At 76.9% G+C, this 112,914-nt stretch carries 114 protein-coding genes, 2 pseudogenes and 1 riboswitch (1 of these 117 only partly in view); of the genes and pseudogenes, 72 read left to right on the forward strand and 44 right to left on the reverse strand.

All coding sequences use genetic code 11. The features are described 5' to 3' along the window. Window positions 1-128 precede the first annotated feature (128 nt). The 8 genes from ACI8AC_RS04065 (at window position 129) to fmdA (ending at window position 10,462) form a co-directional block, all read left to right on the forward strand. Entirely contained in the window at window positions 129-1,328 is a 1,200-nt protein-coding gene (locus ACI8AC_RS04065; protein WP_456895451.1) for a helix-turn-helix domain-containing protein, read from the forward strand. Further along, entirely contained in the window at window positions 1,325-2,680 is a 1,356-nt protein-coding gene (locus tag ACI8AC_RS04070) for an MFS transporter (RefSeq protein ID WP_456895452.1), read from the forward strand. The genes ACI8AC_RS04065 and ACI8AC_RS04070 overlap by 4 nt, the downstream gene beginning before the upstream one ends. A gap of 197 nt (window positions 2,681-2,877) precedes the next feature. Next, window positions 2,878-3,936: a hypothetical protein gene (locus tag ACI8AC_RS04075; protein WP_456895454.1), complete on the forward strand. Its 1,059-nt coding sequence runs from the start codon at window positions 2,878-2,880 to the stop codon at window positions 3,934-3,936. Between the two features lie 72 nt (window positions 3,937-4,008). Then, window positions 4,009-5,559, forward strand: a complete 1,551-nt coding sequence (locus tag ACI8AC_RS04080) for a gluconokinase (RefSeq protein WP_456895456.1) — start codon at window positions 4,009-4,011, stop codon at window positions 5,557-5,559. An 18-nt stretch (window positions 5,560-5,577) separates the two neighbouring features. After that, a complete protein-coding gene (locus ACI8AC_RS04085) occupies window positions 5,578-7,029 on the forward strand; it encodes a GntP family permease (RefSeq protein ID WP_456895458.1) in 1,452 nt (483 codons plus the stop codon). 14 nt (window positions 7,030-7,043) lie between these two features. After that, on the forward strand, window positions 7,044-8,618 hold the full coding sequence (locus ACI8AC_RS04090) for a glutamate synthase-related protein (protein ID WP_456895460.1): 1,575 nt from the start codon (window positions 7,044-7,046) through the stop codon (window positions 8,616-8,618). Window positions 8,619-8,788: 170 nt separating this feature from the next. Next, on the forward strand, window positions 8,789-9,067 hold the full coding sequence (locus ACI8AC_RS04095) for an FmdB family zinc ribbon protein (RefSeq protein WP_456895462.1): 279 nt from the start codon (window positions 8,789-8,791) through the stop codon (window positions 9,065-9,067). Window positions 9,068-9,208: 141 nt separating this feature from the next. Then, window positions 9,209-10,462 (forward strand): formamidase, encoded by a 1,254-nt coding sequence (gene fmdA / locus ACI8AC_RS04100; RefSeq protein ID WP_456895464.1) that lies wholly within the window; start codon window positions 9,209-9,211, stop codon window positions 10,460-10,462. 51 nt (window positions 10,463-10,513) lie between these two features. On the opposite strand, the gene ACI8AC_RS04105 is transcribed toward fmdA, so the two are convergent. Continuing rightward, window positions 10,514-10,681: a hypothetical protein gene (locus ACI8AC_RS04105; protein WP_456895466.1), complete on the reverse strand. Its 168-nt coding sequence runs from the start codon at window positions 10,679-10,681 to the stop codon at window positions 10,514-10,516. A 141-nt stretch (window positions 10,682-10,822) separates the two neighbouring features. Between ACI8AC_RS04105 and ACI8AC_RS04110 the strand changes: the two genes are divergently transcribed. Beyond that, window positions 10,823-11,113, forward strand: a complete 291-nt coding sequence (locus ACI8AC_RS04110; RefSeq protein ID WP_456895468.1) for a hypothetical protein — start codon at window positions 10,823-10,825, stop codon at window positions 11,111-11,113. A 389-nt stretch (window positions 11,114-11,502) separates the two neighbouring features. After that, window positions 11,503-12,237: an AmiS/UreI family transporter gene (locus ACI8AC_RS04115; RefSeq protein ID WP_456895470.1), complete on the forward strand. Its 735-nt coding sequence runs from the start codon at window positions 11,503-11,505 to the stop codon at window positions 12,235-12,237. 76 nt (window positions 12,238-12,313) lie between these two features. On the opposite strand, the gene ACI8AC_RS04120 is transcribed toward ACI8AC_RS04115, so the two are convergent. Both ACI8AC_RS04120 and ACI8AC_RS04125 read right to left on the reverse strand, forming a co-directional pair. Further along, window positions 12,314-12,934 carry an FMN reductase gene (locus tag ACI8AC_RS04120; protein WP_456895472.1) on the reverse strand — a complete coding sequence of 207 codons (621 nt, stop codon included), beginning with the start codon at window positions 12,932-12,934 and terminating at the stop codon, window positions 12,314-12,316. After that, on the reverse strand, window positions 12,931-14,037 hold the full coding sequence (locus tag ACI8AC_RS04125) for an LLM class flavin-dependent oxidoreductase (protein ID WP_456895474.1): 1,107 nt from the start codon (window positions 14,035-14,037) through the stop codon (window positions 12,931-12,933). Before ACI8AC_RS04125 ends, ACI8AC_RS04120 begins: the two co-directional genes overlap by 4 nt. Before the next feature lie 218 nt (window positions 14,038-14,255). On the opposite strand from ACI8AC_RS04125, the gene ACI8AC_RS04130 reads away from it, so the two are divergent. The 8 genes from ACI8AC_RS04130 to ACI8AC_RS04165 all read left to right on the forward strand — a co-directional run bounded on the left by ACI8AC_RS04130 (window position 14,256) and on the right by ACI8AC_RS04165 (window position 21,307). Next, window positions 14,256-15,104 carry a hypothetical protein gene (locus ACI8AC_RS04130; RefSeq protein WP_456895476.1) on the forward strand — a complete coding sequence of 283 codons (849 nt, stop codon included), beginning with the start codon at window positions 14,256-14,258 and terminating at the stop codon, window positions 15,102-15,104. Window positions 15,105-15,243: 139 nt separating this feature from the next. Then, window positions 15,244-15,405, forward strand: a riboswitch (cyclic di-AMP (ydaO/yuaA leader). Between the two features lie 225 nt (window positions 15,406-15,630). After that, window positions 15,631-16,437: an aggregation-promoting factor C-terminal-like domain-containing protein gene (locus tag ACI8AC_RS04135; RefSeq protein ID WP_456895478.1), complete on the forward strand. Its 807-nt coding sequence runs from the start codon at window positions 15,631-15,633 to the stop codon at window positions 16,435-16,437. A 55-nt stretch (window positions 16,438-16,492) separates the two neighbouring features. After that, entirely contained in the window at window positions 16,493-17,128 is a 636-nt protein-coding gene (locus tag ACI8AC_RS04140) for a class I SAM-dependent methyltransferase (RefSeq protein ID WP_456895479.1), read from the forward strand. Next, complete coding sequence (locus ACI8AC_RS04145; protein ID WP_456895481.1) at window positions 17,125-17,781, forward strand: TetR/AcrR family transcriptional regulator; 657 nt, start codon at window positions 17,125-17,127, stop codon at window positions 17,779-17,781. Before ACI8AC_RS04140 ends, ACI8AC_RS04145 begins: the two co-directional genes overlap by 4 nt. Window positions 17,782-17,817: 36 nt before the next feature. After that, a complete protein-coding gene (locus tag ACI8AC_RS04150) occupies window positions 17,818-19,302 on the forward strand; it encodes a flavin-containing monooxygenase (protein WP_456895483.1) in 1,485 nt (494 codons plus the stop codon). Continuing rightward, the gene (locus tag ACI8AC_RS04155; protein WP_456895485.1) at window positions 19,299-20,126 is read left to right on the forward strand and encodes an SDR family NAD(P)-dependent oxidoreductase; all 828 of its coding nucleotides are present in this window, start codon (window positions 19,299-19,301) and stop codon (window positions 20,124-20,126) included. The genes ACI8AC_RS04150 and ACI8AC_RS04155 overlap by 4 nt, the downstream gene beginning before the upstream one ends. A gap of 7 nt (window positions 20,127-20,133) precedes the next feature. Then, window positions 20,134-20,862: a DUF72 domain-containing protein gene (locus ACI8AC_RS04160; RefSeq protein WP_456895487.1), complete on the forward strand. Its 729-nt coding sequence runs from the start codon at window positions 20,134-20,136 to the stop codon at window positions 20,860-20,862. A gap of 22 nt (window positions 20,863-20,884) precedes the next feature. Continuing rightward, window positions 20,885-21,307: a hypothetical protein gene (locus ACI8AC_RS04165; RefSeq protein ID WP_456895489.1), complete on the forward strand. Its 423-nt coding sequence runs from the start codon at window positions 20,885-20,887 to the stop codon at window positions 21,305-21,307. Window positions 21,308-21,397: 90 nt separating this feature from the next. Here the strand turns inward: ACI8AC_RS04165 and ACI8AC_RS04170 are convergent, their stop codons facing one another. Next, on the reverse strand, window positions 21,398-21,781 hold the full coding sequence (locus ACI8AC_RS04170; protein WP_456895491.1) for a VOC family protein: 384 nt from the start codon (window positions 21,779-21,781) through the stop codon (window positions 21,398-21,400). A gap of 9 nt (window positions 21,782-21,790) precedes the next feature. On the opposite strand from ACI8AC_RS04170, the gene ACI8AC_RS04175 reads away from it, so the two are divergent. Further along, window positions 21,791-22,609 (forward strand): pentapeptide repeat-containing protein, encoded by an 819-nt coding sequence (locus ACI8AC_RS04175; protein ID WP_456895493.1) that lies wholly within the window; start codon window positions 21,791-21,793, stop codon window positions 22,607-22,609. Then, window positions 22,606-23,139: a GXWXG domain-containing protein gene (locus ACI8AC_RS04180; protein ID WP_456895494.1), complete on the forward strand. Its 534-nt coding sequence runs from the start codon at window positions 22,606-22,608 to the stop codon at window positions 23,137-23,139. Before ACI8AC_RS04175 ends, ACI8AC_RS04180 begins: the two co-directional genes overlap by 4 nt. Before the next feature lie 4 nt (window positions 23,140-23,143). Here ACI8AC_RS04180 and pntB read toward each other — a convergent pair whose 3' ends face one another. After that, complete coding sequence (pntB, locus tag ACI8AC_RS04185) at window positions 23,144-24,550, reverse strand: Re/Si-specific NAD(P)(+) transhydrogenase subunit beta (RefSeq protein ID WP_456895496.1); 1,407 nt, start codon at window positions 24,548-24,550, stop codon at window positions 23,144-23,146. Continuing rightward, window positions 24,547-26,103 carry a Re/Si-specific NAD(P)(+) transhydrogenase subunit alpha gene (locus ACI8AC_RS04190; protein WP_456895498.1) on the reverse strand — a complete coding sequence of 519 codons (1,557 nt, stop codon included), beginning with the start codon at window positions 26,101-26,103 and terminating at the stop codon, window positions 24,547-24,549. Before ACI8AC_RS04190 ends, pntB begins: the two co-directional genes overlap by 4 nt. Before the next feature lie 255 nt (window positions 26,104-26,358). Between ACI8AC_RS04190 and ACI8AC_RS04195 the strand changes: the two genes are divergently transcribed. Next, entirely contained in the window at window positions 26,359-28,401 is a 2,043-nt protein-coding gene (locus ACI8AC_RS04195; protein ID WP_456895500.1) for a putative bifunctional diguanylate cyclase/phosphodiesterase, read from the forward strand. Further along, window positions 28,398-29,207 (forward strand): HDOD domain-containing protein, encoded by an 810-nt coding sequence (locus ACI8AC_RS04200; RefSeq protein ID WP_456895502.1) that lies wholly within the window; start codon window positions 28,398-28,400, stop codon window positions 29,205-29,207. The genes ACI8AC_RS04195 and ACI8AC_RS04200 overlap by 4 nt, the downstream gene beginning before the upstream one ends. A gap of 70 nt (window positions 29,208-29,277) precedes the next feature. On the opposite strand, the gene ACI8AC_RS04205 is transcribed toward ACI8AC_RS04200, so the two are convergent. After that, window positions 29,278-30,435 carry an acyl-CoA dehydrogenase family protein gene (locus ACI8AC_RS04205; RefSeq protein ID WP_456895504.1) on the reverse strand — a complete coding sequence of 386 codons (1,158 nt, stop codon included), beginning with the start codon at window positions 30,433-30,435 and terminating at the stop codon, window positions 29,278-29,280. Between the two features lie 7 nt (window positions 30,436-30,442). Further along, window positions 30,443-31,618 carry an acyl-CoA dehydrogenase family protein gene (locus ACI8AC_RS04210; protein ID WP_456895506.1) on the reverse strand — a complete coding sequence of 392 codons (1,176 nt, stop codon included), beginning with the start codon at window positions 31,616-31,618 and terminating at the stop codon, window positions 30,443-30,445. 175 nt (window positions 31,619-31,793) lie between these two features. Between ACI8AC_RS04210 and ACI8AC_RS04215 the strand changes: the two genes are divergently transcribed. Continuing rightward, the gene (locus tag ACI8AC_RS04215; RefSeq protein WP_456895508.1) at window positions 31,794-32,615 is read left to right on the forward strand and encodes a hypothetical protein; all 822 of its coding nucleotides are present in this window, start codon (window positions 31,794-31,796) and stop codon (window positions 32,613-32,615) included. 1,002 nt (window positions 32,616-33,617) lie between these two features. Here the strand turns inward: ACI8AC_RS04215 and ACI8AC_RS04220 are convergent. Beyond that, window positions 33,618-34,787: a 4-hydroxybenzoate 3-monooxygenase gene (locus ACI8AC_RS04220; protein WP_456895510.1), complete on the reverse strand. Its 1,170-nt coding sequence runs from the start codon at window positions 34,785-34,787 to the stop codon at window positions 33,618-33,620. A 50-nt stretch (window positions 34,788-34,837) separates the two neighbouring features. Further along, on the reverse strand, window positions 34,838-35,581 hold the full coding sequence (locus ACI8AC_RS04225) for an IclR family transcriptional regulator (protein ID WP_456895512.1): 744 nt from the start codon (window positions 35,579-35,581) through the stop codon (window positions 34,838-34,840). Window positions 35,582-35,683: 102 nt separating this feature from the next. Between ACI8AC_RS04225 and pcaH the strand changes: the two genes are divergently transcribed. The 7 genes and pseudogenes from pcaH to ACI8AC_RS04260 all read left to right on the forward strand — a co-directional run. After that, complete coding sequence (gene pcaH / locus ACI8AC_RS04230) at window positions 35,684-36,430, forward strand: protocatechuate 3,4-dioxygenase subunit beta (protein WP_456895514.1); 747 nt, start codon at window positions 35,684-35,686, stop codon at window positions 36,428-36,430. 67 nt (window positions 36,431-36,497) lie between these two features. After that, the gene (gene pcaG / locus ACI8AC_RS04235) at window positions 36,498-37,169 is read left to right on the forward strand and encodes a protocatechuate 3,4-dioxygenase subunit alpha (protein WP_456895516.1); all 672 of its coding nucleotides are present in this window, start codon (window positions 36,498-36,500) and stop codon (window positions 37,167-37,169) included. Window positions 37,170-37,179: 10 nt separating this feature from the next. Continuing rightward, window positions 37,180-38,499, forward strand: coding sequence for a 3-carboxy-cis,cis-muconate cycloisomerase (gene pcaB, locus ACI8AC_RS04240; RefSeq protein ID WP_456895518.1), 1,320 nt, complete (start codon window positions 37,180-37,182; stop codon window positions 38,497-38,499). Beyond that, window positions 38,496-39,269, forward strand: coding sequence for a 3-oxoadipate enol-lactonase (pcaD, locus tag ACI8AC_RS04245; protein ID WP_456895520.1), 774 nt, complete (start codon window positions 38,496-38,498; stop codon window positions 39,267-39,269). Before pcaB ends, pcaD begins: the two co-directional genes overlap by 4 nt. Further along, on the forward strand, window positions 39,266-39,703 hold the full coding sequence (gene pcaC, locus ACI8AC_RS04250) for a 4-carboxymuconolactone decarboxylase (protein ID WP_456895522.1): 438 nt from the start codon (window positions 39,266-39,268) through the stop codon (window positions 39,701-39,703). The genes pcaD and pcaC overlap by 4 nt, the downstream gene beginning before the upstream one ends. Window positions 39,704-39,847: 144 nt before the next feature. Further along, window positions 39,848-40,399 (forward strand): hypothetical protein, encoded by a 552-nt coding sequence (locus ACI8AC_RS04255; protein WP_456895524.1) that lies wholly within the window; start codon window positions 39,848-39,850, stop codon window positions 40,397-40,399. Beyond that, window positions 40,396-41,421: pseudogene (locus ACI8AC_RS04260) on the forward strand (FAD-dependent monooxygenase); the annotation flags it as partial. The gene ACI8AC_RS04255 and the pseudogene ACI8AC_RS04260, both read left to right, overlap by 4 nt. A gap of 443 nt (window positions 41,422-41,864) precedes the next feature. On the opposite strand, the gene ACI8AC_RS04265 reads toward ACI8AC_RS04260, so the two are convergent. Beyond that, window positions 41,865-43,220 carry an MFS transporter gene (locus ACI8AC_RS04265; RefSeq protein WP_456895526.1) on the reverse strand — a complete coding sequence of 452 codons (1,356 nt, stop codon included), beginning with the start codon at window positions 43,218-43,220 and terminating at the stop codon, window positions 41,865-41,867. Then, a complete protein-coding gene (locus ACI8AC_RS04270) occupies window positions 43,217-44,035 on the reverse strand; it encodes an IclR family transcriptional regulator domain-containing protein (protein WP_456895528.1) in 819 nt (272 codons plus the stop codon). Before ACI8AC_RS04270 ends, ACI8AC_RS04265 begins: the two co-directional genes overlap by 4 nt. Before the next feature lie 223 nt (window positions 44,036-44,258). Here ACI8AC_RS04270 and ACI8AC_RS04275 point away from each other — a divergent pair, with 223 nt between their 5' ends. The 4 genes from ACI8AC_RS04275 to ACI8AC_RS04290 are packed head-to-tail and all read left to right on the forward strand — an operon-like array spanning window position 44,259 to window position 47,758. Next, window positions 44,259-45,257 (forward strand): ABC transporter substrate-binding protein, encoded by a 999-nt coding sequence (locus tag ACI8AC_RS04275; protein ID WP_456895530.1) that lies wholly within the window; start codon window positions 44,259-44,261, stop codon window positions 45,255-45,257. After that, window positions 45,254-46,114, forward strand: a complete 861-nt coding sequence (locus ACI8AC_RS04280) for an ABC transporter permease (RefSeq protein ID WP_456895532.1) — start codon at window positions 45,254-45,256, stop codon at window positions 46,112-46,114. The genes ACI8AC_RS04275 and ACI8AC_RS04280 overlap by 4 nt, the downstream gene beginning before the upstream one ends. Beyond that, entirely contained in the window at window positions 46,111-46,887 is a 777-nt protein-coding gene (locus ACI8AC_RS04285) for an ABC transporter permease (RefSeq protein WP_456895534.1), read from the forward strand. The genes ACI8AC_RS04280 and ACI8AC_RS04285 overlap by 4 nt, the downstream gene beginning before the upstream one ends. A gap of 49 nt (window positions 46,888-46,936) precedes the next feature. Further along, on the forward strand, window positions 46,937-47,758 hold the full coding sequence (locus ACI8AC_RS04290) for an ABC transporter ATP-binding protein (RefSeq protein ID WP_456895535.1): 822 nt from the start codon (window positions 46,937-46,939) through the stop codon (window positions 47,756-47,758). A gap of 155 nt (window positions 47,759-47,913) precedes the next feature. On the opposite strand, the gene ACI8AC_RS04295 is transcribed toward ACI8AC_RS04290, so the two are convergent. The 6 genes from ACI8AC_RS04295 to ACI8AC_RS04320 form a co-directional block, all read right to left on the reverse strand. Further along, a complete protein-coding gene (locus tag ACI8AC_RS04295) occupies window positions 47,914-48,897 on the reverse strand; it encodes an ABC transporter substrate-binding protein (RefSeq protein ID WP_456895536.1) in 984 nt (327 codons plus the stop codon). A 113-nt stretch (window positions 48,898-49,010) separates the two neighbouring features. Continuing rightward, entirely contained in the window at window positions 49,011-49,772 is a 762-nt protein-coding gene (locus ACI8AC_RS04300) for an IclR family transcriptional regulator (RefSeq protein ID WP_456895538.1), read from the reverse strand. Window positions 49,773-49,817: 45 nt separating this feature from the next. Beyond that, a complete protein-coding gene (locus ACI8AC_RS04305) occupies window positions 49,818-50,672 on the reverse strand; it encodes a 5-oxoprolinase subunit C family protein (protein ID WP_456895539.1) in 855 nt (284 codons plus the stop codon). Next, window positions 50,657-51,280: a 5-oxoprolinase subunit PxpB gene (gene pxpB, locus ACI8AC_RS04310; RefSeq protein WP_456895540.1), complete on the reverse strand. Its 624-nt coding sequence runs from the start codon at window positions 51,278-51,280 to the stop codon at window positions 50,657-50,659. Before pxpB ends, ACI8AC_RS04305 begins: the two co-directional genes overlap by 16 nt. Continuing rightward, window positions 51,280-52,029 carry a LamB/YcsF family protein gene (locus ACI8AC_RS04315; protein ID WP_456895542.1) on the reverse strand — a complete coding sequence of 250 codons (750 nt, stop codon included), beginning with the start codon at window positions 52,027-52,029 and terminating at the stop codon, window positions 51,280-51,282. The genes pxpB and ACI8AC_RS04315 overlap by 1 nt, the downstream gene beginning before the upstream one ends. Window positions 52,030-52,120: 91 nt before the next feature. Next, window positions 52,121-52,765 carry a hypothetical protein gene (locus ACI8AC_RS04320; RefSeq protein WP_456895543.1) on the reverse strand — a complete coding sequence of 215 codons (645 nt, stop codon included), beginning with the start codon at window positions 52,763-52,765 and terminating at the stop codon, window positions 52,121-52,123. Between the two features lie 240 nt (window positions 52,766-53,005). Here ACI8AC_RS04320 and ACI8AC_RS04325 point away from each other — a divergent pair, with 240 nt between their 5' ends. Beyond that, a complete protein-coding gene (locus ACI8AC_RS04325; RefSeq protein ID WP_456895544.1) occupies window positions 53,006-54,547 on the forward strand; it encodes an LCP family protein in 1,542 nt (513 codons plus the stop codon). Window positions 54,548-54,550: 3 nt separating this feature from the next. Here ACI8AC_RS04325 and ACI8AC_RS04330 read toward each other — a convergent pair whose 3' ends face one another. After that, window positions 54,551-55,420 (reverse strand): amidohydrolase family protein, encoded by an 870-nt coding sequence (locus tag ACI8AC_RS04330; protein ID WP_456895545.1) that lies wholly within the window; start codon window positions 55,418-55,420, stop codon window positions 54,551-54,553. A gap of 79 nt (window positions 55,421-55,499) precedes the next feature. Here ACI8AC_RS04330 and ACI8AC_RS04335 point away from each other — a divergent pair, with 79 nt between their 5' ends. From ACI8AC_RS04335 to ACI8AC_RS04395, 13 genes and pseudogenes are all read left to right on the forward strand, one after another. Continuing rightward, window positions 55,500-55,994 carry a MarR family winged helix-turn-helix transcriptional regulator gene (locus ACI8AC_RS04335; RefSeq protein WP_456895546.1) on the forward strand — a complete coding sequence of 165 codons (495 nt, stop codon included), beginning with the start codon at window positions 55,500-55,502 and terminating at the stop codon, window positions 55,992-55,994. A 57-nt stretch (window positions 55,995-56,051) separates the two neighbouring features. Beyond that, window positions 56,052-57,038, forward strand: a complete 987-nt coding sequence (locus tag ACI8AC_RS04340) for an ABC transporter substrate-binding protein (RefSeq protein WP_456895547.1) — start codon at window positions 56,052-56,054, stop codon at window positions 57,036-57,038. Between the two features lie 23 nt (window positions 57,039-57,061). Next, window positions 57,062-58,315, forward strand: coding sequence for an MFS transporter (locus ACI8AC_RS04345; protein WP_456895549.1), 1,254 nt, complete (start codon window positions 57,062-57,064; stop codon window positions 58,313-58,315). Between the two features lie 49 nt (window positions 58,316-58,364). Then, window positions 58,365-59,438, forward strand: coding sequence for a Rieske 2Fe-2S domain-containing protein (locus ACI8AC_RS04350; protein ID WP_456895550.1), 1,074 nt, complete (start codon window positions 58,365-58,367; stop codon window positions 59,436-59,438). A gap of 8 nt (window positions 59,439-59,446) precedes the next feature. Continuing rightward, a complete protein-coding gene (locus ACI8AC_RS04355) occupies window positions 59,447-59,722 on the forward strand; it encodes a hypothetical protein (protein WP_456895551.1) in 276 nt (91 codons plus the stop codon). 40 nt (window positions 59,723-59,762) lie between these two features. Beyond that, window positions 59,763-60,707: pseudogene (locus ACI8AC_RS04360) on the forward strand (PDR/VanB family oxidoreductase); the annotation flags it as partial. After that, window positions 60,680-61,528 carry an IclR family transcriptional regulator gene (locus tag ACI8AC_RS04365; RefSeq protein WP_456895552.1) on the forward strand — a complete coding sequence of 283 codons (849 nt, stop codon included), beginning with the start codon at window positions 60,680-60,682 and terminating at the stop codon, window positions 61,526-61,528. The pseudogene ACI8AC_RS04360 and the gene ACI8AC_RS04365, both read left to right, overlap by 28 nt. 23 nt (window positions 61,529-61,551) lie before the next feature. Then, complete coding sequence (locus tag ACI8AC_RS04370) at window positions 61,552-62,655, forward strand: NAD(P)-dependent alcohol dehydrogenase (protein WP_456895553.1); 1,104 nt, start codon at window positions 61,552-61,554, stop codon at window positions 62,653-62,655. A gap of 120 nt (window positions 62,656-62,775) precedes the next feature. Next, window positions 62,776-65,235: a molybdopterin oxidoreductase family protein gene (locus ACI8AC_RS04375; RefSeq protein ID WP_456895554.1), complete on the forward strand. Its 2,460-nt coding sequence runs from the start codon at window positions 62,776-62,778 to the stop codon at window positions 65,233-65,235. Further along, complete coding sequence (locus ACI8AC_RS04380) at window positions 65,232-65,714, forward strand: hypothetical protein (protein WP_456895556.1); 483 nt, start codon at window positions 65,232-65,234, stop codon at window positions 65,712-65,714. Before ACI8AC_RS04375 ends, ACI8AC_RS04380 begins: the two co-directional genes overlap by 4 nt. Then, window positions 65,711-66,388, forward strand: a complete 678-nt coding sequence (locus ACI8AC_RS04385) for a hypothetical protein (RefSeq protein WP_456895558.1) — start codon at window positions 65,711-65,713, stop codon at window positions 66,386-66,388. Before ACI8AC_RS04380 ends, ACI8AC_RS04385 begins: the two co-directional genes overlap by 4 nt. Before the next feature lie 13 nt (window positions 66,389-66,401). Beyond that, window positions 66,402-67,631, forward strand: coding sequence for a cation:proton antiporter domain-containing protein (locus ACI8AC_RS04390; protein ID WP_456895560.1), 1,230 nt, complete (start codon window positions 66,402-66,404; stop codon window positions 67,629-67,631). Window positions 67,632-67,645: 14 nt separating this feature from the next. Further along, on the forward strand, window positions 67,646-68,161 hold the full coding sequence (locus ACI8AC_RS04395; RefSeq protein WP_456895562.1) for a DUF421 domain-containing protein: 516 nt from the start codon (window positions 67,646-67,648) through the stop codon (window positions 68,159-68,161). A 1-nt stretch (window position 68,162) separates the two neighbouring features. Here the strand turns inward: ACI8AC_RS04395 and ACI8AC_RS04400 are convergent, their stop codons facing one another. From ACI8AC_RS04400 to ACI8AC_RS04415, 4 genes are all read right to left on the reverse strand, one after another. Continuing rightward, entirely contained in the window at window positions 68,163-68,741 is a 579-nt protein-coding gene (locus ACI8AC_RS04400) for a GerMN domain-containing protein (RefSeq protein ID WP_456895564.1), read from the reverse strand. Continuing rightward, window positions 68,729-70,057 carry a sensor histidine kinase gene (locus ACI8AC_RS04405; protein ID WP_456895565.1) on the reverse strand — a complete coding sequence of 443 codons (1,329 nt, stop codon included), beginning with the start codon at window positions 70,055-70,057 and terminating at the stop codon, window positions 68,729-68,731. Before ACI8AC_RS04405 ends, ACI8AC_RS04400 begins: the two co-directional genes overlap by 13 nt. A 65-nt stretch (window positions 70,058-70,122) precedes the next feature. Next, window positions 70,123-70,800 (reverse strand): response regulator, encoded by a 678-nt coding sequence (locus ACI8AC_RS04410; protein ID WP_456895567.1) that lies wholly within the window; start codon window positions 70,798-70,800, stop codon window positions 70,123-70,125. 45 nt (window positions 70,801-70,845) lie between these two features. Further along, the gene (locus ACI8AC_RS04415; RefSeq protein ID WP_456895569.1) at window positions 70,846-71,772 is read right to left on the reverse strand and encodes an alpha/beta fold hydrolase; all 927 of its coding nucleotides are present in this window, start codon (window positions 71,770-71,772) and stop codon (window positions 70,846-70,848) included. A 134-nt stretch (window positions 71,773-71,906) separates the two neighbouring features. Between ACI8AC_RS04415 and ACI8AC_RS04420 the strand changes: the two genes are divergently transcribed. Together ACI8AC_RS04420 and ACI8AC_RS04425 are read left to right on the forward strand one after the other, a co-directional pair. Then, window positions 71,907-72,704 carry a hypothetical protein gene (locus ACI8AC_RS04420; protein WP_456895571.1) on the forward strand — a complete coding sequence of 266 codons (798 nt, stop codon included), beginning with the start codon at window positions 71,907-71,909 and terminating at the stop codon, window positions 72,702-72,704. Next, window positions 72,701-73,726 carry a potassium channel family protein gene (locus ACI8AC_RS04425; RefSeq protein WP_456895573.1) on the forward strand — a complete coding sequence of 342 codons (1,026 nt, stop codon included), beginning with the start codon at window positions 72,701-72,703 and terminating at the stop codon, window positions 73,724-73,726. The genes ACI8AC_RS04420 and ACI8AC_RS04425 overlap by 4 nt, the downstream gene beginning before the upstream one ends. Here ACI8AC_RS04425 and ACI8AC_RS04430 read toward each other — a convergent pair. Both ACI8AC_RS04430 and ACI8AC_RS04435 read right to left on the reverse strand, forming a co-directional pair. Continuing rightward, a complete protein-coding gene (locus ACI8AC_RS04430; RefSeq protein ID WP_456895575.1) occupies window positions 73,708-73,995 on the reverse strand; it encodes a hypothetical protein in 288 nt (95 codons plus the stop codon). The two genes, ACI8AC_RS04425 and ACI8AC_RS04430, sit on opposite strands and share 19 nt — an antisense overlap. 143 nt (window positions 73,996-74,138) lie before the next feature. Next, window positions 74,139-74,891, reverse strand: a complete 753-nt coding sequence (locus ACI8AC_RS04435) for a GAF and ANTAR domain-containing protein (RefSeq protein WP_456895577.1) — start codon at window positions 74,889-74,891, stop codon at window positions 74,139-74,141. A gap of 140 nt (window positions 74,892-75,031) precedes the next feature. Between ACI8AC_RS04435 and ACI8AC_RS04440 the strand changes: the two genes are divergently transcribed. The 3 genes from ACI8AC_RS04440 (at window position 75,032) to ACI8AC_RS04450 (ending at window position 76,604) form a co-directional block, all read left to right on the forward strand. Beyond that, window positions 75,032-75,655: an iron transporter gene (locus ACI8AC_RS04440; protein WP_456895579.1), complete on the forward strand. Its 624-nt coding sequence runs from the start codon at window positions 75,032-75,034 to the stop codon at window positions 75,653-75,655. 41 nt (window positions 75,656-75,696) lie between these two features. After that, window positions 75,697-75,978 (forward strand): hypothetical protein, encoded by a 282-nt coding sequence (locus ACI8AC_RS04445; RefSeq protein WP_456895581.1) that lies wholly within the window; start codon window positions 75,697-75,699, stop codon window positions 75,976-75,978. An 89-nt stretch (window positions 75,979-76,067) separates the two neighbouring features. Next, window positions 76,068-76,604, forward strand: a complete 537-nt coding sequence (locus ACI8AC_RS04450; protein WP_456895583.1) for an inorganic diphosphatase — start codon at window positions 76,068-76,070, stop codon at window positions 76,602-76,604. 179 nt (window positions 76,605-76,783) lie between these two features. On the opposite strand, the gene ACI8AC_RS04455 is transcribed toward ACI8AC_RS04450, so the two are convergent. Then, the gene (locus tag ACI8AC_RS04455) at window positions 76,784-77,785 is read right to left on the reverse strand and encodes an SDR family oxidoreductase (RefSeq protein WP_456895585.1); all 1,002 of its coding nucleotides are present in this window, start codon (window positions 77,783-77,785) and stop codon (window positions 76,784-76,786) included. A 174-nt stretch (window positions 77,786-77,959) separates the two neighbouring features. Between ACI8AC_RS04455 and ACI8AC_RS04460 the strand changes: the two genes are divergently transcribed. Further along, window positions 77,960-79,069: an enolase C-terminal domain-like protein gene (locus ACI8AC_RS04460; protein WP_456895587.1), complete on the forward strand. Its 1,110-nt coding sequence runs from the start codon at window positions 77,960-77,962 to the stop codon at window positions 79,067-79,069. Between the two features lie 4 nt (window positions 79,070-79,073). Here the strand turns inward: ACI8AC_RS04460 and ACI8AC_RS04465 are convergent, their stop codons facing one another. Then, window positions 79,074-79,424, reverse strand: coding sequence for a hypothetical protein (locus ACI8AC_RS04465; protein WP_456895589.1), 351 nt, complete (start codon window positions 79,422-79,424; stop codon window positions 79,074-79,076). A 251-nt stretch (window positions 79,425-79,675) separates the two neighbouring features. Here ACI8AC_RS04465 and ACI8AC_RS04470 point away from each other — a divergent pair, with 251 nt between their 5' ends. Both ACI8AC_RS04470 and ACI8AC_RS04475 read left to right on the forward strand, forming a co-directional pair. After that, complete coding sequence (locus tag ACI8AC_RS04470; protein WP_456895591.1) at window positions 79,676-80,104, forward strand: MarR family winged helix-turn-helix transcriptional regulator; 429 nt, start codon at window positions 79,676-79,678, stop codon at window positions 80,102-80,104. A gap of 146 nt (window positions 80,105-80,250) precedes the next feature. Beyond that, a complete protein-coding gene (locus ACI8AC_RS04475) occupies window positions 80,251-80,778 on the forward strand; it encodes a tetratricopeptide repeat protein (protein WP_456895593.1) in 528 nt (175 codons plus the stop codon). On the opposite strand, the gene ACI8AC_RS04480 is transcribed toward ACI8AC_RS04475, so the two are convergent. Beyond that, a complete protein-coding gene (locus ACI8AC_RS04480; RefSeq protein WP_456895595.1) occupies window positions 80,759-81,187 on the reverse strand; it encodes a phage holin family protein in 429 nt (142 codons plus the stop codon). The two genes, ACI8AC_RS04475 and ACI8AC_RS04480, sit on opposite strands and share 20 nt — an antisense overlap. Before the next feature lie 336 nt (window positions 81,188-81,523). Between ACI8AC_RS04480 and ACI8AC_RS04485 the strand changes: the two genes are divergently transcribed. After that, window positions 81,524-82,288 carry an SDR family NAD(P)-dependent oxidoreductase gene (locus ACI8AC_RS04485; RefSeq protein ID WP_456895597.1) on the forward strand — a complete coding sequence of 255 codons (765 nt, stop codon included), beginning with the start codon at window positions 81,524-81,526 and terminating at the stop codon, window positions 82,286-82,288. Here ACI8AC_RS04485 and ACI8AC_RS04490 read toward each other — a convergent pair. The 8 genes from ACI8AC_RS04490 to hpnC are packed head-to-tail and all read right to left on the reverse strand — an operon-like array spanning window position 82,258 to window position 92,577. Beyond that, window positions 82,258-84,087: a 1-deoxy-D-xylulose-5-phosphate synthase gene (locus ACI8AC_RS04490; RefSeq protein WP_456895599.1), complete on the reverse strand. Its 1,830-nt coding sequence runs from the start codon at window positions 84,085-84,087 to the stop codon at window positions 82,258-82,260. The genes ACI8AC_RS04485 and ACI8AC_RS04490 overlap by 31 nt on opposite strands. Window positions 84,088-84,093: 6 nt before the next feature. Further along, a complete protein-coding gene (gene hpnH, locus ACI8AC_RS04495) occupies window positions 84,094-85,098 on the reverse strand; it encodes an adenosyl-hopene transferase HpnH (protein WP_456895601.1) in 1,005 nt (334 codons plus the stop codon). A 2-nt stretch (window positions 85,099-85,100) separates the two neighbouring features. Then, entirely contained in the window at window positions 85,101-86,588 is a 1,488-nt protein-coding gene (gene ispH, locus ACI8AC_RS04500) for a 4-hydroxy-3-methylbut-2-enyl diphosphate reductase (RefSeq protein WP_456895603.1), read from the reverse strand. Next, a complete protein-coding gene (shc, locus tag ACI8AC_RS04505) occupies window positions 86,585-88,459 on the reverse strand; it encodes a squalene--hopene cyclase (RefSeq protein WP_456895605.1) in 1,875 nt (624 codons plus the stop codon). Before shc ends, ispH begins: the two co-directional genes overlap by 4 nt. Beyond that, a complete protein-coding gene (locus ACI8AC_RS04510; RefSeq protein ID WP_456895607.1) occupies window positions 88,459-89,481 on the reverse strand; it encodes a polyprenyl synthetase family protein in 1,023 nt (340 codons plus the stop codon). The genes shc and ACI8AC_RS04510 overlap by 1 nt, the downstream gene beginning before the upstream one ends. Then, window positions 89,478-90,836 (reverse strand): hydroxysqualene dehydroxylase HpnE, encoded by a 1,359-nt coding sequence (gene hpnE / locus ACI8AC_RS04515; RefSeq protein WP_456895609.1) that lies wholly within the window; start codon window positions 90,834-90,836, stop codon window positions 89,478-89,480. The genes ACI8AC_RS04510 and hpnE overlap by 4 nt, the downstream gene beginning before the upstream one ends. Beyond that, complete coding sequence (gene hpnD / locus ACI8AC_RS04520; RefSeq protein WP_456895611.1) at window positions 90,833-91,714, reverse strand: presqualene diphosphate synthase HpnD; 882 nt, start codon at window positions 91,712-91,714, stop codon at window positions 90,833-90,835. Before hpnD ends, hpnE begins: the two co-directional genes overlap by 4 nt. Further along, on the reverse strand, window positions 91,708-92,577 hold the full coding sequence (hpnC, locus tag ACI8AC_RS04525; protein WP_456895613.1) for a squalene synthase HpnC: 870 nt from the start codon (window positions 92,575-92,577) through the stop codon (window positions 91,708-91,710). The genes hpnD and hpnC overlap by 7 nt, the downstream gene beginning before the upstream one ends. Window positions 92,578-92,734: 157 nt before the next feature. Between hpnC and ACI8AC_RS04530 the strand changes: the two genes are divergently transcribed. After that, complete coding sequence (locus tag ACI8AC_RS04530; RefSeq protein ID WP_456895615.1) at window positions 92,735-94,042, forward strand: PucR family transcriptional regulator; 1,308 nt, start codon at window positions 92,735-92,737, stop codon at window positions 94,040-94,042. Window positions 94,043-94,055: 13 nt separating this feature from the next. On the opposite strand, the gene ACI8AC_RS04535 is transcribed toward ACI8AC_RS04530, so the two are convergent. Beyond that, entirely contained in the window at window positions 94,056-95,294 is a 1,239-nt protein-coding gene (locus ACI8AC_RS04535) for a DMT family transporter (RefSeq protein WP_456895617.1), read from the reverse strand. An 85-nt stretch (window positions 95,295-95,379) separates the two neighbouring features. On the opposite strand from ACI8AC_RS04535, the gene ACI8AC_RS04540 reads away from it, so the two are divergent. Continuing rightward, on the forward strand, window positions 95,380-96,282 hold the full coding sequence (locus tag ACI8AC_RS04540; protein ID WP_456895619.1) for a DMT family transporter: 903 nt from the start codon (window positions 95,380-95,382) through the stop codon (window positions 96,280-96,282). Here the strand turns inward: ACI8AC_RS04540 and ACI8AC_RS04545 are convergent. Further along, window positions 96,212-97,525 (reverse strand): glycosyltransferase, encoded by a 1,314-nt coding sequence (locus ACI8AC_RS04545; RefSeq protein WP_456895621.1) that lies wholly within the window; start codon window positions 97,523-97,525, stop codon window positions 96,212-96,214. The two genes, ACI8AC_RS04540 and ACI8AC_RS04545, sit on opposite strands and share 71 nt — an antisense overlap. Before the next feature lie 303 nt (window positions 97,526-97,828). Between ACI8AC_RS04545 and ACI8AC_RS04550 the strand changes: the two genes are divergently transcribed. Beyond that, the gene (locus ACI8AC_RS04550) at window positions 97,829-99,388 is read left to right on the forward strand and encodes a B12-binding domain-containing radical SAM protein (RefSeq protein ID WP_456895623.1); all 1,560 of its coding nucleotides are present in this window, start codon (window positions 97,829-97,831) and stop codon (window positions 99,386-99,388) included. 89 nt (window positions 99,389-99,477) lie between these two features. After that, on the forward strand, window positions 99,478-100,173 hold the full coding sequence (locus tag ACI8AC_RS04555) for a winged helix-turn-helix domain-containing protein (protein WP_456895625.1): 696 nt from the start codon (window positions 99,478-99,480) through the stop codon (window positions 100,171-100,173). Here ACI8AC_RS04555 and ACI8AC_RS04560 read toward each other — a convergent pair. Beyond that, window positions 100,152-100,460, reverse strand: a complete 309-nt coding sequence (locus ACI8AC_RS04560; protein WP_456895627.1) for a DUF3040 domain-containing protein — start codon at window positions 100,458-100,460, stop codon at window positions 100,152-100,154. The genes ACI8AC_RS04555 and ACI8AC_RS04560 overlap by 22 nt on opposite strands. Window positions 100,461-100,653: 193 nt before the next feature. On the opposite strand from ACI8AC_RS04560, the gene ACI8AC_RS04565 reads away from it, so the two are divergent. The 5 genes from ACI8AC_RS04565 (at window position 100,654) to ACI8AC_RS04585 (ending at window position 105,098) form a co-directional block, all read left to right on the forward strand. Continuing rightward, entirely contained in the window at window positions 100,654-100,803 is a 150-nt protein-coding gene (locus ACI8AC_RS04565; protein ID WP_456895629.1) for a hypothetical protein, read from the forward strand. A 43-nt stretch (window positions 100,804-100,846) separates the two neighbouring features. Continuing rightward, entirely contained in the window at window positions 100,847-101,614 is a 768-nt protein-coding gene (locus ACI8AC_RS04570; RefSeq protein ID WP_456895631.1) for an alpha/beta fold hydrolase, read from the forward strand. A 1-nt stretch (window position 101,615) separates the two neighbouring features. After that, entirely contained in the window at window positions 101,616-102,959 is a 1,344-nt protein-coding gene (locus tag ACI8AC_RS04575; RefSeq protein WP_456895633.1) for a hypothetical protein, read from the forward strand. Between the two features lie 182 nt (window positions 102,960-103,141). Next, entirely contained in the window at window positions 103,142-104,434 is a 1,293-nt protein-coding gene (locus ACI8AC_RS04580; RefSeq protein WP_456895635.1) for an erythromycin esterase family protein, read from the forward strand. Between the two features lie 31 nt (window positions 104,435-104,465). Next, a complete protein-coding gene (locus tag ACI8AC_RS04585) occupies window positions 104,466-105,098 on the forward strand; it encodes a dienelactone hydrolase family protein (protein WP_456895637.1) in 633 nt (210 codons plus the stop codon). Between the two features lie 50 nt (window positions 105,099-105,148). Here ACI8AC_RS04585 and folP read toward each other — a convergent pair whose 3' ends face one another. The 5 genes from folP to ACI8AC_RS04610 all read right to left on the reverse strand — a co-directional run bounded on the left by folP (window position 105,149) and on the right by ACI8AC_RS04610 (window position 107,988). Beyond that, window positions 105,149-106,057, reverse strand: a complete 909-nt coding sequence (gene folP / locus ACI8AC_RS04590; RefSeq protein ID WP_456895639.1) for a dihydropteroate synthase — start codon at window positions 106,055-106,057, stop codon at window positions 105,149-105,151. Then, window positions 105,997-106,158, reverse strand: a complete 162-nt coding sequence (locus ACI8AC_RS04595; protein ID WP_456895641.1) for a zinc ribbon-containing protein — start codon at window positions 106,156-106,158, stop codon at window positions 105,997-105,999. The genes folP and ACI8AC_RS04595 overlap by 61 nt, the downstream gene beginning before the upstream one ends. Window positions 106,159-106,181: 23 nt before the next feature. Next, on the reverse strand, window positions 106,182-106,364 hold the full coding sequence (locus ACI8AC_RS04600) for a hypothetical protein (RefSeq protein WP_456895643.1): 183 nt from the start codon (window positions 106,362-106,364) through the stop codon (window positions 106,182-106,184). Window positions 106,365-106,376: 12 nt separating this feature from the next. Continuing rightward, window positions 106,377-106,685 carry a DUF2795 domain-containing protein gene (locus ACI8AC_RS04605; RefSeq protein WP_456895645.1) on the reverse strand — a complete coding sequence of 103 codons (309 nt, stop codon included), beginning with the start codon at window positions 106,683-106,685 and terminating at the stop codon, window positions 106,377-106,379. A 91-nt stretch (window positions 106,686-106,776) separates the two neighbouring features. Then, window positions 106,777-107,988, reverse strand: coding sequence for a zinc-dependent alcohol dehydrogenase (locus ACI8AC_RS04610; protein WP_456895647.1), 1,212 nt, complete (start codon window positions 107,986-107,988; stop codon window positions 106,777-106,779). Window positions 107,989-108,213: 225 nt separating this feature from the next. On the opposite strand from ACI8AC_RS04610, the gene ACI8AC_RS04615 reads away from it, so the two are divergent. From ACI8AC_RS04615 to ACI8AC_RS04640, 6 genes are all read left to right on the forward strand, one after another. Next, on the forward strand, window positions 108,214-108,996 hold the full coding sequence (locus ACI8AC_RS04615) for a TIGR02587 family membrane protein (protein WP_456895649.1): 783 nt from the start codon (window positions 108,214-108,216) through the stop codon (window positions 108,994-108,996). A gap of 8 nt (window positions 108,997-109,004) precedes the next feature. Beyond that, the gene (locus tag ACI8AC_RS04620; protein ID WP_456895651.1) at window positions 109,005-109,397 is read left to right on the forward strand and encodes a TIGR02588 family protein; all 393 of its coding nucleotides are present in this window, start codon (window positions 109,005-109,007) and stop codon (window positions 109,395-109,397) included. Between the two features lie 17 nt (window positions 109,398-109,414). Continuing rightward, the gene (locus ACI8AC_RS04625) at window positions 109,415-110,365 is read left to right on the forward strand and encodes a Gfo/Idh/MocA family protein (protein WP_456895653.1); all 951 of its coding nucleotides are present in this window, start codon (window positions 109,415-109,417) and stop codon (window positions 110,363-110,365) included. Beyond that, entirely contained in the window at window positions 110,362-111,456 is a 1,095-nt protein-coding gene (locus tag ACI8AC_RS04630; protein WP_456895655.1) for a zinc-dependent alcohol dehydrogenase, read from the forward strand. Before ACI8AC_RS04625 ends, ACI8AC_RS04630 begins: the two co-directional genes overlap by 4 nt. Window position 111,457: 1 nt before the next feature. Beyond that, on the forward strand, window positions 111,458-112,702 hold the full coding sequence (locus ACI8AC_RS04635) for a glycosyltransferase (protein WP_456895657.1): 1,245 nt from the start codon (window positions 111,458-111,460) through the stop codon (window positions 112,700-112,702). A 67-nt stretch (window positions 112,703-112,769) separates the two neighbouring features. Then, window positions 112,770-112,914 carry the start of a carboxymuconolactone decarboxylase family protein gene (locus ACI8AC_RS04640; RefSeq protein WP_456895659.1) on the forward strand. The gene runs 449 nt beyond the window's last position, so only the first 145 of its 594 coding nucleotides appear in the window; the start codon lies at window positions 112,770-112,772; its stop codon lies off the right edge, out of view.

The raw sequence follows: 112,914 nt of genomic DNA on the forward strand, positions 1-112,914 counted from the left end.
GATGCGCGGGGTGTACGCGGGGCGGCTGCGCAACGCCGCGCAGGTGGAGGCGCTGACGGTGAACCTGGTGTCGGTCAACCGCCGGTACAAGGCCCACGCCGGCATCCGCGTCACCGACGTCTGACCCGGTGACCGCAGCCCCCGGGCTCGGCCCGGCCCTGGTCGCCTGGCGCACCGGCGCGGGGCTCAGCCGGCTGGCCGCGGCGCGCCGGCTCGGCGTCGCGCACACCACCCTGCGCAGCTGGGAGGTCGACGGCGTCTGCCCCCAGCCGGTGCACCTGCCCGCGGTGGGCCGCGTGCTCGACCTCGACCCGGCCCGGCTGCGCGCGCTGGCCGGTCCCGACCGCGTCCGCACGGTGCGCACCTCGGGCGGGGCGGGCGCCTCGCCCCTGTGCCGGGCCCGGCTGGCGGCCGGGCTGACCACGACCCAGCTGGCCCGCAAGGTCGGCGTCGCCCCCTCCACGGTCTCCCGGTGGGAGAACGGGGTCCGCACGCCGGCCCCCGACGTGTGGCCGCGGCTGGCCGCCGCCCTGCACCTGGACCCGGCGCGGGCGGCCGACGTCCTGGCCGGGAGCCCGCCGCGCCGCTCCGACGGCACCAGGCTGCCCGGCCTCGGCGCCCTCCGCCGCCGCCGGGGGCTTTCCCAGCGCGCCTTCCGCACGGCGGTCGGCATCGGCGCGACGACGGTGCACCAGTGGGAGAACGGCCGGGTCCGCGTGCCGCGGGACCGCCTGGCCGCGGTGGCCGGCGCCCTCGGCCTCGCCGTCCCGCAGCTGCTCGCCGGGGCGGCCCGGCCGCCCCGGGAGGAGCCCGCCCCGGCGCCGACGCCGGCCGGGCTGCGCCGCGCCGCCGGCCTCACCCAGCGGGAGCTGGCCCTGCACCTGGGCGTCAGCACCCGCACGGTGGCGCACTGGGAGGCGGGGACCCGCCCGGTCCCGCGGGTCGCCGTCCGGCCGCTCTGCCGGCTGCTGCGGCGGCCGCTGCCGGTCGTCCTCGCCGCCACCGGGGTGCGGCTGCCCGCGCTGCCGCGCCCGTCGGCGTGGCGGCCCGACGAGCTGGCGCAGCTGCTGACCGCCCTCCGGCAGGCCGCGGGCTGGTCCGCGGCCGCCCTGGGCCGGCGGCTGGCCGTGCCGGGCCGGGTGGTGCGCCGCTGGGAGACCGGGGCGGGTCGCCCGTCGCCGGCGGCCTGCCAGCGGCTGGAGCTGGTGCACGGCCTGCCGCGCGGAGCGCTCACCCGGCTGCTGCCGCGGGCCGCGCACCGGCCGGTGAGGGGTCTCACGGGGCCGGGCGGAATGTTCCCGGCCGCAGGGGCGTCCTCCGGAGGGTGACCACGCCGACCGCCGCCCGCCCGACGGCCCGCGCCTACACCGTCTGGGCGGTGGCCCTGGTGGCCTACGCGGTCGCGGTGTTCCACCGGGCCTCCCTCGGCGTCACCGGGGTCGAGGCCCAGGAGCGCTTCGCCGCCGGCGCCTCGGCGATCTCGCTGTTCGTCGTCCTGCAGCTGGTCGTCTACGCGGGGCTGCAGGTGCCGGTCGGGGTCGCGCTGGACCGGTTCGGCTCCCGGCGGCTCATCCTGGCCGGGGCGCTCACGATGGCCGCCGGGCAGGCGCTGCTGGCCCTCGCCGGGGACGTGCCGACCGCGGTGGCCGCCCGTGTGCTCGTCGGCGCGGGCGACGCCATGACCTTCGTCAGCGTGCTGCGCGTGATCGGGTTCTGGTTCCCCGGCCCGCGGGTCCCGCTCATCACCCAGCTGACCGGGCAGTTCGGCCAGCTCGGCCAGATCGTGGCCGCCTACCCCCTCGTCGCCCTGCTGCACGCCACCTCGTGGGAGGCCACCTTCCTCGGCGCGGCGGCGGTGAGCGTGCTGGTCGCCGTCCTCGTCCTGGTCGCGCTGCGCGACGCGCCGCCCGGCACGGCGCCGGCCACGCCGGCGGGGCTGGCCGAGGTCCGGCGCGGGCTGGCGCTCACCTGGCGGGAGCCGGGCACCCGCATCGGCCTCTACACCCACCTGGTCACCCAGTTCTCGGGGACCGTGTTCGCCCTGCTGTGGGGCTACCCGTTCCTCGTCGTCGGCCAGGGCCTGCAGCCCGCGGTCGCCGCCGGGCTGCTCACCGTGCTGGTCGTGGTGGGCATCGGCGTGGGCCCCCTGCTGGGCCGGCTCTGCGGGCGCTGGCCGCTGCGCCGCTCGGTGCTGGTGTTCTCGATCCTCGCCCTCACCGCGGCCGCCTGGACCCTCGTGCTCCTGTGGCCCGGCCGCGCCCCGCTGCCCGTGCTCGTGCTGCTGGTCGTCGTGCTCGGCACCAACGGCCCCGGGTCGATGATCGGCTTCGACTTCGCCCGCACCTGGAACCCGGCCGAGCGGCAGGGCAGCGCCAGCGGGGTGGTCAACGTCGGCGGCTTCCTGGCCTCGCTGCTCACCATCCTCGCCATCGGTGCGGTGCTCGACCTGCTGACCCCGGGCGCCTCCACCGACTACTCCCTGGACGCCTTCCGCGCCGCGTTCGCCGTGCAGTACGTCTTCTGGGCCGTCGGCCTGGTCGGGGTGCTCCGGCACCGCCGCGAGCTGCGGGCCCGGCTGGCCCGCGACGGCGTGGTGCTGGCGCCGCTGCTGGTCGCGGTCGGGGCGCGGCTGCGCGGGCGCTCGGCCTACCCCGCCGGGCGGCCGGGGGAGCAGCCCTGACCGATCACGTGAGGTGATCGATCGCCTACTCGCCGTCGGTTCCGCGGTCGTGTCCCCGGTGCGCCGTCGCCCGGCGTCCCGGTTCGCCTGCCACGGCGCCGCACGCCCTGCGACCCTCCGGGCACCTGCCGCACCCACAGGCGCTCCCCCGCCCGGACGGCCGATCCCGACCGGGCGCGGGACCGAGAGGAGGTCCCGTGAACCGACGGCCCCTGAACCCGGCCACCGAGGACGCGACGACCGGGGGCACCCGGTCGCCCGCCCCGCCCCCCCGCACGGGGGCGATCCGCCATCCCAACCTCACCGGCGACCTGGACCAGGTGCTGGAGTCCCGACCGGCCTTCCGCTCGGCGCTGCGCGGCTACGACCGCCTGCAGGTCGACAACTACGTGTCCTGGGCCGAGGGGGAGCTGCTGGCCGCCCGCCGCGAGGCCGAGGACCTGGTGCACCGGCTGGGGACCTGCTCGGCGGAGCTGGACGCCGCCCGGGGGCTGCTGACCGTCTCGCCGGAGGGCCGTGAGCTCGTCCGCGTGTCCGAGCGGGTGGGCGAGATCCTCCGGCTGGCCGCCGACGAGGCGGCCCGGCTGACCGAGGCCGCCCAGGCCGACGCCGAGCGCCTGCTCGAGGAGGCCCGCGACGAGGCCGGCCGGGTCACCGGGGCCGCCCGCGACGAGGCCGGCCGGGTGACCGGGGCCGCCCGCGGCGAGGCCGGCCGGGTCACCGCAGCGGCCCGCGCGGACGCCGACCGGCTGCTCGAGGAGGTCCGGGGCGAGGCCGACGCGGTGCTCCGGCGGGCGGCCGCCGCGGAGCAGGCCGCCGCCGACGAGGCCGCCCGCGTGTCCGCCGAGGCGCACGCGCTGCGGGAGCAGGCCGTCGAGCAGCTGCGCTCGGCCCGCGCCGAGGCCGACCGGGTCCTCGCCGAGGCGGCGGCCGAGCGCGACCGCCTGGCCGCCGCCTCGGCCGCCGAGCGGCAGCGGCTCGCGGCCGAGGCCGCCGAGGAGCGCGAGCGGCAGGCGGTCACCGCCGCCGAGCAGGTCGCGGCGGAGGCCGAGCGGGTCCGCGCCGCGGTCGACGCCGACTGCACCGCCCGGCTGGCCGCGGCCCGCGCCGAGGTGGAGGACCTCCAGCGCCGCCGCGACCAGGCGCGCGCGGCCCTGCACCGGCTGACCGCGCAGGTCGACGACGCCCTGCGGGTGCTCGCCGCGGTGGCCGCGGAGGACGCCACCGACCTGCCCCCGGAGCGGCTCGCGTCCTGATCCCCCGGTGGCGCGCGCCCGGGGTTCCCCCCACGATCGGGACGCGGGCAGCGCCGGACCGGGGAGGGTGTCGTGGACGTCGTCGTCGGGCTGGACTCCGGCACCACGGCGACCAAGGCCGTCACGGCCGGCGACGACGGGCGGGTCCGGGACCTCGCCAGCGTGGGCTACCCGCTGCTGGTCCCCGGACCCGGCCGCGCCGAGCTGGACGCCGACCGGTTGCGGACCGCCGCGGTCGAGGCGCTCGCCGAGGTGGCCGCGGCCGCCCGCGACCGCGGCGACCGGGTCGTCGGCGTCAGCCTGTCGGCGGCCATGCACGGCACCGTGCCCATGGACGACGCCGGCGCCCCGCTGGGCCCGGTGGTGACGTGGGCCGACAACCGGGCGGCCGCGTGGGCCCGGGCCCTCGTCGCCGACGGCCGGGCGGGGGCCCTGCACGAGCGCACCGGCACCCCGGTCCACCCCATGTCCCCGCTGGTGAAGCTCTCCTGGGAGCGGGCCGAGGACGCCGAGCGGGTGGCCGGGGTGCCCCGCTGGGGCGGGGTCAAGGAGCTGGTCGTCGCCGAGCTGTGCGGCGGGGCCCACCTGGTCGACCGCTCCTGCGCCTCGGCCACCGGGCTCTACGACATCCGGGCCGGGCACTGGGACGAGGAGGCGATGGGCATCGCCGGCGTCCGGCCCGGCCAGCTGGCCGAGGTGCGCCCGACGACGGAGGTGCTGCCCGGGCTGCGCCGGGAGGTCGCCGAGGCCACCGGCCTGCCGGCCGGCCTGCCGGTGGTGCTGGGCGCCTCCGACGGGGTGCTGGCCAACCTGGGGGTCGGCGCGGTGCGCCCCGAGGTCGCCGCGGTCTCGCTCGGCACCAGCGGCGCGATGCGGGTCGTCGTCCCGGAGCCCACGGTGGACCCCGCCCGGCGCCTGTTCTGCTACGCGCTGACCGACGACGCGTGGGTGGTCGGCGGCGCGATCAACAACGGTGGGTCGGTGGTCCGCTGGGCCGCGCAGGCGCTGGCCACCGACCCGGGCGCCGACCCGCCCGAGGGGGAGGAGGCCGACGCGCTCGACGCCCGGCTGCTCGAGGAGGCCGGCTCGGTTCCGGTCGGCAGCTCGGGGCTGCTGTGCCTGCCCTACCTGCTGGGCGAGCGGGCCCCGTGGTGGCGGGCCGGGCTGCGCGGGGCCTTCATCGGGTTGCGCCGCGAGCACCGGCGCGCCCACCTGGTCCGGGCGGCGGTGGAGGGGGTGTGCCAGCAGCTCGCGCTCGTGCGGGACGCGTGCGTCGGCACCGGCGTCCCGGTGTGCGAGGTGCGGGCCACCGGCGGGGCGGTCGCCTCCGACCTCTGGGTGCGCACCCTCGCCGCCGCCCTCGACCTCCCGGTGCGGGTCGCCGACTCCCCGGAGGGGACCGGCCTCGGCGCCTGCCTGCTCGGCCTGCACGCCCTCGGGGGGCTGCCCGACCTCGACCGCGCCACCACGCTCGTCGAGGTGCACGACCCGATCGTCCCCGACCCGGACGCGGTGGCGGTCTACCGCTCGCTGCGCCCGCTGGTCGACCGCTCCACCGAGGCCCTCACCGAGGTCCTCACCACGCTGGACGCCCTGGACGACGCCGCTGCCGACGTCGTGTGACCGCCTGGAGGTAACGCCATGCCCGAGGTCGAACCGACGCTGGGCGCCGGGCCGCTGCTCCTGATCGCCGTCGCGGCCGTCGGCCTCCTGCTCTTCCTGATCATGAAGCTGAAGCTGCACGCCTTCGTCGCGCTGATCCTGGTCAGCCTCCTGGTGGCGCTCGCGGCCCAGGTCCCGCTGGCCGACATCGTCGACACGATGACCTCGGGCTTCGGCACGACCCTGGCCAGCGTGGCGCTGCTCGTCGGCCTCGGCGCGATGCTGGGCCGGCTCTTCGAGCACAGCGGTGGGGCGCAGGTGCTCGCCGACAGCCTGATCAACCGCTTCGGTGAGCAGCGGGCGCCACTGGCGCTCGGCGTCGCCGCGCTGCTGTTCGGCTTCCCGATCTTCTTCGACGCCGGCCTGGTCGTCTTCCTGCCGATCGTCTTCACGGTGGCCCGGCGGCTGGGCGGGTCGCTGCTGACCTACGGGCTGCCGGTCGCCGGCGCGTTCGCGGTCATGCACGCCTTCGTGCCGCCGCACCCCGGGCCGGTGGCCGCCGCCGAACTGGTCGGCGCCGACATCGGGCTGGTGCTGGTCTTCGGCCTGCTCATCGGCGTCCCGACCTGGTTCCTCGGCAGCTACCTCTTCGGCCTGTGGGCGGGCAAGCGGTTCGAGCTGCCGGTGCCGGAGATCCTCGCCGACCAGCGGACGGCCGACAACGCCCCCGACCCGTCGGTCGAGGGCACCTCCCCGGGGATCGCCGGCGCCGGTTCAGCGCGCACCGCGACCCGCCCGGCGCCGCCCCGGTTCGCCACCGTCCTCTCGCTGCTGCTCCTGCCGATGGTGCTGATCTTCGTCAACACCGGGCTGAGCACCCTCGCGACCAACGGGACGATCGACGAGGAGTCGCTGGTCGTCCGGTGGGGGCAGCTGATCGGGGCCACCCCCATCGCCCTGCTGATCACCGTGCTGGTGGCCATGTGGGTGCTGGGCCGGCGGCGCGGCGACAGCGGCGCGGAGGTCGAGTCGGTGGTCAACAGCGCCCTCGGCCCGGTCTGCGCGATCATCCTCATCACCGGCGCCGGCGGCATGTTCGGCGGCGTGCTGCGGGCCAGCGGCATCGGCGAGGCCCTCGCCGACGTCCTCGGCGACATCGGGCTGCCGGTCATCGTGGCCGCGTTCGTCATCTCCGCGCTCATCCGGGTCGCCCAGGGGTCGGCGACCGTCGCGCTCACCACCGCCGCCGGCCTCATCGCGCCGGTCGTGGCGGCCACCGACGGGCTCAGCTCGGCCGACCTGGCGCTCATCGTCATCGCCATCGCCGGCGGCGCCACCGTCCTCTCGCACGTCAACGACTCCGGGTTCTGGTTGGTCAGCCGGTTCTTCGGGATGGACGAGAAGACGACGCTCAAGACCTGGACCGTGATGGAGACCCTGCTCGGCACCATCGGGTTCGTGCTGGCCCTCGTGCTGAGCCTGTTCCTCTGAGAGGAGGTGCGCCCATGCGCACGGGAGCTCGGGCCGCCGTCGCCGGGCTGGCCGGCCTGGCGGGGCTGGCGGCGCGGGACCTGCTGCAGCGGGAGCACACCCTGCTGCGCAACTTCCCGGTCGTCGGCCACGCCCGCTACCTCATCGAGTCGATCGGGCCGGAGCTGCGGCAGTACCTGGTCGCCGGCAACAACGAGGAGCGGCCCTTCACCCGCGACCAGCGGCGGTGGGTCTACGCCTCGGCCAAGCAGGCCAACAACTACTTCGGCTTCGGCACCGACAACGACCTGGAGTTCACCGCCGGCTACCCGGTGATCAACCACCGGACCTTCGGGCGGGCCGTGCCGCCCTCGGACCCGCACGCCGGGCACGCGGTGGGGCTGCCCGCCGCCAAGGTGCTCGGCGGCCCGCGCGGCCGGGCGCGGGCCTTCCGGCCGGCGTCGGTGGTCAACATCTCGGCCATGAGCTACGGCTCGCTGTCCGGGGCCGCCGTCGAGGCGCTCAACCGCGGGGCGGCGCTGGCCGGGTGCCTGCAGAACACCGGGGAGGGCGGGATCTCCGGCTACCACCGGCACGGCGGCGAGCTGGTGTTCCAGATCGGCACCGCCTACTTCGGGTGCCGGGACGAGCGGGGCCGCTTCGACCTGGAGCGGCTCAAGGACCTCGTCGCGGCGGCGCCGGTGCGGGCGATCGAGGTCAAGCTCAGCCAGGGCGCCAAGCCCGGGCTCGGCGGGCTCCTGCCCGCGGCCAAGGTCTCCGCCGAGATCGCCGCGGCGCGCGGGGTGCCCGAGGGCGTGGACTGCATCAGCCCGTCCCGGCACGCCGAGTTCTCCGACACCGACAGCATGCTGGACTGGGTCGAGATGCTGGCCGCCGAGACCGGGCTGCCGGTGGGGATCAAGTCCGCCGTCGGCGACATGGCGTTCTGGCACGAGTTGACCGACCTGATGTCCCGGACCGGCCGCGGGGTCGACTTCGTCACCGTCGACGGCGGGGAGGGGGGCACCGGAGCCGCGCCGCTGATCTTCACCGACTCGGTGTCGCTGCCCTTCCAGCTCGGCTTCGCCCGCGTCTACTCGGTGTTCGCCCGCGCCGGGTTGCACGAGGACGTCACCTTCATCGGCGCCGGGAAGCTCGGCCTCCCCGACAACGCGATCGTGGCGTTCGCCCTCGGCTGCGACATGGTCAACGTCGGCCGCGAGGCGATGCTCGCCATCGGCTGCATCCAGGCGCAGAAGTGCCACACCGACACCTGCCCGACCGGGGTGGCCACCCAGAACGCCTGGCTGGCGCACGGGCTGGACCCGGCCCGCAAGGCGGTGCGGATGGCCAACTACGTGCAGACGCTGCGCCGCGACCTGTACCGGGTGGCCGAGGCCTGCGGGGTGGAGCACCCGGGGCTGATCGACGTCTCCTCGGTGGAGATCCTCGACGGGCGCACCGGCTCCCGGCCGCTGGGGGAGGTGTACGGCTACGAGCCCGGCTGGGGCCTGCCCTCGGCCGCCGACCGCGAGGCGATCGTGGCCGTCCTCTCCGGCCGCGGCCCGGAGGGCGGCTCGGCGCCGCCCTCGCCGGACGCGGCCGGCTGACGCAGGCCGGGTACCCCCCGGTCACCCGCGTGCGTCCGGGTGTAGCGACGCGCGGGACGCTTCGGTCCGTTCGTCCCGCGAGCCCGGGAGGCCTCGCGGGGCACGTCGGGCGGCGGCTAGCTTCGCGGCTCACCCGAGAGCAGGGCCCGGTACGTCCCCGGAGGACCTCCATGGCGGGTTACCTCTACCGGTGCACCGGCTGCGGCCCGTGGGAGGTCCGGCGGCCCATCGGCACCGCGGAACCGGTGAGCGACTGCCCGGCCTGCGGGGCTCCCGGCCGCCGGGTGTACACCACCCCCCTGCTGAGCCGGACGGCGGCGCCCGTGGCCGCGGCCCGGCTGCGCGAGGAGGCCAGCCGGGACGCCCCGGAGATCACCACGGCGGTGCCGCCCCGGGCGAGCCGGCCGACGCCGCGGGACCCGCGCTGGAGCGCGCTGCCCCGGCCCTGAGCGCCGGTGGCCCGCCGGGACCCCGTGCGTGCCACCACCACCGGGGCGGACCCGGGGGCACGTCTCCCGGGCCACCCCCGACAGACGGCCCGCAGACCGCGGGTCACGCACACCGTCAACGCAGATCGGAGCGTGGGGGACATGCCAGACGTGTTGTTCACCGTCGACCAGGCCAAGTCGATGCGCGACCAGGCGGTGCCCGGGCACAACCGCTGGCACCCGGACGTCCCCGTCGCCACGATGGTGCGGCCCGGGCAGAACATCCGGGTCGAGTGCCGTGAGTGGACCGACGGCCAGATCGGCAACAACGACTCGGCCAACGACGTCCGCGACGTCGACCTGACCCACGCCCACATGCTCAGCGGCCCGATCGGGGTCGAGGGCGCCGAGCCCGGCGACCTGCTGGTCGTCGACATCCTCGACCTGGGCCCGGTGCAGGCGCCGCAGGAGTTCGGCGACGCCCCGGGGCAGGGGTGGGGGTACACCGGCGTGTTCGCCAAGGCCAACGGCGGTGGGTTCCTGACCGACTACTTCCCCGACGCGTACAAGGCGATCTGGGACTTCCAGGGCCAGGTGGCCACCTCCCGGCACATCCCGGGCGTCCGCTACACCGGCATCACCCACCCGGGGTTGTTCGGGACGGCGCCGTCGGCCGAGCTCCTCGGACGGTGGAACGCGCGCGAGCGGGCCCTGATCGACACCGACCCCGACCGCGTTCCCCCGCTGGCGCTGCCGCCCCTCGTGGACAACACCCTGGCGGGCCAGGCCAGCGGGGACGTCGCCGACGGCATCGCCCGCGACGGCGCGCGCACGGTGCCGGCCCGCGAGAACGGCGGCAACCACGACATCAAGAACTTCACCCGCGGGTCGCGGGTGTTCTACCCGGTGCACGTGAAGGACGCCAAGCTCTCCGGCGGCGATCTGCACTTCAGCCAGGGCGACGGCGAGATCACCTTCTGCGGCGCCATCGAGATGGGCGGGTTCATCGACTTCCACATCGACCTCATCAAGGGCGGCATGGAGACCTACGGGGTGACGACCAACCCGATCTTCATGCCGGGCAACGTCGAGCCCCGCTACTCGGAGTTCCTCACCTTCATCGGGGTCTCGGTGGACCACCGTGACGACCGCAACCTCTACCTCGACGCCACGCAGGCCTACCGCAACGCCTGCCTCAACGCCGTCGAGTACCTGAAGAAGTTCGGCTACTCGGGGGAGCAGGCGTACCTGCTCCTCGGATCGGCGCCGATCGAGGGCCGGGTCAGCGGGGTCGTCGACATCCCGAACGCCTGCTGCTCGCTGTACCTCCCGACGGCGATCTTCGACTTCGACGTCAAGCCGTCGGCGTCGGGCCCCGTCAAGGCCGACCGGGGGCAGTGCGCCGTGACCTCGTGACGTCACCCGGCCGCGGCCCGCGACACGGGTGACACCGGGCGGTCCGGGCGTCTACGCGGCGTCCGGACCGCTCAGGGTCCGGACCGTGGGGCGTGCGGTCACCACGACCGGTCCCTCGCAGTACCAGCACGTCGGGTCCTCCCCGACGTCCTCCTCGGCGTCCTGCCCGCCGACCTCGCACTCGCGACAGGTCCAGCTGACCTCGATCCGGCTGTCCACGGACCCCTCTTCTCCGTGCGCGCGTGCGCCCCCAGGTGCTCGAGGCCGCCCGGAGGACCTACCCAGCGTGCCGCCGCGTCATGCCGGGCTCCCGGCCACCCGCGGACGACGGCGGCCCCGGCACGGGGCGACACTGGGGTGGTGGACGACGACGCGCGGCCCCGGGTGGAGCAGCACGAGGCGGCCGACCGTTTCGGCAAGGCCGTGCTGCGCACCGTGCACGACCTCACCGTGGCGCTCGCCGCCGACGGCGCCGACCCGGAGCCGGTCGTGCACCGGACCCGCGGGCCGCACCGCAGCATCGACGGCCTCGCCGCACTTCTCGACGCCGCGCTCCTCGACGACGCGCTCGCCGAGGACGACGCGCTCGCCGAGGACGACGCCGCCGCGGGCGACCGGCCGGCCGGTCCGGCGCAGCCGCCGCCCGGCTGAGGTTCGCCGTCCGCGGTGACCCGTGGTCGCCGCGTGAGGACGCGCGGGGCCGGGCGCCGCCGGGGAGCGGACCGCCGGGTCCGGCCCGGGGCGGCATTGACGCCCGCTCGGCCGCGGCAGCATCGTCGTCGCGCAACGCGGTCGATGAGCGGCGCCGTGCCCCCGGCGCGGCGTCCCGACCGGCTGGGAGGTCGACGATGACCACCGGTCCCGGGCGGCCCTGCCCGCCCCCGGCGCCGAGCCGCGGCGCGCCACCTCGCTCCTGGTCCGGGCCGCGCGCGCAGCCGGTGGGGGCCCGCCCCGGCCCGTCGGTGCGGGCCGGGCCGTGCGCTCCGCCGGCCCCACGGGGGATGCACCCGCCCGTGCCGGACGCGAGGAGATGAGCGCAGATGGGAAGCGTCGGACTGCTCTACGTCGGGGCCGTGCTCGTGGTCAACGGCCTCATGCTGCTGGGGCGGGTGGACCCGCGCGCCGCGGCCCCGCTGAACCTGTTCGTGGGGGCCCTGCAGGTCGTCACACCCACGTACCTGATCTTCACCGCCGGGAACGACGCGGCGATCACGCTGAACGCGTCGGGTCTCTACCTGTTCGGGTTCACGTACCTGTACGTGGGGATCAACCTGCTGGCCGGCCTCGACGGCACGGGCCTGGGCTGGTTCTCCGCCTTCGTCGCGGCGTGCGCGGTGGTCTACGCCGGCCTCAACTTCTGGTACGTCGACCCGACCGACGCGGCCTTCGGCGTCATCTGGCTCTACTGGTCCGTGCTGTGGTCCCTGTTCTTCCTGGTGCTCGGGCTCAAGCGCGAGGAGCTCACCCGGTACACCGGAGCCATCGCGCTCACCGCGGGCGTCCTGACCGCCGCCGTCCCGGCGTTCATGCTGCTCACCGGGGTGTGGGACGACTACATCGGCACCACGGCGATCGTGCTCGCCGTCGTGCTGGCCGCGAGCCTGCTGATCTTCTACCGCCCGCTGCGCGGGTCCGCAGCGCCGGCCGCGCCGGTCGCCGGTGAGTCCGGGGCCGCGGGGGTCCCGGTGGCGCGTGCCTCCTCGGCGGAGGGCTCCGGCGGGCAGGCTCCCGGCCGGCCGGCCGGGTCCGGGGCGGCGTCCCGCCCGGGCGGGTGAGCCCGGCGGCCGTGCTCGTGACGTCGGGGCCGCCCCGGGCGGTCCGACGTCACGGCCGGCCGCAGGACGACGGCGGTCAGCCCCTGCCGAGCAGCTCCTCGAAGGAGGGCACGTCCGCGAACGGGTCGGCGACCGCGGCGCGGGCCGGCCGGCCGGCGACCGCGTCGGCCAGCTCCCCGGCGGCCCGCTCGACGCGCCGCTGCAGCGTGGCGTCGGTGCCGTCCCCGCCGGCCCAGTCCTCCGCGGCGGCGAAGACGCCGGTGGGCACGGGCACCGCGCGCAGGTAGGCGAACAGCGGCCGCAGCGCGTGGTCGAGCACCAGCGAGTGCCGGGCGGTGCCGGCGGTGGCGCCGAGCAGCACCGGTGTCCCGGTGAGGGAGTCCTTGTCCAGGACGTCGAAGAACGTCTTGAACAGCCCGCTGTAGGACGCCGAGAACACCGGCGTGACCGCGACGAGCCCGTCGGCGCCGACGACCGTGTCGATCGCCGCGCGCAGCGACCCGTCGGCGAACCCGGTGACCAGGTGGTCCGCCAGGTCGCGGGCGTGCGTGCGCAGCTCGACCACCTCCACCATCGCGTCGTCGCCCCGCTCGTGCAGGGCGGTGACGGTGGCGGCGGTGAGCCGGTCGGCCAGCAGCCGGGTGGACGACGGGGTCGACAGCCCCGCGCTGACCACGGCGAGGGTCCGCGTGCTCATCGGGCGCCCACCTCCTCGGGCGCCGTGGCGGCGCGGCGGGCGGCGACCAGCGAGGCGTGCGTCGGGGCCTCCGGCACGTGCGCCGGCCTGCGGGCGGCGAACTCCCGGCGCAGGACCGGCACGACCTCCTCGCCGAGCAGGTCCAGCTGCTCGAGGACGGTCTTCAGCGGCAGGCCGGCGTGGTCGACGAGGAAGAGCTGGCGCTGGTAGTCGCCGACGTACTCGCGGAAGCCCAGCGTCCGCTCGATCACCTGCTGGGGGCTGCCCACCGTCAGCGGGGTCTGCTCGGTGAACTGCTCCAGCGACGGGCCGTGCCCGTACACCGGGGCCACGTCGAAGTAGGGGCGGAACTCCCGGACGGCGTCCTGGCTGTTGCGCCGCATGAACACCTGCCCGCCCAGGCCGACGATCGCCTGGTCGGCCGCACCGTGCCCGTGGTGCTCGAAGCGCTGCCGGTAGAACTCGACCATGCGCTGCGTGTGCTCCTTCGGCCAGAAGATGTGGTTGGAGAAGAAGCCGTCGCCGTAGTAGGCGGCCTGCTCGGCGATCTGCGGGGAGCGGATCGAGCCGTGCCACACGAACGGGGGGACGCCGTCGAGCGGTCGCGGCGTCGACGTGAAGCCCTGCAGCGGGGTGCGGTGGCGGCCGGACCAGTCGACGACGTCCTCGGTCCACAGCCGCCGCAGCAGCGCGTAGTTCTCCACCGCCAGCGGCAGGCCCTCGCGGATGTCCTGCCCGAACCAGGGGTAGACCGGGCCGGTGTTGCCGCGGCCCATCATCAGGTCCAGCCGGCCGCCGGCGAGGTGCTGGAGCATCGCGTAGTCCTCGGCGATCTTCACCGGGTCGTTGGTGGTGATCAGCGTGGTGGACGTCGACAGCAGCAGGCGCTGCGTCCGGGCGGCGATGAAGCCCAGCAGCGTCGTCGGCGACGACGGCACGAACGGCGGGTTGTGGTGCTCGCCCGTGGCGAAGACGTCGAGGCCGACCTCCTCGGCCTTCTGGGCGATGGCGACCATCGCCTGGATCCGCTCGCCCTCCGTGGGCGCGCGACCGGTGGTGGGGTCGGGCGTGACGTCGCCGACCGTGAAGATGCCGAACTGCATCTCGACTCCCTCGTTGAGAGTTCAACTGACTACTCGTCGCAACGCCCGCTGCGACCGCCGTGTTCCCTGGGTCGGATCGACGCTCCGTGACCGGCCGGGTACGGGCAGCCGGACCACGCCCGTGCCGTCCCCGCCGCGCGCCGGGTCGTGCTGCCGCTGCAGCCAGCGTCTGAGACGGTGCAGTCGCTGTACCGAACGGCGCGGAGGGGGATCCGGACATGACGGCAGTGGCACACGAGGGCGCGGTCGGCGAGCACGGCTGGGCGGACCTGCCGGAGCCGGCGGCGACCGGGATCGAGGCCCTCTTCGAGCCCCGCCCGCGGTTCCGCCGCAGGTTGCACGGCTACGACCCGGCCGACGTCGACGAGTACGTCGCCTGGGCCGAGTCGGAGCTGGCCGGCCGGGCGCCGGAACCCGGTCGGTGCAGCGGCTGCAACGACCCGGTCGGCGCATCTCCCGCGCCCGTGCCCCCGCCGGCGGACGCGGTCACGGTGGTGACCCGGATGGACGAGCTGCTCCGGCTCGCCGAGGCCCGCGCCTCCGCCCTCGTGACCGGGGCGGAGGAGGAGGCCGGGCGCATCCGGGAGGCGGCGCGCACCGAGGCCGAGGCCGGGCTGCGCGACGTCGCGGACCTCCGCGCGGCCGCGGTGGCGGCCGGCCGGCAGGTGCAGCTGGAGTCCTCGACCCTGCGCCGCGAGGCCGAGGCGGCGCTGGCGGCCGCGCGGCAGGAGGCCGACGCCGCGCTGGCGACGGCGCGGCAGGAGGCGGAGGCGGCGCTGGCGAGCGCGCGCCGGGACGCCGAGGCGCTGCTGGCCGCGGCCCGTGCCGAGGCGGAGGAGGAGCGGGCGGCCCGGCTCGCGGCGGTGGACCGGGAACTGGTCGACCTGTGCCGGCAGCGCGACGAGGCCCGGGCCGCGCTGCGCCGGGTGACCGGCCAGATCGCGGCCGCGCTGGACTCCCTGGCCGCCCCGGGCCCGGCCGCACCCGGGACCGCGCCGGCCCCCGGCGGCGTGCGGGTGACCGGCAACGTGGTGATCGGCGAGCCCCGGGAGCCCGTGGCGCCGTGACCCCCGCGAGCCCGCGCCGCTTGCCCCCGGGCGACCCAGCTCACGTGCCGGATGTGGCGCCCGGGATTGTCACGGCGCGGTAACGGCACCTACCGTGGCCTGCGTCCGGCAGGTCCGCTCGTCCCCGCTCGGGGTGTCCGGCCGGACGCCGCCGAGTCGTGCCCGCAACCGCGGGGACGAGCCGGGGACCCACCGCAGTCCTGGGGTGAGTCCTGCCTCCCGGTCCCGCACCGGGCGGCAGGTAGGGCTTCTTCCCGCCCGAACCCGTCAGCTAACCCGGTAGGCGGCCACGGAAGAAGGAGACCGTTCCGCATGCCCTGCTCACGGGCCCCCGCAGCACGCCCGGACCGCCCACCGCGCGCCTCCCGCGCCTCCTCCCCGGTGCGCTAGTCCCGCCTGCCCCCTTCGTCGCGCCGCCCCGCCGGGCGGTGCGCCGCCCCCGTTCGCCCGCGCCCTCGTGCCGGTGTGCCCGCTGAGCCGGGTGCGCCCGCCCGCGCCCCCCCCCGATCCCGGAGTTCCCACCCGCATGTCCCGCACCTCGAAGTACCTCCGGCTGCCCACCCGCGGCCGCCGCCCCGCCGTCCTCCTCGCCACCGCCACCGCCGGCGCCGTCGTGGTCGGCGTGCTCGCCGGCGGCGGGCAGCCCGCCACCGAGGCCGAGGCGGCCGAGCCCCTGCCGGTCAGCGCCTCGCAGAGCGTCGCAGAGGAGCTCGGCCTCGAACGCGGGGACGCCGGCACCGGCGCGGCGCTGCCCGCCCCGGACCTCGCCCCGCTGGAGGACCTCGCCGCCTCGCGGAGCGAGCGCGAGGCCGCCCGGGCGAGTGCCGCCCAGGCCCAGGCCGCGGCCGACCAGGCCGAGCGGGACCGGCAGGCCGCCGAGGCGGCGCGGATCGCCGAGGAGCAGGCCGCGGCCGCCGAGGCCGCACGGATCGCCGAGGAGCAGGCCGCCGCCCAGCGCGCCGCCGAGGAGCAGGCGGCCGCGGCAGCGGCTGCGTCTGCGGCCCCGGCGCCCGCTCCGGCGCCCGCGCCGGCTCCCGCGGCGCCCCAGGGCTCGTTCAAGGAGTACGCGCTGGCCAAGGTCGGCAGCGCCCAGCAGTTCTCCTGCCTGGAGAACCTGTGGGGCAAGGAGAGCGGCTGGGACCCGAACGCGCAGAACCCCACAAGCACCGCCTACGGCATCGCCCAGTTCCTGAACTCGACCTGGGCCTCCACCGGCATCGCCAAGACCAGCGACGGCTACCGGCAGATCGACGCCGGGCTGATCTACATCGAGAACCGCTACGGCACCCCGTGCGCGGCGTGGGCGCACTCGCAGGCCAACAACTGGTACTGACCCGCAGGGACCCGGCGGCCCGCGTCCCGGTCGGGGGAGTGGTGGACTGGCGGGGATGAGCACCGTCCCCGCCCGGTTCGTCCGCGACCACACCCGGGTGCAGTGCCCCTCGGCAGTCCCCGAGGTCCGGCTGCACGTGGCCGACGACGTCGTCGCGCTGTGGGAGGCGATGGAGGCCGAGGGCGGCGCCGGCGAGGCGCCGCCCTTCTGGGCCGCGGCCTGGCCCGGCGGGCAGGCGCTGGCCCGCCACGTCCTGGACCGGCCCGGGACCGTCGCCGGGCAGGTGGTGCTCGACCTGGGCGCCGGCAGCGGGCTGGTCGCCGTGGCCGCCGCCCTCGCCGGCGCGGCCCGGGTGGTGGCCAGCGACGTCGACCCGTACAGCCGCACCGCGGTCACCGTGAACGCCGGGCTCAACGGCGTGGGCGGCATCGAGGTCGTCGGCGACGTCCTGGGCGGCGACCCGCCGGAGGTGGACGTCCTCCTGGCCGGGGACGTCTGCTACGACCGCGAGATGACCGAACGGGTGCTGCCGTTCCTGGACCGGACCCGGGCCCGGGGTGCCGAGGTCTACGTCGGCGACCCGGGCCGGCCCTACCTGCCGCACGCCCGGCTGGTCGCCGTCTCGGCCCTCGACGTGCCGGAGACCGAGGGTCCCGGCGTGCGGCGCACCACCGTCTGGCGGCTGCCGTGACCGACCGCGGACGGCGCGCCCGGCGGCCGTCCGGCGACGACCGGGAGCGGGCGATCCTGGCCACCGCCGAGCGGCTGCTCGAGCAGCGGCCGGTGGCGGAGATCTCCGTCGACGACCTGGCGCGCGGGGCCGGGATCTCCCGGCCGACCTTCTACTTCTACTTCGCGTCCAAGGACGCCGTCGTCCTGGCGCTGCTCGACCGGGTGGCCGCCGAGGCCGACGAGCGCCGGGAGGCGGCCGTGGCCGGCGCGCCCGCCGACCCGCGGGAGGGCTGGCGGCGGGCCCTGGTCGCCGTCCGCGACACCTTCCGCGCCCACCGGGCGCTGACCGCGGCCGCCACGCAGCTCCTGGCCGGGAGCGCGGAGGTGCGGGCGCTGTGGGCCCAGGTGATGGAGGGCTTCGTCGCGGTCACCGCCGAGGCGATCGAGGCCGAGCGGGCGCGGGGCGCGGCGCCGCCCGGGCCACCGGCGCGGGACCTCGCGGTGGCGCTCAACGCGATGAACGAGCGCCTCGTCCAGGCCACGCTGGCCGGCCAGCAACCGGCGGTCGCCGAGGACGACCTCGTCGACGTCCTGCTCGTGGTGTGGCTGCGGGCGATCTACGGGACCGAGGACCCGACGGGGCGTCGATCGGCTCGACACCCTGTCGAGTAGCGTGGTCGGCGTCACCACCGAGCGAGGGGAGCGGCCGTGGCCGCCGAGCACGTCGACGTCCTGATCGTGGGAGCCGGGCTCTCCGGCATCGGCGCCGCCTGCCACCTGCAGCGCGAGAACCCGGGCACCGGTTACGCGATCCTCGAGGCCCGGGAGGCGATCGGCGGGACGTGGGACCTGTTCCGCTACCCCGGGGTCCGCTCGGACTCGGACATGTACACCCTCGGCTACGACTTCAAGCCGTGGACCGGTGAGCGGTCCATCGCCGAGGGCGGGGACATCCTCGCCTACATCCGGGAGACCGCCCGCGAGCACGACGTCGAGCGGCACGTCCGCTTCGGTCACCGGGTGGTCGCCGCGGAGTGGTCCTCCGAGCAGGCCCGGTGGACGGTCACCGCGACCGGGCCGGACGGCGCCCCGGTCGAGCTGACCTGCTCGTGGCTGTCGGTCTGCTCCGGCTACTACCGCTACGACGAGGGGTTCCGGCCGGCGTTCCCCGGCGAGGAGGACTACCGGGGCCGGCTGGTGCACCCGCAGCACTGGCCCGCCGACCTCGACGTCACCGGGAAGCGGGTCGTGGTGATCGGCAGCGGCGCCACCGCGGTCACCCTCGTGCCCAGCCTGGCGGAGACCGCCGAGCACGTGACGATGCTGCAGCGGACGCCGAGCTACGTCATGGCGCTGCCCGGCCGCGACCCGCTGGCCACCGCGCTGCGCCGCCGGCTGCCGGAGGGCGCGGCCGCCACCGCGGTGCGCTGGAAGAACGTCCTGGTCTCCACCGCGTCCTACCAGTTCGCCCGGCGCCGGCCCGAGGCGATGCGCCGCTTCCTGGCCGGCCAGGCCCGCAAGCAGCTGCCGGCCGGGTACGACGTCGACACCCACTTCGGCCCGCCCTACGACCCGTGGGACCAGCGGCTGTGCCTCTCGCCCGACGGGGACCTCTTCGCCGCCGTCCGCGCCGGCCGGGCCGCGGTGGTCACCGACCGGATCGCCCGGTTCACCGAGCACGGCATCGCGCTGGAGTCCGGGCCGGAGCTGCCCGCCGACGTGGTGGTGACCGCGACCGGGCTGCAGCTGCTGCCGATCGGCGGGATGACCCTCGCGGTGGACGGCGAGCCGGTGGACCTCGCGCAGCGGGTCTCCTACAAGGGCTTCATGGTCTCCGGCGTCCCCAACCTGTCCATGACGCTGGGCTACACCAACGCCTCGTGGACGCTGAAGGCCGACCTCATCGCGCGCTCGGTCTGCCGGCTGCTGCGGCACATGGCCGCCCGCGGCCACGAGGTGTGCACCCCGGTGGCGCCGGCCGAGGGCGGCAGCGACCCGTTCCTCCCGCTCACGTCCGGCTACGTGCAGCGCAGCGTGGCCGCGCTGCCGAAGCAGGGCCGGCGGGCGCCGTGGCGGCTCTACCAGAACTACCTGCGCGACCTGCTGCTCATGCGGCTGGCCCGGGTGGAGGACGAGGGACTGCGCTTCTCCCGGCGGGCCGCGGTGCCGGCTCCCGCCGGGGTCGCCGCGTGAGGCCCTACACCTTCGCCGGCGGCACCGCGGTCGTCACCGGCGCGGCCGGCGGCATCGGTGCCGCCCTGGCGCACGGCCTGGCGCGGCGGGGCAGCTCCCTGGTGCTGCTCGACCGGGACGCCGCCGGGCTGGAGGCGGTCGCCGGGGCGATCCGGGCCGCGCACCCGTCGGTGCCGGTCGCCACGTACGTCGTCGACCTCGCCGACCCGGAGGCGACCCGGGCGGCCGGTGACCTCCTCCGCGAGCGGTACCCGGGGACCACGCTGCTGGTGAACAACGCCGGCGTCGCGCTGGCCGGGCGCTTCGACCAGGTCACCGCGGAGGAGTTCGACTGGCTGCTGCAGATAAACCTGCACGCCGTCGTCACCCTGACCCGCGCGCTGCTGCCGGTGCTCAAGGCCCACCCCGGGTCGCACCTGGTGACCGTCTCCAGCCTCTTCGGGCTGATCGCCCCGGCCGGGCAGTCGGCGTACGCGACGAGCAAGTTCGCCGTCCGCGGGTTCACCGAGGCGCTGCGCCACGAGCTGGCCGCCGACGGCGTCGGGGTGACCAGCGTGCACCCGGGCGGGATCCGCACCCGCATCGCCGCCGACGCCCGGGTCGGCTCCGGGGTGCCGGCCGAGGAGGCCGAGGCCGGCAAGCGGGACTTCGAGCGGCTGCTCACCGTGGACCCCGCGACGGCCGCCGAGGTGATCCTGCGGGCCGTGGAGCGGCGCCGGCCCCGGCAGCTGGTCGGCTGGAGCGCCGTCGTCCCCGACGTGCTGGCCCGGCTGCTGCCGGGGGCGCACGGCCGGCTGCTGGCCGCGCTGGGCCGCAGGCGCTGAGCGGGCCGTGGCGGTGCGCGTGGGCACCTCCGGGTGGAGCTACGACCACTGGGACGGCGTCCTCTACCCGCCGGGCACGCCGCCGCGGGACCGGCTGGCGCACTACGTGCGCCGCTTCGACACCGTCGAGCTGAACGCCAGCTTCTACCGCTGGCCGCGGACGGCGACCTTCGCCTCGTGGCGCCGGCGGCTGCCCCCCGGGTTCGCCCTCACCGTGAAGGCGCCGCGCGGGCTGACCCACGCCAGGCGGCTGTACGCGCCCGAGGCCTGGGTGGACCGCATCGCCGCCTGCTGGCACGAGCTCGGCGACAAGCGGGCGGTGCTGCTGGTGCAGCTGCACCCGGCGCACGAGCGGGACGACGCACGGCTGGACTTCTTCCTGGACCGGCTGCCGGACTGGATCCGGGTGGCCGTGGAGTTCCGCCACCCGAGCTGGCACGACGAGGCCGTGTTCGCGCTGCTCGAGCGGCACGGCGCGGCCTACGTGGTGATGAGCGGGGCCGGGCTGCCGTGCGTGCTGCGGGCCACGGCGCCGTTCGTGTACGTGCGGCTGCACGGCCCCGACCGCGAGCACCTCTACGCCGGCACCTACCCGCCGGAGGACCTGCGCTGGTGGGCCGACCGGGTGGGGGAGTGGGCCGCCGCCGGGCGGGACGTCTACGCCTACTTCAACAACGACGGGCACGGGCACGCGGTGCGCGACGCCGGCGCGCTGCGCCGGTTGGTCGGCGGCTGAGCCGGGCGGGAGACTGGCGGCCATGAGCGAACAGGGGGGCGCCGCCCGCGAGACCCCGGGCGGCGGCCGGGTCAGCCGGTCGGTCGAGGAGTTCGTCGGTCAGCTGCGGGCGTTCACCGACCGGGCGCGGGGCGTGGCGACCGGCGCCGTCCCCTTCTCGCTGCCCCGGCTGCCCTCCCCGCCCGGGGCGCTGTCGGCGGCCCAGCTGCGCGCCATCGACTCGGCGGTGCGCGGCCAGCGGCAGCAGATCGCCGCGATGACCGCGCAGCTGCAGGCCTTCGACGAGCAGCTGGCGGTGTTCGAGCGCATCCTCGAGCCCCTGGTCGAGTGGAGCTCCACCTGGGCCCGGCTGGAGGAGTCGGTCGCCGACATCGTCCGCGGGCACGGCGAGGACGGCCCGGAGCGGCCGGCGCCCGAACCGCCCCGCGACCGCCCCACCGGCTGACCGGCCGGGGTCAGGCCTCGGCGGTCCACCCGGACAGGTACGGCCGCGGGCGGGCGGCCATCCGGACGGGTGAGCCCCCGGCGACGCCGGTCAGCGCTGGTCGCGGCGCAGGGGGTGGTCCGGCGGCACCTCGACCAGCACGAGGCGCACCCCGTCCGGGTCGGCCAGCCACGCCTCGACCAGGCCCCACGGCTCGGTGCGCGGTTCGCGCAGCACGGGGACGCCGGCCCCGGCGAGGCGGGCGGTCTCGGCGGCGACGTCCCGGACCTGCAGCCACAGCGCGACGCCGGAGGGCGCGCCGCCGTCCCCGGCGGAGACCTCCAGGAACCCGCCGCCCAGGAAGAACACCACGCCGGGGTGGTCGGGCGGGCCGAACTCGCGGTACACCGCCAGGCCCAGCACGTCGCGGTAGAAGGCCTGCGCCCGCGCCGCGTCGCGCGGTCGCAGGAGCACCCGGCTGCTCAGCACGTCCACCCGGGCATCATGGACGGAGTGCCCCTCTCCTCGCCCGCGCGCGACCGGCTGCGCGCGGACTGCGCCTCCTGCGCCGGGCTGTGCTGCGTCGCCCCCGCCTTCGCCCGCTCGGCCGACTTCGCGATCGACAAGCCGGCCGGCCGGCCCTGCCCCCACCTCGCCGCCGACGCCCGGTGCGGCATCCACGACCGGCTGCGCGAGCGCGGCATGCCGGGCTGCGACGTCTTCGACTGCTTCGGGGCCGGCCAGCAGACCGTGCAGGTCACCTTCGGCGGGCGGGACTGGCGCGGCGAGCCGGACCTCGCGCGCGCCCAGTTCGCCGCCTTCGGGACCCAGCGCGCGCTGCACGAGCTGCTCTGGTACCTCGAGGACGCGCTCGCCCGGCCGGCCGCGGCGGACCTGCACGGCGAGGTCCGCGCGCTCCGGGACCGGGTCGCCGGCCTGACCGGGGGCACACCGGCGGAGCTCGCCGACGTCGACGTCCCGGCGCTGCGGGCCGTGGCCGGCCCGCTGCTCGGCCGGGTGGCCGAGCGGGTGCGCGGCGGCCGGGGCCGGGACCGGCGCGGCGCCGACCTCGCCGGCCGGGACCTGCGGCGGACGCCGCTGCGGGCCGCCGGCCTGCGCGGCGCGCTCCTCCTCGGCGCCGACCTGCGGGGCGCGGACCTGCGCGAGGCCGACCTGCTCGGTGCCGACCTGCGCGGGGCCGACCTGCGCGGCGCAGACCTCACCGGCGCGCTGTTCCTCACCCGCCCGCAGGTCACCGCGGCCCGCGGGGACGCCACCACCCGCCTGCCCGACGGCCTCGAGCACCCCGGGCACTGGCGGTGACCACCGCGCTGGACCGGCTGCGCGCCGGCGCCGACCGCGCCGCGGTGCTGGCCGTCTTCGACGCGCTGGAACCCGCCCGGCCGGACGCGGTCCGCGGGCTCTGGCGCGGCGCCGAGGTCCCGACCGGCCACCCGTTCGACGGGCTGCTGCGCGCCCACGGCTGGTGGGGCAAGGAGGTCCTCGACGCCGACGCGGTGCACCCGCTGCTGGTCGGCCGGCGTCCCCGCCCGGTGCAGCCGGCGCTGGTGCCGTTCGGGCTGCTGACCCGGGCGCCGGGCCCGGCCCGCAGCCGGCCGGCCCGGGTCGCCGGCGTCCTGGCCCGGCCGCTGCTGCGGACGTCGCGCCCGGCCGCCCGCGTCCGGGTGGTGGTGCACCGCGGCGTCGCCACCGCCGCCCTGGTCTACGACCGGCTGCCGGTGGTCGACGTCCTGCGCGCCGACGGGCCCGACCGGCTGCTCGGGTTGATGGACGCCCGCGGGGTGCCCGAGCCGCTCCCCTTCCTGCTGGAGCGGGCCGTTCCCGCGCCGTAGGCGCTCACAGCGCCTTGAGGATGTCCTCGACCCGCTCCCGGGCGTCCCCGAACAGCATGCGGGTGTTCTCCCGGAAGAACAGCGGGTTCTGCACCCCGGCGTAGCCGGTGCTCATGGAGCGCTTGAAGACCACGACGTGCTCGGCCTCCCACACGTGCAGCACCGGCATGCCGGCGATCGGGCTGCCGGGGTCGTCGAGCGCCGCCGGGTTGACGGTGTCGTTGGCGCCGATGACGAGGACGACGGAGGTGGTGGCGAGGTCGTCGTTGATCTCGTCCATCTCCAGGACGATGTCGTAGGGCACCTTGGCCTCGGCCAGCAGCACGTTCATGTGCCCGGGCAGCCGGCCGGCCACCGGGTGGATGCCGAAGCGGACCTCCACGCCGGCGTCGGTGAGCCGCCGGGTGAGCTCGGCGACGGCGGCCTGGGCGTGCGCGACCGCCATGCCGTAGCCGGGGGTGATGACGACGGACTTGGCCTCGCGCAGCAGCTCGGCGACCTCCTCGGCGGTGACCTCCGTGTGCTCGCCCTCGACCCCGCCGGTCGCCACCGAGCCCTCGTTGCCGAACCCGCCGGCGATGACCGACAGGAACGACCGGTTCATCGCCCGGCACATGATGTAGCTGAGGTAGGCACCGGAGGAGCCGACCAGCGCGCCGGTGATGATCAGGAGGTTGTTGTTCAGCAGGAACCCCGCCGCCGCGGCCGCCCAGCCCGAGTAGCTGTTGAGCATCGAGACGACGACCGGCATGTCGCCGCCGCCGATCGAGGCGACCAGGTGCCAGCCCAGCGCCAGCGCGATCCCCGTGAGCACGGCGAGGACGCCGGCGCCCGGGCTCACCACGAACGCCACCGTGAGCGCGGTGAAGGCCACCAGCGCACCCAGGTTGAGCCAGTTGCGGCCCGGGAGCACGAGCGGGTTGCTCCTGATCCGAGCCGAGAGCTTGAGGAAGGCCACGATCGAGCCGGTGAAGGTGACCGCGCCGACGAACACGCCGATGGCGACCTCGGCGGAGTGGATGCCGAGCAGGTCGGCGGGCACCTCGGTCTGGGCCGCGCCCTCGGCCTCGACCGACAGGTAGCCGTTCCAGCCGACGAGGACGGCGGCCAGGCCGACGAAGCTGTGCAGCAGCGCGATCAGCTCGGGGATGCCGGTCATCTCCACCCGGCGGGCCCGCCACAGGCCGAGGACCGCGCCGGCGGCCATGGCCACCGCGATGAGGCCGACGGCGCCGGCGGGAACGCTGCGGGCGGCCAGCCCGATCGTGGCGGCCAGCGCCAGCGCCATGCCGGCGATGCCGTAGCCGACGCCGGCCCGGGCCGACTCGTGCCGGGACAGACCGGCCAGGCTCAGGACGAACAGCAGCCCGGCGACGATGTAGGCCGCGGCGGCGGCGGAGGTGGCGGTCACCGCGGGGTCCGGGCGGGGGAGGCGGTGTGGAACATGCCGAGCATGCGGCGGGTCACGGCGAAGCCGCCGAAGACGTTGATGCTGGCCACCAGCACCGCCACGAAGGCGAGCACGGTGACCAGCACGCCGGTGTGCCCCAGCTGCAGGAGGGCACCGACGACGATGATCCCGGAGATGGCGTTGGTGACGCTCATCAGCGGGGTGTGCAGCGCGTGGTGCACGTTCCCGATGACGTAGAACCCGACGACGATGGCCAGCGCGAACACCGTCAGGTTGCCGATCAGCTGGTCCGGTGAGAAGGCGGTCACCAGGAAGAGGGCGACCGCCGCGGCGGCGACCAGGCCCGCCGTCCGCGCCGGTGACGCCGGGCGCTGCCCCGGCAGCGCCGGTGGCGGGGCCGCCGGTGGTGGGGCTGCCGGTGCCGCCGACACCTGGACCGGCGGGGGCGGCCAGAGCACCTCGCCGTCCCGGACGACGGTCATCGCCCGCTGGACGACGTCCTCGAGGTCCAGGACCAGCTGCCCGTCCTTGCCGGGGGTCAGCAGCGCCACCAGGTTGACCAGGTTGGTGCCGAACAGCTGGGAGGCCTGGGCGGGCAGCCGGCCGGGCAGGTCGGTGTAGCCGATGATCGACACCCCGTTGGAGGTGGTCACGACCCGGTCGGGCACCGAGCCGGCCACGTTCCCGCCCTGGGCGGCGGCCATGTCCACGACGACGCTGCCCGGCCGCATGCTGGCGACCATCTCCTCGGTGATCAGCCGGGGCGCGGGGCGGCCGGGGATGAGCGCGGTGGTGATGACGATGTCCACCTCGCGCGCCTGCTCGGCGTAGAGCTCGGCGGCGCGGGCGTTGTAGTCCTCGCTCATCTCGCGGGCGTAGCCGTCGGCGCTGACCTGCGCCGCGGCGTCCCGGACGGCGACGTACTCCCCGCCCAGGGAGCGCACCTGCTCGGCGACCTCGGGGCGGACGTCGGTGGCCCGCACGATCGCCCCCAGGCTGCTGGCCGCGCCGATGGCGGCGAGCCCGGCCACGCCGGCGCCGACCACCAGGACCTTCGCCGGCGGGACCTTCCCGGCCGCGGTCACCTGGCCGGTGAAGAACCGCCCGAAGACGTGCGCGGCCTCGATCACCGCCCGGTAGCCGGCGATGTTGGCCATCGAGGAGAGCACGTCGAGCGACTGGGCGCGGGAGATGCGGGGGACGGCGTCGATGGCCAGGGCGGTGACCGGCCGGGCGGCGAGGGTGGCCACCAGCTCGGGGTCCAGGGCGGGCGCCAGCGAGCTGATGAGGACGGCGCCGTCCCGCAGCCGGGCGACCTCCTCGGCGGTCGGCCTCGCCACGTGCAGGACGACGTCGGCCCCCCACGCCTCGGCGGTCGAGCCGGTGCGGGCGCCGGCCTCGGCGTAGGCCTCGTCGGGGTGGCTGCTGGCCAGCCCGGCGCCGGTCTCGACGACGACGTCGTAGCCGAGGGCCAGCAGCCGGCGCACGGTGGCCGGCGTCGCCGCCACCCGTGTCTCGCCGGGCCGGGACTCCCGGGGCACTCCGATGAGCACGCGACCTCCTGGTGTCGGTCGGCGACCGCCGTCGGTGACGGGGCGCGACGGCGGGCGCACGTGCCGCCGGTAGGGGGGATGATGCCGCTTCCCGTGGCCTGCGCCACCCCCCGGGGGCAAACCTGCGCCTGTTCGTGAGCCGTTCCACAGGGCCCGGGTCTCACCCCTGCGGGGGGCGGACGGACCTGTTCCGCTGCATCCCGAGGAGCCGGCGGCCGACCATCCCGGCGTGCGCGATGGACGGGGGGACCCGGGGTGACCGCGGCGGCCGACGCCGTCGGCGTCGTCCCCGACGGCGGCGTCGCCGACGCCACGGCCCTGCTGGTGGTCGACCTCGACGGGGCCGCGGCGGCGGTCACCTGGGCCAACGAGGGTGCGGCCCGGCTGCTCGGCGCCGCCCCCGAGGCGCTGCGGGGGACGGACGTCGCCGCGTTGCTGCCGGCGCTGGTCGAGGAGCGGCGCACGCAGCTGCTGACCGGCGGGCGCACGTCGCAGGTGACCACCGCGGTGCGCACGGCGGCCGGCGCGGTCGTCGAGTGCGTCGTCGTCGCGATGCCCGAGCCGGGCGGGACCCGGGCGACGTTGCGGGTCATCTCGACGGCCGACGAGCTGGCGCGGGCGCTGCGGGCCACCGCCGACGCGCACGCCCGGCGGTTCACCGCCCTCACCGAGCGCTCGCCGGTGCCCGTGCTGCTCTCCGAGCAGGGCGTGCGCCTCGCCCACGTCAACGACGCCTTCTGCGCGCTGGCCGGGCTCCCGGCGGGCCGGCTGCTCGGCACCGGCTGGCTGGAGATCCTCCACCCGGACGACGTCGATGCCGTCGTCGAGCAGGTCGCCGGTGTGCTGGAGGGCGGTGAGGGCCGGGTCCAGGTCCGCCTGCTCCGCCGGGACGGCGAGCCGCGCACCGCGGTGCTGAGGCTGTCGCACCTGCACACCCCGGGGGTCGGTGCCGGGTTCGTCGGCACCCTGGAGGACATCACCGAGCGGCTGGCGGTCGAGGCGCGGCTCGCCCACCAGGCGCACCACGACCCGCTGACCGGCCTGCCCAACCGCACCCTGCTCGCCCGGTGGGTCGCCGAGCGCTTCACCCCCGGCTCGTCGGCGCTGGCCTGCCTCTTCCTCGACCTGGACGACTTCAAGGTGGTCAACGACTCGCTCGGCCACGGTGCCGGGGACGAGCTGCTGGTCGAGATCGCGGAGCGGCTGCGCCGGACCGTGCGGCCCGGCGACCTGGTCGTGCGCTTCGGCGGCGACGAGTTCGTGGTGGTGTGCGCCGACGTGCCCGAGGACGAGGCGGTCGCACTGGCCGAGCGGATCGTCGCGGCGCTCGCCGTCCCCGTCCGGCTCGGCGGCGTGGACGTGCGGCCCACCGTCAGCGTCGGGGTCACCGTGCAGACCGCCCAGCACGCCTCCGCCGACGACCTCGTCCGCGACTGCGACATCGCCATGTACCGGGCCAAGGCCGGCGGCAAGGGGAGGGTTGCGGTCGTCGACGAGCGCAGCCGTGACGCGGCCCGCGCCAGGCTGCGGCTCGTCGCGGACCTGCGCGCCGCGGTCGAGCAGCGCACCCTCGACGTCTGCTACCAGCCCATCTCCCGGACGGCGGACGGCGTGGCCACCGCCGTCGAGTCCCTGGCGCGGTGGCAGCACCCCGAGTTCGGCGCGATCAGCCCCGAGGTGTTCGTACCGCTGGCCGAGGAGCACGGGCTCATCGAGGACCTGGGCCTGCTGGTCCTCGACGAGACCTGCCGGCAGCTGGCCGAGTGGGACCGGCAGCTCGGGCCGGCCGCCCCGGAACGGGCCAACGTCAACGTCTCGGCGCTGCAGCTGGACCCGGCACTGCCCGGGCGGGTCGCGCTGGCACTGGACCGGCACGGCCTCGAGCCGCACCGGCTCTCCGTGGAGCTCACCGAGTCGGCGCTCATGACCGACCCGGCGGCCGCGCGCGGCGTCCTCGAGCAGCTGTGCCACCTCGGCGTGCGGCTGACCATCGACGACTTCGGCACCGGTTACTCGTCGCTGGCCTACCTGCGGTACCTGCCCGTGGACACCCTCAAGGTGGACCGCTCGTTCGTCGCCGAGCTGGCCAGCGGGGGCGACGCCATCGCCGCGGCGGTCATCGCGCTGGCCCGCACGCTCGGGCTCTCCACCGTCGCGGAGGGCGTGGAGACCGAGGAGCAGGCCGCCGAGCTGGCGCGCCTGGGTGTGACGTACCTGCAGGGCTTCGCCCTGGGCCGGCCCATGACCGGTGCCGAGGGGACCGCCTGGTTCGCCGCCCGGGGGAGGTCCCGCCCGTGAGCGCCCCCGCCGCGCCGCTCGACGTCAGCGAGGTGCTCGCCGGGCTGGACACCCTGGCCGGGCAGCGACCGGTCGCGGCGCAGCTGGTCGCGATGGCCACCGCCGACGACACCGGCGCCCGGGAGCTCGCGGCTCTCCTCGCCCGTGACCTCCCCCTGGCCGGCCGGGTCACGAAGCTGGCCAACTCCACCTGGTTCGGCATGCGCGGCCGGGTGGGCTCCCTGCAGTTCGCCGTCACCGTGGTCGGCTTCACCGCCGTCCGGACGATGGCCACCGTGGCGCTCACCGACCTCGACGACGCGTCGCGGCTGCCCGGGGACTTCTGGCTGTCCGGCTGCCACCTCGGGCAGGCCGCCGCCATCCTGGCGCCCCGGTTCGGGGAGCCGCCGCCGGACGCGCTCTGCCTGGGCATGCTCGCCCAGCTCGGGGCGGCACTGCTGTGGCACCACGACCCCGAGGGCTACGCGCAGCTGCGCGAGGAGCACCCCGACGGCGCAGGGCGGCGGACGGCCGAGCGCAGCCGCTACGGGGTCCACGCCCTGCAGCTCTCGGCGACGGCGCTCGGGCACTGGGGCTTCCCGCCGCGGATGGTGGCTGCGCTCGAGCGCATCGACGACCTCACCGCCCCCGAGGGTGCGCTGCTGCGCGTCGGGGCCGAGGTCGCCGCGCGGCTGTCCGGCCGGCCGCACGACCCGGCGCCGGTCGGCGGGTTGTGCGGCGGCCTGCTGGACGAGGAGGCGCTGGACCCCGTGCTGGAGCGGGTCCGTGCCGAGGCGCTCGGGCTGCAGCGGGCGGTCCTGGGCTGATCTCCTCGACCGACGACGGCCGGCGCCCCGCTGCGGGGACGCCGGCCGCCGTGCGCCGGTGCGCCGGGTGTCAGCCCGCGGGCGTGTAGGGCGCGCCCAGCGGGTCGACCGTCTCGTGGTCGGTGACGCGACCGGCCAGCCGGCCCAGCGCCCACTCGCCGTCGCCCAGCACGTGGTCGATGGCGGTCAGCCGGCTGGTGTAGTGGCCCACCGAGTACTCCGCGGTCACGCCGATGCCGCCGTGCAGCTGGATGGCCTCCTTGCCGATGTGGCGGCCGGCGCGGCTGGTCTGCAGCCGGGCGCGGTCGGCCGCGGCGACGACGTCCCCGCCGGCGTCGGCGACCATGGCCGCCCACAGCGCGGTGCTGCGGGCCAGCTCCAGCGACACGTACATGTCCGCGGCGCGGAAGGTGAGCGCCTGGAACCGGTTGAGCGTGACCCCGAACTGCTTGCGGGTCTTCAGGTAGCCGGCGGTGGTGCGCAGCGCGGTGTCCATGGCCCCGACGGCCTCGGCGCTGTAGGCGATGCGCGCCAGCGCCAGCACCCGCTCGACCTCGGCCGTGCGGTCGCCGGTGCCCTCGCCCAGCAGCTCGGCGGGGGTGCCGTCGAACCGGACCGAGGCCGCGCGGCTGCCGTCGTGGGTGCGGTACCCGGTGCGGGTCAGCCCCTCGGCGTCCCCTCGGACGACGAACAGCGCCGTCCCGCCCGCCACGGCGGCGCTCACCACGAGGACGTCGGCCCGTGCCCCGGCGAGGACGGGCTCCTTGACCCCGCTCAGCCGCCAGCCGCCGGACTCCTCGGTGGCGGTGACCGCCGCGGCCGCGGCGCTCCAGCGCGACCCGGGCTCGGCCAGGGCCGCGGCCAGCACGCTGCCGCCCTCGGCCAGCGGACCGAGCACCTCGGCGCGCTGCGCCGCGGTGCCGACGGCCGCGACCAGGCCCCCGGCGAGCACGACCGCCTCGACGAACGGCTCGGGCGCCAGCACCCGGCCGATCTCCTCGGCGACGATCGCCACCTCGACGGGGCCGGCACCCATGCCGCCGTCCTCCTCGGGGAAGGGCAGCCCCAGGACGCCCATCTCGGCCAGCCGCGCCCAGGTCTTCTCGTCGAAGCCGGGCTCCTGGGCGACCGCCGCGCGCCGCTGCTCGACGCTGCCGTAGGCCCGCTCGAGCAGGCCGCGGACGGCCTCGCGCAGGTCGTTCTGCTCGTTGTCGAAGGTGAAGTCCACGGTTACCTCACAGCCCCAGGATCGTGCCGGCGATGATGGTGCGCTGCACCTCGTTGGAGCCCCCGTAGATGGAGACCTTCCGGTAGTTCAGGTACTCGGGCGTGGCCACCCGCGCCCAGTCGGGGACCTCCGAGCCGCCGTCGGCGAAGGAGGCCAGCGACAACGGGCCGGCGATGTCCACGATGAGCTCGGTGGCGGCCTGCTGCAGCTCCGAGCCGCGCAGCTTGAGAACCGAGGACGCCGGGTGCGGCTTGCCGTCGGCGGAGGTGGCGACCACGCGCAGCGCGGTCAGCTCCAGGGCCAGCAGCTCGTTCTCGACCTCGGCGATGCGGGCGGCCGTGCGCGGGTCGTCGGCCAGCGGCCGGCCGTCGACGGTGATCTCCCGCGCGAACTCCTTGGCCTGGGCCAGCAGCCGCTTGGTGGCGCCGACGCGGGCGATGCCGACCCGCTCGTTGCCGAGCAGGAACTTGGCGATCGTCCAGCCCTGGTTCTCCTCGCCGACCAGGTTCTCGGCGGGGACGCGGACGTCCTCGAAGAAGACCTCGTTGACCTCGTGGCTGCCGTCGATGAGCTCGATGGGCCGCAGGGTGACCCCCGGGGTGTCCATCGGGAAGACCAGCATCGAGATGCCGCGCTGCTTCTTCTCGGCGGTCGGGTCGGTGCGGACCAGGCAGAAGATCCAGTCGGCGTGCTGGCCGAGCGTCGTCCAGGTCTTCTGGCCGTTGACCACCCAGTCGTCGCCGTCGCGCACCGCGGTGGTTCGCAGGCTGGCCAGGTCGGACCCGGCGTCGGGCTCGGAGAAGCCCTGGCACCACCAGATGTCGAGGTTGGCGGTGGCGGGGAGGAACCGCTCCTTCTGCGCCTGGGTGCCGAACGCCGCGAGGACCGGGCCGATCATGCTGGCGTTGAAGGCCAGCGGCTCGGGCACGCAGGCCAGCTGCATCTCCTCGCGCCAGATGTGCCGCTGCAGCGGCGCCCAGTCCTTGCCGCCCCACTCCACCGGCCAGTGCGGCACGGCCAGCCCGGCGGCGTTGAGCACGCGCTGGGTCTCGACGTACTGCTCCTTGGTCACGTGCCGGCGGGCCGCGACGGTGTCGCGGATCTCCTGCGGCACCTGGGTGGTGAAGAAGGTGCGCATCTCCTCCCGGAAGGCCTCCATCTCCGGGGACAGCTGCAACCGCATGGGACCTCTCTCCTGTCGGCGGCCCGCCCTGGTGTGGCCGCCGTCTCGCACGTGGGCCCCCGACGATGCCACACGTGCTACCCGCGGGTAGCTCCGGTGGGCGCGGCGCAGCGTGCCGCCCGGTCGATCGGGCCGCCCGGTGTGCGGGGCGCCCTGCGGGGGGAGGCTGGGAGGCGTGTTCGACGTGGACTGGATGGGCCTGCTGACGCGGACGGTGCTGCGCGAGCGGCTGCCCCTGCTGATCGCCGAGACCTGCGCGTGGAGCGTGGGGATGTCCGACCGCCCGCACGTGGAGCGGCGCCGGGGCCGGCTGGTGCTCACCGGCGGCACGATCGGCGACCGCGCGGGCCGCGGCCAGCCGCTCTCGGGCGAGGAGGACGGCCGGCTCGACCTCGGCGACGCGCGCCCCGGGTCGTTCCGCGACGCGCTCAACGCCGTGGACGCCGACGGGGTCGTCTACGCCGACCGCTACGACCGCGAGGTGCTGGAGCCGTTCGTCCTGGCGTCCTGCGTGGTGGCCGCCGAGCGCGCCCGCGACACCCGGCCCGGGCCGTGGGCCGAGCTGCTCGACGACCTCGGGGAGGACGGCGGCGACCTGGTGGGCGTGGTCAGGGCCGGCGAGTGGGAGGCGCCGCTGCGGACGGAGGCCGAGCACCTCGTGCTGGCCGCGCTCGCCGACGTGCCCCTGCTCGAGGTGGAGGCCGAGGGCCTGCCGCTCTCGCTGGTGCGGGCCGCCGAGTCGCTGACCCGCTCGGCGGCGTCCCCCGCGCCGGCGGCGGCCGGGGGTGCCGACCCGGGGTCGGTGTTCCTGGCCCGCGCCGCGGCCGGCAGGCTCCCCGAGCCGGTGCAGCCGGGGGACGCCCGGCGACTGCTGGACGCGCTGCTCGCCGAGGGCCTCGAGCCGGAGGAGGTGCCGGCGGTGCTGCCCGAGCTACCCCTGGCCGAGGGGACGGCGCAGGCCCTGCTCAGGCTGCTGGCGGCGGGCCCGGGTCGCTGACCCCGCCGGCCGCGGAGGGGCTGTGCGGGGCGTCCCGTCCCCGGCCCGCTCGACCCCCGCGCCTGCCGCCGTCCGGTGCGTCTCCGGCCCCAGGGGCCGGCATGTGAGCCGTCGCCGGTGACCGAGCCGGCAACGCCCGCCCCGACGGCGGCTCCAGGGACGGTCAGTCGCCCCCGTCGCCACCGTCACCCAGGGCATCGAGTCCCATGTGCGAGTCGGCCGGAGGCTCTGCTGGCCCCGCTCGGTGGACGGCGATCGTCTCTTCGAGCGCTGTCGGCTCGGGCAGGACCTGGTAGCCGGGACTTCCGCCGTCGAGCCAGCGTGCGCGGGCGTCATCCGCTGCTGTCATGGCCTGTCACCTCTCGCCGTGGCGGGGAGTCGTGGGTCGGTCGGCAGGTGCTCGGCCGTCTCGTCGGCCGGCGCTCAGGTCTCACACTCAACGGCAGCAGCGCCCGTGCGGGCAAGGGACCGCGCAGGGGTTGCTCGACTCGTCGGCGGTGGAAGGGTGGCCGTCCCTGCACGGGCCGCTGCGGGACGGAGGGCGGCCTCGGACGCAGCACGTCGGGCACCGGGGCAGCCACGGCGTCAGTGCGTCCCTGCAGCCGTCGAAGAAGTCCGGGCCGTCGCCACGGGTCTCGGGGTTCTCGGCCATGTCGGCCCGCGTCCGCGTGTCCATGTGCAACCGGGTGCAGTAGCGCTCGGCGTCCTCCTCCCGGCCCGCCAGGTCATCGAACTGCAGCCCGTGCTCGCACGACAGCACGAAGCGGGCCGCTGTGGGACACCGGCGTCCGAGTCAGGAGGGCGGTGGGTCGGCGGGGCGTCGGCCTCGGGCGGGGGTTCGGGGCAGGTGGCGAGCAGGCGGGTGCCGGTGCGGGCGAGCTCGGCGGTGGAGGGCGGGGGCTCGGTCTGGCCGGGTGGTGCGGGGGGTGCTCGGCACGGCGCACCCCGCGGACGGCCGGCCGCCAGGCGCAGCGGCCCGCCGCGCCGGGCGAGGGCCGGACCTCAGCCGTCGATCGGCAGGCCGGTGTAGTTCTCCGCGAGCTCCCGCGCCGCGGCCTCCGACGAGCACACCCGCCGCAGCTGGGAGAGCTGCAGCTCGGCGTCGAAGTCGTCCCCGGAGGTGTGCAGCATCGAGGTCATCCACCAGGAGAAGTGGGTGCACCGCCACACGCGGGCCAGCGCGCGGTCGGAGTAGGAGTCGACCAGGTCGGTCTCCTTCTCCTGCAGCAGCCGCACCAGCGCCGTGGCCAGGAGCGTGACGTCGGCGACGGCCAGGTTGAGGCCCTTCGCGCCGGTGGGGGGCACGATGTGCGCGGCGTCCCCGGCCAGGAACAGCCGGCCGCGGCGCATCGGCGCGCTGACGAACGAGCGCATCGGCAGGATCGACTTCTCGGTGACCGGGCCGCGGTTGACCGACCAGCCCTCGTGGGCGAAGCGGGTGTCCAGCGCGTCCCAGATCCGGTCGTCGGACCAGTCCTCGATCTTCTCCGACGGGTCGACCTGCAGGTAGAGCCGCGACACCTTGGGCGAGCGCATGGAGTAGAGCCCGAACCCCTCGGGGTGCCAGGCGTAGATCAGCTCGTCGGTCGCGGGAGCGGCGTCGGCCAGGATGCCCAGCCACGCGTAGGGGTAGGTGCGCTCCCACACCCGCCCCCCGGCCTGCTGGACGACCGGCCGGGTCACGCCGTGGAACCCGTCGGTGCCGGCCACCACGTCGCACTCGAGCGTCCGCGCTGTGCCGTCGGCGTCGGTGAACCGGATCCTCGGCGACTCGGTGTCGACGTCCTCGACCTGCACGTCGGAGACCTCGAACAGCAGGGGCGGGCCGCCGTCCAGCTGCGCCTTGATGAGGTCCTTGGTGACCTCGGTCTGCCCGTAGACCCAGACGGTGCGGTCGCACAGCGCCGGGAAGTCCAGCTTGTGCCGCCTGCCCGGGTACTGCAGGTAGATGCCCTGGTGCTCCAGGCCCTCGCGGTGCAGCCGGTCGCCGACCCCGGCGTCGGTCAGCGTGTCGACGGTGTGCTGCTCGAGGATGCCCGCCCGGATGCGCGCCTCGACGTACTCCCGCGACCGGTTCTCCAGCACCACCGAGTCGATGCCCTGCAGGTGCAGCAGCCGCGACAGCAGCAGGCCGGCCGGGCCGGCCCCGATGATCCCCACCTGTGTACGCACGGCTCGAGTGTGACCGCCGATACGACGCCGCGGCCACCGGGTCCTCCCGCTCAGCGGAAGTCCGGCCCCCGGGACAGCTCCCGCCCGATGCCGCGGGCGGCCACCTCGAGCACCGGGGCCAGCCGCGCGAGGTCGCGCCGGTGGCTGGGGACGACGATGCCCAGGGCGGCCGCCACCACGGGCGTGCCCCCGCGCTCGGCCCGCACCGGGACGGCGATCGACAGCGTCCCGAGCGACATCTCCTCCGCCGTCCGCGCGAACCCCTTGCGGCGGACGTCGGCGATCTCCCGCCGCAGCCGCCCCGGGTCGACGATCGTGTGCGGCGTCTCCCGGGTGAGGTGGCGCAGCACCGCCTCCACCACGTCGTCCGGCGCGGCTGCGAGCAGCACCTTGCCGACCCCGGTGGCGTGCAGCGGCAGCCGGCTGCCCACCTGGCTGACCACCGGCACCGACTCCCGGCCGGAGATGCGCTCGACGTAGAGGGCGCAGCGACCGTCGCGCACCGCCAGGTGCACGGTGTCGCGGGTGGCGGTGTGCACGTCGAGCAGGAAGGGGGCCGCCACCTGCCGCAGCTCCAGCTGCACGGGGGCCAGCAGGCCGAGGTCCCACAGCTTGCGGCCGATCTCGTAGCGGCCGTCCGCCCGGCGGACCAGCGCCCCCCACCCGGTCAGCTCGCCGAGCAGCCGGTGCGCCGTCGACAGGGGGGTGCCCGAGCGCTCGGCGACCTCGGAGAGGGTCAGCCGGGGCGCCCCGGCGTCGAAGGCGTCGAGGACGGCGAGCGCGCGGGAGGTCACCGACCGCCCCGCCGCCGCACCGCCCCCGGCCACCACGTCCTCGTTCCCACTGGCCGGAAGTCCCGGCTTGGGCAGCGTAGCGGCCGGTCGTACCTTCCCGGCATGACCGGGACCACAGCCGGCAGCCGGATCGTCCTCCCGCGGTACCTGCGCGAGGACGCGTCGCTGCGCACCCCCGTCGGGTTCCCCGACTACCGCAGCACCGCACTGCGCGCCCCGCTGCGGGCGCCGGTCGACCTGCCGCACCGGCTGACCGAGGTCACCGGCCCGGTGCTCGGCGAGGACCGCGTGCTGCCGCACGACGCCGACCTGACCTGGCGCAACGGCGGCGAGGCGGTGGGGCAGCGGATCCTGGTCCACGGCCGGGTGCTCGACAGCGACGGCCGCCCGGTGCCGGACGCGCTGGTCGAGGTGTGGCAGGCCAACGCGGCCGGCCGCTACCGGCACGTCGTCGACAACTGGCCGGCGCCGCTCGACCCGCACTTCGACGGGCTCGGGCGCGTGGTGACCGACAGCCTGGGCCGCTACGAGTTCCTGACCATCAAGCCCGGTGCCTACCCGTGGGGCAACCACCACAACGCGTGGCGGCCGGCGCACATCCACTTCAGCCTCTTCGGCCGGGCGTTCACCCAGCGCCTGGTCACGCAGATGTACTTCCCGGACGACCCGCTGTTCGGCCAGGACCCGATCTACAACGCGATCCCGGTGGCGGCGCGGCACCGCGCGGTCAGCCGGTTCTCCCTCGAGCGGACCCAGGACAACTGGGCGCTGGCCTTCCGGTGGGACATCGTGCTGCGCGGCCGGGAGCAGACCCCGTTCGAGACCGACGACGACGGAGATGTCGCGTGATGACAGCCGAGGGAGCATCGCAGGGAGCGCCGGCGACCGAGGAGCGGGACCACGCTGGAGGTGCGGCGTGACCGTGGACCCGCTGGACGTCCCCCCGGACCCGCTGGACGTCCCCCCGGACCCGCCCACTCCGTTCCAGCCCCGATCGGGGCAGCGCGGGTCCGGATTCCTGACCGAGCCCTTCCGGCTGGGCACCACGCCGAGCGCGACCGTGGGCCCGTACCTGGCCATCGGCCTGACGTGGCCCGACGGCGTCTGGGCCGCCGCCGAGGGCACCGAGGGCGGCATCTGGATCCGCGGCCGGGTGCTCGACGGCGCCGGGGACGTCGTGCCCGACGCGATGGTGGAGACCTGGCAGGCCGACCCGGACGGCGGCTTCCCCTCGCCCGAGGACCCCCGCGGCGCGGCGCACCGCCCCGGCTTCCGCGGCTACGCGCGGTCCCAGACGACCACCGGTGAGTACGGGATCTTCACCCTCAAGCCGGGCCGGGTGCCCGACGGCGAGGGCGGCCTGCAGGCGCCGCACGTCGACGTCAGCGTCTTCGCCCGGGGGCTGCTCGACCGCGTCGTCACCCGCGTCTACTTCGCCGACGAGGCCGAGGCCAACGCCGGGGACCCGGTGCTGGCCGTGGTGCCGGAGGACCGCCGCGGCACGCTGCTCGCCGTGCCCACCGACGACGGGTACCGGCTGGACATCCACCTGCAGGGCGAGGAGGAGACGGTCTTCTTCGACCTGTAGGAAGAGGACCGTGACAGGTCTGTTCGCCGGCACCTTCGCCCGCGGCGGGGCGGCGGCCGCCGTCTCCGACGACGCCTGGTTCCGGGCGCTGCTCGCCGTCGAGGCCGCGCTCGCCCGCGCCGCCGCCCGCACCGGGCTGGTGCCGGCGGCCGCCGCCGACGCGGTCACCGCCGCCTGCGCGGACCCCTCCCGGCTCGACCTGGCCACCGTCGTGGCGCGGGCGGCCGACGCCGGCAACCCGGTGCCGCCGCTGGTGCGCGCGCTGCAGGACGCGGTGGGCGGGCAGCACGCTCGGGCCGTGCACGTCGCCGCGACCAGCCAGGACGTCCTGGACACCGCGCTGGTGCTCCTCGCCCGCGACGCGGTCGGGGCGATCGACGCCGACCTGGCCGCCGCGGCCGGTCTCGCCGCCGGCCTGGCGCGCACCCACCGGGACGACGTGCTCATGGGCCGCACGCTCCTGCAGCAGGGGCTGCCCACGACGTTCGGGCTCAAGGCCGCCGGCTGGATGGCCGGGCTGGACGGCGCCCGGGAGCGGCTGGCCGAGGCGGTGGCCTCGCTGCCCGTGCAGTACGGCGGTGCGGTGGGCACCCTCGCCGGGGCGTCGACCGCCGTCCGCGACGCCCTCGCCGGCGAGCTCGGCCTGGAGACCACCGCGCTGCCCTGGCACACCGTGCGGCTCCCGGTCGCCGACCTCGCCGGGGCGCTGGGCGCGGCCGCCGGCGTCGTCGCCACGGTGGCGGTCGACGTCGTGCTCATGGCCCAGTCCGAGGTCGGCGAGGTCGCGGAGGTGGCCGAGGGGCGGGGCGGCTCGTCGGCGATGCCGCACAAGAACAACCCCGTCGCCGCGGTCTCCGCCCGGGCGTGCGCGCGCCGCGCCCCCGGCCTGGTCGCCACCCTCCTGTCGGCGATGGAGCAGGAGCACGAGCGGGCGGCCGGCGCCTGGCACAGCGAGTGGCCGGCGTTGACCGAGCTGCTCACCACGGTCGGGTCGGCGGCCTCCTGGCTGGCCGAGAGCCTGCGCGGGCTGCGCCCCGACGCGGCGCGCATGGCCGCCACCGCCGCCGCGGCCGCCGAGGGACCGCTGAGCGCCGCCCTGGCCGACGCGCTGGCCCCGGCCCTGGGGAGGGGCCCGGCCCACGACGCCGCGGCCGCGGCCGTCCGGGAGGCCCGGGAGACCGGCCGCCCGCTGGCCGACCTCGTCGCCGGCCGCACCGAGGTCGACCCCGCCGCCGTGCTGGCCGCCGCCGCGCACGACGTGGGGGAGGCCGGCGCCCAGGTGGACGCCGCCCTGGCCCAGCACGAGCAGCTCACGGAAGGGAAGGCATGACAGCCGTCGAGGTCTCCTACACCGAGGAGGGGCCGGCCGACGCGCCGGTCGTCGTCCTCTCCAACTCCCTCGGGGCGACGCGGGGCATGTGGGACCCCCAGGTCCCCGCGCTGGCCGAGCGCTTCCGCGTGGTCACCTACGACACCCGCGGGCACGGCGACTCCCCGGCGCCGCCCGGGCCCTACTCGCTCGACGACCTGGTGGACGACGTCGTCGCGCTGCTCGACCGCCTCGGCGTGGCCCGCGCGCACGTGGCCGGGCTGTCGCTGGGCGGGATGACGGCGATGCGCATGGCCGCCCGCGAGCCCGGCCGGGTCGACCGGCTGGTCCTGCTGGCGACCTCGGCGAGGACCGAGCCGCAGGGCTTCCTCGACCGGGCCGCCGCGGCCCGCGCCGAGGGCACCGCCTCCTTCGCGCCGACCGTGGTGGGCCGTTGGCTGACCCCGCCCTACGCGGCCGGGCACCCGGACCTCGTCGCCCGGCTGGAGGCCATGATCGCCGGCTGCGACGACGAGGGCTACGCCGCCTGCGCCGAGGTCGTCTCCGCCGTCGACCTGCGCGCGGACCTCGCCCGGATCACCGCCCCCACGCTCGTCGTCTCCGGCACCGAGGACCCCGCCCTGCCGCCCGAGCACCAGGAGGCCATCGCCGCGGGCATCGCCGGCGCCGAACTGCTGCGCGTCAGCCCGGGGGCGCACCTGCCCAACCTGGAGCAGCCGCTGCAGGTCACCGGTGCGCTGCTCGCCCACCTCGAGGGGGGCGGGCGGTGAGCGACCGGCCGGCCGCGGACGACGACGCCCGACGCGAGGCCGGCATGCGCACCCGGCGGGAGGTGCTCGGCGACGCCTGGGTGGACCGCGCGGTCGCCGGCACCACGCCGTTCACCGCGGACTTCCAGGACTTCATCACCCGGGTGGCGTGGGGCGACCTCTGGCAGCGCCCCGGGCTCTCCCGCCGCGACCGCAGCCTCATGACGCTGTCGATCACCGTCGCGCTGCGGCACTGGGACGAGTTCGCCCTGCACGTGCGGGCGGCGAGGAACAACGGCCTCACCGACGAGGAGATCGCCGAGGTGCTCCAGCACGCCGCCGTCTACGCGGGCGTGCCGGCGGCCAACCACGCGTTCAAGGTCGCCGGCCCGATCCTGGCCGAGCCCCGGGACGCGACGGCGGAGGACACGACGGCGGAGGGCACGACCGCTTAGGACACGACGGCTCAGGACACGACGGCGGGGGGCGCACCCGGCGGGGCGAGGGGCCCGCCCGGCCGGGTCCTCGTCCCCTGCCGGGCGGGCGCCGCGACGGGGGAGTCTCGGTTCCGGAAGGCCGCCGTCGCACCGGAGGACCCCGTGGACCCGCAGCAGCCCCTGCCGATGCGCCCCGCGTGGACCGCCGTCGCCCGGTGCGTGCTCGCCTCCGCCGTCCTCCTGGCCCGCAGGCGGGTGCACCTGCCCGAGGGCGAGGTGGGCCGGCGGATCCGGTTCGCCGACGGCACGACGTCCTGGGTCTACCGGGACACCGTGCTGGACCGCCCGCCGCCGGCCGACCCGTGCGGCCTGGTCGTGGAGTTCCGGCTGCGCGCGGTCCGCGGCGCACGGGCGCACCGGCTCTTCCGGGCCGAGAGCCTGCTGAACACGCCGCTGTTCGTGGGCTTCCCCGGCTACGTGTCCAAGCTGTGGCTGGCCGCCGACGAGCTCGGTGTCTACCGCGGCCTGTACGAGTGGGACGGCGCGGAACGGGCGGAGGGGTACGCGCGGGCGCTGTGGCGGGTCCTGGCCCTCGTCAGCGTCCCGGGGTCGATCGGCTACCGGGTGCTGCCCGGCCTGCGCCGCGCGGACCTGCTCGCCGGCCCCGGGCGGGGAGGGGGCCGGGAGTGGTGGCGCCCGGTGGCCGCGGCATGACCGCGCCGGACGTCCTCGTGGTGGGAGCCGGGCCGACCGGCCTGGCGCTCGCCCTGGAGGCGCACGACCACGGCGCCCGCGTCCGCGTGGTGGAGCGGCGGACCGAGCCCTTCCGCCCCTCCCGAGCCCTCATGCTGCACGTGCGGACCCTCGAGCTGCTCCGCCCGCTGGGCGTCACCGGGGAGCTGCTCGCCCGCGCCGACACCGCGCCGGAGGCGCGGCTGCACCTGGGGTCCCGGGTGGTCCCGGTCCGGCTGGCCGGTCTCGACCTGCCGGACACCGCCTTCCCGCACCTGACGCTCGTCCGGCAGATGGACGTCGAGACCGTGCTGGCCGGCGCGCTGGCCGAGCGGGGCGTCGCCGTCGAGCGGGGCACCGAGCTGGTCGACGTCACCGACCTCGGCCCGGTCGCCCGCGCGCGGCTGTCGACCCCGGCCGGCCCCGAGGAGGTGGACTGCCCGGCGGTGGCCGGCTGCGACGGCGTGGACAGCACGGTGCGCGCCCGGGCCCGGATCGGCTGGCGCGGGGGTACCTACGACCGCGAGGTCGTGCTCGCCGACGTGGACGGCACGGGGGAGCTCGCCCCCGGCGTCGCGCACGTCGTCGCCGGGCGGCGGGGGCTGCTCTTCCTGTTCGCGCTCGGGGAGGGCGCCCCCTGGCGCCTGCTCGCGACCCGCCCGGTCACCGCCCCGGCGCTGCCGCCCGGCCGCCCGGGGCCGCCGGTGCCGCGCGAGGTGCTGCAGGCCCTCGTCGACGAGGCCGGGCTGCCGTTCCGGGTCACCGACGTGCCGTGGTCGAGCGCCGTGCGGCTGCAGCACCGGGTGGCCACGACCTTCCGCCGCGGCCGGCTGTTCCTGGCCGGGGACGCCGCGCACGCCTCCTCGCCCGCGGGCGGGCAGGGGATGAACACCGGCCTGCACGACGCCGCGGGCCTCGGCTGGCGGCTGGCCCTCGCGGCGCGCAGCCGCGACCCCGACCTGCTGCTGGGCTCCTACGACGCCGAACGCCGACCCGCGGCCCACCGCGTCCTCGCGCTGACCCACCTGCTCTTCTGGGCCGAGTCGGGCACCGGACCCGTCCCGTCGGCGCTGCGCGGCACCCTGGCCCCGCTGGCCGCCCCCGCGGTGCCGCTGCTGCTCGGGCGCCGCCGGCTGGTCGCCGAGGCGTTCCGCGTGCTGGCCCAGCTGCGCGCCGGGTCCCGCGGGAGCCCGCTGTCGGCCGAGGGCACGGCGCGGCGGACGCGGGGGCCCCGCGCCGGGGACCGCCTCCCGGACGCGCCGGTGGTCTGCGGCGGCCGGGAGCGGCGGCTGCACGAGCTGCTGGCCGGCCCCGGGGTGCACGTCCTGCTCGACCGCGACGCCCCGGTGCCCGGCCGCGCGGTCGGCGGCCCGTGGGTGACGCTCCACCGCCTGGACGACCGCCCGGGCGCCGGGCTGGTCGCCGTCCGCCCCGACGGCCTCGTCGGCTACGGCTCCGCGCGGGTCGACGCCGACGAGCTGGGGGACTGGCTGTCGCTGGTCGGCGCCGGACCGGCGCCGCGGGTGGGGGTGGCGCGGTCGCCGTCCGGGGCCGCGGTGGCGGACGCCTGACCCCGGTCGCCCGCCGCCCCCGCCTCGGTGACGAGCCGGGGCCGGGCCGCGGCCAGGCCGGCGAGCACCTGCAGCAGCGCGAGGACCAGCAGCAGGGCCAGCCCGGGACGCCAGGCCCCGGTGGCGTCGTGCAGCAGCCCGACCGCCAGCGGGCCCGAGGCGGCCAGCAGGTAGCCGGCGCTCTGCGCCGCGGCCGACAGCCGCCCGGTCTGGGCGACGTCCCGGGTGCGCACGAGCACCAGCGTCATCGCCAGCGGGAAGGCCAGGCCGGTGCCCAGGCCGTAGAGCAGCGCCCACACCCAGGGTGCGGCGGCGGGCGCCAGCAGCAGGCCCGCGACGGCGACCACCGTCGGGGTGCAGCACCCCACCACCCACGCGCCCTGGCCCGGGCGCCGGGCGGCCAGCGGCGGCACCACGAGCGCGCACGGGGCCCCCAGGGCGGCGGCGACCGCGACCAGGCCGCCGGCGGCGACCGCGGAGACCCCCGCGTCGTCGGTGAGCACGTCCGGCAGCCAGGTGAGCATCGCGTAGAAGGAGAGGGACTGGAGGCCGAAGAACGCGGTGACCGCCAGCGCGACCCGGTCGCGCAGGACGGCGCGCACGGGCAGCCGGTCCCCGGGGGGCGCGGCACCCGCACCGCCGCGGCGCCGCAGGGCCAGCACGCCCACGCCGGCGGTCGCCAGCAGCACCGGGACGAGCCACAGCGCCAGCCCGGCCAGCGGCCCCCCGGCCGCGGCGACCAGCGGCTGGGCCAGGCCGGCGCCGAGGCTGGCCGACACGGCCATCGAGGCGGTCGTGGCCCCCAGGACCGGCGCGGCCCGGCCGCCGTACTCCGCGCGGACGGCGGCCGGGAGGAGCACGTTGACCACCGCGATGCCCGAGGTGAGCACCACGGTCCCGGCGAACAGGCCGGGGGTGCCGGCCAGCCGCAGCAGCAGCCCGGCGACGAGGGCGAGCGCCCCGGCGAGCACCGCCCGGTGCACGCCCAGCCGGGCGGCGAGGGCCGGCGCGGTGGGGGACACCAGGCCGAAGCAGACCAGCGGGAGCGCGGTGAGCACCGCCAGCGCCGCCCCCGGCACGGCCAGCTCGGTGCGCAGCTCGCCCAGGACCGGGCCGACCGCGGAGAAGGGGCCGCGCAGGCAGAGGGCGAGCAGCACGAGGGCGGCGGCGGGCGCGACCGCGGCCGCGGCTCTCCCCGCCGCCCGGCCGCGCCCGGGGCCGGGGGCGCTCACGAGCCGGGGCGCCGGGTGCGCCGCAGGTCCTCCTCGATCGCCGCGGCGGTCTCGCGCAGCGCCGGGACGAGGTCGTGCTCGAGCTGGGCCATCGAGGTCCGGCTGGCGTGCGCGGAGACGTTGACCGCGGCGATGACCCGCCCGTCGCCGTCGCGGACCGGCGCGGCCGCCGAGCGCAGGCCCTCCTCGAGCTCCTGGTCGACGAGCGCGTAGCCCTGCCGGCGCACGCGCTCCACCTCGGCGCGCAGCTCCACCGGGTCGGTGATCGTCGAGGCGGTGTGCCGCGGGAACTCGGCGGACTGCAGGTAGCGGGCCAGGTCGGCGTGCGGCAGGCCGGCCAGCAGCACCCGGCCCATGGAGGTGGGGTGGGCCGGCAGCCGGGTGCCGACGGCGATGAGCACGGTCATGATCCGCTTGGTGGGGACCCGGGCCACGTAGACGACGTCCGCGCCGTCGAGCACGGACACCGAGGAGGACTCGTTGACCCGGGCGACGAACGCCTCCAGGTGCGGCCCGGCCACCTCGGGCAGGGTCTGCGAGGACAGGTAGGCGTAGCCGAGCTCGAGCACCCGGGGGCTCAGCGAGAACTCCCTGCCGTCGACCCGCACGTAACCCAGCTCGACCAGCGTGAGCAGGAACCGGCGGGCCGCGGCGCGGGTCATCCCGGTCGCCCGGGCCACCTCCGACAGGCCCAGCCGGGGGTGGTCGGCGTCGAAGGCGCGGATGACCGCGAGCCCGCGCTCGAGGGACTGCACGAACGTGCCGTCGCGGGTCGGCAGGACGGCACGGTCCTCCGACACGTCGGCGATCTCCACGTGGGCTCCTCCCGGCGACCGGCCGTGCGAGCGAGGCCGGTGTGGTGTGCGTCATTGTGCGCAGAGTGAACGCCTGTGCGGCAAGCAGGGGGTCCTGAGGTCACGACGTGATGACGTGCGCTTGACGGTGGCCAGGGTCACCTGTTTCCGTTCTCCTGCAGAACGTCGGTTCGCCTCGCGAACGCTCGACATCGCAGCCCGTCCACGACTCCCGGGAGACCCCGTGCGCCGTTCCGGAGCCACCCACCTGCTGCCCCGCCGCACCGCCGCGCTCGCGGCGGTCCCCCTGGTCCTGGCGGTCGCCGCCTGCGGCGGCTCGGACGACGAGGCCGGCGGGGGAGGTGGCACCGAGGCCGGCGGCACCCAGGAGGTGACCGTCGGCGTGATCCCCATCGTCGACGTCGCCCCGGTCTACCTGGGGGTGGACCAGGGCTTCTTCGAGGAGTGCGGGCTCACCGTGAACCTGGAGAGCGGCCAGGGCGGGGCGGCCATCGTCCCCGGCGTGGTCAGCGGGGAGTTCGAGTTCGGGTTCAGCAACGTCACGTCCCTCCTGCTCGCGGCCGACCAGGGGCTCCCGCTGCAGGTCGTGGCCAACGGGGTGGCCTCGACCGGCGAGCAGGGCAACGACTTCGGCGCGGTCGTGACGCGACCTGACAGCGGGATCCAGGGGCCGGCCGACCTCGCCGGCCGGACGGTGGCCGTCAACACCCTCAACAACATCGGGACGACGACGGTCAACGAGTCGGTGCGCCAGGCCGGCGGTGACCCGTCGACGATCGAGTACGTGGAGCTGGCCTTCCCGGACATGGGGGCCGCCCTGCAGCAGGGCAACGTCGACGCGATCTGGGTGGTCGAGCCCTTCCTGGCCTCGGCGACCGCGGCGGGCAACGTGCCGGTCGCCTACAACTTCGTCGACACCGCCGACGACCTCACCGTCGCCACCTACTTCACCAGCGACCAGTACGCGCAGGAGAACCCCGAGGCGGTCGAGTGCTTCAGCTCGGCGATGGAGGAGGCGCTCCAGTACGCGCAGGAGAACCCGGACGCCGTCCGTGCGATCCTCGACACCTACACGCAGATCCCGCCGGAGGTGGCCGAGGCCATGGTCCTGCCGCAGTGGCCGGCCGAGGTGAACCGGGACTCGGTGCAGACGCTGGCCGATCTCGCCGTCGAGGACGGGCTCATCGACGAACAGCCCGATCTGGAGCAGTTGCTGCCGTGAGCCTCCCGACCACCACCACGAGCGCCGAGCCGGGCGCCGTCGCCGCGGGGGCGCAACCCTCGACGGGGCGGTCGCGCCGGCCGCGCGGCACGTCCCCAGTCCTGCTCGGCCTGCTCGGGCTGGTGTCCCTGGTCGCCCTGTTCGAGGTGCTGCCGCGGATCGGCGTGCTGCCGCGCCGGTTCTTCCCGACGTCCTCGGAGATCGGCGCGGCGCTGGTCGACCAGCTGGGGCAGCCGGACTTCTGGGCCGCGCTGCTCGACACCGTCCAGGGCTGGGCGCTGGGGCTGCTGATCGCCTCGGTCGCCGGCGTCGTCCTCGGCATCGTCATCGGCAGCTCCCACCTGCTGCGCGAGCTGACCGCCTCCACCATCGAGTTCCTGCGGCCGATCCCCTCGGTGGCGCTGATCCCGCTCGCGGTGCTGCTGTTCGGCACCTCGATCGAGAGCAAGCTCCTGCTGGTGGTGTACGCCGCGTTCTGGCAGATGCTCATCCAGGTGCTCTACGGGGTGCAGGACGTCGACCCGGTCGCGCAGGACACCGCGCGGGCCTACCGGTTCGGCTTCCTCGCCCGGGTCCGCTACGTCACCTGGCCGACCGCGCTGCCCTACGTGATGACCGGGCTGCGGCTGTCCGCGGCGGTCGCGCTGATCCTGGCGGTCACCGCCGAGCTGGTCATCGGCAACCCGGGCATCGGCAACCGGCTGGCCGTGGCGCAGAGCAGCGGGGCGATCGCCACCTCCTACGCGCTGGTCGTCGTCGCGGGCCTGCTGGGCGTGGTGGTCAACCTCGCGGCCCGGTTCGTGGAGCGGCGGGCGCTGTCGTGGCACCCGTCCCAGCGGGGAGAGGTGGCCCTGTGACCGGCGTCCTCAAGCGGGTCGGCTTCCTCCTGGGGCTGCCCGCGGTGCTGTTCGCCCTCTGGTGGACCACCTCGGCCGGCAGCACCGACTTCTACTTCCCGCCGCTGTCGCGGATCCTGGAGAGCCTGGTCGACGAGTGGTTCGGCCCGCGGCTCATGGACGACGTCGTCCCCAGCCTGCTGCGGCTCGCGGCCGGGTACCTGGTCGCCGCCGTCGTCGGCATCACCCTCGGCGTGCTGATCGGCACCTACAAGCGGCTGCGCGACTTCCTGGAGCCGGTGCTGGAGTTCTTCCGCGCCATCCCGCCGCCGGTGGTGGTGCCGATCCTCATGCTGGTGTTCGGCATCGAGAACACGATGAAGATCGTGGTGATCGCGTTCGGCTGCATGTGGCCGATCCTGCTCAACACCGCCGAGGGCGTGCGGGCGGTCGACAGCACCCAGAGCGAGACGGCGCGGGTCTACCGGATCACCGGGTCCGCCCGGCTGCGGTACCTGGTGCTGCCCTCGGCGAGCCCCCAGATCGCCGCCGGACTCCGGCAGGGCCTGTCGGTCGCCATCATCCTGATGGTGATCAGCGAGCTGTTCGCCGCCAGCGACGGCCTCGGCTTCGCCATCGTGCAGGCCCAGCGCAGCTTCGCCATCCCGGAGATGTGGGCGGGGATGATCATGCTCGGACTCCTGGGGTTCCTGCTGTCCCTGCTCTTCCGCCTGGTGGAGAGCCGCTGGCTGGCCTGGTACCACGGCCTGCGCAAGGCCCAGAAGGCCGGATGACGGCGATGCACCCGCAGCCCCTGACCCCCCGATCGGAAGGCGCACCACGATGCTCGAGGTGAACGGCGTCAAGAAGGTGTACGAGGGCAAGTCCCGCACCGTCGAGGCCGTCCGCAACCTGACGTTCACCCTCGGCCAGGGCGAGTTCACCTGCCTGGTCGGTCCGTCGGGTTCGGGGAAGACGACCCTGCTGAAGATCATGTCCGGGCTGCTCGACCCGACCGAGGGCGAGGTCCTCATGGAGGGCAAGCGGGTCGACGGCCCGCCGCAGGGCATGGCGATCGTCTTCCAGGAGTACGGGCGCAGCCTCTTCCCCTGGATGTCCATCCGGGACAACGTCGAGCTGCCGCTCAAGCAGAAGAAGGTGCCGGCGGCCCGTCGCAAGGAGCTCGTCGACGAGTCGCTGAGCGCGGTCGGCCTCGCGGACGTGCACTCGGCCTACCCGTGGCAGCTCTCCGGCGGTATGCAGCAGCGCGTGGCGATCGCCCGGGCCATCGCCTACGAGCCGCACGTGCTGCTCATGGACGAGCCGTTCGCCGCGGTCGACGCGCAGACCCGCGCCGACCTCGAGGACCTCGTGCGGGACCTGTGGCACCGCTACAAGATGACCGTGCTCTTCGTGACGCACGACATCGACGAGTCGGTGTACCTGGGCCAGCGGGTGATCATCCTGTCCAGCTCGCCGACGGTGGTCCGCGAGGACCTCGCCATCGACCTGCCCGACGAGCGGGACCAGCTGAACACCCGCGGGTCGGCGCGGTTCAACGAGCTGCGCGCGCGGGTCTACTCGCAGATCCACCGCCCCCGCGAGGAGCCGGTGGAGGCCCCGGCGCGGGATGCCGGCGCGACCTCGCTGGCCAAGCAGGCCTGACCCGCCGCCGGGCACGGACCGGTCGCACCCGTCGAACTGCTGACCGGCCCGGCGGGCCCTCGCCTGGCGGCCGCCGTCCGCACCGCGGGAGGTGAGGACGGCGACCGCACGGCGGGGCCGGCGACCACGCCGGCCCCGCCGGAGCGGGGGTCCTTTCAGTCGAGCAGCATCTGCTCGACGTCGAACTCCTCGCTGATGATCCCGTACTCCAGCATCAGGTCGCTCATCTCCTGCAGCTGCTCGGCGTCGGCATCGGCGTCCCACGCGGGCAGCGCCACCTGCTCGACCACCTCGGCGGGCACCTGCGAGTAGGTCGGCACCAGCTCGACCAGCCGCTCCCGGTTGCCCTCGAGCTCGGTCATGGCCTCGGCGATCGACTCCCGGAAGGCCTCGACCACCTCCGGGTTCTCCTGCGCGTACTGCTCGGTGGTCAGCCAGCCGGCCACCGGCATGTCCTCGACCGGGCCGCTGAAGAGCGGGAACAGCACGCGGTGCCCGGCGGCCAGCGAGGCGGCCTGGAACGGCTCGACCTGCCAGATCGCGTCCACGTCGCCCGAGTCGAGCGCGGCGGCCATGTCCGGGAGGGGCAGCTCGAGGTACTCGACCGTGGAGATGTCGACGCCGGCGTCCTCGAGGACGGCGTTGATCGCCACGGTGCCGATGTTCTGGAGGTTGTTGACCGCGATGCGGGCTCCGGCGAGGTCGGCGGCCGACTGGTAGGGGGAGTCGGACGCCACCATGATCGCGTGGTCCTCGGCGCCCACGTCGTTGCCCGCGAGGATGCGGATGGGCAGGCCCTGCTGGGCGGCCAGCAGCGCGGAGGTGTAGTTGCCGTAGGTGATGTCGTACTCGCCGGCGATCAACGAGGGGATGGCCTGCGCCCCACCCGCCGTCTGCTCCAGGGTGACGTCGAGCCCCGCCTCCTCGAACAGGCCGGTCTCCTGCGCCTGGACGGCGGTGGCGGTGTGCACGAGCGGGAAGTAGCCGACGGTCAGGGCCGTGGTGCCGCCCTCCCCGCCGCCACCGCCGGCGGTGGCGCCTCCGGTGTCGTCGGAACCGCAGGCGGCCAGTGCCAGCGCGGCCGTGCAGCCCAGTGCCAGCGCGGCACGCCGGTGGCGGTGGCCCTCGGGGGCAGTCATCGATCCGGGTCTCCCTCCTGGATCCGCGTGCGCCGTCGCGCGCGGTGGTGAGGGGATGCTGCGACGCGGCTCACACCGGGCCGCACCGCCCTCTCGCTGGATGAGACGACGATTCAGTGACGGGGCGCCCCGGCGCACAGCGAGCGGCTGACCCCGCGGGCCGCGGCGAGCAGCGCCGGCACCTGGGTCGCCGCGCGCTCGTCGTTGGGCACGATCACCGACAGGGCAGCCACCACCTGCTGCAGGCCGTCGCGCACCGGCACCGCGATGCCGGTGGCGTCCTCGTGCACGTGCCCGGGGAGGAGGGCGAAGCCCTGCCGGCGCACCTCGGCCAGCGCGGCCCGCAGCCGCTCCGGGGTGGTGAGGGTGTGCCGGGTGTAGCGGTCCAGCGACCCGGCCAGGACGCGCTCGCGCAGCTCCGCGGGGCCGTGGGCGAGCAGCACCAGGCCGGAGGAGGAGATGTGCAGGGGTAGCCGGCCGGCGATCCGCGAGTAGTTGACGACGGCGTCCCGGGCGGTCAGCCGCTCCAGGAAGATGACCTCGTCGCCGTCGAGGACGCCGAGCTGCACGTGGTGGCCGACGACGGCGTGCAGGTCCTCCAGGTACGGCATGGCGGCGTCGCGCAGCGAGCGCGTGGTGGAGGCGCGGGAAGCCAGCTCCCACATGCGGACGCCGACGCGGACCTGCCGGTCGGGGCCGCGCTCGAGCAGCCCGTGGGACACCAGCTCGGCGATCAGCCGGGAGGCGGTGGCGACGTGCAGGCCCGACCGGCGGGCGATCTCGGAGACCGCCAGCTCGCGCTCGTCGGGGGTGAAGGCGTCGAAGATTCGGACGGCGCGGGACAGCACCGACTCGCCCGTGCGCACCCGCCCCACGCGGCCGAGTGTGGCAGCCGCCACGGGCGCCACCGGCGCCGGCTCTCAACTGGTGAGAGACCCGCGCAGCCGCAGGGTCTGGCCGGGCCGCAGCTGCCCGCAGCGGTCGACGTCCGCGTCGGCGACGTAGCCGACCACCGGGTAACCGCCGGTGACCGGCGCGTCGGCGAGGAAGAGCACCGGCTGCCCGGACGGCGGAACCTGCACCGCGCCGCGCACCAGGCCCTCGCTGGCCAGCTCCCCGGTGCCGGCGCGCTCGAGGACCGGCCCGGCCAGGCGCAGGCCGATCCGGTTGCCCTCCCCGGTCACCTCCCAGGCCGTGCCGGTGAGCACCTCGCGCGCGGCGGGTGCGAGCCGGTCGGCGCGCGGGCCGGGCAGCAGCGCCACGGTGACCTCGCCCCCGGGCGGGTCGGCCACCGGCGCGAGGTCGACGCCCGGGGGCGGCGCGGCGGGGGGCCCGACCGGCAGCTCGTCGCCGGGGGCCAGGGCGGGCGGGCCGAGGCCGCTGAGCAGGTCGGTGGACCGGCTGCCCAGCACCGGCGGGACGTCGATGCCGCCGCGCACCGCCACGTAGGTCCGCAGCCCGGTCGCCGGCGCGCCGAGCCGCAGCTCCGCGCCGGCGGGCAGGTGCACCGGCGCACCGTGCGCCGGGGAGCCGGGGCAGCGGGCCCCGGTCGTGACCAGCAGCAGGCCGGTGCCGGCCCGCAGCGCCAGCCCGCCCAGGGTGACCTCCAGGACGGCGGCGTCCGGCGGGTTGCCGACCAGCCGGTTGGCCAGCGCGGCCGCCGCCCGGTCGCAGGCGCCGGAGCGGCCGATGCCCAGGGCGCCCTGACCCGGCCGGCCGGTGTCCTGCACCGTGGTCAGCGGCCCGGGGGCGAGGACGGTCAGCCGGCCGCCCACGCGGCCTCCGCGAAGCGCACCCGCACGCCGGGGCGCAGCAGCGCCGCGGGGTCGCGGGTCAGGTCGAAGACGGCGACGTCGGTGCGGCCGAGCAGCTGCCAGCCGCCCGGCGACGCGCGCGGGTAGACGCCGGTGAAGGGCCCGGCCAGCCCGACCGCGCCGGCCGGGACCCGCGTGCGGGGGGTGCTGCGGCGCGGCACGTCCCAGCCGCCGCCGTCGGCCGTGCAGTACCCGAAGCCGGGGGCGAAGCCGCAGAAGGCGACGGTCCAGGCCGTGCCGGTGTGCCGGCGGACCACCTCGGCCGGCCGAACCCCCAGGTGGGCGGCGACGTCGCCGAGGTCCGGGCCCTCGTAGACGACCGGGATCTCGACCTCCTCGCCGGCGGGGCGGGCGTCGCGGCGCGGCCGGACCCGGCGCAGCGCCGCCGCCACCGCGGGCAGGTCGGTGGCGGCCGGGTCGGTGACCACGAGCAGGGTGCGGGCCGCGGGGACGACGTCGACCACGCCGGGGAGCGGGTCCTCGGTGAGCGCGGCGTAGAGCCCGAGCACCTCGTCGAGGCCGGCCACCTCCACCAGGAGCGCGGTCGACCCGCTGGGCAGGACCCGCATCACGCGAACGGGCGGAGCTCGACGCCGGCCCCGGTGAGCGCGGCGCGCACCCGGCGGGCGATCGCCACGGCGCCCGGGGTGTCGCCGTGCACGCAGATCGAGTCGGGGGACAGCCGCAGCCTCCCGCCGTCGACGTCGCGCACCGGTTCCCCGCGCGCCATGGCCAGGCAGCGGGCGGTGATCTCCTCGGCGTCGTGCAGGACCGCGCCGGGCCGGCGCCTGGGGACCAGCGTGCCCTCGGCGGTGTAAGCGCGGTCGGCGAAGGCCTCGCGGACGACGGGCAGCCCGGCCTCCCCGGCGAGCCGGAGGAGCGCCGACCCGGGCAGGCCGAGCACCGGCAGCGCCGGGTCGTACTCGGCGACGGCCCGCACGACGGCGGCCGCCTGCTCCTCGTGGGTGACGACCGCGGAGTAGAGCGCGCCGTGCGGCTTGACGTAGCGGACCCGCGTGCCGGCCACCCGGGCGAAGGCCTCGAGCGTGCCCAGCTGGGCCAGCACGTCGTCGGTGAGCTCGTCGGGCTCCACGTCGAGGAAGCGCCGGCCGAACCCGGCGAGGTCCCGGTAGGAGACCTGGGCGCCGACCGCCACGCCGGCGGCCGCGGCCCGCGCGCAGACCCGGCGCATCGTCGTCGGGTCGCCGGCGTGGAAGCCGCAGGCCACGTTGGCGCTGGTGACCAGGTCCAGCAGCGCCTCGTCGTCGGTGAGCCGCCACCGGCCGAAGCCCTCGCCGAGGTCGGAGTTCAGGTCCACCCGCCCATCCTCGCCGCCGACGCGGGCGGGGGGAGGGGCGGGCACCGCCCCAGCTGCCCCGCCTCGGCTGCCCCGCCCCGGCTGTCCCGCCTCAGCTGCCCAGGCCGGCGTCCCTGCGGATGTACTGCTCGGGCGCCGCGAGCGGGCCCTCCGCCAGCCAGCGCGCCGTGCCCTCGGGGTCGCGGGCGGTGAACTCGTCGAGCAGGAGGTCGCGCAGCCGCACCCGGCGCAGCTCGGCGGCCGGCCCGGCGGTCGACGGGGTGCCGCTCTCCCGCCACTCGGTGGTCAGCTGCTCGGTGGTCATCCCGTGCAGCGCGCGGCGCAGCGCCGCCTCGTCGCCGGGCTGCAGCGTCCCGCCCTCCGGCGGGAGGTCCGAGGCCAGCCAGGACCCGGCCAGCACCGCGGCGAGGACCAGCAGGGCGGCCACGGCCAGCCCGCCGACCGCCCCCAGGGTCGCCGCGCCCGCGGCCGCCGCGGGCAGGCAGCCCGCTCCCAGCGCGACGGCCGCCGGTGAGGGCAGCGGGGGGAGGTCGGTGGTGCCGCGGGAGCGCAGCCCGGCCACGGCGAGGCCGACCGGCACCGCACACACGACCCCCCACAGCAGGGAGGGCAGGGGGTTGACCAGGGCCCCCGCGCAGGCGAGGGCGACGGCGCACAGCAACGCCGACCGGCGGGCCAGCCAGAGGGCGGTTCCCCGCCCGCTGCGGCGGGCCGGCGGGGGGGCCGAACCGGTCACGGGTCCTCCTCCGGGCGGGCGGGCCCCCGGTGGGCCTGCACGTCCAGGGGGTGCTCGCCACGGCGGCCCCGCTCACCTCGCGAACGGCTTCGTCACGAAGTCTCCACCGGCGCGACGGGGATGTTGCGAACCCGTGACGGCGCGGCACCGCGCGTGACCGGCGCGTCGTCCCGGGTACCCCGCCCCGGGCCGCGCCCAGGGCGACCGGCCGCCCCTGACCGCGACCCGAGGAGGATGCCCGTGCGCACGGGCCGCGACCAGCACCACGGCCACGGACCGCAGGACGGCGGACGGCCCGCACCCGCGCCGCCCGGCAGGACGGGGCTGGGCCGCGCGCTGCTGTTCACCGCGCTGGGCGCCCTGGTGCCCGGCACCGCCTTCCTGGCCGCCGGCCGGCGGCGCCCCGGCCTCGCGGTGCTCGCCGCGACCCTGCTCCTGCTCGGGGTGGGCGGCGTGCTGCTCGCCGGCCGGGACACCGCCGACGCCCTGCGCCTGGCCGTCGACCCCGCGGCCCTGGGTCGGGTGGTCGCCGGCGTCGTGGTGCTCCTGCTCGCCTGGGCCGTCGTGGTGGCCACCGGGTGGCGGGCGCTCCGCCCCGAGGGGCTGCCGGGCCGGCAGCGGGCCGTCGGTGCGGGGCTCGTCGTCCTGCTGTGCGCGGGCGCCGCCGTCCCGGCCGCCCTGGTGCTGCGCTCGGTGAGCGCCCAGCGCGAGCTCATCGGCACCGTCTTCAGCGACGACCGCGAGTCGGCCACGGTCGTCGAGCCCGCCGACCCGGTCGACCCGTTCGGGGACGACGAGCGGGTCAACGTGCTGCTGCTCGGCGGGGACGGCGGGGAGGGTCGGGTCGGCGTGCGCACCGACACGGTGATCGTCGCCAGCATCGCCACGGAGACCGGGGAGACGACGCTGTTCAGCCTGCCCCGCAACCTGCAGGACCTGCCCTTCCCGGCCGGCAGCCCGCTCGCCGACGTCTGGCCCGACGGGTTCGACGTCGGCAGCGAGAGCGAGAGCCTGCTCAACGCCGTCTACCGCAACGGGCCGCGGATCGCCGGGGAGGTGCTCGGCCCCACCGACGACCCCGGCGCCGACATCCTCAAGATCGGTGTCGGCGAGGCGCTCGGCCTGCACATCGACTACTACGTGCTGGTCAACCTCGAGGGCTTCGTCCGGCTCGTGGACGCCCTCGGCGGCATCACGGTGAACGTGAACTACTACGTCCCGATCAACGGCATCGTCGGCGAGGAGCTCCCCGACGACTACATCGAGCCCGGCCCCGACCAGCACCTGGACGGCTGGACCGCGCTGCACTTCGCCCGCGGCCGGTACGGGATGAGCGACTACGACCGCATGGCCCGCCAGCGCTGCGCCATCGAGGCGATGGTGGACGCCGCCGACCCGGTCACCCTGCTGGTGGAGTGGCAGGAGCTGGCCGCGACCGCCGGCGACGTCGTCCGCACCGACATCCCGCGGTCGGTGCTCGACGACTTCGTCGAGCTCGCCCTGCTGGTCCAGGAGGTCGACCTCGACAGCGTCGTGTTCGCCCCCGACCTCATCGACCCCGCCTACCCGGACTACGACCGGATCCGGGCGATGGTCGACGAGGCGCTGGCGCCCCCGCCCCCGGCGGCGCCGCACCCGGGGCAGGCCGGCGGGGAGCCGGCCCCTCCGGCGGACCGGGACACCGGCCCGGCCGGCGACGTGGCCGACGCCTGCGCCTACGACCCCGAGCGGGCCGAGGAGGCGCTGGCCGCCGGGGAGCCGCCCACCCGCGGGTCGAGCTGAGCCCTACCCGCGGTCGAGCCCGAGGGCGCGGATGGCGTTCTCCTTCATGACCAGCGGCCGGACCTCCTCGCGGATGTCGAGGGCCTCGAAGTCGCGGATCCAGCGCTCGGGGGACAGCAGCGGGTAGTCCGAGCCGAAGAGCACCTTGCGCTTGAGCAGGGTGTTGGTCGCGCGGACCAGCTGCGGCGGGAAGTACTTGGGCGACCAGCCGGAGAGGTCGATGTAGACGTTGGCCTTGTGCTGGGCGACCGCGATCGCCGCGTCCTGCCAGGGCACCGAGGGGTGGGCCATGATGATCGTCAGGCCGGGGAAGTCGGCGGCGACGTCGTCGAGCAGCATCGGGTCGGAGTAGCGCAGCTTGATCCCGCGCCCGCCCGGGAGGCCCGAGCCGATGCCGGTCTGACCGGTGTGGAACAGCGCCGGGACCCCCAGGGCCTCCAACTCCTCGTAGAGCGGGTAGTGCCGCCGGTCGTCGGGCTCGAAGGCCTGGATCGAGGGGTGGAACTTGAAGCCGCGGACCCCGTGCTCCTCCACGAGCCGGCGGGCGGCGCGCACCCCGGCCCGGCCCCGGGCCGGGTCGATGGAGCCGAAGGGGATGAGCACGTCGGGGTGCTCGGCGGCGGCCGCGGCGATCTCCTCGTTGGACAGCGTCGGGTGGCCGGTGGCCAGCTCGCTGTCGACGGTGAACACGACGGCGGCCATGCGCTGCGCCCGGTAGTGCTCGGCGAGCTCGGGCACGGTGGGGTGGTGCGGCTCGCCCTTGAAGTACTTCGCGGCCGCCTCCAGCAGCTCGTCGTCCATCGACAGGTGTCCGTGCAGGTCCTGCTCGACGTGCACGTGCACGTCGACGGCGACCAGGTTGGCGAGGTCCACGCCGATCCTCCGGGAGCGCTGGGGGCTGACGTCGAACGCTAGGTCTCTATCGTGGACTCCGTCAACGATGGAGGTCCTCATGGACGGCACCGCGCTCTCGGCCGACGTCGGCTACCTGCTCACCCGGGCCAGCGGGGCCCTCGTGCGGGCGACCAACGCCGCGCTGGCCGCGTTCGGCCTGCGGGTGCGGTCCTACTCCGCCCTCACCCTGGCCTGCGAGGCCGGGGACGGCATCTCCCAGCGCGACCTCGCCGAGACCCTCGGGCTGGACCCCAGCCAGGTGGTGCTCCTGGTCGACGAGCTCACCGACGCCGGCCTGGTCGAGCGGCGGCCGTCGGAGGCCGACCGGCGCACCAAGCTCGTCGTCCCGACCCCCGGGGGGGTGGCGGCCCGCCGCCGGGCCGCGCGGGCCGTGGCCGAGGCCCACGACGGCCGGCTCGCCGCGCTCAGCGCCGAGGAGCGCGACCTGCTGCGCGGGCTGCTCGGCCGGGTGGTCGACGGCGCCCTCCCGGCGGTGCGGGCGGAACCGCCCGCGGCCGACCCCGGCGAGGGGGCTTGCCTGCGGCGGATGTGACGTGCACCATGCCGGTTGTCAACCGTTGAGATCCTCATCGTTCTTGGGAGTAGGCACATGCGCCGCACCTGGGTCCCCCTGCTCGCCGCCACGGCCGTCGCGCTCTCCGCCTGCGGTGGTGGGGAGGAGGCCGCCACGGGCGGGTCCGGCGGTGGCTCGGGCGGCACCGGCGGGGACGAGGTCCGCGAGGTGACCGTCGGGCTCCTCCCGGTCGCGGTCACCGGCGCCCTGTTCGCCGGCATCGAGCAGGGCTTCTTCGAGGAGCGCGGCATCGAGCTGACCGTGGAGACCGGGCAGGGCGGCGCCGCGCTCATCCCGGCGGTGATGTCCGGGCAGATGCAGTTCGCGACCAGCAACCCCGTCTCGCTGCTGCAGGCGCGCGAGGAGGGGCTGGACCTGCGGGTGGTCGCGCACTGGACCTCGACGATCGCCGAGGGCGAGGACGTCAACGCCGTGGTGGCCGGCCCGGACTCCGGGATCACGACGGCGGCCGACCTGGCCGGGAAGCGGGTCGCGGTCAACACCCTCAACGGCATGGGCCAGCTGACCATCGACGAGGCGGTGCGCCAGGACGGCGGCGACCCCAGCGGCATCACCTACGTCGAGCTGCCGTTCCCCGACATGCCCGCCGCCCTCGAGGCCGGCAACGTCGACGCGGTCTGGGTCCCCGAGCCGTTCCTCACCCAGCTGCTCGACGGCGGCAACGTGGTGGCCAGCTACTCCAGCCAGGAGTCGGTGCCCGGCCACCCGACCCAGCTGTTCTTCACCTCGGGTCAGCTGGTCGAGTCCGACCCCGAGCTGGTCGAGGACATGACCGCGGCCCTGGAGGAGACGCTCGAGTACGCCGACGCCAACCCCGACGAGGTCCGGGCCCAGGCCGAGGAGTTCCTCGGCACGCCCGCCGGCGCCCTGGCGGAGGTGCGCATCGAGGAGTTCGGCACCGACCTGCGCCGCGACCAGATCGAGCGGATGGGCGAGCTGATGGTCGAGGCCGGGCTGCTCGACGAGCAGGCCGACGTCGAGGGGCTCCTGCCCGCCGAGTAGCTCCCGGCGTGTAGACCCCAGGGGTGCCCGCCGACCGCTCGCCGCAGGCCCGCCCGGATCCCCGGGCGGGCCTGCTGCTGCCCGCCGTCCTGCTCGCCGGCCTCAACCTGCGGGGGGCCATCGCGGCGGTGTCCCCGGTCCTCCCCGAGGTCCGCGGCGACCTCGGCCTCTCCGCGGCCGCGGCGGGCCTGGTCACCACGCTCCCGGTGCTCTGCTTCGCCGTGCTGGCCCCGCCGGCCGCCTGGCTGGGCCGCCGGGTGCGGGTGGAGACCGCCGTGCTCGCCGGGCTGCTGGCCGTCGCGGCCGGCACCGTGCTCCGGGTGCTCGGGGGGCCGGCGGTGCTGCTGGCCGGCACCGCCGTCATCGGCGCCGGGATGACGGTCGGCAACGTGCTGCTGCCGGCGGTGACCAAGCGCGGCTTCGGCGGTCGGGCCGGAACGGTCACCGGGCTCTACACCGGGGCGCTGGCCGCCGGTGCCGCGGTCATGGCCGGGCTCACCGGGCCGCTGGCCGCGCTGACCGGCTGGCGGGTGGCGCTGGCCTCCTGGGCGGTGCTGGCGCTGGCCGCCGCGGCGGTGTGGGCGGGAGCGACGCGGGCGCCCGCCGCCGGGGCGGAGCCCGCGCCGCCGACGCCCGAGGTGGCCGCGCCCGGGGTCCGGGTGTGGCGGTCCCCGCTGGCGTGGGCGGTCGCGGTCGTCCTGGCCCTGCAGTCGGCCCTCTACTACGCGGTCACCACGTGGCTGCCGACCCTGCTGGTGGACGAGACCGCCGGCGGGCTGCGGGCGGCGACGGTGGCGGCGACGCTGTTCCAGGTGCTGGGCATCCCGGCGACGCTGGTCGTGCCCGCCGTGCTGGCGCGGCAGCGGCGCCGGGGGCGGTCGGGGCAGCGGGCGCTGGGGCTGGCGGTGGTCGCGGCCTGGACGCTCCTGCCGGTCGGCCTGCTGGTCGCGCCGGCCGCCTGGCCGGCGTGGGTGGTGGCCGGCGGGCTGGCCCAGGGGGCGGGGATCTCGCTGGCCTTCACCCTCGTCGTCCTCCGGGCCGGGGACGAGGCCGTGGTGCGCCGGCTGTCCGGCATGTCCCAGCTGGTCGGGTACTCGGTCGGCGCGGCGGGGCCGCTCGTCGTGGGCGCGCTGCACGCGGCCACCGGCGGGTGGACCGCGCCGCTGCTGGTCCTGGTCGGCTGCGGTGCGGGCTACGCGGCCGCGGTCGTCGTCGCCGGTCGCCCGGTTCCCCTCGGGCTTCCACATCGTGGAAGTCGGGTCGCGGGCACCCCGTGACGACGGTCACCGTGGTGCCGTACACCGAGGCAGTGGGAGGGACAAGAGGATGACGTCGATCGTCCGGGACCAGTGGTACGTGGCCGCCTACGGCCGCGAGATCGGGCGGGACCTGTTCAGCCGCACGATCTGCGGGGAGTCGATCCTCTTCTGGCGCACCGAGGCCGGCCAGGTCACCGCGATGAGCGACCGCTGCGTGCACCGCCGGTTCCCGCTGTCGCAGGCCCCCAGCCACCTCGACGGCGACACGGTCGTCTGCGGCTACCACGGCTTCACCTACGGCGCCGACGGCGTGTGCGTGGCCGTCCCCGGGCAGACCCGGGTTCCGCGCACGGCGCGGCTGAAGTCCTACCCGGTGGTCGAGCAGGACTCCTTCATCTGGGTCTTCATCGGCGACCCGGACAAGGCCGAGGCCACCCGCATCCCGCGCGCGCCCTGGCTGGACCAGGAGGGCTGGACGACGGTCAGCGGCATGGAGCCGCTCAAGGCGCGCGCCAGCCTGCTGGTCGACAACCTCATGGACCTCTCGCACGAGACCTACCTGCACGGCGGCTACATCGGCACGCCCGAGGTGGCGAACACGCCGATCACCACCGAGGTCGACGACGAGGCCGGCATCGTCTACGTCTCCCGGCACATGGACGACGCCGAGTGCCCGCCGTTCTACGCGAAGAGCACCGGCATCGAGGGCCGGATCACCCGCTGGCAGGACATCGAGTTCACCCCGCCCTGCCTGTACAAGCTGCACAGCCGGGTCGCCCCGGTCGGCGTGCTGCCGAACGAGGACGGCACCGACCCCGACGCCTTCCACGTCGAGGTCGTCTACGCGATCACCCCGGAGACCGAGCACTCCACGCACGACTTCTGGGCCGTCGCGCGCGACTTCGCCCTCGACGACGAGTCGGTGTCGGACTTCCTGCGGGAGAGCAACCGGACCGTCGTGCTCCAGGACGTCACCGCCCTCGACGTGCTCGAGGAGGTGCTCACCGGCGAGCCCGACGGCTACCAGGAGCTGTCGATCAACATCGACACCGGCGGGCTGGCCGCGCGCCGCATGATCGCCCGGCTGGCCGAGCAGGCCACCGGGGCGCCGGCCGGGGCAGCCGTGCCGGCGGGCCGGTGACCGGCGGCATGAGCCTCCCCCCGCCGCGTCACGTGCTGGGCGGGGAGCGGGTGCTCCGGGTGAACTGGCTTCCGGGCTCGGACCGGCTGCGCGGCCGGTGCCACTGCGGCGCCGAGGCCGAGGGGGAGGACCCCACGGCCATGTGGGAGTGGCTGCTGGCCCACCCCGACCACCCGGCCGGGGGGCCCGACGTCCCCGTCGTCCCCGACGTGCTGCCGCCCCCGCCCGCGCACCGGGTGAGCGACCCGGCCATCATCCGGGGCCGGACCCCGGTCCTGGTCTGACCCGGAGGAGGACGGAGCCCCCGTGCACAGCACCCACGACGAGGTCGACCTGCGCCTGCAGGTGGCCTCCCGGACCGACGGCGCCGAGGGCGTCGTCGTGCTCGAGCTGCGCGACCCCGGCGGTGCCGAGCTGCCCGCCTGGGGCCCCGGCGCGCACGTCGACCTCCGGCTGGGCAACGGCATGACCCGCCAGTACTCGCTGTGCGGCGACCCCGCCGACCGGTCGACGTGGCGGATCGCCGTGCTGCGGGAGCCCGACGGCCGGGGCGGTTCGGCGTACGTGCACGAGGAGGTCCGGGAGGGCGCGACCCTCGACGTCCGGGGCCCGCGGAACCACTTCCCGCTGGTGCCCGCGCCGCGCTACCTGTTCATCGCCGGCGGCATCGGCATCACGCCGATCCTCCCGATGGTCGCCGCCGCCGACGCCGCCGGTGCCGCCTGGGAGCTGCACTACGGCGGGCGCAGCCGCCGGTCGATGGCCTTCCTCGAGTCGCTGGAGGAGGCCACCGGGACCACCGTCACGCTGCACCCCCAGGACGAGGTCGGGCTCATCGACCTGCCCTCGGTCCTGGGCACGCCGCAGGAGGGCACGCTGGTGTACTGCTGCGGCCCCGAGCCGTTGCTGCAGGCGGTCGAGCAGCACTGCGCCGCCTGGCCCGAGGGCAGCCTGCACGTCGAGCGGTTCAGCCCCAAGGACGTCGGCGAGCCGGTGTACCACGACTCCTTCGAGGTGGAGCTGGCCACCAGCGGGCTGACCCTCACCGTGCCCCCGGACAAGAGCATCCTGGAGGTCGTCGAGGACGCCGGGGTGCCGGTGCTCTCCTCGTGCACGGAGGGGACGTGCGGGACGTGCGAGACCGGGGTGCTGGAGGGCGAGGTCGACCACCGCGACTCGCTGCTGACCCCGGCCGAGCAGGCGGCCAACGACACGATGTTCATCTGCGTCTCGAGGGCCGCGTGCCCGAAGCTGGTCCTGGAGCTCTGAACAGCGGGGACGAGGGCGAGCGGGAGCCGCGGCGGACGTCGGGCGGCAAGCTCCTCGCCGTCCTCGACGCCTTCGGCCGCGAGCGTCCCGCCCTGACCCTCTCGGAGATCGCCCGCGCCACCGGCCTGCCGCTGTCGACCGCGCACCGGCTGGTCGGCGAGCTGCACCGCTGGGGCGGCCTGGAGCGGGACGGCGACGGGCGCTTCCGCGTCGGGCTGCGGCTGTGGGAGCTCGGCGCGCTGGCGCCCCGCGGGCTGGGCCTGCGGGAGGCGGCGCTGCCGTTCATGGAGGACCTCTACGAGGTCACGCACCAGAACGTGCAGCTCGCCGTCCGCGACGACGCCGAGGTGGTGTTCGTCGAGCGGTTCGCCGCCCGGGACGCCGTCACCGTCCTCACCCGGGTCGGCGGCCGGTTCGCCCTGCCCCCGACCGGCGTCGGCCTGGTGCTGCTGGCGCACGCGCCCACCGAGGTGCAGGAGCGGGTGCTCGCCGCGCCGCTGACCCGGTACACCGCCCACACGATCACCGACCCGCGGCAGCTGCGGCGGGTGCTGGCGGAGGTCCGGCGCACCGGGCAGGCCGTCAGCGACCGGCAGGTCACCGACGACGCGGTGTCCGTGGCGGCCCCCATCCACCTGCGCGACACCGTCGTCGCGGCCCTGTCGGTCGTGGTCCGCGGCGACGGGCCGGCCGCCGTCCGCGCCGTCACCCCGGGTGTGCGGACCGCCGCCCGGGGCATCTCCCGCGTGCTGACCCAGTCCGCCGGCGCCGCGTGGCCGGTGGACCCCCAGGACGCCGGCCCCGACCGGCCCGCCCCCTGACCCCGCACCCGAGGAGAGCGCCCGTGAGGACCACCGCCGCCGTCGTCGAGGAGCTGCACGGCCCGTTCGTCGTCCGCGAGGTCGAGATCGACGACCCGGGGCCCGGGGACGTGCTGGTGCAGGTGGCGGCCACCGGTTTCTGCCACACCGACGGCATCGCCCGCGACGGCGACCTGCCCTTCCCGCTGCCCGGCGTCCTGGGCCACGAGGGCGCAGGCACGGTCGTGGCGGTGGGCGAGGGGGTGACCGGGGTCCGGGAGGGGCAGGCGGTCGTGCTGGGCTGGCCGTGGTGCGGCGAGTGCCGCACCTGCCTGGCCGGGGAGCCGCGCTACTGCCTGCGGCTGGGTGAGCTGGTCGGCGGCGGCTCCCGGCCCGGTGGCGCGTCGTCCCTGCGGACGGCGGACGGCGCCCCGCTGGCCAGCCACTTCTTCGGGCAGTCGTCCTTCGCCGGCTACGCGATGACCACCGCGTCCTCGCTGGTGCCGGTGCCCGAGGGCCTCCCGGTCGAGCTGATGGGCCCGCTCGCCTGCGGACTGGCCACGGGCGCCGGCGCGGTGTTCAACACCCTCCGCCCGGAGCCGGGGACCTCGATCGTGGTCTACGGGGCCGGCACGGTCGGCCTGGCCGCGGTGATGGCCGCCCGCAACTCCGCCGCCACGACGATCGTCGCCGTCGACCGGCACCCCGGCCGGCTCCGGGTGGCCGAGGACCTCGGCGCCACCCACGTCGTCGACGCGACCGGCACCGACCCGGTGCAGGCGGTGCAGGACATCTGCGGCGGGCCGGCCGACGCCGCCCTCGACTGCACCGGCGTCGTCCCCGTCGTCCGCCAGGCGATCGACTCCGTCGGCATGCTCGGCACCGCCCTGCTCATCGGCGGCGCCCCGGCCGGGGCGGAGTTCTCCGCCGACCACCTGACGACGCTGTGGGGCAAGACCATCCGCGGCACGCTGGGCGGCAGCGGCCGCGGGCAGGCGCTGATCGCCGCCCTCATGGACCTCTACGCCCAGGGGCGGTTCCCCTTCGACCGGCTGGTGGAGTTCTTCCCGCTCGACCGCATCGAGGACGCCGTGGAGGCCTCGTACAGCGGCGCCGTGGTCAAGCCGGTCCTCCGCATGCCCGGCTGACCTGCCCCGTCACGCTTTCGTCATGTGTGCGCACCGCGGACGGGGTACCGCCCCCGAGGGCGCACCACGGGGTGCGCCCGGCCGGGCCCCGCCCGGCGGAGGCCGCCCGACGGAGGACCAATGCCCCGGACCGACCGGATCGCCGAGCCCTGGGGGACCCGCACGCCGTACGGACCGGGCGAGCCCTGGCCCGTCCGCGTCGACACCTACCTCGCCGACGGGCTGACCGAGGCCGACGTGGACCGCTGGGTGCAGTCGGCGACGATCCTGCACTCCAACGGCGACGGCCTCGACATCGCCGTGAAGGACGGGCGGATCGTCGGCGTCCGCGGCCGGGCGGTCGACCGGGTCAACCACGGCCGGCTGGGCCCCAAGGACCTGTTCGGCTGGCAGGCCAACAACTCACCGGACCGGCTGACCCGGCCGCTCGTCCGGCGCCGCGGCAAGCTGGTCGAGACCGACTGGGACACCGCCATGGAGGCGGTCGCCGGCCGGTGCCGGGAGCTGCTCGACGAGCAGGGCCCCAGTGCGATCAGCTTCTACACCACCGGGCAGCTGTTCCTGGAGGAGTACTACACCCTCGGCCTCATCGCCCACGGCGGCATCGGCACCAACCACGTCGACGGCAACACCCGGCTGTGCACCGCGACCGCGGCCGCGGCGCTCAAGGAGACCTTCGCCTGCGACGGGCAGCCCGGGTCCTACACCGACATCGACTCCGCCGACGTCATCGCGCTCTACGGGCACAACATGGCCGAGACGCAGACCGTGCTGTGGACCCGCATCCTCGACCGGCTGGCCGGGCCGAACCCACCGCAGGTCATCTGCGTGGACCCGCGGGAGACCCCGGTGGCCCGGGCGGCCACCGTGCACCTGGCCCCGCGTCCCGGCACCAACGTGATGCTGATGAACGCGCTGCTGCACGAGCTCATCACCAACGGCTGGATCGACCGGGACTACGTCGACGCGCACGCCGTCGGGTTCGGCGAGCTCGAGGAGCAGATGGCGGAGTACACCCCCGAGGTCGCCGCCGCGGTGTGCGACGTCCCGGCGGAGCAGATCCGCGAGGCCGCCCGCATCATCGGCGGCGCCGAGCGGCTCATGTCGACCGTCCTGCAGGGCTTCTACCAGTCGCACCAGGCGACAGCGGCCGCCGTCTGCGTCAACGACATCCACGTGATCCGGGGGATGCTCGGCAGGCCCGGCTGCGGGATCCTGCAGATGAACGGCCAGCCCACCGCGCAGAACACCCGCGAGTGCGGGGCCGACGGCGACCTGCCGGCGTTCCGCAACTGGTCCAACGACGCGCACATCGAGGACCTCGCCCGGGTGTGGAACGTCGACCCGATGCGGATCCCGCACTACTCGCCGCCGACGCACATCATGCAGCAGCTGCGCTACATGGAGGAGGGCTCGATCCGCTTCCTGTACGTGACGGCGACCAACCCCGCCGTCTCGCTGCCGGAGCTCGCCCGCATCCGGTCCATCCTGGAGCAGGACCGGCTGTTCCTCGTCGTCCAGGACATCTTCCTGTCCGAGACCGCGCAGCTGGCCGACGTCGTCCTGCCCGCCGCCACGTGGGGCGAGAAGACCGGGACCTTCACCAACGTCGACCGCACCGTCCACCTCTCCGAGAAGGCGGTCGACCCGCCCGGGGAGGCCCGTTCCGACCTCGACATCCTGATCGACCTCGCGCGGCGGCTGGACCTGCGGGACAAGGACGGCGCCCCGCTGGTGAAGTGGACCGACCCCGAGGGCGCGTTCGAGGGCTGGAAGGAGTGCTCGCGCGGCCGGCCGTGCGACTACACCGGCCTCTCCTACGACAAGCTGCGCGGCGGCAGCGGCATCCAGTGGCCGTGCAACGACGAGCACCCCGACGGCACCGAGCACATCTACGTCGACGGGCAGTTCTGGGCCCAGCCGGACTACTGCGAGAGCTACGGCCGCGACATGGTCACCGGCGCCCCGGTCGAGGAGACCGAGTACAAGGCGCTCAACCCCACGGGGAAGGCGGTCCTCAAGGCCGCCGAGTACGTGCCGCCGCACGAGATGCCGAGCCAGGACTTCCCGTTCCAGCTCATCACCGGCCGGACGCTGTACCACTTCCACACCCGGACCAAGACCGGCCGGGCCCCCCAGCTCCAGGCCGCCGCCCCGGAGGTGTGGGTGGAGATGTCGTCGTCCGACGCGGCGGACCGCGGGTTCGCCGAGGGCGACCTCCTGGAGGTCCGCACGCCCCGCGGCCGGGTGCGGGCCAGGCTCCGGATCAGCGGCGTCCGGCCGGGCGTGCTGTTCCTCCCGTTCCACTACGGCTACTGGGACACCGACGACGGCGCGCAGCCGAAGGGCAGGAAGGACGGCCGGGCGGCCAACGAGCTGACCCTGACCGACTGGGACCCGGTGTCCAAGCAGCCGATCTTCAAGACGGCGGCCGCGCGGGTGGAACGCGTCGCGAAGGGCAGGGGGACGCCGGCCCCGGCCCCCACCACGACGGGGTCCGCGCCGGTCACCGGCTCGGTCCCGCCGACCGCGGGCGGGGACGACGCCCGCGCCGACGAGCTCGTGGGAGGTCGGCCGTGAAGCTCGACATGGCGATCGAGGAGCTGCACCGCTCCGAGGACCACCTGGTGACCGTGCTGACCTCGATGTCGGACAAGCACAAGGCCGACCACGAGGTCTTCTACGTCACCCGCGACATGGCGGGGTGGTCGCGCACGCACGTGGCCGAGCTCGCCCGCATCGGGCACGACTTCGGCCTGGACCTCGACCCGGAGGCGTCGGGGGACCCGGGCGTGCTGGCCGGCGCCAAGCAGCGCGCCGCGGACCTCCTGAGCCGGCGGTCGACGCCGGGGCTGCTGCTCCTGGCCGACCTGCGGCACCTCTACCGCGAGGCGGCCGGGGCCTCCCTGGACTGGGAGGTCCTGGCCCAGTCGGCCCAGGGGGCGAAGAAGCCCGAGCTGCTGGAGCTGGCCCGGCGCTGCCACCCCGAGACGCTGCGCCAGGCGCGGTGGGCCAACGCCTACCTGAAGGTGGCCGCACCGCAGGTGGTGGTCAGTTGACGACCGACGACGGCCGGCCGGCGGCCACGCGGATCGTCCTCCGGCCGCTGGCCAGCCCCCTGCCGCTGGGGTTCCTCGCGCTCGCCCTGGCGACCACCGTCTTCTCCGCCGTGCAGCTGGGCTGGATCCCGCCCGACCAGGGCCGCGTGGCGGGGCTGACCGCGCTGGCGGCCACCGTGCCGCTGCAGCTGCTCGCCGGCGTGACCGGGTTCCTGACCCGCGACCCGGTCGCCGCCACGGGGATGGGGGTGCTCGCCGGCACCTGGGGGGTGGCGGGTGCGACCACGCTGACCTCGCCGCCGGGGAGCACGAGCGCCGGGCTCGGCGTGCTGCTCCTCGTGGCGGGCGTGGCCATGGCGGTCCCGGCCACGGCCGCGGCCCCGGCCAAGGTGGTGCCGGCGGCGGTCATGGGCCTGGCCGGGACCCGGTTCGCGGTCACGGCGGTGTACGAGCTGACCGGGTCGTCGGCCTGGGCCACGGTGGCCGGGTGGACCGGGCTCGCGCTGGCCGCGCTGGCCCTGTACGCCGCCCTGGCCATGGAGCTGGAGGCGGCCTGGGGGCGGACCGTCCTGCCGCTGGGACGGCACGGTCCGGGGCAGTCGGCGGTCCAGGGGCGGGGCCCCCTCTCGCCCGGTGACCTCGCCCGGGAGCCCGGGGTCCGCGCGCAGCTGTGAGGGAGGGACGGGCTTGCTGGTCGACGTGACCCTGGCTGCGGCGGGCCTGCTCGGGCTGACCGTGGCGGCGCTGTCGGGGCGGCTGCGCACGTACCCGCTCTCCGAGCCCGCCCTCGGACTGCTGGTCGGCGTGCTGCTCGGGCCGCAGCTGCTCGGGGTGCTGGACCTGCCGACGCTGGTCGAGGACCACGCGTGGCTGCACACCGCCACGCGGCTGCTGCTGGCGGTCTCGGTCATGGCCGTCGCGCTGCGCTACCCGTTCGGCGACGCCCGCGCGCGGCTGCGCCCGGTGCTGCTGCTGCTCGCGGTGGTCATGCCGGTCATGGCCCTCGCGAGCGCCGGGCTGGCCGCGGGCCTGCTCGGCGTCGGCCTCGGGACCGCCCTGCTCCTCGGCGCCGCGCTCACCCCGACCGACCCGGTGCTGGCCGCCAACGTGGTGACCGGCGCCCCCGCCGAGCGGGACCTGCCCGACCGGGACCGCCAGGTGCTCTCCCTGGAGTCCGGCGCCAACGACGGCCTGGCCCTGCCGCTGGTGCTGGTGGCCCTGGCGGTCGCCGGGGCCGACGGCCTCGGCGCCGCCCTCGCCGAGTCGCTGTGGCAGGTGGCCGGGGCCGTGCTGCTCGGGGTGCCCGCGGGCCGGCTCGGCGCCCGCGCGCTCCGGGCGGGCGAGGAGCACGGCTCGACCGACCCGGCGCCGCGGCTGATGTTCACCGCCGTCCTCGCCTTCGCCGTCCTCGGGGTGTCCGGGATCGTGCACGTCGACGGGATCCTGGCCGTCTTCGTGACTGGGCTGGCGTTCAACCTCGCCGGCACGGGTGCCGATCGCACCGACGACGCCCCCATCGACGAGGCGGTCAACCGGTTCCTGGTGCTGCCCCTCTTCGTCGGGGTCGGTGCGGTGCTGCCGTGGGCCGCGTGGGCCGACCTCGGCTGGCGCGGCCCGGCGCTGGTCGTCGCCGTGCTGCTGCTGCGGCGGCTGCCCGTGGTGTGGCTGCTGCGCCGGCCGCTCGGGCTGGGCCGCCCGGACGCGGCCTTCCTCGGCTGGTTCGGCCCGATCGGGGTCTCGGCGCTGTTCTACCTCACGCTGGAGGCCGAGCGGCTCGGGGCCGCGCCCGTGGTCCTGGCCGCGGGGAGCCTGGTGGTGGCCGCGAGCACCGCCGTCCACGGCGTCACGTCGGCGCCCGGGCGCGTCCTGTACCGACGGTGGGCCGGGGACCGGGACGCGTCCCGGTCCCCGGCCTGACGAGAGGAGATCGTGTGTGGTTCGACGCGTGGTCCGGGATCGTCCGCGTCCTGGTGGTGGGGACCTGCGCCTACCTGGCCCTGGTCGTGGTGCTGCGGTTCTCGGGCAAGCGGACCCTGGCCAAGCTCAACGCGTTCGACTTCGTCGTCACCGTCGCCCTCGGGTCCACGCTCGCCACCATCCTGCTCAGCAAGGACGTCGCCTGGACCGAGGGGGTCCTCGCGCTGGCCCTGCTGGCCGCGCTCCAGCTCGTCGTGGCCTGGGTCACCGTCCGGGTCCCCGCCCTCCGGTCCATCACCACCTCCCGGCCGACGCTCCTGCTGCGCGACGGCGCCGCGCTGCCCCGGGCGCTGCGGGAGCAGCGGGTGACCATCCACCAGATCCGGCAGGCGGTGCGGTCCACCGGGGTGGGAGACCTCGCCTCGGTCGCGGCCGTGGTGCTGGAGAGCGACGGCACGCTCAGCGTCATCCCGCGGGCGAAGGCCGGCGACCGGTCGGCGCTCGAGGGGGTCGCCGTCCCCGGCGGGTGAGTCAGCCCGGTGTGCCGGTCGGCGTCGCGGTCGCCGGCGGGCCGACCGAGCGGTAGTCGCCGCGGTCCACCGGCTCCACGGTCAGCCCGCCGTCGGTGGGGACCTCCAGCGGCACGCCGTCGACGACCACCCGGACCGCCTCCACCCGCGGGAACCCGGTCACCGTCCACACCACCTGGGCCACCGCCAGCAGCTGGTCGCCCCCGGCCACATCGGTGAACGCGCGGCTGGCCGACAGCGTCAGGACGCCGTCCACCAGCCCGCCCTCCTCGGCCGGGCGGAGCGTCTGGGGGGCCAGGGCGGTGCGCAGGCCGTCGGCGGCCTCGCTCGGGGTGGGCCCGGCCGCGAGCAGGTCGAGGGCCGCGTGCAGGTCGGCGGGCGCCGACCGGCGGAACACCGGCTCGAGCCGGGCGCCGCGGACGAACCACAGCTGCACCGAGGCCCCACCGACGGTCGGGACACCGGTCGAGGTCCGTGTCGGCGTGGGCACCTCCACCGGCTCGGGCCGCTGCTGCGCCGGGACGCCGCAGCCGGCCGCGGCCAGGACCAGCAGGACGAGGACGGCGATCAGGACCCGCACGGCTGCTCCTCGGCCAGCGGCAGGGTGACGACGAACCGGGCGCCGCCGTCCGGGCTGCCGGTCACGTGCACCTCGCCGCCGAGCGCGCGCACGTGGCGGGTGACCAGCGACAGGCCGAGCCCGGCACCGCCGGAGGGCACCCGATCGCCGCCGCGGCCGCGGGCGAAGCGCTCGAAGACCCGGGTCCGGTCCTCCTCCGGGATCCCCGGCCCGGCGTCGTCCACCAGCAGCCGGGCCCGCGGTGGGTCGGCCTCGACCCGCACGCAGGTGACCCCGCCGGCGTGCTGGTCGGCGTTGTCGAGCAGGTTGCCCAGCACCCGCTCGAGCCGCCGCTTGTCGGCGCGGACCACGGCGCTCCCGGCCCCCTCGCCCAGGTCCAGGGGCACCGGCCGGGGGCGCCGGGCCAGCGCCTCGCGCACCAGCGCCGCGAGCCGGACGTCCTCGAGCGCGTCGGCCCCGCCCCCGGCGTCGGCCCGGGAGATCTCCAGGAGGTCGGCGACCAGCCGGCAGAACCGGTCCACCTCCTCGCGGAGCATGCCGAGCGCCTCCCGGCCGTCCTCGGGGAGGTCGTCGGCGGCGGCCTCGACGAGGGCCAGCGCCCCCAGCATGGTGGTGAGCGGGGTGCGCAGCTCGTGGCTGACGTCGGCGGCGAAGCGTGCGTCGCGGCGCACCCGCTCCTCGAGCGCGGCCACCGTCGCGTTGAAGGAGGCCGCGATCGGCTCCAGCGCCGGGTCGCCGCGGGGGTCGATGCGGGCCGAGAGGTCACCGGCGGCCACGGCCGCGGTCGCCGCGGACACCCGGTCCAGCGGGCGCAGCGCGGGCCGGGTGGCCCACGACCCGACCAGCAGCGACACCGGCACGGTGGCGAGGACGGCGCCGGCCAGCACCGCGGCCAGGACGGTGTACGTGCGGTCGAGCTCCTCGAGCGGGAAGACCTCGAAGTAGGCGGCGTCCCCGCCCTCGACCGGCACGCCGACGGCCATGGCCGTGCCCCCGGACAGCTCGAACCGCTGGCGGGCCGGGGCCCCGCCGGTGACCGTCTCCAGCAGCGCCGCCGGCAGGTCGTTCCGGCCCACCCGCAGCGACGTGGTGAGCCAGCGGCCGTCCCGGGCCAGCAGCGACGTGGAGCCGGTCTCCCGCGGCAGCTGGGACAGCAGCTGCTCGGGGGAGAGACCGGGGGCCGGCAGGGCACGCTCGACCTGCGCGGCGTTGGCGACGGTCTGCGCGAGGGTGGTGCGCTCCCGGCCGACCAGGAGGTAGTGGGACACCGCCAGCCACACGCCCACGGCGAGCACGGCGCTCAGCGCCACGGTCACCGCGGTGATCGTCAGCGTCGCCCGGCCTCGCAGGGTGTGCCGCCAGGCCGGCCGCCCGGGCCGGCTCACCCCGGCACCAGGTACCCCATGCCCCGCACGGTGGTGACGATCGCCGGGTGCGCGGGGTCGCGCTCGATCTTCTTGCGCAGCCGGAGCACGTGCACGTCCACCAGCCGGGAGTCGCCGAAGTAGCCGTACCCCCAGACGCGGTCGAGCAGCTCCTCGCGGCTGAACACCCGGCCGGCCCCGGCGGCCAGCTCGGTGAGCAGCCGGAACTCGGTGCGGGTCAGCTCGATGCGCTCGCCGTCCCGGGTCACCGTGCCGGCCAGCGGGGCGATCTCCAGGTCCCCGGCGGTGAGCGAGGTCGGGCCGTCGTCGGCCTGCGCCCGGCGGCCGACGGCCCGGATCCGCGCGGTCAGCTCGCGGGGGACGAAGGGCTTGGTGACGTAGTCGTCGGCACCGGCCTCCAGACCGGCCACGACGTCGTCGCTGTCGGCGCGCGCGGTCACGATGACCACCGGGGTCGGGCCCGCGCGCCGGATCGCCCGGCAGACCTCCAGCCCGTCCTGGTCGGGCAGCCGCAGGTCGAGCAGGACGACGTCGGCGGGGTGCTCCGCCAGCCGGGCCAGGCCCTCCGCGCCGGTGGCGGCCTCGGTCACCTGGAACCCCTCGCGCTGGAGGGTCAGCTGGACCATCCGCCGCACCCGCACGTCGTCCTCGATGATCAGCACGGTCCGGGACACCCCTGGAGTGTGCCCCGTCGGGCCGGTCGTGGCCGGGTGGGCTGCTCATGGCAGCTCGCGGGCCCGGTCGAGCAGCGCGCGGAGCTCGGCCGCGACCACCGCCGGGTGGGTGACGGGGACCATGTGCCCGGCGCCGGGGACGAGCACCAGCCGCGCCGCGGGGCCCAGGTGGCGGGCCAGCCGGACGGCGGCCCGGGCGGGGAAGGTGGCGTCCTCGGTGCCGGCGACGACCACGGCGGGCAGCCCGCGCAGCCCCGCGAGCGCGCGGCGCCGGTCGTAGTGCGCCAGCCCCGGCAGGTAGGCGGCGAGCACGGCGGCCGGCGTCGCCCGCCAGGCCTCCGTCACCGCCCGCACCGTGGTCTCGGCCGGGTCGCCGGCGAACAGCCGCGAGCGCAACCAGCGTCGCCCCGGTCCCCGGGCGAACGGGTGCACGAGCCGCACGAGCGGTGCGGCCCGCCGCAGCAGCCGGGCGCCCCCCTCCGCCAGGCGCCGGCGCAGCCTGCTCGCAGGGCCAGGGGGCCGGCCGGCGGCGGCGACGGGGCCGGCCGCGGTGGACAGCAGGGCCACGCCGGCCACGCGGGAGCCGACCAGCTGCGGTCGCCGCCCGAGCAGCGCCAGCACCGCCATGCCGCCCATCGAGTGCCCGGCGAGCACGACCCGGCCGGGAGCGGCCAGCGCGTCGACCACCGCGCCGAGGTCGCGGCCGAGCCGGGCCACGGTCGCCGACCGGCCCCCGGCCCAGCCGCTGTCGCCGTGGCCCCGCTGGTCGTAGCGGACCAGCCGGAGCCGGCCGTCCCGGGTCCCGGGCAGCAGTGCGCGCCAGAGCGGGTCGAGGACGGCGGCGCGGGCGGCGTACCCGTGCACCAGGACGAGCGTGAGAGGCGCCGCGTCCGGCCCGGCGACCTCGGCCCGCAGCGCCACCCCGTCGTCGGTGGTCACGCAGCGGGCACCGGAGACGGTCTCCGCGGCCATGGTCGGGCCCTACCCGGCTGCGGTCGGGACCCCGTGACGATCCGGTGACGTCCGGGGTCTCCGCATGCGGGGAGCGGGCCGGTGTCGTCCCCTGGGACGGCGGCCCCGCCACGGGTCGGGCGGGAGGAGGACGGGTGTCGGCTGCAGCGAGCGTGTGGTGGGCCCTGGGGATCGCTGTGCTGCTGGCTGCGCTGCACCTGGCGGCGCCGCGGATCCGCAAGCTCCCCCTGGTGCCCGAGCGGGCCACGGCGTCCTTCGCGGGCGGCCTCGCCGTGGCCTACGTGTTCCTGCACCTGCTGCCGGAGATCGCGGAGGGCAACGAGGCGATCGGGGAGGCGCTGTCCGACGTCCTGCAGCCCACGCCGCTGGTCGACCTCGGCATCTTCCTCGTGGCGCTGGCCGGGTTCGCCGCCTTCTACGGGCTGCAGCGGCTGGCCGACGAGCGGTCGCCGGCGCCGTCCCGGTCCGGGACCGCGCGGCCGGGTGGGCCGGAGAGCCGGCCCGCGGAGCCCGCCGGGGTCTACTGGCTCCACCTGGGCTCGTTCATGGTCTACAACGCACTGATCACCTACACCATGGCGCTGCGGCTGCGCACCGGCGTGGCCTTCGCCGTCCTGTTCACCGTCGCGATGGGCCTGCACTTCGTGCTCACCGACCGCTCCCTCGAGGAGCACTACCCGCGCCGGTTCCCGCGCTCCGGCCGCCTGCTGCTGACCCTGGCCCTGCTGGCCGGCTGGCTGCTCGACGCGCTGCTCGCGCCGACGAGCACGCTGCTGGTCGCGCTGCTCACCGCGCTGCTGGGCGGTTCGATCCTGCTCAACGTGTTCAAGGAGGAGCTGCCGGCCACGGGGCGGTCGAGCTACCCCTGGTTCCTCACCGGGCTCGTGCTCTACGGCGGCCTGCTCGCCCTCGTCACCGTGCTCGGGGAGTGAACGCCCTGCTGCTGGCCGGCGGCGCGGTCCTCCTGCTCCTGGGCCTGGCCGACGTGGTGGCGACCACGCTCGCCGTGGGCACCGGCGGGGGCCCGCTCACGCGCCGCCTGCTCGGCCGGACCTGGCGGGGGTTGCTGCGCCTGCACCGGCGCGGACGGGGGTCCCGGTGGCTGTCCTGGGCCGGCCCGGGGCTGCTGTTGATGACCGCGCTGGTGTGGGTCGGCCTGCTCTGGGGCGGCTGGTCGCTGGTCTTCCTGGCCTCGAGCGGAGCCGTGGTGGACGCCGACACCGGGGCTCCCGCAGGGGTGGCGGACGTCGTCTACTACGCCGGGTTCACCGTCTTCACCCTCGGGACCGGCGACGTGGTCGCCGCCACCCCCGCCTGGCGGATCACGACCGCGGTGGCCAGCTTCACCGGCCTGTTCTCCGTGACCCTGGCGATCACCTACCTGGTGTCCGTGCTCTCGGCCGTCGTCGCCCGCCGGGCGCTGGCGGTCCAGGTCCACGCCCTCGGCGAGGACGCGGCCGGAGTGCTCGTGCAGGGGTGGACCGGCCGTGACTTCAGCCAGGCGTTCGTCCAGCAGCTGGTCTCGCTGGGTGGCGCCCTGGCCTCCGTCGCCGAGCAGCACCTGGCCTACCCGGTCCTGCACTACTGGCACAGCCGCGACCGCGGTGCCTCCGCCCCGCTCGCCCTCGCGCAGCTGGACGACGCGCTCCTGCTGCTGCGCGGCGCGGTCGCCGAGAACGCGCGCCCGGGCGAGAGCGCCGTGGTCGCCCTCCGGCGGTCGCTGGGCCGGTACGTGCTGGCCGCCGGGGCGGTCTCCGCCGTACCGGAGACCGATCGACGGCCGCCGGTGCCCGATCCCGGGCCGCTGGCCGCGGCCGGCATCCCGCTCGCGGACCGGGCGGCCCTCGCCCGGCTCGCCGCCGAGGAGGCCGCGCACCGCGGTGCCCTGGCCCGTCTCGTCCACGGGGACGGCCGGACCTGGCCCCGGACGCGGGATCAGCCGAGTGCGCGGTAGCGGTCGCGGAGCACCGCCTCGTCGCAGCGGACCAGGTCCGAGAGGAAGGCGAGGACCGCCCCGACCGGGCAGCACCGGTCGGGGCCGCGCCACACGACGCGGTCGCCGCCCGCGTCGTCCCCCGCGTCGCCGTCCGGGACGCGGACGGCGTCCCAGGTCGGCGGCGGCGGCTCGTGCGCGTCGCGGCACAGCAGCTCGACGCGGCCGGGCCGGGTGGGGTCCCGGACCTCGAGCCGGACGTCCAGCTCGTCGCACAGGCGCTCGGTCACCACCCGCGGGTGCAGGTGGAGCGATCGGAGCGGGACGAGCAGCGCAGCGTCGTCGGGCCGGAGCCGGGGCGGAGGAGTGGACACGGGGCCTCGCAGAGCTGCCGTCACGGACAGACCGGCTGCTCGCTCAGCCCGCGGCCAGCCTAGGCCGCCGGGCCGGGCTCCGGCACCCCTCCGGGGCGGCCCCCGCGCGGGGGCGTCCAGGGGACGTCCTCACCGACCAGGTCGGCGGCCACGTCGCGCAGCTTGCGGTGGGTGTGCTGCGACTGCCGGCGCAGCAGGTCGAAGGCCTCCTCGCTGCCGATCCCCTCCCGGCCCATCAGCAGCCCCTTCGCGCGCTCGATGAGCCCCCGCGCCGCCAGCGTGGCGTGCAGGTGCCCCACGAGCTCGACGCTGCGCCGGTAGAGCTCGGCGTTGTCCAGCGCGGCCCCGCCCGCGGCGGCGAAGAACAGCGCCACGTCGAAGGTCGTGTCGCGGAAGACGCCCGGCTCGTCGGCGTACAGGTTCAACGCCGTGGCCACGGCCCGATCGCTGCGCAGCGGCAGGGCCAGGCAGCTGCGGAAGCCGCAGGAGCGGGCCACCTCGGCGAACCCGGGCCAGCGCCGCTCGGCGCGCAGGTCGTCGGAGCGGCGCGGCTCCCCGTGCACCAGGGTGTCCACGGCCGGGCCGGCCCCGCCCTCGGCGAACTGGGCCGCGTGGCAGCGTGCCACGCGGTCGCCGGTCCACGCCGCCGTCTGCCGGCCCTCGGCCGACCGCGCGGTCAGCGCCGCCCCCGTGCAGCCGGGCACCAGGTCGCGGGCGTGCTCGACGACCCGCTGCAGCACCCGGCCGGGGTCGACGTCGCCCTCGGCGAGCCGCGCCAGGTCGGCCAGCTCGAGGGGCAGATCGGCGGCCACCCGGCCATTGCAGCGCACCTCCGCCCCGGCGGCGCGGCGGGGGTGTGTCGATCCGGTGACGGCGAGGGGACGCGACGGGTGCGCTCCCCGCCGGCCGGGCACAGCCGGGCCGGCACACCGTCGCAGGAGAGGAGATCGGCATGTCGGCAGGACGAGTGGTCGAGGAGCGGACGACCCCCGCGACGCAGCCGCCCGTGGGGGAGAGCAACGAGGCCGAGCCCGACCAGCTCGACACCGCCCGCGCGCAGGGTGACGCGTACGGCCGGGCCCTGCAGGCGATGCAGGAGGAGGACGGCGCGGCGCTCGCCCGCGCCGGGGACTACGTCGTCGCCCTCGTGAACGAGCAGGCGGAGGGGATGTACGCGCCGGACGGGGAGGGCCTGGTGTGGCGCGAGGCCCCCGAGGAGGCCAACGCGCACGTCGAGGTCGCGGTCGCCGACGCCGCCGACGGCCGCTTCGTGCCCGGACTGGAGGTCACGGTGCGGCTGCTCGACGGGGACGGCGAGCTGTTCAGCGCCCCGGCGCCCTTCCTGTGGCACCCGTTCCTGCACCACTACGGGTTCAACGCGCGGGTGCCGGGCGAGGGCCCGTTCACCGTCGAGGTGCACGTCGAGCCGCCGTCCTGGATGCGGCACGACCCGGTCAACGGCAAGCGGTACGCCGAGCCGGTCGACGTGGTGTTCGCGGACGTGTCGTTCGAGCCGGGCCGCAAGCCGAGCCCGGACGCCCGGCCCCGCGGGCCGGAGACCGACCACGCGGGCTGACCGGAGCCCGGGGGGCGCCACCGGTCGCGGGTGGCCAGGCGGTGCAGGTGGTGCTCCGGCCGCCGGCCACCCCCTTCCCGCTCGGCTGCCTCGGCCTCGTCCCTGCTCGCCGCGGCCGCCGACCCGACCATGCCGGCTACGGCCCGCTGGCAGCGGGCAGCTCCCCGACCGGGTGGCTGCCGCGGATCGGCCTGGCCGCCGACGCCGGCGCGGCGGTGCTCGCCGCCTCCGCGGTCACCCGGTTCGGCGTCTTCGAGGCGGGGATGGTCTCCGCCGACGACCCGAAGTACACCGTGGTGCCGCAGCGGGAGCGGCTCCGGTAGCGCGGGGAGCGCGACCACGCCCCGGCGGGGGGCTCCGCCGCGTCGTGACCCGGGATGCCGAGCCGCGGTGACTCCGGGAGAGTGCTCCCGTGGACGCCGACGTCGTCGTCGAGATCCCCAAGGGGTCGCGGAACAAGTACGAGTTCGACCAGGAGCGGGGCCGGATCCGGCTGGACCGGATGCTGTTCACCGCGACCGGCTACCCGGGTGACTACGGGTTCGTGCCGGACACCCTCGCCGAGGACGGCGACCCGATCGACGCCCTCCTCCTGCTCGAGGAGCCGACCTTCCCCGGCTGCCTGGTGCACGCGCGGGTGATCGCGGTCTTCTGGATGCACGACCGGCAGGGGCCCGACGCCAAGCTGCTCTGCGTCCCGGCCGAGGACCCGCGGCACGCGCACCTGCAGGAGCTCGAGGACGTCGCGATGCACCAGATCGCCGAGATCTGGCACTTCTTCGAGATCTACGAGGCGCTGGAGCCCGGCAAGTCGGCCGAGACCGAGAGGGCCGTCGACACCCGCGGGTGGGAACGCCGGGCCGAGGCCGAGCGGGCGCTCGAGGACGCCCGGCGGCGGTTCGCCGAGCAGCGCGGCGGGGGGCCGCAGACCGCGGGGAGCCCCGGCTAGCCGGACAGCGCCCCGGCGCCCTCCGGCAGCATCGCGGGCACGAAGGCCTGGGGCAGGTCCCCGCACGGTCGGCCCCGGCGGACGTCGAACTCCTCGGCGAACAGGCCCGGCGGGCTGCACCAGCGGCGCCGCCCCCCGAAGCGCGGACCCCGCGGTGACCGCCCGCGTGGCGGGGCGGCTCACCGCCGGGCGCGCAGCGCCGCCGCGCCGGCGAGGAGGCCGGCGCCCGCGGCGACGAGCACGCCGTGGTGCCGGCCGGCCCAGGTCTGCGGGTCGCGGGTCCGGGCGCGGTCGCCGAACTGCCCCTCCGCGCCGAAGACGCGTCCCCCGGGCCCGTCCACCGGCCCCCAGGGGTCGACCGGGGCGTCGGGCGGGGTGTCCTGCTCGGTCAGCTGACCGGAGTAGCCGCTGCGGGCCAGGTAGGAGTCCATCAGCCGGGGCCACAGCAGTTCCCCGAGGATGGTGTAGACGGTCGGGACGCCGATCCACCAGGCCCGGCGTCGCGGGTGCTCGGCGGCGTGCACCATCGCCCGGCCCATCACCTCCGGCTGGTAGATCCGCGTCACCGGCTGGGGCCTCTTGGGCAGCTTCTCGAGCACCCACTGGAACTGGGGGGTGTTGACGCCGGGGAAGTAGAGCTGGCCGATGTGCACCGCGCTGCCCTCGTGCAGCAGCTCCGTGCGCACCGACTCGGTGAAGCCCTTGATGGCGTGCTTGGCGCCGCAGTACACGCTCTGCAGCGGGATACCGCGCCGCCCCAGCGCGGAGCCCCCCTGCAGGACCGCGCCGCGGTCGCGCGGCCGCATCCGGCGCCGCGCCGCCATCGTGCCGTGCACGAAGCCGAGGTAGGTGACCGGCGTGGCGCGGGCGTACTCCTCCGCGGTGAGGTGGGAGAAGGGCGCGAAGACGGTGCTGAACGCGACGTTGCGCCAGACGTCGATCGGGCCCAGCTCGCGCTCGACCCGGTCGGCCGCGGCCTCGACCGCCGCGGCGTCGGCCACGTCGACGGGTACCACCAGCGGGGTCCCCCCGGCTGTGCGGACGTCGTCCGCCGCGGCGGCCAACCCGTCCTCCCCGCGAGCCAGGAGGGCGACCCCGTCCCCGCGGCGGGCGAAGGCCACCGCGGTGGCCCGGCCGATCCCGGCGCTCGCGCCGGTGACGACGACGACCTGCTCCGACATGCGTCTCCTCCGTGTCCGGGAACGCCTGATCCGTGGCCCACCGGCTCCGGCGACCGCGGGCGGCCCCGTGACCGGGCCGGCCCCATCACCTCGGCCACGTGCAGGGCCCGCGGCGTCCCCACCCGTACCGCCCGCACACATGTGGCATGCGGCAGTGGTGGGCATCCCCAGGTCATGGAACGCGACAGCGCCCCGCCGGCCGTCGAGCGCATCGAGGCCGCCGCGTACACCGTCCCCACCGACGCACGCGAGTCCGACGGCACCCTGGAGTGGGACTCGACGACCCTGGTCCTGGTCCGCGCGACCGCCGCCGGGCACACCGGCATCGGCTGGACCTATGCGGGGCCCTCGGCCGCGCAGGTGGTGACCGGGGAGCTGGCCGGGGTCGTGGAGGGCGCGGACGCCGCCCGGCCGGCCGCGGCCTGGGCGGCGATGCAGCACGCCGTCCGCAACCTCGGCCGCCCGGGCCTCGTCGCCGAGGCCGTCTCCGCGGTCGACATCGCGCTGTGGGACCTGCACGCCCGGCTGGCCGGGCTGCCGCTGACCACCGCCATCGGTGCCGTCCACGAGCACACGCCGGTCTACGGCAGCGGCGGCTTCACCTCCTACGACGACCAGCAGCTCGCCGATCAGCTGGCGGGGTGGGTCGCCGAGGGGATCCCGCGCGTGAAGATGAAGGTCGGCCGGCACCCCGGCTCCGACGGCCACCGGCTGGAGGTGGCCCGGGAAGCGGTCGGGGACGACACCGAGCTGCTCGTCGACGCCAACGGCGCCTACACCCGCAAGCAGGCGCTGCAGTGGGCCGGGCGCTTCGCCGACGCCGGGGTGAGCTGGCTCGAGGAGCCGGTCAGCTCCGACGACCTCGCCGGGCTGCGCCTGCTGCGCGACCGGGGACCCGGCGGGCTCGACATCGCGGCCGGGGAGTACGGCTACGACCTGCCCTACTTCCACCGCATGCTCGAGGCGGGGGCGGTCGACTGCCTGCAGGCCGACGTGACCCGCTGCGGCGGGATCAGCGCGCTGCTGCGCGTCTCCGCGCTGTGCGACGCCCAGCCCCTCGACCTGTCGCTGCACTGCGCGCCGCAGGTCTCGGCCCAGGTCGGGACGGCGGCCTGGCGCCTGCGGCACCTGGAGTACTTCCACGACCACGTCCGCATCGAGGGCATGGCCTTCGACGGCGTGCTCGAGCCCGGGCCGGGCGGTGTCCTGCGACCGGACCCGTCCCGACCCGGCCTGGGCCTGGGGGTCCGCGACGCCGACCTGGCGCGCTACCGGGTCGGGTGACCGGTCAGACCGGCAGGCTGCGGGTGGGGGCGCCGCACCACCCGTACCGCAGCGTGACGGTCCCCGACCGGTGGGGGTAGCGCAGCACGGCCGGGCGCACCGCCTCCCAGATGCGCTCGGCGTCCGGGCCGTAGGCGAACAGCGACACCGACGTGCCGCGGATCTGCAGTCCGTCGAGCTCGCCGACGCCCGCGGCGCACAGGGCCCGGTCGACCGTGTCCTCGAGCTCCTCGAGCGCCGGGTCCGCGCCCGCCGTCCGGCGGGGCCAGGGAACGGGGTGCTCCACGGCGAAGGTCACGAGGACGGCCTGCTCCTGCTGCTCCCCGGCGACCTCCGCACCGCACGCGGGGCTCACGCTGCCGTCGATCCTCATGAGGGGACCTCCCACCTGCGACGGGGTGGTGCGGATGGTCTCCCGCGGAGCCCCGTCCTGGGGAACGACACTGGCACGCCTCGCGGCAGGTCGCGCGCCGGGGGTCCAGGTGTCACCGCTTCGTCATCCGCCGGGCCCCGGCCCCCCGCGCGCAGGGCGCTGCCCGGTGGGCGAGGATGGTCGGCAGCGCCCGTTCGCCGGAGACCGGACGCCGGGCAGGGAGGGGCCAGGGGATGCGGCGCACCGCGGCCGACGAGGTCCTGCTCGGCGCGGTCCGCGAGGCGATGGCCATCTCGGTCCGCGCCGCCGAGGAGGTCGGCGACGTCTCCGCCGTCCAGCTCAGAGCGCTCACCGTGCTGCGCGAGGACCCCGGCGCCAACCTCGGCCGGCTGGCGCAGGGTCTCGGCGTCACCGTCTCGACCGCCAGCCGGCTGGTCGACCGCCTGGTCGCCGCCGGGCTCGCCGACCGCCGGACCTCCGAGCAGACCCGCCGGGAGATCAGCCTCCGGCTGACCGACGAGGGGGAGGCCACCCTCGCCCGCTACGACCGGTCCCGGCTGCAGCAGCTGCGGTCCTGCCTCGACCGGGTGCCGCCCGGCGAGCGCGACGGCGTGGTGGCGGCCCTGGCCGTCCTCCTCACCGGGACGACCGCGCGGAGCTGACGCCGGCGGTCCCGCCGTCCGCCGCGGCCGCCGCACCCCGGGGCACCGCGCAGCTGCGCGCGGCCGCCGGGGCCGCGCCGGAGGACCCCGCGGCCTGGACCGCCCTGGCCCGGGCGCGCGACCGCGCCGGTGAGCTCGATGCGGCCGTGGCCGCCTACGACCGGGCCCTCGCGCTGGCGCCGGGGGCCGACGACCCCGCCGTCGACGGCATCCGGCTGCTGCGCGCCAACGCGCTGGTCCGGGCCGGCCGTCCCGAGGAGGCGGTGACCCCGGCGGAGCAGCTGGCCGGGCGGCACCCCGGCGACCCCGACGTGTCCCTCGCGCTCGGCCTGGCCCAGCAGGCCGCCCGCGCCCCGGGCGCCGCGGCGTCCCTCACCCGCTTCCTCGAGCCGGCCCCGGACTCGCCGGCCGCCCCCGGGGGTGCGGTCGCTGCCGGAGGGCGGGTGAGGCGGGCCGGCGCGGCGCTGCTGCTGGCCGACGCCGGCCGTGCCGCGCACGACGTCGTCCTCGTCCAGGGCGACCGGGAGCTCGGCCGCAGCGACGTGCTCGCCCCGGGGGAGCGGCAGACCGTGTCGGTGGAGGTGGCCCCCGGGCAGCCGGTCCGGCCGGTGTGCCGGCTGACCGGTCACCCGCAGGCCGGCATGCACGCCGGGCTCACGGTCGCGGGGGGCTGACCGCCGCACCCGGGCCGGAGCCGGAGCCGGTGGCCGCCCGCACGTCCTCCTCCACGCTGGCCATGGTGCGCCGGGGCAGCAGCGGCCGGGCCTTCTCCAGCTCCGCCCGGGCCGCGGCGGCCAGCGCCGCGGCGCCGCCGCCGTAGAGCGCGGTGGTCAGCGCGGCCGCGGCGGTGGGGGACAGCCGGCGCTCGAACACCCGCAGCAGCAGCGCCTGCGAGTGCGCGAGGGCCAGCACGCCGAGCGCGCCGGCCCCACCCAGCAGCGCGCCGGCCCGGCCCGCACGCCGCGCCGTGCCGGCCAGCTCCTGCTGCGCGTTGGCCAGCTCCTGGCGGACCAGCGTCTGCAGGTCCTCGGTCAGCGACTGCAGGAGGTCGGCGGTCGAGCCGCCCCGGGCGCTCTCGGTCATCGGGTCCTCCTCCTCGGGCGGGATCGCCCAGGGCCTACCCGCCCGCCCCCGGGCCAACCGGGCCCGGCAGCGGCGGGGACCCCGGATCCCGAACACCTCGCGCAGCGCCACCCGCGCCGCGTCGTCCCCGCACATCCCGTGCACCGAGGGCCCGGACGGCGTGGGGGCCGAGGCGAGGTGGCGGCCGGGCACCGGCGTCCGGTACGGGTTCCAGCGGAGGACCGGCCGGGCGGCCGGCGCGGTCGCGACGGCGCCCCGGGGGCCGGGAGCGCGGCAATTCTTGCCATACTGCAACCGTAGGGGGCGGCCGGCGCCCCGGCATCCGGGAGAGGGGGCGTGGTGCGGCTGAGCGGGGCGGTCGTCCTCGTCACCGGGGGCAGCAGCGGCATCGGCCGAGCCGTCGCCGAGCTGCTGGGGCGACGGGGGGCCGCCGTCGTCGTGTCCGGCCGGGACGCGCGGGCGCTGGAGGAGACCGCCGCGCGCTGCGGCGGGACGGCGCTGCCCGCCGACCTGCGGGACCCCGGCGCGGCGGCCGGCCTGGTCGACCGGGTGGTGGCCGCCTCCGGTCGGCTCGACGGGGTGGTCGCGGCGGCGGGCACCGGGCACGTGGGGCCGGTCGCGGGGATGACCGGCGAGGAGGTCGCCGCCCTCGTGGACCTCAACACGCGCGCGACCCTGGACCTCGCCCGGGCGGCCGTGGCGGCCTTCGCCGCCGCACCCGCGCCCCGGGAGCGGGCGCTGTGCCTGGTCACGTCCGTCGCCGGCCGGGTGGGCGTCCCCGGCGAGACGGTCTACTCGGCCACCAAGGCGGCCGTGGAGGCCTTCGCCGCGCTGCTGCACGAGGAGCTGCGGGACGCCGGTGTCCGGGTCGCCACGGTGGCTCCCGGCGTCGTCGACACCCCGTTCCTGGCCCGCCGGGCGGTGCCCTACGACCGCCGGGTGCCGCGGCCGGTCCCGCCCGAGCGGGTGGCCCGCGCCGTCGTGGCGGCGCTGGAGGGCGGCCCGCTGCGCCGCACCGTGCCCCGCTGGCTGGCCCTGCCGGCGTGGCTGTCGGCGGCGCTGCCCGGCCCCTACCGGGCGCTGGCGCGGCGCCTGTCCTGAACCCGGCGCAGGCCGCGGACCCGGCCGCGGCCGGCGTCGAGGGCGGCGTGCACCCGGGCCACCACCGACCCGGCGTCCAGCCCGGCGGCGGCCAGCAGCGCGTCGCGCTCGCCGTGGGCGAGGAAGCGCTGGTGCAGGCCCAGGGTGAGGACCTCGGTCCGGACCCCGGCCATCCGCAGCGCCCGGCAGACGGCGTCCCCGTAGCCGCCGTTGAGCCCGTTGTCCTCCAGCGTCACCACCAGCCGGCGGTCGGCGGCGGCGGCCACCAGCTCCGGCTGGACGGGCCGCAGCCAGCGGGGGTCGACGGCGGTCGCCGGGATCCCGGCGCGGATCAGCCCGCCGGCCGCGGCCAGCGCCGTCCCGGCCAGCGGGCCGGCCCCCAGCAGCAGCACGTCGGCGGCCTGCGAGGAGCCGGCCAGCACGTCGGCGGTGCCGATCCGGCCCACCGCCTCGGCCGGCGCGGGGACCTTCCCCTTGGGGAAGCGCAGCGCGGTCGGCCCGTCGGCGTCGGCGACCGCCTCCTCCAGCAGCTCCACGAGGCGCGGGGCGTCCCGGGGGGCGGCGATGCGCATGCCGGGCACGGTGCCGAGCAGGGTGAGGTCCCACGTGCCGTTGTGGCTGGCACCGTCGCTGCCGGTGATGCCGGCCCGGTCGAGCACGAAGGTGACCGGCAGCCGGTGCAGGGCGACGTCCATGAGCACCTGGTCGAAGGCCCGGTTGAGGAAGGTCGCGTAGACGGCCACCACCGGGTGCAGCCCGCCGGTGGCCAGGCCGGCGGCCATCGTCACCGCGTGCTGCTCGGCGATGCCGACGTCGCGCACCCGGTCCGGCGCCGAGCGGGCCAGCGGGGCCAGCCCGGTGGGTTCGAGCATCGCCGCGGTCAGCGCCACCACCTCCGGTCGGCGCGCGGCCAGGTCGTCCAGCGCGCCGGCGAGCACCGAGGTCCACGACGGCCGCGCCGGGGCGCTCCCGGGCACCCCCACCGGGCCGGACGGTGCCGGGGGGACGGCGTGCATCCGGTCCAGCTCGTGCTCCTCGGCCGGGCGGTGGCCGCGGCCCTTCTCGGTCACGCAGTGCACGACGGTCGGCCGGCCGGCGGCGCGGGCCGCGGCCAGCGCCGCCTCCACGGCGTCGACGTCGTGGCCGTCGACCGGGCCGAGGTAGGCCAGCCCGAGCGCGGGGAACACCGGCTCGACGCCGCCGCCGCTGTCCCGCAGCGCCCCCAGGTGCGCGGCCAGCCCGCCCACGGTCGGCGCGTAGGAGCGGCCGTTGTCGTTGAGGACGACGGTCACCGGCCGGTCGGGGGTCGCCCCGAGGTTGTTCAGCGCCTCCCACGCCATGCCCCCGGTCAGCGCGCCGTCGCCCACCACGGCGACCACGTGCCGGCCGGTCTCCCCCCGCAGGGCGAAGGCGGTGGCCAGCCCGTCGGCCCAGGACAGCGCGGTGGAGGCGTGCGAGTTCTCGACCAGGTCGTGCCGGCTCTCCGCCCGGCTCGGGTAGCCCGACAGGCCGCCGGCCCGGCGGAGGGTGCCCAGCTCCCCACCCCGCCCGGTGAGGAGCTTGTGCACGTACGCCTGGTGCCCGGTGTCCCAGACGACCGCGTCGGACGGCGACCGGAAGACCCGGTGCAGGGCGATGGTCAGCTCGACCACGCCGAGGTTGGGCCCGAGGTGACCCCCGGTGCGCGGGACCGTGGCCACGAGCACGTCCCGGAGCTCGGCGGCGAGCGCGGGCAGGCGGTCGGGCGGCAGCGCGCGGAGGTCCTCCGGCCCGGTGATCCGCTCCAGCAGCGACGGCACGGCCGGTCACCGCCCGGCGGCGGTGCGGATCGTGTCGCGCAGCGACCCCATCGTGGCGAGCACCGCCGAGGGCTCGTAGCCGCAGTGCGCCATGCAGTTGGCGCAGCGGGGGTCCTTCCCGCGGCCGTAGGCGCCCCAGTCGGTGGTGTCCAGCAGCTCCCGGTAGCTGCCCACGTGCCCGTCGTCCATCAGGTAGCAGGGCCGCTGCCAGCCCTTGAGCGAGTACGACGGGATCGCCCACGCCGTGCAGGCGAGGTCGCGCCTCCCCTCGAGGAAGTCGAGGAACACCGAGGAGTGGTTGAGCCGCCACCGGCGCCGCCGCCCGCCGTCGAAGGCCTTCGCGAACAGCTCCCGGGTCTGCCGGACGCCGAGGAAGTGCTCCTGGTCGGGGGCCTTCTCGTAGGCGTACCCGGGGGAGATCTGCATGTTGTCGACGCCGAGCTCGTCGTTGAGGTAGTCGAGCACGTCGACGACGTCGGCCGGGGTGTCGGTGTCGAAGAACGTCGTGTTCGTCATGACCCGGAACCCGGCGTCCTGGGCCTGCCGGATCGCCGCGACGGCGGAGTCGAACACGCCCTCCTTGCACACCGAGGCGTCGTGCCGCTCGCGCAGGCCGTCGATGTGCACCATCCACGCGAAGTCCTTGTGCGGGGTGAACCGGTGCAGGTGCCGGGGCATCAGCACGGCATTGGTGCACAGGAAGACGATCTTCCCGCGGTCGAGCAGCTGCCGGACGATCTCGTCGACCTGCGGGTGCATGAGCGGCTCGCCCCCGGCGATGGAGACCATCGGGGCGCCGCTCTCCTCGACGGCGCCGACGGCCTCCTCGACCGGCATCCGGCGTTTGAGCACCGACGCCGGCTCCTGGATCTTGCCGCAGCCGGCGCAGGACAGGTTGCAGGCGAACAGCGGCTCGAGCTCGACCAGCAGGGCGAACTTCTCCTTGCGCAGCAGCTTCTGCTTGAGCAGGTAGCCACCGAGCCGGGCGCTCTGGCGGAGGGGCATGGCCATCGTCAGGAGACCTCCTGGGGGAGCGCGAAGCGGACGTCCTCGTCGACGACGTGCTCCTCGCGCACGGTGACCGGCCCGAGGCCGGACAGGCCGGCGACGAGCTCGTCGACGAGGGACGGCGGGGCGGAGGCGCCGGCGGTGATCCCGACGCGGCGGGCGCCGGCGAGGCGGCGCAGGTCGACCCGGCCGGCGTCCTCGACCAGGGCGGCGGGGCAGCCCGCCCGTTCGGCGACCTCGACCAGCCGGCGGGAGTTCGAGGAGTTGCCGGAGCCGACGACGAGCACCAGGTCGCTGGCGGCGGCGACCGCGCGCACGGCCTGCTGCCGGTTGGTGGTGGCGTAGCAGATGTCGTCGCGGCGCGGCGCCTGCAGCGCGGGGAAGCGCTCCCGGAGGACGGCGGCGATCCGCTCGGCCTCGTCCACGGCCAGCGTCGTCTGCATGACGTAGGCGACCCGCTGGGGGTCCGGCACGGCCACCGTGCGGGCGGCGTCGACGTCGCCGACCACGCGCACGGCGCCGGGCGCCTCGCCGACGGTGCCGACGACCTCCTCGTGCCCCGCGTGCCCGATGAGCAGCACGGTGTCCCCGCGGCGGGTGTAGCGGCGCACCTCGGCGTGCACCTTGGCCACCAGCGGGCAGGTCGCGTCGACCACGGCGAGGTCCCGCTCGGCGGCCTGGGCGTGCACCTCCGGGGCCACGCCGTGGGCCGACAGCACCACCCGGGCGCCGCGCGGCACTTCGTCGAGCTCCTCGACGAAGACCGCGCCGCGCTCCTCGAGCGAGCGGACGACGTGCGCGTTGTGCACGATCTGCCGCCGCACGTGGACCGGTGCGCCGTCCGCGGCGTCCAGGGCGCGGGCCACGGTGTCGATCGCCCGCTCCACGCCGGCGCAGAACGCCCGGGGGCTGGCCAGCACGACCGCGCGGGGGCCGAGGGCCGCGGCCCACTCGGCCAGCGCCGGCCCGGCCGCGCGCAGGCTGCGCAGCGCCCGGACGCCGCGGCCGGGGGTGCCCGGGTGCAGCAGCGGGTCGGCGGGGGTGTCGACCACCGCCCGGACGACGGCGCGCGGGTCCCCGGCGGCGGCCAGGAGGGCGGACTCGGTGTCGACGGCGAGCGCGCCGCCGGCGGCCAGGGCGGTGCGCGTGCGGCCGGTCACCACACTGGTCGCGGTCGCGACCGCGCCGACGTGCACGGTCAGGCCACGCCGGCGCAGCGCGCCGGCCAGCAGCGGCGCCGAGGGGCACGGCAGCGCCGACCCGTCGGGGCCGAGCACCTCGCCGGCGACGACGAGGTCGCCCGGCCGCAGCCGGGCGTCGAGCGCGCCGGCGACCCCGGCCACCAGGACCGGCCCGGCCGCCCGGTCCCGCACCCACGCCGCCGAGCGCCGCGGTCCCCGCCCGGTGCGCTGCACCGGCACGCCGGGCACCGCACCGGTCAGCGCGGCCCGTTCGCTGCGCAGCGGGGTCGCCACGACCGGCCGGGCGGTCACGCCGGCCCCCCGGTCGCGCGCACGTGGCGGCCGAGGGCGGAGACGGGGAAGACCAGCCGGTACAGGTGGTAGTTGATGAGGAAGTCGCCGGGGAAGCCGGTGCCGGTGTACTGCGGCTCGTCCCAGGTCCCGTCGGGTCGCTGGCGCTCCACCAACCAGCGCACCCCGCGGGCGACCGCCGCCGAGCGCTCCTCGCCGGCGGCGAGCAGGGCCAGCAGCGCCCACGCGGTCTGGGAGGCCGTGGGGGTGCCGCGGCCGATCCACGCCGGGTCGCGGTAGGAGCGCATGTCCTCGCCCCAGCCGCCGTCGGCCTGCTGCGCTCCCTCCAGCCACGCCACCGCCCGCCGGATCGCCGGGTCGGAGGCCGGCACGCCGGCGGCGACCAGCGCCGGCACGGCGGCGCCGGTGCCGTAGACGTGGTTGGCGCCCCAGCGGCCGAACCAGGAGCCGCCGGCCTCCTGCTCGGCGAGCAGCCAGGCGACGCCGCGCCGGCACTCGGGGCTGCCGGCCAGCCCCTCGGCGGCCAGCGCCTCGACGGCGTGCGCGGTGACGTCGGCCGACGGCGGGTCGGTCACCTCGCCGAAGTCGCAGAACGGCAGGCGGCCGGGCAGCGGGCTGGTGTTGTCGACGTCGAAGGCGGCCCAGCCGCCGCCGCGGGACTGCATGCCGCGCACCCAGTCCAGGCCCCGCCGGATCGCCGCGCCGGCGGTGTCCCCGGCCGCGTACCGCAGCGCGAGCACCACCTCGGCGGTGTCGTCGACGTCGGGGTAGCCGTCGTTCTCGAACTCGAAGGCCCACCCGCCGGGGGCGAGCGACCGCCGCCGCACGGCCCAGTCGCCGCGGACCCGGACCTCCTCGGCCAGCAGCCACCCCCCGGCCGCCGCCACGGCGGGGTCGCCGGCGTCCACCCCGGCGTCGCGCAGCGCGACCAGGGCCAGCGCGGTGTCCCACACCGGCGACTGGCAGGCCTCCAGCCGGCGGACGACGCCGTCCGGGGTCGGCTCGTGGACGAGGAACCCCGCCAGGCCGGCGACCCCCTTCTCGTACACGTCCCGGTACTCCGCCCCGCCGGCCAGCCGCAGCGCCAGCAGCGAGTACACCCACGGCGGCTGGATGCCGCCCCAGGAGCCGTCGGCCTCCTGCCGGTCGGCGATCCAGCGCAGCGCGCGGCGCACGGCGAGCCGGCGCAGCGGGCGCGCCGGGTGCCGCTCGTAGGCGTGCAGCACCCGGTCGAAGGCCCGCCAGAACCGGCTACCCGTGACCCGCGGCGAGCCGGGCACGACCAGCTCGTCGATGCCGAAGGGCAGGGGCCGGGCCGGCCGCAGGCTCGCGACGACGGTCAGCGGCACGATCGTCTGCCGCGCCCAGCAGGCGAAGTCGTGGATGTTCAGCGGCACCCAGCGCGGCAGCAGCACCACCTCGGGCGGCAGCGCCGGCAGGTCCGCCCAGCGCTGCAGGCCGAACAGCGCCAGCCAGATGCGGGTGAACACGCGGGTGGCGGCCACCCCGCCCCGCTCCCGCACGAAGGCGGCGGCCCGGGCCATGTGCGGCGCACCGGGCGGGTCGCCGGCCAGCCGCAGCGCCATCCAGGCCTCCACGGTGGTGGACAGGTCGCCGGGGCCGCCCTCGAACGTCGCCCAGGTGCCGTCGGCGCGCTGCCTGGACCGGATCCAGCGGGCGGCCGCGGCGGTCTCCTCGGCGGTGCGGATGCCGAGGAACTCCCGCACCAGCAGGTCCTCGGCGTCCATGGTCACGTTGGTCTCCAGCTCGCCCTTCCACCAGCCGGCGGGGTCCTGGAGCGACCGCAGGTGGTCGACGGCCCGCCCGAGCGCACCGGCGGCGGTGGTCGTGCGGGGGGCGGTCTGCGTCATCAGCACTCCCTCGTCGTCAGCCAGCGGCCCAGGTCCTCCAGCTCGGCGCGCGGGCCGGCCGGCAGCGGCACCCGGTGCACCGCCGCCCGTGCCCGGTCCAGCGCCGCGCGGGCGGCGGCGCCGGCCCACTCCCGCCCGCCCGCGGCGACCACCAGGTCGGCGGCGCGGTGCAGCGCGGCCTCGTCGTCCCCGGCCGGGTCGGTGGCGTACCAGCGCGCCAGCTCCCGGCCGGCCGCCCCGCCGGCGGCCAGCGCCCAGGTGACCGGCAGCGACTTCTTGCGGGTCCGCAGGTCGGCCAGCACCGGCTTCCCGGTGGTGGCGGGGTCCCCCCAGATGCCCAGCAGGTCGTCCACGAGCTGGAAGGCCAGCCCGAGGTGGCGGCCGTGCTCGTCGAGGGCGGACACCTGCGCCCGCGGCGCGCCGGCCAGCACCGCGCCGATGCTGCAGGCCGCCGCGAGCAGCGCCCCGGTCTTGCCGGCGGCCATGTCCAGGCACTCGCCGATCCCGACCGACGCACGCCGCTCGAAGGCCAGGTCGGCGACCTGCCCCCGGATCAGCTCGGCCGTGGTGGTGGTGAGCAGCTTGGCGGCGGCGCAGGCGTGCGGGGAGCCGCTGTCGAGCACGACGTCGAGGGCCAGGTCCTGCAGCGCGTCGCCGGTGAGGATCGCGCACGGCACCCCCCACAGCGCCCAGACCGTCGGCCGGTGCCGGCGCTCGGTGTCGCCGTCCATGACGTCGTCGTGCAGCAGCGAGAAGTCGTGGACCAGCTGCACGGCGACCGCCCCGGGCAGCGCCACCTCCGGCGGGGCCCCGGCCAGCTCCCCGCCGAGCAGGGCCAGGGCGGGGCGGACCGCCTTGCCGCCGCCGCCGGTGCGCGGGGTGCCGTCGGCCTCCGTCCACCCCAGGTGGTACGCGGCCGCGGCGCGGGTGGTGGGGTCCAGCCGGTCGACGGCCGCGCGCAGCGCCGGCTCCACCAGCCGGCGGCAGCGGTCGAGCGCGGGTGGGGCGAGGACGGCGGTCACGCGGCCACCCCCGTCCACCGGTCCTCGCCGGCCGGCTCGTCGGCCAGCACCCGCGCCGCCGCCGTCCCGCTGCGCACGGCGCCCTCCATCGTCGAGGGCCACCCGGTGCCGGTCCACGCCCCGGCCAGCGCGAGGCCGGGGAGACCGGTGGCGGCCGGGGGGCGCCGGGCGGCCTGCCCGGGGCGGGGGTCGACCGTGGCGGCCGGCTCCCGGGTCACGAATCGGTCGAGCAGCCGGGCGCGGCCGGCCGCGGGCAGCAGCTCGGCCAGGGCGGCCTCGACCCGTGCGGCCAGCGGGGCGGCGGGCGTGCGCACCTGCTCGTGCGCCGCGGACAGCGAGACGGCGAGGTACTGGCCGGTCCGCGCGCCCGAGGGGCCGGTGCGGTCGAACACCCACTGCACGGGGCTGCCGACCGCGGCCAGGAGCGGGCCGTCGAGCACCGGGCGGTCGTAGTGCAGGTGCACGTTCACGATCGGCACCCGGCCCAGCCGCGCGGCCCACCCGGGGGCCAGGCCGACCGCGCCCGCGGGCAGCAGCCCCTCGGCGGCCTCGGGCGGGACGGCCAGCACCACCCGGTCGGCGACGTGCTCGGCGCCGCCGCGCTCGTGCACCACCCAGCGCCCGCCCCGCCGGGTCAGCGCCGCGGCGCGGGCCCGGGCGCGCACCTCGACGCCGGACCGGCGCAGGGCCCCGGCGGCCGCGGTGTCGTGCAGCGCACCGAGCGGGACCCGGGCCCAGCCGATGTCCGCGCCGGCCGGGTCGTCGAGCAGCGCGGTGCGGAAGAGCATCGCGCCCAGGGCCAGGGAGGCGTCCCGGGCGGGGGCGTTGAGGGCGGCCACGCCGACGAGGTCCCACAGCGCGGCGGCCGCGCGGCGGGACTGGCCGTGCGCGGCCAGCCAGGAGCCGAGGTCCCGCCCGTCCAGGGCGGGGTCGGCCGGGTCCAGGCGGCGCAGCGCCAGGCCGGCCCGGGCTGCCCGCAGCCGGTCGGCCGGGGGCAGCAGCCGGTAGCCGGCGAGCATCGCGGCCAGCGACAGCTGCGCCGGGCCCCGCCCCCGGCGCAGGCGGGCGCGGGCCGCTCCGGGTGCGGCGACCGGCACGTCGAGCCGGTCCTGCAGGGTGACCCGGTCGGCGACGCCCAGCCGGTCGAGCAGGGCCCGGTAGGCGGTGCAGCAGCGGAGGAAGACGTGCTGGCCGGTGTCGACGACCAGGTCGCCGCGGCGGAAGGAGCCGGCCAGCCCGCCCAGCCGGGGGCGCGACTCCAGCAGCGTCACCGCGTCCCCCCGGTCCGCGCGGCCCAGGGCGGCGGCCACCCCGGCCAGGCCACCGCCGACCACCACCGTCGCCGGCCGGCTCACCGGCGCCCCGCCAGGGAGCGGGCGGCGACGACGGCCTTCTCGCGGCCGGACAGCGACACCCGGCGGTCGCGCACCAGCGACGGCTCGGCGGCGAACCGCTCGGTGAGCCGGCGGTAGATGCCCGACATGGCCAGGCAGCAGGCGGCGCTGCGGCGGTCCAGCAGCGGCACCAGGCGCAGGCCGTCGTCGTACCAGGTCTGCGCCCGGGCGCAGCCGTGCCGGACCAGCGCCGAGAGGGCGCCGCCGTCGTCGGCCAGCGCTCCGCCGGCGTCCAGCCGCAGGTCCACCCCGAAGCGGTCCAGGTCCTCCTGGGGGAGGTACACCCGGCCGTTGGCCAGGTCCTCCCGGATGTCGCGCAGCACGTTGGTCTGCTGCAGCGCGACGCCCAGGGCGTCGGCGTACGCGGGGGCGCGCGGGTCCGGCCGGCTGCCGAAGACACCGAGGCAGAGCCGGCCCACCGAGCCGGCCACGCAGCGGCAGTAGCCGACCAGGTCGGCGAAGGTGGCGTAGCGGGCGCCCGTGGTGTCCATCTCGACGTCCATGGCCACCCCGTCGACCAGCTCGTCGAAGGCGTCGAACGGGATGGGGTGGTGCCGCGCGGCGTCGGCGAGCGCCGCGAGCACCGGGTCGCCGCCGTCCTCGCCGGCGGTCAGGGCGGCCACCGAGGCACGGACCCCGGCCAGCCGGGCCCGCTTCTCCGCGGCGGGCAGGTCGCCGTCGCCGATGTCGTCGATCCGGCGGGCCAGGGCGTAGACCGCGCACAGCACGGACCGCTTGGCGGGGGGCAGCAGCCGGATGCCGTAGTAGAAGTTGCGCGCCTGGTCCCGGGTGATCCCCTCGCAGGTGGCGTAGGCCTGCTCGAGCGTCGGCGTCAGCACGGCCGGCCCCGGGAGAGGAGCAGCACCGCGGCGTGGCGGGCGACGTCGTGGCGGCGGGTGCGGGCGGTGCACCCGAGGACGTCCCCGCCGGTCCGGCGGACGGCGTCCAGGGCGGCCAGGCCGCCGGCCAGGTAGCCGGCGACCGCGATCCGGGCCCAGCCGCCCAGGTCGGCCACCAGGGGGCGGCCGGCGGTGAGCAGGGCCGCGGTCCGGTCGGCCTGGAGGAGGACGACGGCGCGCAGGGCCGCCGAGGCGGCCGGCGCGTCGAGATCGGACTCCGGCACGCCGGCGGCGGTCAGGTCGCCCTGCGGCAGGTACACCCGGCCGCGGCGGCGGTCCTCCCCGACGTCCTGCAGGTGCTCGACCACCTGCAGGCCGGCGCAGACCCGGTCGGCCAGGGCCAGCCGGGCGGGGGTGGCGGCGCCGAAGAGGTGCAGCACCAGCTCCCCGATCGGCGCGGCCGACAGCCGGCAGTACCCCAGCAGGTCGCCGAAGTCGTCGTAGCGGGTGACCTCCTGGTCGGCGAGGTTGGCCTGCAGCAGCCGGTCGAAGGGCTCGCGGGGCAGGCCGCGCCGGCGCACCGCGGGGACCAGCCGGGCCGCCCCCGGGGAGCGCGGTGCCCCGGTGGACCACACCGCGGCCAGGTCGTCGGCGAAGGCGTGCAGGGCGGCGACGCGCTCACCCCGGGACCGCTCGGGCAGCTCGTCACCGAGGTCGTCGATGGTGCGGACCACGTCGTAGACCGCGCGCAGGTCCGCGCGCAGGTCCGGCGGCAGCAGCCGGAGGGCGACCGGGAAGTTCTCCGTGCGCTCCGCGGCCCGGAGCCGCTCCGGGTGCGCGGGAACAGAGGTGGGGGACGGCACGGGACCAGCGTGCGCCGGGCGGGGGCCGCGGATCTGCTCACGGGGGAGTGGGATCCGCCCGCTGAAGTTGTCACTCGGCAACAGTTGTCCTGTAATGGACCCGGGTCCGGGGGGCGGCCCTCGTCCCACGGCGCCGCTGGTGCGGGAGGGAGGCACGGTGACGGGGCGGACCTCGCTGGTCGGCCTGCTGCCGGCCCTGATCGCGTCGCTGCCGCGGATGCTCGAGGACGTCAGCCGGGCCCTCGCCGCCGTCGACCCGGCCTACGCCGACTTCCTGGAGGGCGGGCGCGCCCAGGCGGTCGGGCCGGCGGAGCTGGCCGTCCGGCGGCTCGTCTGGGGCGCCGAGCAGGCGCTGCGGTCGCACCCGGAGGTGGGCGACCGGGGCCGGACCGTCCCGCCGGGCCGTCCCGAGCCCGGGGACGAGCAGGTGTGGGGGCTGTTCGCCGAGCTGGGGCGGGAGCAGCGGCGCCGGGGGCGGCCGGTCCAGGCGCTCCTCTCGGCGTACCAGGCCGGGGGGCGCGCCGCCTGGCGCCACCTCGCGGCCGAGGCGGTGCGGTGCGGGGTGCGCGCCGAGGCCCTCGCCGCCCTGGCCGAGGAGGTGTTCGCCCTGGTCGACCGGCTGGGCGCGGTGACGGTCGAGGGCTACGTCGACGAGCGGGACGGCGGGGAGGACCGGCTGCGGCTGCGCGGGCTCCTGGCCGAACGGCTGCTCAGCGACCGCGCCGACCGGGCGGCCGTGGCCGCCGCCGCGCGCGCGGCGGACTGGCCGCTGCCGGCGACCGCCGCCGTCCTCTACCTGACCGGCGGGGAGGACGCCGACCGCACCGCGCTGTCCCGGCTGGGCACCGACTCCCTGGAGCTGCGGCACACCCGGCTGCCCGGTGCCGTCGTGCCCGAACCGGCAGCGCCGGGGCGGCGGCAGCGCCTGGTCGCGGCCCTGTGCGGGGCCCCCGCGCTCGTCGGCCCCGCCGTACCCCTGGACCGGCTGCCGGAGAGCGCCCGGCTGGCCGAGTCCGCGGCCGGCGTGCTCCCCGCCGGGGACGGCCCCGTCTTCGTCGAGGACCACCTCGACGCGCTGGTCGTCCACGCCGACCCCGGCCTGCTGGGAGCGCTCCGGGAGCGCGTGCTGCGCCCGCTGGACGCGGCCGCGCCCGGCAGTCGCGAGCCCCTGCGGCAGACCTTGCGCGCGTGGCTCGCGCACATGGGCGACCGCCGGGCGGTGGCCGAGGAGCTGGGCATCCACCCGCAGACGGTGCGCTACCGCATGCGTCGGCTGCACGAGCTCCTCGGCCCCGCCCTGGAGAGCCCGGAGGGACGGCGGCAGCTGACCCTCGCCGTGGCCTGGGACCCGCCCGAGGGGGCCGCCACGGGTCCCGCCCGGCCGGCGTCCCTGCACCGGCTCCCGGGGGTCGCCGGCGTCCGGGGGGCGGACCTCCCGGACGTGCGCGCCGCGGAGCGCGGCTGAGCCCGGCCGGCGCTCAACCGGTGCGCCGGACCGCCTCCCGGGCCGCGGCCGCCCTCGCCCGGAGCTCCGCGGCCCGTGACCGCAGCCGCTCCTCGCGGTGCCGGTTCTCCTCGGCGTAGCGGTCGAGGACCCGGTCCAGCTCGTCGGACGGCGGGTGTCCCGCGGCGGCGGCGTCCGTGGCGCGGTCCTCCTCGGCCTCGCGGTGGCAGCCCGCGAGCCGGCCCAGGAGCCGGTCGACCTGCCCGACCAGCTCGTCGACCCGGCGCACGGCGCGCTCCGGGGTGCGGGCGCCGCGGGTCTCCAGGCCGCGGACGGCCTCGGCCAGGTGGTCGAGCCGGTGGTCCAGGTCGCGCTCCAGCTCCGCCACGACCTCCTCCGCGCGCCGCCGCTCCATCGTCTCCCGCTGGCCGGTCACCAGCTCGGAGGTGGCCAGCAGCCAGATGCCGGCGGTCATCACCGCGAGGGCGAGGACGAAGACCGTGACCGGCAGCACGCCCACCGCCAGGGCGGTGCCCAGCACGCCCACGCCGATGGCGATCGCGGCCAGCGGCTCCACCGCGGCCAGCGCCGGGTAGGAGGCGGCCAGCGGGGCCATCTGGTAGGCGCTCTGGGCCAGCAGGGTGCCCAGCACCGCGGTGACCGCGACGGCGTACGTCGTCCACTCGGCCAGCAGGCCGCCGAGGCCCTCGTCGAGGAAGCGGCTGACGGCCGTGTGGGTGAAGCCCGACTGCAGCGCGAACAGCATGCCCGCGCCCGCGCCCAGCATGGGCGCCTCGCGGGCGGGGGCGAGGCGGCGCGCGGTCAGCACCAGCGCGCCGGTGACCGCCCCGATGGCCCCCGCGACGACCAGCCACTGCCACACCGCCGGGTCCTCGCCGTCGGAGGGCTCGGGCCGGCCCACGAGCAGGAAGGTGGCCAGCCCGCCGGCGGTGGCCACCATGCCCAGCCAGTCCCGGCCGGTGATCCGCTGCCTGGCCCAGGCCGCCGAGAGGGGGATGGCGAACAGCAGCCGGGAGACGAGCAGGGGCTGCACGATGGCGACGCTGCCCATGCCCAGCGCCGCGCCGCTGAAGAGGTTGCCCACCACCGCCGTGCCGACACCCACCAGCCAGGCCGGCTGGCGCACCAGCCACAGCAGCAGGCCGAACCGCAGCGACTTCCCGGGTGGGGCCACCGAGGCGACCCGCTGCTGCACGACCGAGCCGACGGCGAACAGGAGACCGGCGCCGACAGCGAGGAGGTACACGGCCACACCCGGGTCGTACCCCGTGCACGGCCGGGGTAGGTCACCGGCAACAGATGTCGTCAACCAATCGTCAGATCGGTAGGAGCCCGCCGTGCTCGTCGCCGTCCTCGCCGCCCTGGCCGCGGGCGCCTGCTTCGCCGCCGCCGGTCTGCTGCAGCAGCGCGCCGCGCGCACCCGCACCCGGGGGGAGGCGGGCTCGGCGCGGCTGATGGCCGACCTGGCCCGCCAGCCCATGTGGCTCGCCGGCATCGGCCTGGCGTTCCTCTCCTACGGCTTCCAGGCGCTGGCCCTGGCCTTCGGGCCCCTGTCGCTCGTGCAGCCGCTCATCGTCATGGAGCTGGTGTTCGCGCTGCCGATCGCCGCGCGGCTCAACGACGAGCGCATGCAGCCGCGGGACTGGGCGGGTTCGGCCGCGGTCGCCGGTGGCCTGGCGCTGGCCATCCTCGCCGCGGCACCGAGCGAGGGGGACCCGCGTGCTCCGCTCGGCGACTGGCTGGTGCTGCTGGGCGTGGTGGGCGCCCTGGTCGTCGCGGCCCTGCTGCTGACCCGCGTGGGGCGCGGGCCGCTGCGGGCCTCGGTGTTCGCCCTGGCGGGCGCGGCGGTCATGGGTACCCAGTCGGCGCTGTACGACCTCACCATCGAGCGGCTCGGCGACGGGTTCTGGGGCCTGTTCGCCCACTGGCAGACCTACCTGCTCGTGGTGGCCAGCATCGGGGGCCTGTGGCTCATCCAGAGCGCCTACAACAGCGGCCCCCTCGCGGCGAGCATGCCGGTCATCGACGCGGTCGAGCCCACGGTCGCGGTGACGATCGGTCTGGTCCTGTTCGGCGAGGAGCTCGCCGGCGGGGCCGGCCGGCACGCGCTGGCCGCGCTGGGCGCGCTGGTCGCGGTGGCCGGGATCGTGGTGCTCGACACCTCACCGCTCACCCGGCGGATGCAGGCGGAGGAGGAGCAGGAGCAGCAGGGGCGGCAAGGGGCCGGGACGGACGGCTGACCGGGGTCGCCGCGCGGCGCCACACCGGGAGGAGGTCCTCCCGGACGACGTCGGCCCAGGAGGGGGCCCGGGCCTCCACGGTGCGCCGGGCCCGCACCCCCAGGTCGCGGCGGCGGGCTGCGTCGGCCAGCAACGGCGCCAGTGCGCCCGCCCAGGACCGCGGCTCGTCCCCGGGGACGAGCACACCGTCCCGGCCGGGCGCGGCCAGCCACTGGGCGGTGCGGCTCCCGGCCGCCAGCAGGACCGGCAGGCCGGCGGCCATGGCCTCGGCCACCACGTTGCCGACCGTCTCGCTGCGCGAGGGGAAGGCCAGGACGTCGCAGGCGGCGTAGACGCGCGCGAGCTCGGCCTGCGGCAGGTGCCCCAGGTGGGTCACGGCCGGCCCGAGCAGCCGCCGCACGCCAGGGACCGCGGCGCCGTCCCCGGCGAGGACCAGGTGCGCCGGTGTGCCGCCGTCCCGCAGCCGCGCGACGGCGGAGGCGACGAGGGGGGCGCCCTTGGAGGCGTCGACCCGGCCGGCGAAGAGCACCAGCGGCACCCCCGGCGGGACGCCGTGCTCCTCGGTCAGGTCCTCCCGGTCACCCGCGGCGGGGTGGAACAGCCCGGTGTCGACCCCGCGGCGCAGGCGGGTCACCGGGACGCCGGGGGCCGCCGCGGTGAACTCGGCGGCGTCGGCGTCGCTGGAGGCGAGCAGGTGGGCCGAGGCGCGGAGCAGCCGGTCCCGCCTCCGGCGGGCGAGCGCGGCGGCGCGCTCGGCCACCGCCGGCCGGGCGGCGGCCCCGCGCAGCGGCGGCGGCAGCCGGCCCGCCACCTGCGTGGTGTAGGCCCCGACCAGGGAGGGGACGTCGGTGTGGATCGAGGTCACCAGCCGGCGGCCGCAGCCGGGGGCGAGCCGCACGGCCGTCGCCCCGAAGGCCAGCGTGTGCGTGAGGTGCCAGACGTCGTGCTGCGGAAGCCTCCGGGCGAGCGCGGGGTGGAAGGGCGCCAGGTCGGCGCCGTCCACCCCGCCGACCAGGCGGTGCACCGCCCCGGTGCCGAGGACCGGGCGCAGGCTGGCGAACCGGACCGAGGGGGACAGGTCCTCCCTGCCGGGTCGGCCCAGGACGTAGACGGTGAGGTCCAGGCCCGGCAGGCCGGTGGCGGCCTCCGCCAGGCGCTCCCAGCACTTCACGTGCCCCCCGGAGGCGGGGGTGCGGACCAGTTCCACCAGGACCGCGACCGACAGCGACGGCCGTGCGGACATGCCCCGTTCCTAGCCCTCCCGGGAGTGGCCTGCCACTCGGTATTGCTCTGATGCAACAGTTGGCCGTCAAGGAGGGTTGGTGCTTCGATGGAGCGGTCCGAGCGCGCTGCCGCCGGAGGGCGGCGGCCACCACCGTCGGGAGGAAGCCATGGGCCGCAAGCCCCGCGTCGCACTGCTGAGCCCGGCGTCGGCGAGCCCCGTCGCCGTCATGATCGACTGGATGCTGGAGGAGCTGGGCAGCCGGCCGGCCGTCCGTTGACCCGCTCGTCCCGCCCCGCTCCGGCGCGGCCGGGCCGGCGCCGGGTGCTCTGCGTCTTCCCCCGGTACGCGAAGTCCTTCGGCACGCTCGACCACGCCTTCGGTCTGGTGGGCGTGTCGGCCTTCCTGCCGCCGCAGGGCATCCTGACCGTCGCGGCCGCCCTGCCGGCGGGGTGGGACGTGCGCTTCGTCGACGAGAACGTGCGCCCGGTGGGGGACGACGACCTGCGCTGGGCGGAGGTCCTCCTCCTGACCGCCATGCACGTGCAGCGCGCGCGGGTCGAGGAGCTCACCGCCCGGGCGCACACCGCCGGCGTCCTCACCGTGCTGGGCGGGCCGTCGGTGTCGGCGTGCCCGGAGCTGTACCCCGACGTGGACCTCCTGCACGTCGGGGAGCTGGGGGACGCGACCGACGCGCTGGTCGAGCGCCTCGACGCCGACCCGGGCCGGCCCGCGGGCCAGGAGGTCTACCGGACCGTCGAGCGACGTCCCCTGGACCGCTGCCCGCCACCGGCCTACGAGCTGATCGACCTGTCGGACTACCTGCTCGGCAGCATCCAGTTCTCCAGCGGCTGCCCGTTCTCCTGCGAGTTCTGCGACATCCCGGCGCTCTACGGCCGGCGTGCGCGGCTCAAGACGCCCGACCAGGTGGTCGCCGAGCTCGACGCGATGCTGGCCCGCGGGAACCCGGGCACGGTCTACTTCGTCGACGACAACCTCATCGCCGACCCCACGGCCGCGCGGCGACTGCTCGACCGGCTCGTGACCTGGCAGCGCGAGCACGGTCACCCGGTCTCGTTCGCCTGCGAGGCCACGATGAACCTCGCCCAGCGCACCGACGTGCTGCGGCTGATGCGCGAGGCGTCGTTCACGCAGGTCTTCCTCGGGGTCGAGTCGCCCAGCGAGTCGGCGCTCCGGTCGATCGGGAAGCGGCAGAACCTGCGCCGGCCGGTGCTCGACGCGATCGCCACGATCAACGCCCACGGCCTGGAGGTCGTCGCCGGGATCATCCTCGGCCTGGACACCGACGACGCGGGGACGGTCCCGGGCCTCCTGCGCTTCGTGGCGGGCTCCCAGGTCCCGATGCTGACCGTGAACCTGCTGCACGCCCTGCCGCGGACGCCGCTGTGGGACCGGCTCGCGGCCGAGGACCGGCTGCTCGCCGACCCGGGGGACCGGGAGTCCAACGTGGTGTTCCTGCGGCCCTACGACGAGGTGGTGGCCGACTGGCGGGCGGTGGTGGCGCAGCTGTTCACCCCGGCCGCGGTGTACGCCCGGTTCGCCGCCCAGCTGACGCGGACCTACCCGCACCGGCTGCCGCGCCGGCGCGGCCGGCCCTCGGCGGCCGACCTGCGGCGGGGGGTGCGGGTCCTCGGGCGGGTGCTCTGGCGGCTGGGGGTGGTGGGCGGCTACCGGCGCGACTTCTGGCGGATGGCGCTGCCGCTGCTGCGGCAGGGGCGGGTGGAGAAGGTGGTGCACATCGCCACGGTCACCCACCACCTGGTGACCTTCGCCGGCGAGGTCGCCGCGGGGACCGCTGAGAAGTGCTTCTACAACCCGGTGGGAGCGGCGCCCGTGGCGGTGCCGGGCAGCGGGCGGGGATAACCTGGCAGCCGGTCGAAGCACCGGCCGAACCGCCGCGACGGGGCGGGGACGCCCACCGCCCCGTACCGCACGCGCCGCGGAGGACTCCGGTGTCCCGATCGCCCCTGCCCCCCACCCCGTGCTCGGTCCTCGTGGTCGAGGGGGCGCCCGCCCTGTCGCACGCCGTGCGGCAGGCCCTCGCCGGGGGACCGGACCGGATCACCGCGGTCGGCGGCGTGGCGGAGGGTGCCGGTGCCCTCCGCAGCGGGGCCGCGGAGGTCACCGTCCTCGTCTCCGACCGGTCGGACCCCGCCGCGTGCCGCACCCTGCGGCGGGTGAGCGCGGCGCCCCTCGTCGTGGTCACCGGCGCCCCGTCGAGCGAGGACGTCGTGGCCGGGCTGGAGGCCGGTGCCGACACGGTCCTGCCCGCGACGCGGGTGGCGGCGGAGCTGGTGCCGCGGGTCCGGGGGCTGGTGGGCCGGTGGCGGGAGCGGACCGGCGAGCCGCCGCTGGTCACCGGCGCCCTGGCGCTGTCGGCCCAGGGCGCGGCGGTCACGCTCGACGGCGTCCCCGTCGCGCTCACGCCCACGGAGTTCCGGTTGCTGCGGGAGCTGGCGGTCGCGGGGGGCAGGGTGCTCAGCCGCGCCGAGCTGCTGCGGCGGGTGTGGGGGTACGACCACGACGTCGGCCAGCGGCTGGTCGACGTCCACGTGCGCCGGCTGCGCCGCAAGCTCGGGGCGCACCTGCGCCACCCGGCCCTCGTCGCGACCGAGCGGGGGGCGGGCTACCGCCTGCGGGTCCCCTGACGACGACCGGTCCGCGGCCGCCGGCGGCGGTCCCACAGCACCAGGACGGCGGCGGTGGCGGGCGGGCACACCGCGAGCAGGGCCAGCGGGGCCGAGCCCAGGGCCGCACCCAGGACCACCAGGAGCAGCCCCGCGACGACGGCGGCGAGCAGCGCCCGGCGGTGCCACCGCGGCGGCCGCCCGGGCCCCGGGTGCCCCGTCCCGCGGAGGAGGTGCTCGAGCTCCGGGAAGTCGGACCGCAGCGAACGCTCGATGTCGTCGAGCACCTGCTGCTCGCGTTCGGTCATGTCCGTGTCCCCCTCTGCCGCCACGCCCGGCGCCGTAGGCGCCCGGGGTTCCCCGCCCGGGGCGACGCCACACGCACACCGCCGCGGTGTCATGAACACGTAGCGGGCCCCCGGCCGGTGCCGGCCGGCGGGGTTCCCCGCGCCCGTTCCGGGGAACCCCGATCAGCACCCACGCACACCAGGAGGAGGAGCCGTGACCGAGCCCGAGGACCGGCGGCAGCCGGGGGACGACGAGTCGCACGCCAGCGTCGGCGAGGACGCCGGCGCGCCCGGTGCCGGCCGCACCGAGCGGGAGACCGCGGTGGACGACGACCTGGGGCAGGGCGACGCGCCGCAGCGCTGATCCCTCGGTGGGTGGGCCGCGCCGCCAGGGGTACGGCTCTCCTGTGCCGGAGCCGCCCCGCCTGCCCACCGAGATGCTCCTCCGCTACACGGACGTGCCGGAGGGGCGGATCCGCACCCGCGTGCTCGGGGCGCGGCAGCCGGGGGTCCCGCCGGTGGTCGTCGTCCAGGGCATGGCGGTGTCGGACTACCTGCTCCCGGCCTGCGCGGCGCTCGGGTCGTGGACCGAGGTCCACCTGTTCGACGTCCCCGGTTTCGCGGGCAGCGGCCGGCCGACGCGGCGGCTGGACGTCCGCGGTTACGGCGAGGCCGTGGTGCACTGGCTGGCGGCGGCCGGGCTCGACCGCGCCGTCGTGGTCGGTCACTCCAGCGGCACGCAGGTGGCCGCATGGGCCGGCGTGCTGGCACCCGACCGGGTCGCGGCCGTGGGGCTGGCCAGCCCGACCATCGACCCCGTCGCGAGGCCGTGGCCGAAGCTGCTGTACCGGTGGCGCCTCGACGCCCGGTCGCCTTCGCCGGGTCTGGAGGAGAACCACGTCCCGGAGTGGAAGCGGGCCGGCGTCACCGGGGCGCTGCACCTGGTCCGGGCGCACCTCGCCGACCGGATCGAGGAGCAGGTCGCCCGCCTCGACGTGCCCCTGCTGGTGATCCGCGCGGAGGACGACCGGCTGACGACCGACCGCTGGGTGCGCGACCTCGCGGCCTCCGCGGACGGCGAGGTGGTCACCGTGCCCGGTGCGCACGCGTTCCTGTGGCTGGACCCCGAGGCCTGGTCCGGCCCCCTGCGCGCGCTGGCGTCCGAGGCGGGCTGAGATGCCGCGCGGTGCCCGGCCCCTCGCGCCCCGGGACGCGGTCGCGTCCTTCGACTCGGCCAGCGCGCTCCTCCTCGCGCTGGCGCGGGCGCTCGACGGGGAGGACTTCCCCCACCTGGGCCAGGCCCGGTGGAAGGCCGCGCTCGTGCGGGCCAGCGCCCTGCTGCCCCCGGCGCTGCGCTGCCGCGCCTACGCCGTCGCCAGCGGGCGCGAGGGCGTCCCCGCCCGGCGGCTCGGGGACGTCGACCTGGACGAGGTGGCCGGCTGGGTGGCACGGACGTACCCGGACCGCCGCTTCCCCGCGGTCCTCGTCGGGTCCTCGAACGGGGCGCTGACCCACCTGGCCGCCGCCTGCGGCATCCCCTGGCTGCCCCAGACCCTGCTCGTGCCCGTGCGCCGCCGCGGAGCCGACCCGCAGGACATGCCCGCCGCCCTCGAGTTCGGGGCGCGCCACGGGCCCGCCCTGCTGGCGCACAACCCGGGGGTCGAGCTGCACCAGATGCAGGACGCGAACCAGGACGCGCTCAGCGGCTCGCAGATGGCGTACTTCCGGGTCAAGTGGACCGGCCTGCCACCGGCGTACGAGCGCTTCCTGGGCGAGCGGCTGGAGCCGGGAGCGCCGGTCGTCGTCGTCCGCGACACCTCGACCTGGCCGGTGACCCGGGTCGGCGCCCGGCACGTCTTCCAGGTCGGCGCGCAGGGCGGGATGACCCCCGAGCAGTACCTCGACGCCCCCGGCGCGCCGGCACCCGACGAGACCGCCGCCGAGGCCGAGTGGGGGTTCGCCGACCCGCTGCTGGCCGCGCTGCGCGAGTGGGGGAACCGGGCCGCCCACCCGGTCGTCGAGCTGCGGTACGGGCACCCGCAGGACCCCGCGGCCGCGGTGGCCGACGTGCTCCGGGCGTGGACCCGGGCCCGCGGCGGCGCGGGCCAGCGGCTGCTCGTGAGCTCGTTCGTGGTCCACGACCCGTGGCGGGCGATCACCACCGGATCCGTGCCCTTCTGGACCTTCTTCCCCGTCCAGCACGCCGCCCGGGCGCTGGCCGACCACCTGGCGCGGACCTCCTACGACGACGTCGACGTCCTGCTGTTCAGCCACGGGGTCCGGTCGCGCGGGCTCGCCGACGCCGACACCTGGCAGCGCATCGCCGGACGGGCCCGCCACCGGGGCCGGCTGCTCGGCGTGGACCCGCGGGCCTTCCCCGCCGACTTCGCCGTCTTCGCCCGGTACGCCGCGGCTCTGCGGTCGCTGCCCGACGCCGGGCTGCCGTGGACCCCGCTGGCGCTCGACGACGCGCTCGCCGGCCTCCGCGAGGCGGGCGGGATCTCGGTGGTCCGCGGCTGAGGAGCCGCGCGTGGGCGGCCGGACCGAGCCTCGTGCACCAGGTGCCCGACACGTCCCCGCACCGACCTCGGGCCCGTCTCCGGGCCGGCGCCCCGGTCGACCTGACCGGGGCGTGTCCCGGCGCCCGGGCCGGGTACGGGGACCGGTGCCGGGAGTTGCCGAACCCAGGTGGCGGAGGAGCGGTGAGCGAGCACGAGCAGGTGCGCGACCTGGCCCGGCCGCTGCGGGACCCCGGCGACCTCGACCCGCTGCTGGAGCGGGTCGGGGAGGCCCGGGTGGTCCTGCTCGGCGAGGCCTCGCACGGCACGCACGAGTACTACGCCTGGCGGACGGCGATCACCCGGCGGCTGGTGACCGAGCGGGGCTTCTCGTTCGTCGCCGTCGAGGGCGACTGGCCCGACTGCCACCGGGTCCACTGCTCGGTGACGCTGGCCTCGACCGCCGCGGACCCGCGCGAGGTGCTGCGCGGGTACGAGCGGTGGCCGACCTGGATGTGGGCCAACGAGGAGGTCGCCGAGCTGACCCGCTGGCTGCGCGGGCACAACGCGCCGCGACCGCCGGAGGAGCGGGTCGGGTTCCACGGCCTGGACGTCTACAGCCTGTGGGACTCCCTGCGCGCGATCCTGGGCTACCTGCGCGAGCACGAGCCCGGCTCCGTCGACCCGGCGCTGGAGGCCTTCCGCTGCTTCGAGCCCTACGCCGAGGACCCCCAGGCCTACGCGCGGGCGACCCGGCTGGTGCCCACCAGCTGCGAGGCCGCGGTCGTGACGATGCTGCGGGAGCTGCGCGCCCGGCCTGCCGCCGACGGCGGCCCCGACCGGGAGGCGGCCTTCGTGGTCGAGCAGAACGCCCGCGTGGCCGCCGGCGCGGAGGCCTACTACCGGGCGATGGTGCGCGGCGGGCCGGAGTCGTGGAACGTCCGCGACCACCACATGACCGACACCCTCGACCGGCTGCTGGAGCACCGCGGCGACGGGGCGAAGGCGGTCGTCTGGGAGCACAACACCCACGTCGGCGACGCCCGGTACACCGACATGGCCGACGCCGGCATGGTCAACGTCGGCCAGCTCGCCCGGGAGCGGTACGGCGAGGACGACGTGGTGATCGTCGGCTTCGGCAGCCACCACGGCAGCGTCCTCGCCGGGGACGGCTGGGGGGCACCGGTGCAGCGGATGCCGCTGCCACCGGCCCGCCCCGGCAGCACCGAGGCGCTGCTCCACGACGCCGTCCCCGACGCCGCCGCGCTGTTCGTCTTCCCGCCGGAGCTGCCCGGCTGGCTGCGGTCGGAGCGCGCGCACCGGGCGGTCGGCGTCGTCTACCACCCCGGTGCGGAGCGGTGGGGGAACTACGTGCCGACGGTGCTCGGCCGCCGCTACGACGCGTTCTGCTGGTTCGACGAGACCCGCGCGCTGACCCCGCTGCACGGCACGCACCCCTCGGGCGGGGAGATGGAGACCTTCCCGGATGCGGACTGACCCGGCGGGGGAGCGCCCCGTCACCGTCCCCGTGGCGGGGGCTCCGCTGGCCGGAGACCTCGCCGTCCCGGCGGGCGCGCGCGGCGTGGTGCTGTTCGCCCACGGCAGCGGCAGCAGCCGGCACAGCCCGCGCAACCGGCAGGTGGCCGGTGCCCTCCGGGACGCCGGCTACGGCACCCTGCTGCTGGACCTGCTCACCGACGCCGAGGAGCAGGTCGACGCCCGCACCCGGGAGCTGCGCTTCGACATCGGGCTGCTGGCGCGGCGGCTCACCGGGGCGGCCGACTGGCTGGCCGCGGACCGGGCGACCGCCGGGCTGCCGGTGGCCACGTTCGGTGCCAGCACCGGCGCGGCCGCCGCCCTCATCACCGCCGCCGACCGGCCGGACGCCGTCCGCGCAGTGGTCTCCCGGGGTGGCCGGCCGGACCTGGCCGGCGCGGCGCTGGGCCGGGTGCGGGCACCCACGCTGCTGGTGGTCGGCGGCGCCGACGAGCAGGTGCTCGAGCTCAACCGGGACGCCGCCGCCCGGATGGCGGCCGAGCACGAGGTGGCCGTCGTCCCCGGGGCGACGCACCTGTTCGGCGAGCCGGGGGCGCTGGACCGCGTCGTCGAGCTGACCGTCGCGTGGCTGGACCGCTGGCTGCCGGCCCCGTCACCCGGCTGACGGCCCGCGGTGCCGCGCGAGCTGCGCGGCGACCCGCGGATCGGGGCCGCTCACGCCCGGGCCGCGCGGAGGGCGTAGGCGAGGTCGGCCGCCTGCCGGCCGGTCCGGGCGTCGTGGACGCGGACGACCGAGCCGCCGCGTGCGGCCCCGAGGGCGACGGCGGCCGCGGTCGCGACGTCCGGCGGCGCCTCGCCGAGCCGCAGCGCGCGGCGGAGGAAGAGCTTGTTCGAGACCGCCAGCAGGACCGGCCGGCTCAGCCCGGTGAACGCCTCCAGCGAGGCCAGCAGGCGGAGGGCCTGCTGCCACGGGCCACCCAGGTCGATGCCGGGGTCGACGACCACCCGGTCGTGGTCGACACCGGCGCCGGTCGCCGCGTCGACCAGGGCGGCGAGCCGCTCGCAGACCGTGCGGACCGGATCGCCGGGGAGCGGGTCGGGGTCCGGGACCCCCGGCGGGCGGCGGATGTGCGTGGCCACGACCGCTGCGCCCGCCGCCGCGGCCGCCGGGAGGTAGCCCGGGTCGCGGAAGCCGCTCATGTCGTTGCCCAGCACCGCACCCTCGGCGAAGGCGGCTGCGGCGACGACGGCGCGGGTGGTGTCCACGGCCAGCGGCACGTCGAGACGGGACCGCAGTGCGGCGAGCGCACCGGCCGCCAGGTCGCGCTCCTCCTCCGGGCCCACCACCCGCACGCCCACGCCGCCGGGGCGCGCGCCCACCTCGAGCACGTCGGCGCCGTCGGCCACCAGCCGGTCGGCACGGGCGAGCAGCCGGTCGAGGCGGAAGTGCGCGCCGCGGTCGGAGAAGGAGTCCCGCGTCCGGTTGAGGATGCCGACGACCACCGGCCGCTCGGCGACGTCGAACCGGCGCTCGCCCAGGCGCAGGACGGTGCGCCGCCCGGTCAGCTCTTGGTGCCCGGCTCGTTGCGGCGGGTCTCGAAGGTCTTGTGCCCGTTGGGGCACGGCGGGATCTCGTCCCCCTGGGTGACGTGGACCTTCTCGCTGCAGTGCGCGCAGTAGAAGTCCCCGGTCTTCTGCGCCTTCTCCCCGGCGTGGGCCGCCATGGGTCCTCCCTCCGGTCACGTCGTCAACGCACGGCCAGGCCACCGCCCTGCCCGCGGTTGCCGGGGTCGATGCCCAGGTCGCGGAGCAGGTCGGCGTCGTCCTCGGTGTCCACCTCGACGCCCAGCTCCCGCTCGGCCCGCTCGGCCTGGTCCGCCTTGCCGGCGGCGCGGAGCACCTGGACGACGTGGCTGCGGGCGATCCGCACGTCCGCCCCCGATCAGCCGCCGCACCGCTGCGCTTCGGCCACCCGGTCCTCCTGGGGGGCCCGGCTGGCCTGGCTGACCCCTGGCGGCGCCGCCCGCGCCTGCTGCCCGGGCTCCTGGTGGGGGGCCGGGTCCAGCCGCAGCGACCGGACCACCTCGTCCCTGCTGCGGTAGTCGACCGGCGGGACGGCCCGGATGGCCTTCAGGACCTCCGCGCCGGCACCGCGCCGCTGCGCGTCGGCCAGGAGGGGGTCCTTGCCCGCCGGGTGGTCCTCGTCGGTCAGGTGACCCATGACCTCGTCCGCGGTGACCGCGTCCGCCACGGTGGTGTCCTCTCGCTCCGTGGCCGCGCGTGGGCTCCGCGCGTGCGAGGGGCGTACCCGGCGCCGGCGCCGGATACGCCCCCGGACGCGGTCAGTGCGGGTCGACCGCGACCTTCGTCCAGCCCGACTCGCGGCGGTCGAAGGTCTCGTATGCCTCCAGCACGGTGGGCATGTCCTCGACCTGGGTGAGCACCGTGGAGGGGTCGACGGCGCCGGTGCGGACGAGGTCGAGCAGCTCCGGGATGTAGCGCCGGTGGTTGCAGTTGCCCATCTTCACGGTCAGGTTCTTGTTCATCGCCGCGCCGGTCGGGAAGCTCGTCATCTGCGGCGGGTAGACGCCGATGATCCCGATGCTGCCGGCCTTGGCGACCGCCTCGACGGCCCACTGCAGCGACTGGCTGGGCGCATCGCCGGGCACCCAGGTGCGGCCGTGCGGGTCCTGCTCGGGGGCGACCTGGTCGCGCTCCTGCTCGAACTGCTGGACCTGCTGCTCGGCCGCCTCGGCCGCGGGGCCCGACTTCGGCCGCTGGGCGTCCACGCCGACGGCGTCGATGACCCGGTCGGCGCCGATGCCGCCGGTGAGCTCCTGGACGACGGGTACCGGGTCCTCGGCGTTGAAGTCGACGGCCTCCGCGCCGCGCGCCCGCGCCTGGTCCAGCCGGGAGGCCACGCCGTCCACCACGAGCACGCGACCGGCGCCCTGCTGGAAGGCGCTGGTCACGGCGAACTGGCCGACCGGCCCGGCGCCGAGCACGAGCACCGTGTCGCCCTTCCCGACCTCGGCCAGCCGGGCGCCGAACCAGGCGGTCGGGTAGATGTCCGACAGCAGGATCGCCGCGTCGTCGCTCACCGACTCGGGCAGCCAGACCGGGCCGACGTGGGCGAAGGGGATCCGGGCGTAGGTTGCCTGCAGGCCGTCGACCGGGCCGGTCACCTGCGGCCCGCCGAAGAAGCAGGTGCCCGCCGACGGGCCGTTGGGGTTGGCGTTGTCGCACTGCGCGTAGTAGCCCGCCCGGCAGTAGGAGCAGGTGCCGCAGGCGACGGTGGAGGGGATGACCACGCGGTCGCCGGGGCGCAGGTTGCGCACGCCGGGGCCGGTCTCGCGGACCACCCCGACGGCCTCGTGGCCGAGGATCGTGCCCTCGACCATGCCGGACATCGTGCCGCGCACGAAGTGCAGGTCGGTGCCGCAGATCGCGCTCGCGGTGATCTCCACGACCGCGTCGGTCGGGTCCTGGATCGCCGGGTCGGGGACCTCGTCGAGGCGGATGTCGCCCACCCCGTGCCACACGACGGCCTTCATCGGTTCCTCCTCGTGGGGATGCGGTACCGGGTCGGCCTGCTCTCGACCGGAGGGCGTCCGGCGTCCGCGCCGGGGGACGCCCGTCCCGTGGTCGTGGCCTACCCGGTCGTGCTCCGCCCAACCGGCGGCCGGGCGGCCGCTGCGGTAGGCGTAGGGGCGGCGGGAGGTGCGATGGCGGGGACGACGGACGCGGGCACGGGCCGCGCGCGAGGGCACGAGCCGGACGTGGGCGTGAGCGCGGGCCGGGCGGCCGGCGGTGCGCTGCTGTTCGCGCTGCCGCTGTTCATGACGATGGAGGTGTGGCAGCTCGGGCTGTCCATCCCGCGGTACCGGCTGGCCCTGCTGGTGGCGGCCACCGTCGTCCTGGTGGTGTTCCTGAGCCGGCTCTTCGGCGCCGGCGCGAACGGCCTGCGCCGCCGGGACTACCTCGCCGACGCCGGGGTCGCGCTGGTGATGGCCGCGGTGGTCGCCGCGGTGGCCATGACCGCGTTCGGGGTCGTCGTCCCGTGGACCGACTGGCCGGGGGCGCTGTCGATCGTGGCCATCGAGACCCTCCCGGCCGCCGTGGGCGCCTCCTTCGCGCGCAGCCAGCTGGGGGCCGGCAGCCGCCGCCCGGAGGCCAGCGGCTACGGCACCGAGGTCCTGCTGATGGCCGCGGGGGCGGTGGTGCTCGCGGCCAACATCGCGCCGACCGAGGAGGTCGTGCTGCTCGCCGCCACGGCGGGGCCGTTGCTGTGCGCCGTCGTGGTGGCGCTGAGCCTGCTGCTCATGCACGGCTTCGTGTACCGGGTCGGGTTCAAGGGGCAGGAGGCGGTGGAGGGCGGGGCGCTGCGCGCCTTCCTGCTGCTGACCACGGTCGGCTACGCGGTCGCGCTGGCGGTCTCGGCCTACCTGCTGTGGACGTTCGGCCGCTTCGACGGGGTGGACGCCTCGGTGGCCCTGACGCGGTCGGTCGTCCTCGCCGTCCCGGCCAGCCTGGGCGCCGCCGCCGCGCGGCTGGTCCTGTGAGGAGGGACGTGGACGGGGGGGAGCAGGGCGGGACGTCGCCCGGCGAGTACGTCGTCGGCGCCCTGGGTCTGGTTCTGGTGCTCGGGCTGCTGGCCTTCCTGCTCTGGGACGGCCTGGTGGCCCGGGAGGGCGGCCCGCGGCTGGTCGTCGTCGTCACGGGGATCTCGCCGGCCCCCGCGGGCTTCTCGGTCGGCTACGAGGTGCGCAACTCCGGGGGCGGGACGGCCGAGCAGGTGGAGGTCTCCGGAGAGCTGATCCGGGAGGGCTCGGTCGTCGACGAGGCGGCCGCGACCGTGGACTACGTCGCGCCGGGCAGCCGGCGCCAGGGCGCGCTGCTGTTCGGCGAGGACCCGCGGGACGGCGATCTCCGGGTCGCCGTCGACGGTTACGTGCTGCCCTGAGCGGGGAGGACGGCGCGGTGACCACCCGCATCGGAATCGTGGGCGGCGGGTTCATCGCCGGCCGGCACGTCGACTCCCTGACCGCCCTGGACGGCGTCGAGGTCGCCGGGGTGGCCGACCCCCGCACCGACCGTGCCGAGGTGCTCGCCGCGCGCGCCGGCGGGGCGGCCCACGACCGCTGGGAACGGCTGCTCGACGCCGGCGGGCTCGACGCGGTCTACGTGTGCGTGCCGCCGCACGCGCACGGGGCGGTGGAGGAGGCCGTCCTCGACCTCGGCCTGCCGCTGTTCGTCGAGAAGCCGCCGGCCCGCGACCTCGCCACCGCCGAGCGGCTGGCCGGCCGGGTGGCCGCGGCCGGGCTGCCCACCGCGGTCGGCTACCACTGGCGCTACCTGGACACCGTGGACCTCGCCCGGCGGCTGCTGGCCGGGGCGCCCGCCCGCCTGGTGCTCGGCGCCTGGCTGGACAAGGCCCCCCGGGTCGAGTGGTGGGGCCGGCAGGACGGCTCCGGCGGGCAGGTGGTGGAGCAGCTGACCCACCTGCTCGACCTCGCCCGGGTGCTGGCCGGCGAGGTCGAGGGCGGCTGGGCCACCGGCGCGCGGTCGCCGGACGGGCCCGGCGACATCCAGGACGTCGGGACCGCGTCGCTGCGCTTCGCCTCGGGCGCGGTGGGCTCCTTCGCCCACAGCTGCCTGCTGCCCCGCGGCTTCCGCATCGGCCTGGAGGTCGTCGCGCCGGGGCTGGGGCTGTGGCTCACCGAGCACCAGGTGACCGTCTCCGACGCCGAGGGGGAGCGGGTGGTCGAGCGCGCGGTCGACCCGATCGAGGTCGAGGACGCCGCCTTCGTCGCCGCGGTGCGCGGCGAGGGGGACGGCGTCCGCGCGACCTACGCCGACGCGCTGGCGACCCACCGGCTGGCGGTCGCGGTCGCGACGGCGGCCGCCGACGGCGGGGAGGTGCGGCTGTGAGGGCGGTGCGCACGATCGGCGTGGTGGCCCCGGGGCAGCCGGCGCTGCTGGACGACGAGGAGCCGGACCCCGGGCCCGGGCAGGCGTGGGTGGCCACCGAGTGGAGCGGCGTGAGCGCCGGCACGGAGGTCGCCCTCGTGCGCGGCACCGACCCGCACCACCAGCTCTCGTGGGACGGCGAGCTGCGGGCCTTCCGCGACGACGGGCCCCGGGCCGGCTACCCGGTGCGCGGGCTCGGGTACATGGAGGTCGGGCTGGTCACCGGGAGCCGCGCGCCGGGGCTGGCGGAGGGCACCCGGGTGGCCATGGCCTACGGGCACCGCACCGGCCGCTGCGCCGACCCGGGGGCGACCCCGGTGATCCCGGTGCCCGACGACCTCGACCCGCTGCTCGGGGTCTACCTCGCCCAGATGGGGCCGATCTGCGTCAACGGCCTCCTGCACGCCGCAGCGGGGGCGGCGGGGCCGGCCGCGGGCGTCGACGCCGGGGTCCGGGACCGCTGCGTGCTGGTCACCGGGGCCGGGGTCATCGGCCTGCTCTCGGCCCTGCTCGCCGTCCGGCACGGTGCCGCGGAGGTCGTCGTCGCCGAGCCGTCCCCCGCCCGGCGCGCCGTGGCGGAGGCGCTCGGGTTCGCGACCGTGCCCGGCGACGCGTGGCTGGGGGTCAAGGAGCGCTGGCGGCACGGGCGGGGGGACGCCGGCGCCGACGTCGTCCTGCAGTGCCGGGGGCACGACGCCGCGCTGGCCACCGCCCTGAAGGCGCTGCGGCCGCAGGGGACCGTGGTCGACCTCGGCTTCTACCAGGCCGGCGCCGAGGCGGTGCGGCTCGGCGAGGAGTTCCACCACAACGGCCTGGCGCTGGTCTGCGCGCAGATCGGCCGCGTGCCGCGCGGGATGGCCGGGGCCTGGCCGCGGACCGCGCTGGCCGAGGTGACGCTGGACCTGCTCCGCGCCCGCGGGGCCGACGTCCGGGCGCACGTGGTGACCGACGTGCTGCCGTTCACCGACGGGCCGGCCCTGCTGGCCGACCTCGCCGGTCGCCGGCTGCCCGCCCCGCCGCTGCAGGCCGTCCTCCGCTTCGACCCGGCCTGACGTGCGGGTCCTGCTCGTCGCCAACCACTGGACCGAGGGGCCCGGCGGGGCGGAGACGATGGCCGTGCTGACCGCGGACCTCCTGCGCGCGGCCGGCCACGAGGTGGTGCCGTTCGCGGTGGCCGAGGAGCGGACGCTGCCGACGCCGGTGCGCGCCGCGCTGCCCGGGGCGGCCGGCGCCGGGGCCCGGACCCGCTTCGGGGAGGCGTGGGCCGGGACGTGGTCCCCGCGCACCTACCGGGCGCTGGCCCGGGTGGTCGACGAGGTGCGCCCGGACGTCGCGCACGTGCACCACGTCTTCGAGCGGCTCACCGTCTCGGTGCTCGACGCGCTGCGCCGGCGCGGCGTGCCGACGGTGATGACCCTGCACGACTACAAGCCCGTCTGCCCGAACTACCGGCTGTTCACCGGCGGTGCCGTCTGCACCCGGTGCCTCCCGGGCGGCTACTGGCAGGTGGTGCGGCACCGCTGCCTGGAGGGGTCGCGGTGGCGGTCGGTGGCGGCCGCGGCCGATGCGTACGCCTCCCGGGCGCGCGGCCTGTGGGACGGCGTGGACCTCTTCCTCGCACCCAGCGCGCACCTGCGCCGGCGCGTCGAGGCCGGCGGGGTGCGGCGGGTCGAGGTGCTGCCGAACCCGGTCATGGCTGCGCCCGCCCCGCGCCCGCTGCCGCCCGGGCCGCCCGTGGTCCTCCTCGCCTCGCGACTGGTGGCGGAGAAGGGGGTGGACGTGCTGCTCTCGGCCGCGGCGTCCCTGCCCCGCGGGGTGCGGGTGCGGCTGGCCGGCTCGGGACGGGTGGCCGGGGAGGTGGCCGCGCGGGTCGCACGGGAGGGTCTGCCGGTCGACGTCCTCGGGCCGCGGCCCCCGGCGGGGGTGCGTGCCGAGCTGGCCGGCGCGACGGTGGCGGTGCTGCCGGCGCTGTGGGAGGAGAACTGCCCCATGGCGGTGCTCGAGGCCGCAGCGCTCGGGGTTCCCGTGGTCGCCTCGGCGATCGGTGGCATCCCCGAGCTGGTGGACGACGGCCGTACCGGGCTCCTCGTCCCGCCGGGCGACGTGGCGGCCCTGGCCTCGGCCCTGGCGCGGGTGGTGTCGGCGCCGGGGGAGGCCGTTCGGATGGGTCGGGCCGGCTGGGAGCGGGTGCGGTCGCGGCACGACCCGCAGGCCCACGTGACCGCGCTGGTGGAGGTGTACCGGCGGGTGGCCGCGGCGCCGACCTCCCGCTCACCGGAGGGTCCTGAGATCCCCTGACCGGTTCCGCGGTGCGGTCCCGTACGCTCGTTCACCTTAGCGCTAAGGCATCTCGAGGAGGCCGGTCGTGCCCAGGATCGAACCGCTGCCACGTGAGTCGCTGCCCGAGTACGAGGAGACGTTCCGGACGGTCGAGGCCGCGCTCGGGGTGCTCCCCAACAGCACCCTCACCATGGCGCGACGGCCCGAGGTGATGCAGGCCTTCGCCCACC

This window comes from Geodermatophilus sp. SYSU D00758, from assembly GCF_054049955.1.

Bases quoted from the DNA above. Each gene is read 5' to 3' on its own strand.
- ACI8AC_RS04440 (WP_456895579.1), top strand. From the start codon at position 75,032: ATGTCGGCAGGACGAGTGGTCGAGGAGCGGACGACCCCCGCGACGCAG.
- ACI8AC_RS04095 (WP_456895462.1), top strand. From the start codon at position 8,789: ATGGCGGGTTACCTCTACCGGTGCACCGGCTGCGGCCCGTGGGAGGTC.
- ACI8AC_RS04350 (WP_456895550.1), top strand. From the start codon at position 58,365: ATGACGTCGATCGTCCGGGACCAGTGGTACGTGGCCGCCTACGGCCGC.
- ACI8AC_RS04125 (WP_456895474.1), bottom strand. From the start codon at position 14,037: ATGCAGTTCGGCATCTTCACGGTCGGCGACGTCACGCCCGACCCCACC.
- ACI8AC_RS04355 (WP_456895551.1), top strand. From the start codon at position 59,447: ATGAGCCTCCCCCCGCCGCGTCACGTGCTGGGCGGGGAGCGGGTGCTC.
- shc (WP_456895605.1), bottom strand. From the start codon at position 88,459: ATGACGCAGACCGCCCCCCGCACGACCACCGCCGCCGGTGCGCTCGGG.
- ACI8AC_RS04470 (WP_456895591.1), top strand. From the start codon at position 79,676: ATGCGGCGCACCGCGGCCGACGAGGTCCTGCTCGGCGCGGTCCGCGAG.
- ACI8AC_RS04090 (WP_456895460.1), top strand. From the start codon at position 7,044: ATGCGCACGGGAGCTCGGGCCGCCGTCGCCGGGCTGGCCGGCCTGGCG.
- ACI8AC_RS04135 (WP_456895478.1), top strand. From the start codon at position 15,631: ATGTCCCGCACCTCGAAGTACCTCCGGCTGCCCACCCGCGGCCGCCGC.
- ACI8AC_RS04295 (WP_456895536.1), bottom strand. From the start codon at position 48,897: ATGACTGCCCCCGAGGGCCACCGCCACCGGCGTGCCGCGCTGGCACTG.
- ACI8AC_RS04575 (WP_456895633.1), top strand. From the start codon at position 101,616: ATGCCGCGCGGTGCCCGGCCCCTCGCGCCCCGGGACGCGGTCGCGTCC.
- ACI8AC_RS04415 (WP_456895569.1), bottom strand. From the start codon at position 71,772: ATGGCCGCGGAGACCGTCTCCGGTGCCCGCTGCGTGACCACCGACGAC.
- ACI8AC_RS04335 (WP_456895546.1), top strand. From the start codon at position 55,500: ATGGACGGCACCGCGCTCTCGGCCGACGTCGGCTACCTGCTCACCCGG.
- ACI8AC_RS04115 (WP_456895470.1), top strand. From the start codon at position 11,503: ATGGGAAGCGTCGGACTGCTCTACGTCGGGGCCGTGCTCGTGGTCAAC.
- hpnH (WP_456895601.1), bottom strand. From the start codon at position 85,098: ATGGCCATGCCCCTCCGCCAGAGCGCCCGGCTCGGTGGCTACCTGCTC.
- ACI8AC_RS04175 (WP_456895493.1), top strand. From the start codon at position 21,791: ATGGACGGAGTGCCCCTCTCCTCGCCCGCGCGCGACCGGCTGCGCGCG.
- ACI8AC_RS04290 (WP_456895535.1), top strand. From the start codon at position 46,937: ATGCTCGAGGTGAACGGCGTCAAGAAGGTGTACGAGGGCAAGTCCCGC.
- pcaD (WP_456895520.1), top strand. From the start codon at position 38,496: ATGACAGCCGTCGAGGTCTCCTACACCGAGGAGGGGCCGGCCGACGCG.
- ACI8AC_RS04130 (WP_456895476.1), top strand. From the start codon at position 14,256: ATGACGGCAGTGGCACACGAGGGCGCGGTCGGCGAGCACGGCTGGGCG.
- ACI8AC_RS04595 (WP_456895641.1), bottom strand. From the start codon at position 106,158: ATGGCGGCCCACGCCGGGGAGAAGGCGCAGAAGACCGGGGACTTCTAC.
- ACI8AC_RS04375 (WP_456895554.1), top strand. From the start codon at position 62,776: ATGCCCCGGACCGACCGGATCGCCGAGCCCTGGGGGACCCGCACGCCG.
- fmdA (WP_456895464.1), top strand. From the start codon at position 9,209: ATGCCAGACGTGTTGTTCACCGTCGACCAGGCCAAGTCGATGCGCGAC.
- ACI8AC_RS04340 (WP_456895547.1), top strand. From the start codon at position 56,052: ATGCGCCGCACCTGGGTCCCCCTGCTCGCCGCCACGGCCGTCGCGCTC.
- ACI8AC_RS04085 (WP_456895458.1), top strand. From the start codon at position 5,578: ATGCCCGAGGTCGAACCGACGCTGGGCGCCGGGCCGCTGCTCCTGATC.
- ACI8AC_RS04610 (WP_456895647.1), bottom strand. From the start codon at position 107,988: ATGAAGGCCGTCGTGTGGCACGGGGTGGGCGACATCCGCCTCGACGAG.
- pxpB (WP_456895540.1), bottom strand. From the start codon at position 51,280: ATGCGGGTCCTGCCCAGCGGGTCGACCGCGCTCCTGGTGGAGGTGGCC.
- ACI8AC_RS04545 (WP_456895621.1), bottom strand. From the start codon at position 97,525: ATGTCCGCACGGCCGTCGCTGTCGGTCGCGGTCCTGGTGGAACTGGTC.
- ACI8AC_RS04560 (WP_456895627.1), bottom strand. From the start codon at position 100,460: ATGACCGAACGCGAGCAGCAGGTGCTCGACGACATCGAGCGTTCGCTG.
- ACI8AC_RS04455 (WP_456895585.1), bottom strand. From the start codon at position 77,785: ATGTCGGAGCAGGTCGTCGTCGTCACCGGCGCGAGCGCCGGGATCGGC.
- ACI8AC_RS04480 (WP_456895595.1), bottom strand. From the start codon at position 81,187: ATGACCGAGAGCGCCCGGGGCGGCTCGACCGCCGACCTCCTGCAGTCG.
- ACI8AC_RS04140 (WP_456895479.1), top strand. From the start codon at position 16,493: ATGAGCACCGTCCCCGCCCGGTTCGTCCGCGACCACACCCGGGTGCAG.
- ACI8AC_RS04210 (WP_456895506.1), bottom strand. From the start codon at position 31,618: ATGCGGTTGCAGCTGTCCCCGGAGATGGAGGCCTTCCGGGAGGAGATG.
- ACI8AC_RS04460 (WP_456895587.1), top strand. From the start codon at position 77,960: ATGGAACGCGACAGCGCCCCGCCGGCCGTCGAGCGCATCGAGGCCGCC.
- ACI8AC_RS04165 (WP_456895489.1), top strand. From the start codon at position 20,885: ATGAGCGAACAGGGGGGCGCCGCCCGCGAGACCCCGGGCGGCGGCCGG.
- pcaH (WP_456895514.1), top strand. From the start codon at position 35,684: ATGACCGGGACCACAGCCGGCAGCCGGATCGTCCTCCCGCGGTACCTG.
- ACI8AC_RS04120 (WP_456895472.1), bottom strand. From the start codon at position 12,934: ATGAGCACGCGGACCCTCGCCGTGGTCAGCGCGGGGCTGTCGACCCCG.